Source organism: Arthrobacter sp. 05T444 (assembly GCF_056395905.1).
Map to the genome: position 1 here is coordinate 168,687 of NZ_JBFTKK010000002.1, position 115,343 is coordinate 284,029.

A 115,343-nucleotide genomic window follows, 5' to 3' on the forward strand; every position below is an offset into this window, starting at 1 on the left:
GTCACCCGTCCATTGTCTCAAAGGCGGGCAAATCGGGCACAAGTGCTATTCTCCGGCCCTCAGCTGCTGGGCTTCGCGGCGGCCGCGCCGTGTCTCCGCGAGGGGTGCGGCGCCGGAGGCAACCGCCGCCGGACGTTCGCTGCCGGCCACGGCTGCTGCGGCCGCGAGCGCGCCGGTGTCGTCGACGTCGTCGGGCGATATTGAGCCCTGGCCGCCGGTCCGGATGCCGGTGGCTTTGACCACGAGCACGGCGATCAGGGTGGTGACCGGAATCGCCAGGACGAGGCCGATCGATCCCACGAGCGTGCGGATGACTTCCTCGGACAGTTCGGCGCTGGTGAGCGCCTCCCCCAGCGGCCGGTCGTAGAGCATCACGATGATGAGCGTGGGCAGGGCTGCGCCGGCATAGGCGAAGGCAATCGTGTACACGGTGGAGGCGATGTGGTCCCGGCCGATCCGCATGGCTGAGGTGAACAGCTTGCGGGCGCTGGTGGCGGGGCGAGTTCGTACAGCTCCCAGACCGCGGATGACTGCGTGATGGTGACGTCGTTGAGGACGCCCAGCCCGGAAATGATGAGTCCACACAAGATGATGCCTGAAATGGAGATGTTGCCCGAGATGTTCGCCAGGGTGGCGGCGTCGTGGCTTCCCACGCCCGCGAGGTTCGCGGCGTCTGTTGCCCAGGCTGCCAGTAGTGCCGTGATGCCCAGGCCGAACATGGTGCCCAGCAGCGCGGTCGAGGTCCGCGCCGAGAAACCGTGCGCGAAGTACAGCACCCCGATCATGATCACCGTGGAGCCCACCACGGCCAGCAGCAGCGGCGGCTTTCCCTCCACAAGACCGGGAAGCATGAAGCTCACCAGCACAAAGTAGGCTCCGACGAGGCCAATCAGGGCACGCAACCCGCGCCAGCGTGCCACGGTCACGACCACCACGGCGTACAGAACGGCCAGCAGAATGATGGGCATGGTCCGGACGAAGTCCACGAAGATGTAGGCCGGGGACCCCTGGGCGGCCGGTGCGTCGCCGGCCGCGGCGCCCTGAGCGTTGCTGAGGTTCAGGTAGCGGATGTTGTCCCCCACGTCCACGCCGTGCGATTTGGCGACGTCCGGGTTGATCACCACTTTGACGGGGCTGCCGCCCTTGTCCGGCTCGGTGAAGGCGAAGGTGCACTGGGATCCGCCCCCGGCCTGGCCGCCCTGCTGCGGGTTTTGGCTTGTCCCGCCCGTGCAGTCTTCAATGACGACGCGCTGGATCCGGCCGGTATCAAAGGTGACGCCGGGTGCCGCCGTGTACGGGCTCGCCAGCGTCAGGCCTTCCTTGCTGCCGGACGGCCAGAGCGCCGCCATGGCCGCCAGTGTCAGCAGGGTCAGGGGAATCAGCACGGCGGCCAGAATCCGGTTTGCCTTCCTGCGGGCGGCAATCGCCTGGACCGTCGGCTCCGAATGACCCGTATGACCGTGGGAGTGACCGGAACCCATCAGCAGTTAGACCTCATGCTTGAACTCTACGGCGGTCGCCATAGGGTTGATAAATGGACGCCAGAAAGTCGGAGGATGCCGGAGTGAGCCACCGCAGCACTGCCAATCCCGAGGGGGCGCCGTCGCAAGACGCCACGCCACCGCAAACTGAGTCGCCGCAAGCTCAGCCGCCGGCTGACGCACGACGGGAGGCACCGCCGTCGGAAGCTGTGCTGACCGTCCTGAATCCGGCCGGCGTCACCCGCGGGGTGGCGCTGGTCCTCCACGGCGGCCGTTCGCATTCGTTCGAACCTGTCCAGGCCCGGCACCTGAGCCCCGCGAGGATGGTGCCGTTCGCGCGGCACCTGCACCGGGCGGGCAGCAAACATGGCCTTGCGGTGTGGATACTGCGGAACAGCGTGCGCGGCTGGAATGGCGAGGACATGTCGCCGTTGAAGGATGCCCGCTGGGCCATGGCCAAGATCCGCGACCAGCACCCGGGCGTGCCGGTCTACCTGCTGGGGCACTCCATGGGTGGCCTGACCGCCATTTGCGCGGCCGACGAGGAACAGGTGGATGCCGTGGTGGCACTCGCCCCCTGGCTCAACGACGCAACTCCTGCGACTCCGGTGGCCGGGCGGAAGGTGCTCATCGTCCACGGCGATCGGGACCGCTGGACGAGCCCGACGGCGTCCCTGCGGTTTGCGCGGCGGGCGGCACCGGACGCCGAGGTTCTCCGGTACGTCTCGCTCAGGCGCGCCGGGCACTTCATGTTCCGGCGCGTGCGCCTCTGGCACACCCTGGCCACCGGCTTCCTGATGACGGCCTTCATCGAGAAAACCGGCACCCACGCCGGCCGCCCGCCGGCCCCTGCAGCGGCGCTGGAGCGGCTGCTCCCGCCATCCGCCCAAGCTATTCCGGAAGTGCTGTGACCCCGTTCCCGCTTGACAGCTTCCTGGCCAGCCTGCCGTGGACTGCGCTCGCCGTCGTGCTGGTACTGGCCGTGACGTTCGCCGTGGCCACTGCCCAGCGCAGGCACTCCGTCATGGATGTGGCGTGGGGTCCGGGCTTCGTGGCCGTGGCGGCGGTCTCCTTCGTGCTGTCGGCCGGAGTGGGTGACAGCGGACGTCGCCTGCTGCTGCTCGCCCTGACCGCGGTCTGGGGGCTCCGGCTCGGCGTGCATATCGGCTTGCGGGCCCGCGGCGGTCATGAAGATCCCCGCTATGCTGCGATGCTCGACGACGCTGCAGGCTCCCGGAATGCCTATGCCCTCCGCCGCGTCTACCTCCCGCAGGGCCTGGTGATGTTCTTCGTCTCATTGACCGTCCAGGCGGGCATGTTCGCTGCCGGTGCCCTGGGGTGGCTGTCCCTGGCCGGCGCCCTGCTCTGGGTCACCGGGTTCGGCTTCGAGACCGTGGGCGACTGGCAGCTGGCGCAGTTCAAGAAGGATCCGTCCCGCAGGGGGACCGTCCTGGACACCGGGCTGTGGCGGTATACCAGGCATCCGAACTACTTCGGCGACGCCGCCGTCTGGGCGGGCCTCTTCCTGGTCGCCGCGGATTCCTGGCCCGGGGTCCTCACGGTCCTCTCCCCTGCGCTCATGATCTGGATGCTGGCCGGCAAGACCGGGAAGCCGCTCACGGAGAAATCCATGTCCGGGCGCCCCGGTTACCGCGAGTATGTGAAGTCGACAAGCGGCTTCATCCCGTGGCCCCCTCACCAGACGCGCAACAGGACACAGCCGTGACGTGGACACCCAAACCGAACGACCGCTTCTACCGGCTGTTCGTCCGCACGGGCCTCTTCCTGCGGTGGCTGTTCCGGGTCCGGGTCATGGTCACGGGCGGGGAGAACCTGCCCGCCCCTGATCCACGGAACGGGGCATCACGCCTGGTACAGCCCGGCCGCGGGGCAGTCATTGCCGTCACGCACTTTGGCTACGTGGACTTTGCCGCGGCCGAACTGGTGGTCTGGAAGCACGCCCGCGCTCAGCTCCGCTTCCTCATCCACCAGGGCGCGGCGGACCACTGGCTCGCCGGTCCGGCCATCATCGCCACCGGGCACGTGGTGGTGGGCCACGGATTCTCGGCACGACGAGCCTGGCGCGCACCGGTCCGTATCCACATTGGCCTGCCGGTGAACCTTGCGGCGGACATCGATGCCGAGGCCGAAACCGCGAAGCTCCGGGAAACGCTGCAGAACGGGATCGACACGTGCATCGACAGCTTCCCGGTCGTCCCGAGACCGGGCGACTGGTGGATGCCCGCCGACCTCGGCGGCGGCGCCCCCTCCGAGACTGAACGCCAAATGATGGACGCCCAGGACCTGGCCAGGGGCCGCCGCCGTGGTCCGGACTAGTCGGAGACGACGAACGTCTCGGAACCCTGGCGGCGGGCCCTGCCGGCTTCCATCAGGGGTTCGACGACGGCGCGGAGCGCTGTCATCGAATCGTCCAGTTCCATGAGGACCGGGTGCTGGTACGCAATGAGCGCCAGCAGGTCACGGACCGCGGCCTGCGCCTGATCTGCGTCCATCTCCGGTTCGTGGCCGAGGAACACGTCGGAGGGATGGTCCGACTCTCCCTGTTCGGGGCTGAGCTGGGCGTAACTGACGGCGAAGGCCTGCAACCTGCCTTTCTTCGACGGCGGCACACCCTGGCCGAAGGCGCTGGCCTTCGGTGCGCGCAGTACGATCGCCCCGTGGGCGCCGCTGAGCTCATCGAGGAACAGCCGCTGGACCGTGGGGATGCTCAGCTGGCCTGGGCTGTCCCAGTCATGGACGGACGTGTAGTACCGGCCCACAACGTCGGACAGTTCCACCGAGCCCGTAGCCAGGTCCTCCACCCGGTCCGCTGCGGCTTCCTCCGAGCCGTCCCCGAAGACCGGAAGCTTCAGGGCCGCCGGCTCCACCACCACGAGCTGCGAACGCTGGATCGGAGCGAGCCCCGCCGCCTCGGCGAACGCTGCACCGGGTGTCCCCGGCTCCACCTTGCACCGCAGCCGGGTAACCCCCGACGGCGATGCTTCGGTTTCGCGGCGCAGCATCATGAGCAGCGTGGAACCAATGCCGGAGCGGCGGTGGTCCCGGGCCACCTCAATGTACGCCCACAGGCGTTCCGGATGCAGTGTCGCCTCGTGGACCACCCCGGCCGCAACCGGGATGCCGACGCCGTCAACGACGTCCTCGGCCACGATGCAGCGCCGCCAGGGTGCGTTGCTCGACGGCGCCAGCGTCCCCCGGAACTGTCCGGCCTGGACAGTTTCCGGGTCGCCCCAGATTTGCAGGAGCACGAGGTCGTCGCCCTCGCGCCATTCGCGGTATTGGATTGCCACGGTTAAGCGCCGATCAGCCGTGCGGCCAGGTAGCCCTCCACCTTGTCCAGGGAGACGCGCTCCTGGCTCATGGTGTCGCGCTCACGGATGGTGACAGCCTGGTCATCCAGCGTGTCGAAGTCCACGGTGATGCAGAACGGGGTTCCGATCTCGTCCTGGCGGCGGTAGCGGCGGCCGATCGCACCGGCATCGTCGAAGTCGATGTTCCAGTTCTTGCGGAGCTGGGTACCGAGGTCCTTGGCTTTCGGGGACAGGTCCTCGTTGCGGCTCAGCGGAAGGACGGCGGCCTTGACCGGCGCCAGCCGCGGGTCAAGCTTCAGCACGGTGCGCACATCCACTCCGCCCTTGGCGTTGGGGGCCTCATCCTCCGTGTAGGCGTCCACCAGGAAGGCCATAAAGGAACGGGTCAGGCCGGCGGCCGGCTCGATGACGTACGGGGTGTAGCGCTCGTTCGTGGCCTGGTTGAAGTAGCTCAGGTCGGTGCCCGAGGCCTTGGCATGGGTGGACAGGTCGAAGTCCGTGCGGTTGGCGATGCCCTCGAGCTCGCCCCACTCGGAGCCCTGGAAGCCGAAGCGGTATTCGATGTCCGTGGTGCCCTTGGAGTAGTGGCTGAGCTTGTCCTGCGGGTGCACGAAGAAGCGGAGGTTCTCTTCACGGATGCCCAGGCCGGTGTACCAGGCCATGCGTTCCTTCATCCAGTACTCGTGCCATTCCTCGTCGGTGCCGGGCTCGACGAAGAATTCCATTTCCATCTGTTCGAACTCGCGGGTGCGGAAGATGAAGTTTCCTGGCGTGATCTCGTTGCGGAAGGACTTGCCGATCTGGCCGATGCCGAACGGCGGCTTCTTCCGGGACGTGGTGAGCACGTTGTTGAAGTTCACGAAGATGCCTTGGGCGGTCTCCGGGCGCAGGTAATGCAGGCCCTCCTCGCTGGCAACTGGGCCCAGGAAGGTCTTCAGGAGGCCGGAAAATTCCTGCGGTTCGGTCCATTCGCCGCGGGTGCCGCAGTTGGCACAGGCGATGTCCTTGAGGCCGTTTTCGGCTGGGCGGCCCTTCTTTTCCTCGTATTCTTCCTCGAGGTGGTCCGCGCGGTAGCGCTTGTGGCACGAAAGGCATTCCACCAGCGGGTCGGAAAAGACATCGACGTGGCCGGAAGCTTCCCATACCTGGCGGGGCAGGATCACCGAGGAGTCAAGGCCGACAACGTCTTCGCGGCCGCGTACCACGGACTGCCACCACTGGCGTTTGATGTTCTCCTTCAGCTCTGCACCGAGGGGGCCGTAGTCCCAGGCGGAACGGGAGCCTCCGTAGATCTCGCCGGCCTGGAAAACGAAGCCTCTCCGCTTGGAAAGGGAAATGACCTGGTCGAGGACGGATTTTGCTGCCATGGGAACTCCAATTTCTACAGGGCCGCTGGGTGCGGTCCGCGGTGTCTTGCCCCGGAACTCCGGCTGGTTGCCGGGCGGGGGTATGCGAAGGGGAAAACGGTGCAGGAAGCTGCGTGTCCTAGCCTACCGGGCGCTACCTCCGGAACGCTCCCCGCGGCCACGGAAGCGTGGCGACGACGATGGCTCCGAGGGTCAGCAGGGTGCCGAGCACCGTGGGAACCTCCACCACTGTGCCGGGCGACGGAACCAGGAGGTCTAGCCCCAACGAGCCCAGGAGTTGGCCCGCGATCATGCCGAGCCCGGTCACCAGCACACCGAGGCTGCGCACCAGCAGGGCTCCGATGCCGATGAACACGCAGCCCATCGGGCCGCCGAGGTAGTACCACCACTCGGCCGGCAGCGGGTTGCCAGCACCGGCGACGGCCACTTTGATCAGCCAGGCGACCCACAACACGGTGGTGCCGGCAACGAAATTCACCAGGGTGGCGGCGATCGGGGTGCCGTAGTGCATGGTGGCGGTGCCGTTCATCGCCTGTTGGAAGCTCATGAGGAACCCGGCCAGGACGGGAAGAATCACCGGCAGGATGAGCTGGGCGGGGTCTCCGCCGGAGGTTCCGCCGGAGGGGGCGCCTACCCCGAAGCGGGGCGACACTGCCCAGGCCACTGCAGCGATGGTGAGGATGCAGCCGATCACGCGGATGCCCGTCACCGCTTTCTTGCCGCCGGGACCAATTCCGAGCCTGTCCACGAGCAGCCCGCTGAGCGTCTGGCCCGTGACGGTGGACACGGTGAACAGGGCGACCCCGAGCAGCCCGATCGTGAAGGACTGGGCGAAGACGAAGAACGCGCCGATGCCGCCGGCAAGGACGTAGTAAGGCGGGAAGTGCCGCTCCCGCACGGCGGGCAGGATCCGGGCAAGGCCGGCCCGCCCCCGGGGCAGGACCAGCGAGACGAGGATCATCAGCACCAGTCCGGTGCTGAAACTGACCACGGCGGCGGCGATTCCGTCTCCGAGGCGGGCGCCGAGGGCACCGTTGATCCGCCCCTGGACGGGGATGGCGAGGCCGGCGGCCACGGCCATCAGAAGGCCTGCGGCAAGGGGCAGCCGCGGTGCGTGGGTCATTGGGTTCACCTTAGTTCGGGCATTATTGCTTGTATGAGCAACCAGGAAATCGAAGACATCCCCATCCGCGACGACATGATCCGCCTCGGTCAGCTCCTGAAACTCGCGAACCTCGTGGAGGACGGCGTCGAGGCCACTGAGCTGATCAAGAACGGCCTGGTCAAGGTCAACGGCGAAATCGACGACAGGCGCGGCCGGCAGCTCCATCACGGTGACACTGTCACGGTCAACAACCGCACCGTCCGGATCAGCGCGGCCGGCGCATAATCCCGGGGACGCCAGAACTTTAGCCGCCAACGGCTACTTGCTCAGGACCTCGTGCGTGAGGAACTCTGACACGTGGCCGATTTCCTGGGCGTTGATCCCGTGCCACATTCCGGTGTACAGGACCTTGGTCAGCTTCACATGGCTGCGGACCCAGCCCATCGTGTACTCGATCTTGTCCGGCGTGATGACGGGATCCTGCTGGTCCCGGCCCCAGAACAGGGGCACAGTGCCGTCCAGCTCGGCGTCCCGGAACTCTCCGTCGGCGCCCGCATCCACAACAAAACCTGAGAGCCCGACGACGGCGGCAAAGTCGGCGGGGCGCTGCCGAAGCAGGGTGGTGGCCATGGCCATGCCCATGGAGAACCCGAGGAGCGTGACGGACGGATGGTTGGCCTTGACGGCGTCGATCCAGTCAAGAATATAGCCGGAGGCAGCCTTGACCGCATCGACGGAGTATTCGATCGAGCCGGTCAAAGGGAACCAGGAAAAGCCGGGGCCCATGGCAATGGGGGCGCGGACGGACGCCACTGCGAAGTCGTCCGGGAGCATGTCCGCCAGGCTGAGGAGATCCTGTTCGTTTGCTCCGTAGCCGTGCAGCAGGACCAGCAGGGGCTTGCCGGCCCGGGCTTCCTCCGGCTTGGACCACAAAACGACGGGGGCAGGAAATGAGTCGGCTAAAGTCATGGGTCCATTCTTACAGTTACCCGTCGGTGGCTACCTACAGTGGCGTAGCTTGGCAGGGACGGTGCAGGATGTGAAGGTGAGCGGAACGGAATCGATGCAGAGTCCCCAAGGCCCGTCAGGCCGCCACCCATGGAGCCGTTACGTCGCAATGGGCGACTCGTTTACGGAGGGAATCGGCGACCCCGAACCGAGCAGCCCGGGCGGCTACCGCGGCTGGGCCGACCGCGTGGCAGAGGAACTGGGACGCGGCCATGACGACTTCGCCTACGCCAACCTGGCCGTGCGCGGCCGGCTGCTTCAGCAGATCATCGACCAGCAGCTTGCCCCGTGCGTGGCCCTGAAACCTGACCTCGTGACCCTTTCAGGAGGAGGAAACGATCTCATCCGCCCCGGCGGGGACCCTGACGCCCTGGCCGAAAAGCTCGACCCCGTGGTGCAGATCCTGGGGATGAGCGGTGCAACGGTGGTCCTGTTCAACGGCCCGGATACCGGGTCCTCGGTGCTGGGCCGGGTACGCAGCAAGGTGGCCATCTACAACGAGAATCTCCGGACCATCGCCGCCCGGCATGATGCCATCATCGCCGACATGTGGTCGCTCAGGCAGCTGAAGGATCCGCAGATGTGGAACGAGGACCGCCTGCACTTCTCCCCGCTGGGCCACCACACGATTGCTGCCATGGTGCTCGATGCGCTGAACGTACAGCACAGCCTGGAACCCCTGTCGCCCAAACCGCTGCCGCCGCGCAGCTGGCGCGAAGCCCGCACCGGCGACCTGGTCTGGGCGCGGGAGTACTTCGTGCCGTGGGTGGTCCGCCGGCTGCGCCACCGCTCCTCCGGTGATGGCATCACCCCCAAACGCCCGACGCCGGGACCCGTCTTCGGCCCGGGTGTCCCGCTGGGCTCCGGCGAAGGTCCGCTCGGGTCCGAAGATGCTGTGCGCCGGTAGCCGCCGCGACGCCGCGTACGGCCATGCGGCATGACGACGGGCACCGCAGGAAGCGACCCCGGACTTAGCCCGGACGACGTCGTCCGGATCAGGCTCGCAAGCCAGCAGCTCCGCGCCCCGTTGGCGGCCTCGCCTGAGGACGCCCTGAAAAACCTGCTGGCCGTTCAGGCGCAGGAGTTTTCGTATGCCCGCTGGTCGCTTGCCCAGCGGACGCCCGGCGCTACGGCGGACGACGTGGAGCGGGCCGTCGCTGACGGGCGGATCCTGCGGACGCATATCCTCCGGCCCACGTGGCATTTTGTGCACCGCGATGATCTGCCCTGGCTCCGGGCCCTGTCCGCACCGCGCCTGCACCAGGCCAACGGCGGCATGTACCGACGGACCGGGATTGATGCGGCCACGGCCGGAAGAAGCGGAGAAATACTTGCGGCGGCGGTCGCAGGCGCCCGGCACCGCACACGGGAGCAGCTGGCGGCGGAACTGCAGCGCGCGGGGTTCCCCGCGAAGGGACTCGTCCTGGCGTACCTCATCATGCACGCCGAGATCAGCGGCGTGCTCGTGAGCGGCACACCTGTGCGGGGTGCCGGCGGCGCGCTCCGGCAGACGTATGCGGCATTCGACGAACGTGTCACAGCGGCGGCGTCCAAACAGGCGACGGCGGCGCCAAGGGAACAGTCCCTCGCTGCCCTGGCAATGCGGTACTTCCGGAGCCGCGGACCCGCCACAGTCAAGGACTGCGCACACTGGTCCGGGCAGACGATGGCGGATGTATGGCAGGGGCTGTCGCTTGTCCTGGCGGACGATCCGGCGGCTTTGGAGACCGCGGTGATTGACGGCGTCGTATTTTATCGCGGCCCGGAAGATTTCCCCCGCGGCGATGCCGGCGCCGGTAACGGCGTTGTCAACCATTCCTCGCGCATCGACCTGGTCCAATGCTATGACGAATACATCATGGGGTACTCGGCCTCCCGTGGTTACCTCGGCGGAGTCGCCCCAGCCCTTCCGGTGGATGACACTCCCATGCATGTGGTTCTGCTGGACGGCGCGATGGCTGGCTCGTGGCGGCACACCTTTGTACGGCCCGCTTCGCCCGACCAGCGTTGCGAACTCGACGTCCGGATGGCCGTTTCCAGCGGCCCTTCGGCCGGAGGTGCATCGGAGGCGGCCACGCACGGCCAGGGAACAGCGGCGGCGGTGGCCCAGGCCGTGGAAAGGTATAGCGGGTTCCTCGGAATGCCGACGACCCGCATCTGAACGGACGGCACGGGGCTTGCACGGACAGCACTGCGTAGCGTCTCGTGACCCGGCGGCCTCCGCTCCTTGTCCGGCTCACTCCTTGATCCGGGGACTAAGCTGGATTGACACTCATGAGAGGCCCAGCACCGTGAACAACATGTTTTTCTGGATCATTGTTTTGTCGTTCCTCATCCCCATGGGAATGCGCATGTACCGGAGGTCCGTCCAGAGGCGGAACCAAGGCCAGAATTTCTCCGGACAGTATCCGGACCAGTTCCCGGGTTCCTACCAGGGCCGGCCGAACAACCAGCCGCGGGACGGCTACACCCAGCAGGACTACCTCAGCGGCGGCTTTGGCCTTCCCCCGGGCGGAGGCCAGCAGCAGCTTCCCCCGCTGGACCAGCCATACCCGGGGCAGCCGTACCCGAGCCCCCAGTACCCGAACTCCCAGTACCCCGGCGCTGGCCCGAGCCAGCCTGGATCCATGGGCCCGGGCTACCAGGGTCAGGGTTATCAGGGACAGGTCCCCTACGAGGACAGCCCGGAATTCAATGCCAGCCCTCCCCGGTCGCAACACCCGCAGCCACAGCACGGAGCTGCCCCCTCGATGCCCCCGCCGCCGTCGGCCCCGCAGGGCTTCCGCGCGCGCAAGCTGGCCGAACTCGACCAGCAGTACAGCAACGGAGAAATCTCCATGGAGGAGTACATGACCCGGCGCAACGACATCATGAACGGTTAGGCCCGGGCAACTGGCGCCCGGCTTCATCCGAACTTATCCGGCGACGCCACCGCCTTCGGCCATGAGGGTTGCCGACGAGTGATGAGGTAATTCGTGGACGCCCCCATGGTGGGGGCGTCTTTACGCCGCCAATGCGCCATTGCGACTGGCGCGTTTGAGCGTCTTGGCGCGCCGGAGGAGTTCGCGGCGTTGACGCCGGTTTGAGAACCCAGTGCCTGTCAACCTAATGCCCATCAACGTAGTACCTGTCAACGTAACGCCGGGTTGGCGCGTTCCGGGCGGTGGTGGTGCGGTCGAGTGATAAGTGTGGCCGGTCGGGGTCCGGATCTCGAGGGTGTGCCTAAGCCGGCCCGTGCCAACGGGCCCGGAGCGGGGCTTCGCTGTCCAGCCGGGGGTTTCTTTGGTGTGGTTGCAGGCCTCGCAGAGCCCTGCACCATTCCCGTGCGTGGTGGTGCCGCCGCGGTGCCAGGGGATGATGTGGTCGTGGCGGCGGATCGGGGCGTCGCAGTAGGGCGTGCGGCAGGTCTCATCCCGGGCCTGGAGGAAGCGCCGCAGCCCGGCGGGGAAGAGCCTGGCGCGGGAGTCCATCGCGACGAGCTCTCCGCTGCCCGGTGCGGTGTAGAGCCGGCGCAGCCAGACGTTAACGGCGGCATTCCCCGGGGCCGGCTCTGCGAAGGCGGCGCCGGCATCGCCGTTGCCGCTGACGCCTGCGCGTGCTGGCGTGACGGCACTCCTGGCCCAGCCTGCCGGGACCACACCGTAGCCGGGGAGGCGGGCCGGTTCGGAGTCGCCCTGGAAGAGGGTGCGGTCAGTCATGATGAGCTGGATCTCGATCCCGGTGATCCCGCCGGGGGTGCCGGTGATCCTTTCGACCAGGCCATCGGCCGTGATCTGTCCGCGGGAGCGGGGATCCCCGGCCGAGCGCAGGGAGTCCGCGTGCCGGGTCAGGGCGGCATGGACCGCGACCCCTGCGGTGACCGGGAGCAGGGCGGTCAGGAGCGCCATGGTGTCCGGGGCCGGGCGGAGGCTAACCTGCCGTTCCGCGGCGGCGTGGCCGGCCCGCTCCGTGACGGAACGCGGATCCCGCCGGTAGGCCACGGCACGCGCCGCGGCGATGATGGCCCGGTCACCGGCACCGCTCAGCGTCCCGGCGTCGGCCGCCAGTTCCTCGTCGACGGCGCAGCGATCCACGGCGGACAGGCACGCCGTTTCCTTCACCAGCAGCGTCGCGCGCCACTCGTTTAGCTGACCGGCCTCAAGGGCCGCGAGGGTGTGCGGCATTTCGGTGGCGAGGGCCTTCGCCAGGCCCAGGAGCCGCCCACCCCGGGCCGGGGACTCCCGCCGGGCCAGGGCGATCTGCGCGGCGACGCCCTTGCCCAGTTCCGCCGCCGGAACACCGGCCCGGGCCTGGGCGCGGCGCTGCTGCAGATCGAAGGCCACAGTCATGCGCGCCTGCAACGCGGCCGCGGCGGACTTCAGGTCCTCCAGTCCTCGCAGCTGGTCGATCAGCCCAGCGCTGTCGGCCCTCGGGCGGACAGCAGCGAGCAAGCCAGCCACCTCGGTGACCGTCACAGCACCCGCGGCCCTGGAAGCCATTTTAGGCACCCGATCCTCGACCGTAGAAAGACTCTGCATCCATGAACTGAGTCTTCCAGGCACCACCGACATTTAACGTCGCGTCTGCGCGTTGTGGCCCGGACATTGACCGGCGGCCGCAACCCAATCCACTGCGGGAGGCGGCCGCCCCCGGCACTCCTCCGCCGCCGTCGGCCTCGCAGCGGTTCCAAGCACCCAATCTGGCGGAACTGGATCAGTGGAGCAGCCTCGCAGGAACCTGAAACAGCCCGTGCCCCGCTGCTTTTGGCGGCGGGGCACGGGCTGTCTGCAGGCCAGAGGCTTGGACTGCCTGACGACCGGTTGTCCGTTTAGTCGACCTGCGGGAATCCGAGGTCGATGACGGACGTGGACGGGTCCGGCCACCGGGTGGTGACCACTTTGCCCCGCGTGTAGAAGCGGATGCTGTCCGGCCCGTACATGTGGGTGTCGCCGAACAGGGAGTTCTTCCAGCCGCCGAAGGAGAAGGTCCCCACGGGTACCGGGATCGGCACGTTGACGCCCACCATGCCGACTTCGACGTCGAACTCGAACTGCCGCGCGGCGCCCCCATCGCGGGTGAAGATGGCAACGCCGTTGCCGAACTCGTTCTCGTTGACCAGCCGGACGGCGTCGTTGTAGGTATCAACGCGCACAACCGACAGGACCGGGCCGAAGATTTCGTCGTCGTAGACCTTCATTCCGGGCTTCACGTGATCCACGAGGCTGACGCCGATAAAGAAGCCGTTCGAATCGAACTGCTGCGAGCGGCCGTCGACGACGACCGTGGCACCTTCGTTTTCGGCGCCGGCCACGTAGGAGGCGACCTTGTCACGGTGTTCCGCGGTGATCAGCGGCCCCATCTGCGATGACGGGTCGGTGCCGGGACCGATCTTCAGTGTGGCCATGCGGCTGGTGATTGCGGCCACGAGGTCATCGGCGATGTTCCCGACGGCCACCAGCACGCTGACCGCCATGCAGCGTTCACCGGCGGATCCGTAAGCCGCGGAGATCGCTGCGTCGGCCGCCATGTCGAGGTCGGCGTCGGGCAGGACCACCATGTGGTTCTTGGCTCCGCCGAGGGCCTGGACGCGCTTGCCGTGATCGGCCGCGCGCTTGTAGATGGACTGCGCGATAGGCGTGGATCCCACGAAGCTGACAGCCTTCACATCCGGGTGTTCAAGCAGGACGTCCACCGCTTCCTTGTCACCGTGGACCACGTTCAGCACGCCCGCCGGCAGCCCGGCCTCGGCGAAGACCTCAGCGATGAACACGGCCGAGGACGGGTCCTTCTCGCTGGGCTTCAGCAGCACGGTATTGCCGCAGGCCAGCGCGCTGCCGATCATCCACAGCGGCACCATCGCCGGAAAGTTGAAGGGAGTGATGCATGCCACTACGCCGACAGGCTGGCGGACGGAGTGAACGTCGACGCCGCTGGAGACTTGCTCTGAACGCTCGCCTTTGAGCATGTGGGACAGTCCGGTGGCGAACTCGATGTTCTCGAGGCCACGGGAGATCTCGCCTTCGGCATCGGAAAGCACCTTGCCGTGTTCGCTGGTGAGGATGGCCGCCAGTTCTGATTTTCGCTGCGTCAGGATTTCGCGGACCCGGAAGAAGATGTTCGTGCGCTTGGCCAGGCTGGTGGCCCGCCATCCGGGAAGGGCAGCCTTGGCGGCCGCGATGGCTTCCTCGACCCGGGAGGCGGAGGCGAGGGCAACCTCTTTCTCCTGCTCCCCCGTTGCCGGGTTGAAGACAGGGCCGAAGCGATCGGCATCGCCGACGCGGCTGCCGTTGATGAAATGCGGAATGGTTTCCATGGGTGTCTCTTTCTTAGTGCAAGGCGATCCGGGGCACGGCGAATGTACGTGCCGTTCCGGCGAAGGGGCCTGGTGGGATTTCCTGAACTCGGCTGCTACCGGGCGGACCCCAGCGAGCCGTCTACGAGCTTGATGATCATGGAGCAGTCCTTGCCCGACTCGCCGGCGTCGATGAGCTGCTGGAACAGCTGCTGGACGTGCTTGCCGATTTCGAGGGGCGTTCCGGTGTCCTCGGCGGCGCTGATGGCCAGGCCGATGTCCTTGTTGGCCAGCTCAGTCGTGAACGTGGGCGCAAAATCGTTGTTTGAAGCGGCGGTGGAGACCACGCCCGGAACGGGATACCAGGTGCGCAGGGCCCAGCTGTCCCCCGAGGAGACAGACGCTATGTCCCAGAACACCTGCTTGTCCAGGCCGAGCCGGTCTGCCAGCACGGCACCCTCGGCCGTGGACGCAAGGTTGATGAAGAGCATCAGGTTGTTGCAGATCTTGGCAGCCTGCCCCGTGGTGGCACCTCCGGTGGGGATGATGTTGGACGCCATGGGCTCGATGTACCCGGTGGCGTCAGCCACGGCGCCCGCTTCGCCGCCCACCATGAAGGTGAGGGTTCCCGCCTTGGCCCCGCTCATGCCGCCCGAGACGGGCGCGTCAACGAAGCGGAAGCCGGCGGCAGCAGCGGCGTCGTGCAGTTCCTGGGCGGAGGCGATGTCGATCGTCGAGGAGTCCACCAGCAGCGTCCGGGCGTCGGCGAGCGCCAGGACGCCCTCCTCGCCGAGGTAAACGGCCTTGGCGTGCTCGCCCTTGGGCAGCATGGTGAAAACGACGTCGGCGCCGTTCACGGCGTCCGCGATGCTCTTCACCGGCTTTACTCCGCCAGCTTCTGCGGCGGCGACGGCGGCGGGATTCAGGTCGAATCCCCGCACGTCGTGCCCTGCCTTTGCCAGGTTTGCTGACATGGAACCGCCCATGTTCCCCAGACCGATCCAACCGACTACTGCCATGGCATAAGCTCCTTTGCTTCGTGTCCGGCCTAGCCGGAAGTCCTGTGTCCACCATCACACCCTGTTACAGTGCAATCAAGGGGAAAAAGTACAGAGGGCATGTGCATTGATGCACATACGAGTGAAAGGCACACCACGTGAGGCGGCTTCCGAGTCCGGACGACCTGCTGATCCTGCTGACCGTGGCCCGCCTGGGCCGGTTCAACGCCGTAGCCGAGACGCTGGGCACCACGCACACCACGATTTCCCGCAGGATCCTGGCCCTCGACAAACAGCTGGGCGGGCGCACCCTGGAACGCAGCCCGCACGGCTGGGAACTCACGGAGCTTGGGGCGTCGGCGGTGGCCGCTGCCGAAGCCATTGAGGAGACGCTGGGATCGCTGTCCGGCCTCATCGGCCGCGACGAAAATGCCCTCTCCGGGCTGGTGCGGATCAGCACGTCGGACGGCTTCGGCGCCGAATTCGTCACGCCCGCCCTGGTCCGGCTCCAGCGCCGGCACCCGCTGCTGAATGTGGAGATGCTGAGCGCCACCCGTAAGGTCAGCCAGAACCGGTCCGGCGTGGACCTCGAAGTCGTGGTCGGCCGGACCGATGTCAGCAACGCTCAGACAATTTTCCTGACCAACTATTTCCTGCGGCTTTACGCCAGCCCTGCGTACGCCGCCGAGCACGGCCTGCCTGAAACGCTCGACGGCGTGGGGCAGCACGGCTTCGTGTCCTACGTTGAATCTGCGCTCCAGGTGGCAGAGCTGGGACACCGCTCCTCGCAGTTGCCGATGCCGAAGTCCAGCTTCCAGGCCACCAGCATCTTTGCCCAGGTGGAGGCGGTGCGCCTTGGTGCGGGAATCGGCCTGCTGCCGAATTTCATGGTGGCGGGCAAGCCGGACTTCGTGCCGGTGCTTCCCCACGACTTCCAGCGACAGCTCCCCATCTGGGCGGTGGCGCGCCCCGAATCGCTGCGGTCCGGCCGGGTGCAGGCCGTCATTGCGGCGATCCGGGAGGAAGTACAGGAACGCCAGGAGTTGCTGGCTCGCTGAATGGCGTCAGGCCTGGAACAGCCGCCGCACCACTTTTCCGGCGGCCAGGGCGTCGAGCCCCTCGTTGATCTCGGCCAGTGGCTTCGTATCCGTGTGCAGCAGCTCAACGGGCAGCCGGCCCTCGCGCCAGTAGCCCAGATAGAGGGGAATATCGCGCCTGGGCACGGCGTCACCCATGTAGGAGCCCAGCAGCCGCTTGCCTGCGCCCGCGAACTGAAGGGCCGGGACTGTCAGCTCCGCGGACGGATGCGGGAGGCCTACCGAGACCACGGCGCCGCCCCTCGTCACCTGCTCCAGGCAGGACGCAATCACCCGGGCCGAACCCACGGCTTCGATCGCAACGTCCACGCCGTCGCCGGTGGCCTCCGCGATCAGCCGCGGCGCATCATCCGGCGTGCCCACTGCCGTTGCGCCACACTCCAGTGCCAGCTGGTGTTTGCTCGTGTTAGGGTCAATGGCGATCACCCCCGAGGCGCCCGCGAGGGCCGCCGCCATGACGGCGGAGAGCCCCACGGCCCCCAGTCCGAAAACCGCAACCGACTGGCCGGCCTTGACGGCGGCAGTGTTGAGCACTGCCCCCATGCCGGTGAGTGCGGCGCAGCCGAACATGGCCGCCACCGTGTCCGGGACGTCGTCGTCAATGGCCACCACGGATTCCCTGGCCACCACTGCGTAGTCCGCAAAGGCAGAGACTCCGAGATGGTGGTTGATCCGCTCCCCCGACGGCGTCCGCAGCAGCGCTTCCCCGTGCAGGAGGTCGCCGGAACCGTTGGCTTCAGCGGCCCGGTGGCAGAGTGCGGGGCGCCCCGAGCGGCAGGCCCGGCAATCCCCGCAGCTCGGCACGAAGACCAGCACCACGTGGTCCCCCACGGAAATGTCCGTTACGCCTGCTCCCAGGGCCACGACGCGGCCCACGGCCTCATGCCCGAGCGCCATGGGAAGCGGCCTCACCCTGGAACCGTCCACCACCGACAGGTCTGAGTGGCAAAGGCTGGAGTAGGTGATGGCAACGCCGAGCTCTCCGGCGCGCGGTTCCGGTCGGTCCAGTTCCTGCACCACGAGCGGCTTCGCTTCTGCGTAGCTGGTTCCGGAAGAATCGGTGGGACTCGGAACGGTGGAATAAAGGACGGCTGCTCGCATGGTGATTCCTGTCTTCTGCATCGATGGCTGACACGCAGCTGCCCGGGCCTGCGTCAGTCGCGGGTCCGGGCAGCTGTTTCTGGCTATGGCCGCCCTTACTTCCTGGCAGCCGCCAGGAGGTCGGCGGTGCCGCGGGCGTCGGCGGCGTCGACGTCCCGGAGCGAGACGCCGCGGGTTTCCTTGAGGAAGAACACCGCGACGGCGGTCACCACACAGGCTGCCGCGAGGTAAAGGGCAACAGGGGTGGAGGACTTGAAACTGCCCAGCAGCGACGTGGCGATGATCGGCGCCAGTGAACCGGCGACGATCGACGTCACCTGGTAGCCGAGGGAGACGCCTGAGTAGCGCATCCGGGTTGGGAACATCTCGGCCATGATCGCCGGCTGCCCTGCGTACATCAGGGCGTGGAACAGCAGGCCGATCGTGATCGCCGCGAGGATGGTCATGTCATTGCCGGTGTCCATCATGGGGAAGGCGAAGAAGCCCCAGGTTCCGCCGAGAATCGCTCCGGCCATGTAAACCGGACGGCGACCGAACGAGTCGGAGAGCTTGCCCACGAGCGGCACGGCGCAGAAGTGGATGAAGTGGGCCACGAGCAGCAGGAGCAGGATCCGGGCAGTGTCGGTCTGGACCACGACCTTCAGGTACGTGATGGAGAACGTAACGACGAGGTAGTAGAGGATGTTCTCCGCGAACCGCAGTCCCATGGCAGTGAAGACGCCGCGCGGGTAGCGCTTAAACACTTCGGCTACGCCGTAGCCCTTCTTCTCGACCGTGACTTCCTTGCGGGCCTCCAGGAAGATGGGTGCGTCCTGGACCTTGGTGCGGATGTAGTAGCCGATGATGACGATCACCGCGGAGAGCCAGAACGCAACGCGCCAGCCCCAGCCGAGGAAGTCCCCGGACGACAGCGTGGAGGAAAGGGTGAAGAGGACGCCGGTGGCCAGCAGGTTGCCCATCGGCACGGCGGACTGCGGCCAGCTGGCCCAGAACCCGCGCGACTTGTTCGGGCTGTGCTCTGCCACGAGGAGCACTGCGCCGCCCCATTCGCCGCCGACGGCGAAGCCCTGGACGAAGCGCAGGAACACCAACAGGGCCGGTGCCCAGTAGCCGATCTGCGCAAAGCTGGGCAGGCAGCCCATCGCAAACGTGGAAATGCCCACGAGAATGATGCTCAGCTGGAGCAGCTGCTTCCGGCCGAACTTGTCCCCGAAGTGGCCGAAGACGATGCCGCCGATAGGCCGGGCAACGAAGCCGACCGCGTACGTGACGAATGCGGCGATGATCCCGTCCAGCTCCGTCCCCGAATTGGGGAAGAACATCTTGCCGAACACCAGGGTGGCTGCGGAGGCATAGAGGAAGAACTCATACCACTCGACTACTGTGCCGGCCATGGAGGCCGTAACGACTTTCTTTAGGCCTGATGCCTTGACATCGGGTTCCTCTACGCGCCTTGCGGCGGAGTTTTCCGTACTCATTGTGAACTCCTTCGGCGTCTCCCTCGACGCCACTGGGACCTGACTTTGGCGGACGTGTGTGATGTGCACCACGAATCACCGGTTCCAACGAGTATGGTCTGCCATTGCTGCAAGCTCAACGACAAAAAGTGCAGAACGCATCTGCATAAATGCACATTCGGGAGGTGCTGGCGCCAAGCTGTCCAGCTTGGGTGCAGCGTCCGCTCAGCGTCGGCTCAGGCGAAGATTCAGGCGAAAAAGCCTGCCCGGAGCTGCGCGTCCAGCTGCCCGATCTCGGTGAGGAAGCCATCATGGCCGATCGGCGCCTCGATCACATGGACGTCCACGTCACCCGGCAGTGCGTCTGCAAGCTCCCGGGACTGCGAGGGGAAGTAAAGCCGGTCTGTGTTTACGGCCGCAATAAAGAAGTCGGCGGTGGTCCGCGCCAGAGTCTCCTTCAGCGATCCGCGCCCGCGGCAGATGTCGTGGCTCATCAGCGCTTCGGTGATTGCAATGTAACTGTTGGCATCGAAGCGCCCCACGAGCTTGCTCCCCTGGTGGTCCAGGTAGCTTTCCACCTGGTACCGGCCGCGGGCAGCAAGGGCATCCGCCTGCAACGGCGCCTCGCTGGCCTGGGCGTTCCGGCCAAACCGGAAATCCAGCTCCTGCGCGGACCGGTAGGTGATGTGCGCAATCCGCCGTGCCAGCGCCAGTCCGGCCTCGGGCACCGGGCCGGCGTAGTAGTCGCCGCCGTTGAAGTGAGGATCCTGCCGAATCGCCAGCGTCTGTGCCTGCGCGAAGGCGATCTGTTCGGCCGTGCTGCTGGCGCCGATGGAAATAACGCCGCAGCGCCGCACCCGCTCCGGGTAGGTGACGGCCCACTCCAGCGCCCGGGCTCCGCCCATGGAGCCGCCAAGGACGGCGTACCAGCTGCTGATGCCCAGCTGGTCCGCAAGCCGCGCTTCGGCCGCGGTGGTGTCGCGGAGCGTGACCAGCGGGAAGCGTGAACCCCACGGCCTGCCGTCCGGAGCAGCCGACGACGGCCCCGTGGATCCGTAGCAGCCGCCGACGATGTTGATGGAGACGACGAAAAACCTGTCCGTATCCGCCGGGGCGCCGGGACCGGCCAGCTGCTCCCACCAGCCTTCTTCGTCGTCCGTGCCGCGGGTAACGTGCGTGCTGCCCGTCAGGGCGTGCTCCACGAGAATGGCGTTCGAGCAGTCCTCGTTGAGCGTCCCCCAGGTTTCATAGGCGAGGGTGACGTCGGGCAGGAATCCGCCGGCCTCGAGCTCAAGGTTGCCGATGTTGACGTACTGGACTGTCCCATCCTTAACTGCCGTGCCGTCCGTAACCGCAGTGCCACCGGGAACCGCAGCGCCATCCGTAACTTCGACATTCGGAACTTCTGTGCGGGTAACGGAAATCGTCATAGGTAAACCTCTTCTACGCGCTTGCCCGCCGCCAGCTGACCGGCGGGCCAGGTCTTCACCCGGGGCACCCCACCGCGGAAGGAGGGTTGCCGGCCAGCAAGCCGGGGCTGTTGCTGGCACTCATGACCTAGGGCAAGTTTACGAAAGAGGGCGCCGCCCACGCGAAGATTGTGACGGCTGTGTGACTCCCGGCAACACCATCGGGAGCCAGAGCCGTTCAAAGCTTGCGACGAAACTTCCGCAAACCCGGACGTCCCATGAGGGTTAGGCTTCCCTTAGCTGAGAGCCGCGTCACAAGATGCCAAGATGAGGGCATGCGCATGGATCACGTCTCTTACGCCTGTGAACACGATGGCCTGGCTGCCACCACCGAACGTATTTCGTCCGCCCTCGGCGTCGAAGCCGTGAAGGGTGGAGTGCACCCCCGTTTCGGAACCCGGAACATGATTATCCCGCTCGCCGGGCACAAGTACCTTGAGGTCGTGGAGGTCCTGGACCACCCGGCGTCGGATAAAGCTCCGTTCGGGCAGGCCGTGCGCGCACGGTCCGCTGCCGGTGGCGGCTGGATGGGATGGTGCGTCGAAGTGGACGACCTCGCCCCGTTTGAGGACCGTCTGGGACGTTCCGCCGTCAACGGCAACCGCAAGTTCCCGGACGGCCGTGAACTCGTGTGGAAGCAGATCGGAATCCTGGGCCTCATTGCAGACCCGCAGGTTCCGTACATGCTCAAGTGGGAAGGCGATCCGGGGCTTCACCCGTCCAACGCCTATGACAGCAACGTCAAGATGTCCAGTCTCACCATCGCAGGCTCCGCCGAGCGCGTTACCGAATGGCTCGGCGAACCCGTAGAGCGGCCCCTCGAGGACGTCGCCGTGAACTGGGTCGCTCCGCACGGAACCCCGGGCATCCTGTCCGTCACGTTTGAAACTGCAGCGGGCGCCGTCACAATCTGACGCAGCGCTGCCAACAAGCTTCGGCCGCCATCAGCGGGTGCCAACGACGTCACCCACCGATGGCGGCCGAATTACTTTAACGCCTAGTTACCCAATGCTTAGCCCAGCCCGACGGCCTTTCCGAACAGGCTGAAGCCGACGAACGCCACAATGTCCAGCAGTGCATGGGCTATGACCAGTGGCATCACCCGTCGGGTTTTGGTGTAGACCCAGGCGAACACCACGCCCATGATCGCGTTGCCAATGAAGGGCCCGAACCCTTGATACAGGTGGTAGCTGCCGCGGAGCATGGAACTGGCAAAGATTGACAGCGGCACGGACCAGCCGAACTTCCCGAACCGGTCCAGGAGGTAGCCCACCACGATGACTTCCTCGACGACCGCGTGCCGCACCGCGGAGAGAATCAGCACGGGAACCGTCCACCAGTACGCGTTCAGGGCACTGGGGATGATCGCCGTCGTGATGCCCAGCGCCCGCCCTGCCGCGTAGAGGCCCAGCGATGGTATGCCGATCAAAGCGGCCAGCCCGACGCCCTGCAGCAGGTCCCTTCCGGGGCGGGCGAAATTGAAACCCAGCTTCTGGAATGCAGAGCCACCCACATAGCCCGTTCCTGCCTTCGTCTGGCGGTGCTCCGTCAGGAAATAGATCACCAGCAAGACGGGCACCAGCGCGAAGATGATGTCCAGGAGTTGGTACGTCAGATCGAAATATTCCCGTGTACTTTGCGAGCGGTTCAGCGTGGACGTGCCCTGCGCCAGCGGCGCCCGGGTCATCTTGTCCAGGAGTTGCACCACGGAGTACACGGCGGACTGCCCCAACGACAGTCCCAGGACTATCCAGACTTCGATCCGCAGGCGACGGCGGGAAGGAACCAACATATTCCTATCTTGCCTGCAGTTGCTGGTACTTTCCTGTTTGGCTTCCGGACACTGTATTACTTCAGGAACCTGCCTCCTCCGCGGCGGCCCCTATGCTGGGGAAGTATGAGTGCGCCCGGGAAAATCATCATGATCCGGCACGGCCAGTCCGCCGCCAATGCCGACACCTCCATTTACAACAGGGTGCCCGACTACCGGATTCCGCTGACTCCCCTGGGTATTGAGCAGGCCAAGGCTGCCGGTGAGCGCATCCGGCGCGAGCTGGACGGCCAAGAGGTGTCCGTCTACGTCTCGCCCTACCTGCGCGCCTACCAGACACTCGAAGCGCTCAACCTTGGCTCCCTCACGGAACGGGTCGTCGAGGAGCCGCGGCTCCGTGAGCAGGACTGGGCGAATTTCCAAATAGCCGGCGAAATCGAGGACCAGAAAGAACTGCGCAACGCCTACGGGCATTTCTTCTACCGCTTCCGGGAGGGCGAGTCCGGGTCGGACGTCTACGACCGCATTTCGTCATTCATGGAGACTCTTTACCGCCACTGGGCCAAGCCGGACTACTCCGCCAATACCCTCCTTGTCACGCACGGCCTCACCATGCGCCTGTTCTGCATGCGCTGGTTCCACTGGTCCGTAGAATACTTCGAGTCGCTGAACAACCCGGACAACGCTGAGATCCGCATGCTGATGCGCACCGAGGACGGCAAGTACGAACTCGACCAGCCGTTCACGCAATGGGTGCAGCGCCGCGTGGACGAGACAGTGCTCGACGCACCTCCCGTGTTCTTCTAGGGCCTGTCGGTTGGGCCCTGATCGGTTCTCCCAGTGCCGGAGCGGCCTTAGGACTTGCGTGTGCGGGGCGTTTCCGGCGCCACAATGACGTCCGTGCCGATGGCTTCAAAGGCGGCTTTGTCCTGGGCCGAGATGCCCGAATCGGTAATCAGCCGCGTGAACGCGTACCCGTCCATAGTCGCGAAAGCCCGACGGCCCACCTTGGAAGAGTCCGCAAGGACATAGGAAATGCTGGCCCTGCTGGCGAGCAGCGCGTTGACGGAGGCTTCGCCTTCTCCGGTATTGGTGGGGCCCACTTCGGGATCAATGCCGTTGACGCCGATGAACGCGATATCCAGCACCACCTTCTGCATGATGATGTCCGTGTAGGGGCCCACAAGCTCATAGGACCGCGGGTTCAGGATGCCGCCGGTCACCATAACCTTGATGTTGGGCCGCACCGCCAGCTGCGCGGCGATGTTGATGGCGTTGGTAACCACCGTCAGCGTGGGCTGGTTGGACGGGGAATTGAGGTCCTCGCGGGTTGCCAGGATCTGCGCGAGGGCGGTACTGGTGGTGCCGCCGCAGAGGCCGATGACCATGCCGGGCGCGATAAGCGCGGAGGCGGCGAGGGCAATCTGCTGCTTGGCGGCCGCGTGGTCGTCCCGGTTGTACCGGCCGGGCAGGTCGTAGGCGAGGGCACCTGTTGTGGCTCCGCCCCGGGTCCGGGTCAGCAGACGCCGGTTGGCCAGGCTGTCCAGATCCCGCCGGGCCGTTGCCGGCGAAACGCCGAGCTGGGTGACGATTTCCTCCACCTCCACCTGCCCGGTTTCGGCAAGGAGATCAAGGATTGCCGTCAGTCGGTCGGTGCGGGTCATGCGTAGCTAGCCTCTCGGGGATCAAACCGTCACCAGAAAGTGACGTTTGTTGATTGTAACAGACCCTAAACGATCAGTTCCCGTCATTATCCCCAGGGATCAGGGTTACCTCTCGCGCACTCCGGCGCGCCAGACCGCGTGCGTCAGCGGCATGCCCGGCCGGTAGGCCAGGTGCGTGGCCGACGGTGCGTTGAGCAGGTGCAAGTCAGCCCGGTGCCCGACGGCGATCGAGCCCACCGCGCGTTCGCCGTCGATGTCGGTCCCGGACTCGCGCCCCAGCGCAAGGGCCCCGCCGTACGTCGCCGCGCGGACCGCTTCGTGGACGCTCAGCCGCATCTGCAGCACTGCAGTGGTGACACAGTATGCCATGGAGCTCGTGTACGACGTCCCGGGATTGCAGTTGGAGGCCAGGGCCACTGGCACGCCGGCATCCAGGAGCCGGCGGGCGGGCGCCAGGGGCTGCCGGGTGGAAAGGTCGCACGCCGGCAGGCAGGTGGCCACGGTGCCGCGATTATCCGAACCGGCACCTGCCCCCGCACTCCAGCCGGACCAGCTGGCGGCCAGCGCCTCCACATCCTCATCGGACAGATAGTTCACATGGTCCACGCTGGCCGCACCGAACTCCACTGCGAGCTGGACGCCCGCGCCCGGACCCAGCTGGTTGCCGTGGACGCGCAGCCCGAGTCCGGCGTCGCGGCAGGCCTGAAGCACACGGCGCGACTGCTCCTCGGTAAAGGCGCCCCGTTCGCAAAACACGTCGGCCCACGTCACGTACGGGCGGACCGCATCCAGCATCGGGCCGCACACGAGGTCGGTGTACTCGTCGGCGTCCATGTCCGCAGGCACCAGGTGCGCACCGAGGTACGTGACTTCATCGGCCACTGTCGACGCGATCCGTGCGCTGCGCGCCTCCTGCTCAACGTCCAGGCCGTACCCTGTCTTAGTCTCCACATACGTGGTGCCCTGCGACACCGCTTCCGCCACGCGGCCCATCGCGAGCCGGGTGAGGTCGTAGTCCCCGGTGCTGCGCGTTGCTCCGGTAGTGACGGCGATGCCGCCTGCGCTGTAGATCTCTCCGGCCATCCGGGCTTCGAACTCCGCCGTCCGGTCACCGGCGAAAATGAGGTGCGTGTGCGAGTCCACCCAGCCAGGCAGAAGGGCCCTGCCGCCGGCGTCCACCGACTCGTCCGCCGCCGGTGCGTCCGCCGCCGCCCCGAGCCAGGCGATCCGCTCCCCCTCGATCACCACGGCGGCATTCCGGAGGACGCGGTGGTCCTGGTCCTGGGTCATCAGCTCGCCGAGGTTGGTAATGAGGGTAGTCATGAACCCATTCTTCAGCGCCGGATGGACCAGCGCGTCGCGGCCAGCGCGTCCGCTGTCCGGGATTCCGGACTGGTGGCCTGTCCGGTGCCATTTTGGGGTCCGGTGAGGATTTGTGCCGCGGCGAGCTCGGCAATCGCAGACGAAGTCTGGAAGCCGTACCCGCCCTGGCCAGCCAGCCAATAGAATCCGGTGGCCTCGGCGTCGAAGCCCACGACGGGGACGCCATCGGCCGCTTCGGTGCGCAGGCCGGTCCATGCAGTGCGGACGGCGCTGATCCCCAGCGTGGTCAAGGTGTTGAGGCGGGCTATGAGCCGTTCGACATCGCCGGGGAACGGCCGGGCATCCTCCGGCCCGCTGGCGACGTGTTCCGACGGCGAGACAAGAACATCGTTGCCCTCCCGCCGAAAGTAGAAGGAGTCGTCCGCTGCCGCCACCATGGGGCTTCCAACAGGCAGGGAATGCTCGACGCCGACAATCGCCGCCGTGCGCCGGTACGGCTGGAGTCCGAGCTTTTCCACGCCGCTGACCACGGCCACTTCGTCCGCCCATGCCCCGGCCGCGTTGACCACGACGCCGGTCTGGAAGGCCTCCTGGCCAGCGCCGATCTCCCAGCCGCTGCCAAGCCGCTGCGCCGAATGCAGCCGCGCGCCGGTGATGATGTCCACGCCCGCACCTTCGGCCCGTGCCCGGTGGTCGTCAAGCAGGACCGGCGCGTTGCAGCCGAACGATCCCGTGTCCAGGCCTGCAGCGGAGAATGACCCTGGTTCCAGGACAGGACACAGCGCCAGCGCTTCCGCGTGGCTGACCATCCGCATGTGGCCGCTGGCTTCGGCCCTGACGGTTTCCTCGTTGCCGACCAGCATGAAGCTCCGCGGGGACAGCACAGGTTCGGGCAGCGAGGCATCCCTGGCCGCAATCAGCTCCAGGGTGCGGACCGTAAGCTCCTGGACCACGGGCGGGCCGTAGCTGGGGATGAGCTGCCGGGCCGAGCGGGAGGAGGTGTGGTACGCCAACTGCTGCTCGGCTTCGACCAGTGCCACGCTGCATTTTCCGGCCAGGGCGGATGCCAGGGACAGTCCCGCGATCCCGCCTCCAACGATCACCACGTCATAAGTTGCTGCCATGGCTACATCCTTGCAGATGTTAGGCACCCTTGCAGATGCTAGGCGGCGACGGCGTTCCGGCTCTTGACGAACGCCCGCACGCAGGTTTCGACGTCGTCGGCGCTGTGCGCCGCGGACAGCTGCACGCGGATGCGGGCCGCGCCGCGCGGCACCACGGGGAAGCTGAAGGCCGTAACGAAGACGCCGTTCTGCAGCATCTGGTCGGCCACTTTTGCTGCAACGACGGCGTCGCCGAACATCACCGGAACGATCGCGTGTTCGCCGTCGAGCAGGTCAAAACCCTCCTCCGTCATGCGGCGGCGGAACAGTTCCGCGTTCTCGAACAGCCGGGTCCGCAGCTCACCGGAGGTCTCTACAAGGTCCAGTGCCTTGATGGTGGCCGAAACGATGGCCGGGGCCAGGGAGTTGGAGAACAGGTACGGGCGGGCTTTCTGCCTGAGCATCGCCACCACTTCGCTGCGGCCGGAGACGTAGCCGCCCGAGGCGCCGCCGAGTGCCTTGCCGAACGTGCCGGTATAGATGTCCACCCGGTCAGACACGCCGGCGTGTTCCGGGGTTCCCGCTCCGGTGGCGCCCATGAAGCCCACGGCGTGGGAGTCATCCACCATCACCAGGGCATCGTGCTTTTCGGCGAGGTCGCAGATGGCCTCCAGCGGCGCAAGGTAGCCGTCCATGGAGAAGACGCCGTCCGTGACGATGATTTTCCGGCGGGCGTCCTTCGCCTCGATGAGTTTCGCCTCAAGGTCTGCCATGTCCTGGTTGGCGTAGCGGAAGCGCTGCGCCTTGCAGAGCCGGATGCCGTCGATGATCGAGGCGTGGTTCAGTGCGTCGGAGATGACGGCGTCTTCCGGGCCGAACAGCGATTCGAAAACGCCGCCGTTGGCGTCGAAGCAGCTGGAGAACAGGATGGTGTCCTCGGTGCCAAGGAACTTCGACACGCGGGCTTCAAGCTGCAGGTGGAGGTCCTGGGTGCCGCAGATGAACCGGACGCTCGCCATGCCGAACCCGCGCTCGTCCATGGCGGACTTGGCCGCGGCGATGATGTCCGGGTGGTCGGCCAGGCCCAGGTAGTTGTTGGCGCAGAAGTTCAGCACGGGTGACCCCGCTTGCCCGGTCTGGCCGGCCGTGATGTGGCTGGCCTGGGCGGAGTCGATGTGGCGCTCGGTCTTATAGAGGCCGGCCTCGCGGATCTCCTCCAGTTCGCTGCGCAGCTGGTCCTTGATTGCTGAATACATGGTGTGCTCCTCGGCTCGTTGAAAGTCTGGTGTCTTGATGCTGGGGGTGGGAGTGTCTGGGCTCAGGTCGTGGCTGGTGCTCAGCGCTGGTTACACTTCAGCGCTGGTTACACTTCAGCGCTGGTTACATTTCAGCGCTGGTCACATTTCAACCCAGTCGAGCACTACCTTGCCGCCGACTCCGGCGCGGGCAATTTCGAAGCCCTTCTCCCACTGCGCTGCCGGCAGTACGTCCGTGACCACGGCGGAGATGTTGGCGTGCAGCGTCGGGTTGGAGGACAGCATGGCGCTCATGGCGTACCAGGTCTCGAACATTTCGCGGCCGTAGATCCCTTTCAGGGTCAGCATGTGCGTGACCACCTTGCCCCAGTCGATGTCGATGGACTGGCTGGGGAGGCCCAGCATGGCGATGCGGCCGCCGTGGTTCATGTTGTCGATCATCTCCGGCAGGGCGGTGGGGTGACCGGACATTTCCAGCCCGATGTCGAAGCCTTCGCGCATGCCCAGTTCGCGCTGCGCCTCATGGACACGCGTCCTGGAGACGTCGATGGCCAGGTCAACGCCGAGCTGGCGGGCCAGTTCCAGCCGCGGCGCCGACACGTCGGTGATGGCGATCTTGCGTGCCCCGGCGTGGCGGGCCACGGCGATGGCCATGAGCCCGATGGGTCCGGCGCCGGTGATCAGCACGTCCTCGCCTACGAGCGGAAAGCTCAGTGCTGTGTGCACGGCGTTGCCGAAGGGGTCGAAGATGGCGCCGAGCTCCGGCGTCACGGAAGGATCCTGGTGGACCCAGACATTGGTTTCCGGGATCACGACGTATTCGGCGAACGCCCCGTCCCGCTGTACGCCCACGCTCACGGTGTGGATGCACATCTGCCGGCGGCCGGCGCGGCAGTTGCGGCAAATTCCGCAGACGATGTGGCCCTCGCCAGAAACCCGGTCGCCCACCTTGACGTCCCGGACGTCCTCTCCGGTCTCCACAACCTCGCCGTAGAACTCGTGCCCTGCGATGAGCGGTGCCTGGATGATGCCCTGGGCCCAGGCATCCCAGGACTGGATGTGCAGGTCAGTGCCGCAGATGCCCGTGGTGATGACGCGGATCTTGACATCGCCGGGGCCGGCTTCAGGCTCCGGGCGGTCGACGAGCTCGAATCCGGCGTGTGCGCCGGCCTTGAACAGAGCCTTCATTGGCTTCCTAACTTTTGGCATGCGCGGCAGCGGCATGCGGGCGGGGTCTCCCTTCATTAGAGCCACTCCAACGCATTAGCACAAGGGGATTTTTCTCAATCGACGATTTAGTAATTGCTAAGGCATAGGATGGGGTCCATGGAGATCCACCAGCTTGAGATGCTGCGCGAACTCGGGGCTCTGGGAAGCGTCAAGGCCGTGGCCGACACGCTGCTGGTCACGCCGTCGGCCGTCTCACAGCAGCTGGCACAGCTGCAAAAGAGCGTCGAGGTTCCCCTCACGCGCAAGGAGGGCCGGAACCTGGTCCTCACCGAGGCCGGCCAGGTGCTGGCGGACGCCGGGGCCGCCGTCGTCAGCGCCATGGCCGACGCCCGCATGGCGATCGGCGCCTACCACGGGTCCACGGTGGCGCCGGTGACGGTCAGCGGGTTCCACAGCGCCGGACAGGCGCTGTTCGCGCCGCTCGCGCGGCTCCTGGACGGGCCCGGCAAGCCGAAGGTGCAGCTGTTTGACGAGGACGTGGCGCAGCAGGACTTCCCCGCACTGACGGCGCGGTACGACCTGGTGCTGGCGCACCGCATGGACCACAGCCCGCGCTGGCCGGAGGAGCGGGTGGCGGTGATACCGCTGGCACACGAGCCTCTTGACGTGGCGCTCCCGGCCGGGCACCGGCTCGCTGCCCAGGTGTCGCTGGAAACGGACGACGTCGTCGGCGAACCCTGGGTGACCAGCCGCACGGGCTACTCCCCCGCGGATGTGCTGTCCGCCGTCGCCGCCGTTTCCAGCCGGGAGCTGAACATCGTCCACCGGATCAACGACTACTCCACCGTGGCGGCCCTGGTGGCAGCGGGCGGCGTGATCGGGCTGCTGCCCAGGCACACGGCGCGGCCCGTGCTGAGCCCCGACATCGTGCTGCGGCCGCTCAGGGGCATCAGCACCCGCCGCAGGATCGACATCCTTGCAAGGCCCGAGAACCTCAAGCGCGCTTCGGTCCGGCTGGTCTGCGAGGCGTTGGAGGACATCATGGCCAGCCTCGTCCACGACTGACGTCTGCTCACTTGCGCTTACCGTTGCCGCTGGCCTTTCCGTTGCCTTTACCTTGGCCGAGTCCCTTGGCAGCGGAGGGACCCGCAACCACCGTAATCGCGGTGAGGTCCTCACCATTCCTGATGCCCTTGATGAGCACTGCGTCCCCCGGCTTGAGATCCGAAACGGTGGCGCCGGAGGGCTTGATGAGCTTGCCGGCGCTATCTTTGGGGGCGGTGCCGTCCGCCGCCGCCTTGGGCAACCTGAAGGTCCTGGTGTCAGCGATGATGGCGTATCTCTGGCTGAAACCGTCCTCGCTCTTGACGGTGATGGACGAATCACCGGCCGAGTCAAGGGTGCCGAACTGCGTCACCCGCGACTCCAGGCTTCCGTCGCTTTTCCTGACCACACTTTCGCCGTGCAGCTCACGGGCACGGCCTTTTTCCTTCAGCGTGCCCGCATCCTTCGAGACTGATGCAGACGCCGCGGATGGCGAGGAGGCACCCGGCAATGCAGCTGCCTGCGCCCGGTTGGTTGCCTGGGCCTTTGCCGTTGCCGACGACGTCGGTTCCGAGGCCGTTGCCTGGGACGGTGCTGCCGGCACGCCCGCAGCCCACACGACGGCGGCGCCGGCCCCGCTCAGGGCAAGCACCACGGCGCCCGCCAGCAGGGCCCGGCGTACTTTGTTGGCCCGGCGTACTTCGTTGGTCTGTTGAACCGGCATGCGCTTCCTCCCGAGGGACCGGCAGGGCGCGGTGACGCCCTGAGCCTGAGCCCGCAGTTTATGGCCGCGACCCTATGGAGAACATGGACGCCACCGCCCCGTTAACCCCCAACTGGGTCGCAGTCGGTGTCGTTTTGACGGCTCAAATACGACGATAACTGCGACCCAGTTGGGTTAAAACGGGTGGCTTAGCCTTCGACGCCGAGCCTCTGCAGGATCAGCTCCTTGACGCGGCCGGCGTCGGCCTGGCCGCGGGTGGCCTTCATAACGCCGCCCACGATCGCGCCGATGGCCTGCAGCTTGCCGGCGCGGATCTTGTCCGCGACGTCGGGCTGCGCGGCAAGTGCCGCGTCGATGGCTTCCAGCAGGGGGCCGTCGTCGGAGACCACGGCCAGGCCGCGCTTCTCCACGATCTCCGCCGGGGTGCCTTCGCCGGCGAGGACGCCGTCGAGGACTTCGGCGGCCATCTTGTTGTTGATCTTGCCGGCTTCGACCATCTTGTTCAGTTCCACGATGGTTTCGGGCTTGACGCCCAGCTGGCCGGGGTCGACGTCCGCGTTCTTGGCGCGGCCGACGATCTCGCCCATCCACCACTTGCGGGCCACCGTGGCGGCGGCGCCGGCGGCGATGGTTTCCTCGATCTCGTCCATGACGCCGGCGTTGACCACGTCGCGGAATTCCAGGTCCGAGTAGCCCCAGTCGGCCTGCAGGCGTTTGCGGCGCTCGGCCGGCGGCTCGGGCAGCGTGGCGCGCAGCTCCTCCACCCATTCCCGCGAGGCAACCACAGGAACGAGGTCAGGCTCCGGGAAGTAGCGGTAGTCATCGGCGTCGGACTTGGCCCGGCCCGACGTCGTCGAGCGGGTGTCCTCGTGCCAGTGGCGGGTTTCCTGGATGACGGGCTCGCCGGAGTCCAGGACGGCTGCGTGCCGCTGGATCTCGTAGCGGACGGCATGTTCGACGGCGCGCAGCGAGTTCACGTTTTTGGTCTCGGAGCGGATGCCGAAGCGTTCGCGTCCGTGCGGGCGGAGCGAGACGTTGGCGTCGCAGCGGACGTTGCCGCGTTCCATCTTGGCGTCCGAGACGCCGAGGTTCTTGACGATCTCACGGACCGCGGCAACGTAGGCTTTGGCCAGTTCGGGGGCGCGGGACCCGGCGCCTTCAATCGGCTTGGTGACGATCTCCACGAGCGGTACACCCGCGCGGTTGTAGTCCACGAGGGAGTAGTCGGCGCCCTGGATGCGTCCCGCGGAACCGCCGAGGTGCGTCAGTTTGCCGGCGTCCTCTTCCATGTGCGCCCGTTCAATCTCGACACGGAAGACGGTGCCGTCGGAGAGCTCGACGTCCAGGTAGCCGTCGTAGGCGATGGGCTCGTCGTACTGGGACGTCTGGAAGTTCTTCGGAGTGTCCGGATAGAAGTAGTTCTTCCGGGCGAAGCGGCAGTTTTCGGCGATCTTGCAGTTCAGCGCGAGGCCGATCTTGATGGAAGACTCCACCGCCGTCCTGTTCAGCACCGGCAGGACGCCGGGCATGCCCAGGTCCACCTCGTTGACGTTGGTGTTGGGCTCGTCGCCGAAGACGTTCGGGGCGGAGGAGAACATCTTGGTCTTGGTGTTCAGTTCCACGTGGACCTCGAACCCCAGGACGGGATCGTACTTCTCCATGGCCTCTTCGAAGCTCAGGGTTGCGTCAGACATCAGTGTGAACCTCCGTGGCTCGGAACAGTCTCAGCGAGTGCGGGTGCCGGCAGCGAAGGAGCACGGTCCAGGAGAGGACCGCCCCACTTCTCTTCCAGCAGCGATTCCAGGACCGCACCCACGCGGTACAGGCGGGCGTCCTCGCGGGCTGGCGCCAGGAGCTGGATGCCCACGGGCAGCCCGTCCTCGTCCGCCAGGCCGCCGGGCAGCGACAGCCCCGGGACGCCGGCCATGTTGGCCGGGATGGTGGCGACGTCGTTGAGGTACATGGCCAGGGGGTCGTCCAGCTTCTCGCCCAGTTTGAACGCCGTGGTGGGGGCGGTCGGGGAAATCAGGACGTCGGCCTTGGTGAAGGCGGCGTCGAAGTCGCGCTGGATGAGCGTGCGGACCTTCTGCGCGGAGCCGTAGTAGGCGTCGTAGTAGCCGGCGCTCAAGGCGTAGGTGCCCAGGATGATGCGGCGCTTGACTTCATCGCCGAAGCCGGCGGCCCGGGTGGCGGCCATGACGCGCTCAATGGTCAGCGGCGGATCCTCGGGGAGGACGCGCAGCCCGTACCGGACGCCGTCGAACTTGGCCAGGTTGGAGGAAGCCTCGGACGGCATGATCAGGTAGTAGGCGCCGAGGGCGTACTTGAAGTTGGGGCAGGAGACCTCAACGATTTCCGCGCCGGCCTGCTTGAGCAGCTCGAGCGATTCATTGAAGCGGTTCTCGACGCCGGCCTGGTAGCCCTCGCCGTGGAGTTCCTTGATGATGCCGATCTTCATGCCGTCCACGTTGCCCAGCCGGGCCGCGGCAGCGAGGTCCGCAAGCGGGTCAGGCAGCGAGGTGGAGTCTTTCGGATCATGGCCGCCGATGACCTGGTGCAGCAGCGCCGAGTCCAGGACGGTGCGGGAGACGGGGCCGATCTGGTCCAGGGAGGACGCCATGGCGATGGCACCGTAGCGCGAGACGCCCCCGTAGGTGGGCTTCACGCCCACGGTTCCGGTGACCGCGCCGGGCTGGCGGATGGATCCGCCGGTGTCGGTGCCGAGGGCCAGCGGCGCCTCGAAGGCGGCGACGGCGGCTGCCGAACCTCCGCCGGAGCCGCCGGGGATGCGGTCCAGGTCCCACGGGTTGCGGGTGGGGCCGTACGCCGAGTGCTCCGTGGAGGAGCCCATGGCGAATTCGTCCAGGTTGGTCTTTCCCAGGATGGGCATCTTCGCGGCGCGCAGCTTCTGCACGACTGTGGCGTCGTAGGGGCTGTGCCAGCCTTCGAGGATCCTGGAGCCGGCTGTGGTGGGCTGGCCGACCGTGACGATGAGGTCCTTCACGGCGATGGGGACGCCGGCGAGTTCGTGCAGCTCCTCGGCGGCGGCACCGCCGGCGGCGCGGATGGCGTCCACCTCGGCGGCGACGGCGAGGGCCTCTTCCGCGTTGACGTGCAGGAACGCGTGGACGCCGCGGTCGCCGCCGTCGACGGCGGCGATGCGGTCAAGGTGGGCCTGCACCACTGCGACGGCGGTGACTTCGCGGGCGGCAAGCTTTGCGGCCAGCTGGGCGGCGGAGAGGCGGATCAGCTGGTTGCTGTTGGTTTCAGTCATGTTCTTTTATGCCTCATCCAGGATTGCCGGGACCTTGAAACGGTTCTCATCGGAATCCGGAGCGCCGGAGAGTGCCTGCTCGGCCGTGAACGTGTGCCCCACGACGTCTTCGCGGAACACGTTGGTCAGCGGAATCGGGTGCGAGGTGGCCGGAACGTCATCACCGGCGGCTTCACTTACGGACTTCACCGAATCTACGATGACGGCGAGTTCGCCGGCCATCCTGTCCAGCTCTTCAGCACTCATCTCAATGTGCGCGAGCCGCGCGAGGTGCGCGACGTCGTCACGGTTGATCGCAGCCATGGATCTCCCCTGCAAGTTCGGATTGTTTTCCGAACCAGTCTACGTGTCCGGGACGACGAACAACGCGGGGTCACTTACGGCCCATCGGGAGGTCCGGAATGGGCCGTAAGTGACCCCGCGTTGCTTGGTGCGGGTGTTTGGTTTGCTAGCCGACGCCGATGGCTCCGGTCAGCATCCCGACGCCGAGCATGACGAGCGAGATGACGGCGGTCCGCCACAGGACTTTCTTGTGGTGGTCGCCCAGGTCCACCTTGGCGAGCGAAACGAGCAGCAGGATGGCGGGAACGAGCGGGCTCTGCAGGTGGAACGGCTGGCCGGTGATGGAGGCCCGGGCCATTTCGGCGGCGCTGACGCCGTAGTGGGCGGCGGTCTCGCTCAGGACCGGAAGAACGCCGAAGTAGAAGGCGTCGTTGCTCATGAAGAACGTCATGGGGATGCTGAGGATGCCGGTGATGACTGCCATGAACGGGCCCATGTCGGAAGGGATGATGGCCACGAGCCAGGCTGACATGGCCTCTACCATGCCGGTGCCCTTGAGCACACCGGTCAGGACAGCCGCGGCCATGACCATGCTCACCACGGCGACGATGGAAGGTGCATGCGCCACGAGCTGGGCGCCCTGGTCCTTGACCTTGGGGAAGTTCACCAGCAGGGCGATGGCGGAGCCCACCATGAAGACGAACGGCAGCGGCACGAGGTCGGCCACGAGCATGACCATCACGGCGACAGTGAGGCCCAGGTTGAACCACTGCAGCTTGGGCCGGAGGGTCTTGCGGTTGGGGTCCAGTGCCGTGTCCGTGAGACCGGTGTCGCTGTCGGCGAGCGTCTCGGTGCGCTCCAGGACGGCCACGGAGGAGCCGCCGACGGCGGGGCCTCCCGTTGCGGGGACAGGGGCGGTTCCGGTGCCCTTGCGTCCGCGGCCGGTTCCCGAACCGCCGCCGGACGTTCCGCCGTCGAACGCGTCGGCGGTGTCCGGCACGGACCAGATTTCCGGCGCCGTGGCGCGGAGGCGGTTACGTTCCTGCAGGCCGAGCAGCCAGGAGAAGACGAGGACAACAACCAGGCCGGCGATCAGCGAGGGGATCATGGGAACGAAGACGTCGTTGACGTCGAGCTTGAGCGCGGTGGCGGCACGGGCGGTGGGGCCGCCCCACGGCAGGATGTTCATGGTGCCGTTAGCCAGGCCAGCCACGCAGGTGAGGACAACGGGGCTCAACTTCAGCCGGAGGTAGATGGGCAGCATGGCTGCAGTGGTGAGGATGAAGGTGGTGGAGCCGTCGCCGTCGAGGGAGACTGCGGCCGCGAGGATCGCGGTGCCGAGAACAACCTTGGCGGGATCATTGCCGAGCTTGCGCAGGATGAACCGTACCAGCGGATCGAACAGCCCGACGTCGATCATCAGGCCGAAGTAGATGATGGCGAACATGAGCAGGGCGGCGGTGGAGGCCATGGACTTCATTGAGTCCATGACCATGTCACCGATGCCGAGGCCTGCGCCTGCGAAAAGACCGAAAATGGTGGGGACAATGATCAACGCCAGCACTGGCGTCAACTTCTTCGTCATGATCAGCACCATGAATACCGCGATCATGGCGAATCCAAGTAATACCAGCACAGCCGGCTCCTTCTTGATGATTGGCACCACCTCGATGTGATGCGCACTACAGACGTTAGAGTGGCGCGGGTCACGGCAGTGCCTTTGGCTCAATTGATTGGCATACTGCTTATTGGGAGCATTTTGCGCATTTTGCTCACGGGCGTCCGAAGGCCTGCGCACAACCCCATCTGCCCGGCCCACGGGCCGGAAAAGACCGCCCGAAGGAGGAGCGCCATGGCCAGACCGTCCCGACGGCTGCCGCTCAGGTTCTCCACGCAGACGCTGCTGTTGCAGCTGGGCGTGGTGCTCCTGGTGGTGCTCCTCAGCGGCGCCGTCCATGCCTGGCTGACGTTCGAACGCCTGGGCCGCGAGGCGGAGAACCAGGCGCTCACGCTGGCCCGGACGGTGGCCTCGGATCCCTCGGTCCGCGCCGAGGTGCAGGCCATCAGCCGGCAGGCGGGCACTCCCCCGCGGGCCGAACTGCTTGCCGGTCCGCTGATGGCGACGGCCGAAGGGGCGCGCACCCGGACCGGCGCCCTGTTCGTGGTGATCACTGACGAAACCGGGATCCGGCTGGCCCATCCCGACGCCGAGCGGCTGGGCGAGCGGGTGAGTACTGATCCGTCGGAGGCGCTGGCCGGACGCGAGGGCACCACCCGCAACACCGGGACACTGGGACCCTCGGCGGGTGCCAAGGTGCCGGTTTTCGCGCCCGACCCGCCTGGCTCGCCTGGCTCCGAGGCCGGTTCCCCGGCCGGTTCCAGCGTCGCACCCCAAACCGTCGTCGGCGAGGTCAGCGTGGGCTATTCCACCGAGACCATCGGCCAGAGCCTTGCCCGGGACATCGTGCCCATCGCCGTCACGGCGGCCGGCGCCCTCTTGGCTGGAGTCCTGGCGTCATTCCTCCTCCGTCGCCGGCTGCAGCGGCTCACGCTTGGCCTGGAACCTGAGGAAATCAGCACCCTGGTGCACGACCAGGTGGCCGTGCTGGAGGGTGTGGACGAGGGCGTGGTGGGCGTTTCCGCCGAGGGCCGCATCAGCGTTTTCAATGCCGCGGCCCAGCGGCTCCTGGGCCAGCCCGACCTGACCGGAACGCTGTGGTCGGCAGCCCCGGTTCCGGCCCAGCTCAAGGCGCTCACAGAGGCCGATGCCCGGGAGGGCGAAGCCGTGGAGCTTCTGGCCGGCGGCCAGGTTTTGGTGGCGAGTGCCCGCAAGGCCCTGCACCGTCAGGAGGACCTTGGCTGGGTCGTCATGCTCCGTGACCGCACCGAGCTCCAGCAGCTGACGCGCCAGCTCGACGCCGTTGGCACCATGTCCACGGCACTCCGGGCGCAGCGGCACGAGTTTGCCAACCAGCTGCACACGATCGCCGGCTTCATCAGCATCGGCCAGCATCAGCAGGCGCGCGAGTATCTGGAGCGCCTCGCCGCCACCGGGCCGCTGAGATTCCCGGTGGAACAGGCCGAGCTGCTGCAGGACCCCTACCTTCAGGCATTTGTCGGCGCGAAGGGCGTGGAAGCGGACGAACGCGGCGTTGCGCTCCGGATCGGGCCGGAAACCCTGGTGCGCGGCCAGGTCACGGAGCCGCAGGATGTCACCACTGTCCTGGGCAACCTCATAGACAACGCGGTCAACGCGGCCGTGGCCGGCTCAGCCGGCGAGCGCTGGGTGGAGCTTGAGCTCCTGGACGAACCGTCGGACGACGGCGGGACGCTGCATATCGTCGTCGCCGATTCCGGCGACGGGCTGCAGGGCGACGCCGATCCGGAGTCGGTGTTCGCGGAAGGATTTACGACGGCGGCCGGCCCGGTACGCGCGGGCGGCGGCCATGGCCTGGGGCTGGCTTTGGCGCGCCAGCTGGCGCGGCGCCGCGGCGGCGACGTCAGGATGCTGGAGCCCGGGGCCGCCGGGGGGCCCGGCGCCGTGTTCATGGCGACGCTGCCGGGCACCACAACGGCGCAACGATTGAGTGACGAGCAAGGATAGGACGATGATGTCTGAGGATTTCAGGGTGCTGATCGTGGATGACGATTTCCATGTTGCCAAGCTCCATGCCGCCTACGTGGACTCAGTGGCGGGCTTCCTGGCGCTGCCGCCGGCGGGTTCGGCGTCGCTGGCCCTGCAGTCCATCCACAGCCTGCGTCCGGACCTGGTGCTGCTGGATGTGTACCTGCCGGACGCCTCCGGCCTGGACCTGCTGCACCAGCTGGACGTCGACACGATGATCCTGAGCGCGGCGTCCGATGCCGCCTCGCTGCGGACGGCATTCCGCCGCGGCGCCCTCGGGTACCTGCTGAAGCCCTTTACCGCAGAGTCCCTGTCGCAGCAGCTGAGGTCCTATGCCCGGTACCGGCGTATCCTTTCCCAGCCCGGGTCCTTGGATCAGGACACCGTGGAGCGGGCCAAGCGCGCTCTGATTGCGGGGGACGTCTCGCCGTCGGCCAGGCCGCGCTCCGCCACCGAAGCGGCGGTGCTGGAATCCCTGGTCCCGGGGGAACAGTATTCCGCGGCGGACGTGGCCGGGCGGGTGGGTGTTTCCCGGGCCACCGCCCAGCGGTACCTTTCGTCGCTGGCCGATGACGGCGCCGTCGAGATCCAGCTCCGCTACGGAACCACCGGCCGCCCGGAACACCGCTACGGCCTCCCGCCCCAATAATTCACCTCGCCCGGCCGACAGAGGTCTCTGCCGAGTGTCGTTGGTGGTGGCTAGTTAACGCTCTTCTGCGCGACGAGCTCGATCTCCACGAGCATCTTCGGGTCGAGGAACGGCAGGACGTGCACGAGGGACAGCGTGGGGCGGATGTCACCGAAGACCTCGCCGTGGGCCTTGCCAGCGTCTTCCCACTTGCTGATGTCCGTCAGGTACAGCTTGGACTGCACGACGTCGGCCAAGCCGAAGCCCGCGTCGGCCAGGACAGTCTCCAGCTTCTGGAGGATGTATCTGGTCTGCTCGTAGAAGTCGGTGCCGACGATGCCGTCCTCACCGGCGGCGGCGGTGGCGGAAATGTACAGCGTGTTATCCACCTGGACAGCGCGGGAGTAGCCGAGGGTCTGTTCCCAGACGGAACCGGTGCCGAAAGTCTTGCGCATGGTGCGCCTTTCACTGGGGCCGCCTGCCGGCCGGCGCATACGCAGCCGGTGAACGGGGCCGTGGAAATGAGTCGGCACCACTCTAGGGCGGCTAGACGTCCAGCCGGAAAACCAGCAGTTTTATGTCGGTGTCCGGCACGAACCAGTCCCGCTCGGGAACCCGCCGGAAACCGGTCTTCCGGTACAGGCCGTGGGCGCTCTCCCACGTCCCGCCGGTGGTCAGGGCCACGCCGCTGATGCCTTCCAACGACCTCGCGTGCTCGATGATCGCTCCCACGAGGGCCTGACCGGCGCCGCTGCGCTGCACCGCTGGGTCCACCACGAGCATACGGAATTCGAGTTCGTCGTCGAGGGCGATGTCCGCAAACGGCTCGCCCACAACGGCCAGCGTCACGGACCCCACAATCCGGCCATTCCGTTCGGCCACCCAGATGGTGGCCTGCTCCGCCCGCCTGGCCACGTCCTGGATCTGCTGCATGTAGGGGTGATCGGCACTGTCGAAATATCCCGCCGCCAGATAGGAATCGCGGGTGATCCGGGCTATCGCCTCGTAATCGGCGGGGACTGCTGGACGGATATTGATCTGCGGCTGCACCTGTCAATGCTAGTTCCAGCGGCCGGACGCGCCGCGCGAAACAGGCCTTTCCGTGACTGATCTATCACTTCGAGCAACTGGCGTCCGGCTCATCGTCTCAGAGCGGAAACTTGCCGGACATCTCCAGCGTTCCCGCGCACGTCCACGCTGCCAGCCGTTCGTCATCCGAGGGCCCGCCGTTCAGCGGGCTAGTCAGCCGGGGACGCCGCACCCAGCAGCCGGCTTCCTCGGCGATCAGGGCTCCGGCGGCAAAGTCGTGTTCGTTGAGGCCTCGCTCGCCGAAGGCATCGTGCGTGCCATCAGCCACAAGGCAAAGGTCCAGGGCGGCCGAACCGAGCCGCCTCACATCCGCGAACCCCTCCATGAACCCGCCCAGCGCCGCGGCCTGCTCCGCGCGGACAGCGGGATCGTAGCTGAATCCGGTGGCCAGGATCTGGCCCGCACGGCCGGACACTGGACCGGTGAGCTGGACGCGGTGGCCGCCCTGTTCGAGCCAGGCGCCGTGGCCCCTTGAGGCGTAGTACACGCGCCCCAGCGCCGGGGCGTTGACGACGCCGGCCAGCCAGACGCCGTCGGCATCGGCCACCGCCACGGAGGTGGCGTAGTAGACGATGTTGCGGATGAAGTTGGTGGTGCCGTCCAGTGGGTCAATGGACCAGCGGAGCCCGCTGGGATTCTCCGGGCGGGTGGTGCCGTGTTCCTCGCCGGTGATGGTGTCCTGCGGACGCGCCGCGCGGATGGCGCTGCGGACAGCGTTCTCGGCGGCCACATCAAACGCCGTGACCCAGTCCCCCGCCTCGCCCTTGTTGCTGACAGCGCCGTCCGCCAGGGAATCGCCGCCCCGGGTGGACAGGACGGCGGCGCCAGCGGCGGCCGCCGCCTGGGCCACGTCGAGCAGACCGTTCGGATCCAGGCTCATTCCGGGCCGTTTCCGTCATCGTCCGAGACCTCGGGAACGGCCTCCGCGTCGGCAGCCCCGGCTGCCGGACCGTTGGCCAGCAGCTCCCGGAAGCCGTCCTCGTCGAGGACCGGAACGCCCAGCTGTTCGGCCTTGTCCATTTTGGTGCCGGCGTTTTCTCCGGCAACGAGGTAGCTGGTGTTCTTCGAGACCGAACCGGCCGCCTTGCCGCCGCGGACCAGGATGGCTTCCTTGGCCTCGTCCCGGCTGAAGCCTTCCAGCGTTCCCGTCACCACGATCGTCAGCCCCTCAAGGGTGCGCGGCATGGATTCATCACGTTCATCTTCCATCCGCACCCCGGCAGCCGCCCAGCGGTCGATGATCTCCACGTGCCAGTCCTCGGCAAACCATTCCGTGAGCGCCGCAGCGATGGTGGGGCCCACCCCGTCCACGCCGGCGAGTTCGTCTTCCGAGGCCTGCCTGATGGCGTCCATGGTGCCGAAATGCGTGGCCAGCGCCCGGGACGCCCGCGGCCCCACATGCCGGATGGAGAGCGCCACCAGCACCCGCCACAGAGGCTGGGTCTTGGCCTTTTCGAGTTCCTTGAAGAGTTTGTCTGTGGTGGCCGTGGGCTTGGACGGCGTTTTCGCGGTGCCCTTGCTGTAGAAGTACGGGACGAGTTCGTACTCCCCCGTGCCCACGCCCTTGGACCGCTTCTCGCGCCGGATCTTCACCGGGGCGAGGGCCTCCGGCGTGAGATCGAACAGGGCAGCTTCGGTGGTGAGCGGAGGGACCTCCGGTTCCGTCGGCTGCGTCAGGGCGATGGCGGCCTCCCAGCCCAGGGCCTCGATGTCGAAGCCTCCGCGGCCGGCCAGGTGGAAGACCCGCTCGCGCAGCTGGGACGGGCAGGACCGTGCGTTGGGGCAGCGGATGTCGACGTCGCCCTCCTTTGCCGGAGCAAGAGGGGTGCCGCAGGAGGGGCACTCCATGGGCATGACGAAGTCACGCACCGGCGGATCCTGCTGGTCGCGCAGCGCCAGCACGGGACCCACGATCTCCGGAATCACGTCCCCGGCCTTGCGGAGGACCACGATGTCGCCGATCTTTACGCCTTTGGCCTTGACCACATCCTGGTTGTGGAGCGTGGCCATTTCCACGGTGGATCCTGCGACCTTCACCGGCACCATTACGCCGTACGGGGTGACACGCCCGGTGCGTCCGACGTTGACGGCGATGTCCAGCAGTTTGGTGTGCACTTCCTCGGGCGGGTACTTGTAGGCAACGGCCCAGCGCGGGACGCGGGTGGTGTAGCCGAGGGCGCGCTGGGTGGCGAAATCATCCACCTTCACCACGATGCCGTCGATCTCGTGCAGCAGGCTGTGCCGCTTGTCGCCGTACCTGGAGATGAATTTCAGCACGTCAGCCAGGCCGGCGAGCACTTCGAAGTAGGGACTGACGGGCAGTCCCCACTCCTCCAGCTGCCTGTAGGTTTCTGACTGGCTGGCGGCTGCGAGGCCTTCGCGGGCGCCGATACCGTGGACGAACATCTTCAGGGGCCGCTTGGCTGTCTCGGCGGGATCCTTCTGCCGGAGTGAGCCTGCAGCAGCGTTCCGCGGGTTGGCGAGCGGGGCCTTTCCCGCCTCGATCAGTGCCTCGTTGAACTCCGCAAACGCCTTGGACGGGATGAAAACTTCACCGCGCACTTCCATCTCGGCGGGAAAGCCGGAGCCACTGAGCTCCTGCGGAATTTCCTTGATGGTCAGCACATTGTGCGTGATGTCCTCGCCGGTGGTGCCGTCGCCGCGCGTGGCGGCCCGAATCAGCTTTCCGTCCCGGTACAGCAGATTGACCGCGAGGCCGTCAATTTTCAGCTCGGTCAGCCAGGAGGCCTGATGATTGCCGACCTTCGCGATCCCGGCCTCAGCCTTGGCGATCCACGCTTCGAGTTCCTCGAGGGAAAAGACGTCCTCGAGGCTGTACATCCGCTGCAGATGTTGGACGGCGGCAAAGGCCGCCGACACCTCCCCGCCCACTTCCTGGGTGGGTGAGTCGTTGGCCACCAGCTCCGGGTGGAGCGCCTCCAGCTCCTCAAGCCGCCGGAACAGGGTGTCGAACTCCGCGTCAGAGACGAGCGGCTCGTCCTCCTGGTAGTAGGCGAACCGGTACTTCCTGACGAGGTCCGCCAGATTCTCGTATTCGCCGCGGACCGACTCAGACGGAATCGCTTCCGGCTCGAGCTGGTCAGTTCCGGATGCTGCCATGTCTGCGGGACCTGATGCTGTGCTCACAGACCTATCTTGCCCTACACCCCGGACATTGTGCCGACGGTTCAGTGCTTACCGGTAACGGTCGCCGGAAGGTGCCTACCAGTGGGACGCGAGGCGGTTCCGGCTCCACAGTGCGAAGGCGAGTCCGCCAAGGCCAACAAGCAACACCCCTCCCATGAGCGCGAAGAGTCCGAACATCCCGGCTCCCGGCCCTTTTCCGTTCGCGCTGACGACGGCTTCGTGGCTCGCCTCGGCCTGGGTTTCGATCGGCCGGGTCCAGTTGGAATCCACGGGGGCGCCGGACGGCCCGGCACTCGTGGTGGGTCCGGCTGACGTGCGGCCCGCCGTGGCGGGCGCAACCGCAACGACCGGTTCCTCCGTCGTCGGCATGACGCCAGCGTCCGGTACAGATGCGGGCGGAACCGCAGTCCGCACCGCCGGGGCGGGGACCTTGGCCGGGGCCACCGGTGCTGCCGGCTGCGGCTTGGCCGGCGCCGGGGCCGGGGCCGGGGCCGGGGCTTTTCGCACCGGCGCGGGTGCCGGCTTGGGTGCGGGTGGCGCGGGCGCCGGAGCCGGAGCGGACGCGGTGGGGGCGGGTGCGGCGGTGGCCGGCGGAGGAGGAGCGGTGGTGGGAGCCGGTGAGCCGGACTCCGCGTGCACGGCCCCGGCAATTCCCACCGCCGCGGTCAGTGCCAGCACAGTGGCAGCGAGTCCGGGGACCAGCACGGTCCGCAGGCTATTGGGTGGGATCATGGGATTACCTTTGCAGCAGCGAGCAGGACTCTCCCGCACCGAGTTGTGTCCCGGGTATCTTCCTATAGGGTTCCGTGGATCGCCAAATTTCTTACTTCCGGTCTTCCGGCGGCAGCGCGATCTGAAGTTTGCGCACCTTGCCCCTGCCCACGATGTAGCCCCGGCCCGGAATGAAGTCGGAACCGACCCGTCCGAGCGGGGTGTTGAGCAGGCTGTCGCCGTCCATATCACCAGGGTTGATCAGCAGTCCCCGCCTCCCGGATTTGAACGGCTGGGCCAGGGACCATGCCGAGGACCAGGTGGAGGTCTCGGATTCGCCCACCACCCACTGGTCCGCCTTGACCGAGGACGTGACCAGCCGCTCAAGGCCGGATTCGGCAAGGGTGTCCGTGAATTCCGTGAGCCCCTCGATGAAGATGGCGAGCTTTCCCGGGTTGGCTGAGGAATGGTCCGTGAGCTCATCGACCGCCTCCTCCACGTCGTCCGCGCCGACGAGGGAGCGGCTCCAGACGGGCAGTGACGCGATCGCGGATCTCCGCGAGGCGATGTAGACCAGCTCGGTGTCCGGGTTCGAACGGCGCAGCGCGTAAGCCAGCGTCACCAGCGCCACGGTCCGCCCGGCACCCGGAGGGCCGGCCAGCAGCAGCGGACCCTTGGCCATCAGCGCGGCGGGCTGCAGCGTTTCGTCGTCGACGCCGATCACCGGCTGGTCAGTCTGTCCGGCCGGCAGGACATCCAGATCCACCTGCTCCGGCAGGCGTTCGATCCGCGGTGCCCTTTCGACGCCCTGGCGCAGCATGGCCTCACTCAGCTTGTGGACTTCGCGCGCCTGCAGCGCCAAGTTGGAGTTGCCGCCCAGGACAGCAAGCTGCACTTCGTGGCTTCCGAGGAGTCCGCGCCCTGGAGGTGACGCCTGGCCCAGGACGTCCTTGGGGACGTCCAGCGACATGTAGTCGTCCTCCGAGGACAGCCGCAGCACCAGCCGCCGCTGGATGGAGGCAAGCAACGACGGCGGGACGGAGTTGGGGCGGTCACCGGTAACGATGAGGTGGATGCCCAAGGGACGGCCGTCAGTGGCCAGCTGCAGGAAAATATCCCACAGCCCGGACAGCCGGGTGTATTCGTAGGCCTCGCGGAAAGCGGACATGCCGTCCACGAGGACGAAAATGCGTTTCTCGTCCGGCAGTCCGGCCAGCTTCCGGTATTCCACGATGGTGGACGCCCGGACTTCGGCAAAGCGGGAGGCCCGGTCCTCGGCAAGGTCGTGCAGCCAGCGCAGGAGCCGGCCCACGCGTTCGGCGTCGTCGCCGTCGATGATTTCGCCCACGTGCGGCAGCTCATCGAGCATCTTCAGTCCGGCGGAGCCGCTGTCAATGCCGTAGACCTGAACCGGGCCGCCGCGCGGAGTGACGGCTGCGGCAATGGCAATGCCCCGCAGCGCCGCCGACTTGCCGGAACCGCCCGTGCCGTAGATGGCCATGTTGCCGTCTTTGTCCGGTTCGTAGAAAACGGTGGGCTGGTCCTGGCGCGCAGGGTCGTCGGCAACTCCCAGCAGGAGCCGTTCGTCGGTGCGGGGGTTTGGCAGCAGGGAGAAATCGTAGGTCATGGCCAGTTCGTTCAGCCACGGCTTTCGGGGCGGCGCAATGGCCAGCATGTCGGCCGCCCGGATGACGTTGGCCGTCATCCGGGCGATGTCGTTGGGCCCGGCCGGCTCTTCCTTGGCCGCAGTTTCAGGCACGGGTGCGGCCCATGCGGGCCCGGAGCCGAAGGCCATTTCCACAATGTCGATCTGCGGACGCTGAGGCCGCTCGGTGGTCCAGCCGCCGGCATAGCCGGTCTGGAACCCCTGGATGCGGCCGGGGCCGGTTTTTACTGCGCCGCGCCCGGGAATGGACGGGTCGAAATACGCGGCGTCCGGGACGCCGAGAATGTCCGTGGCGTCGTCCTCATCGGCCATGCGCAGCGCCACCCGGAGGTTGGTATTGGCGCGCAGGCTCTCCTTGATGACGCCGGCGGGGCGCTGGGTGGCGAGGATCAGGTGCAGCCCGAGGGACCGGCCGCGGGCGGCGACGTCCACCACGCCGTCCACGAATTCCGGCACCTCGGTGGCGAGCGCCGCGAACTCGTCCACCACGATCACCAGGTAGGGCGGCGCTTCAGGATCGGCCTCGCGCTGCAGGGCCAGCAGGTCCTTGGCTTTCTTCCTGTTCAGCAGGCGTTCCCGGTAGTGAAGTTCGGCGCGGAGGGATGTCAGGGCGCGGCGCACCAGGTGCGGGGAAAGGTCCGTGACCAGGCCCACCGTATGCGGCAGGTGGAGGCAGTCCGCGAACGCGGCGCCGCCCTTGTAGTCCACGAAGAGGAAACTGACCCTGTCCGGGCTGTAGGCGGTGGCCATGCCCATCACCCAGGACTGCAGGAACTCCGACTTGCCGGCGCCGGTGGTGCCGCCCACCAGGGCGTGCGGCCCCTCATTCTTGAGGTCCAGGTAAAGCGGCTCGATGCCTTTGGAGCCCACCAGTGCACGCAGCGACCCGTTGTCCTTGCGGTTTGCGACGGCGATGGAGCGGACGGAGTTGTTCTCCTGCCACCGTTCGGCCACGACGTCCGGGTTGTCCAGGAAGTCCTTGCCGATCAGCGCCGCGTAAGACACTGCCCGCGGCAGGTTCGAGTCGTCCTCCAAGGGTTTTCCGGCGTCCACCACGGGCGAGAGCATGCGGGCCAGCTGGCCGGCGAGTTCGGCGTCGAGGCTCTCGCAGCTCACGGGATAGGTGTGGCGTCCCAACCTGACCTGTCCGGTGGTGGTGCCGTGTTCGCCGTCGACCTCCATGAAGTCGCGGCACGCGGCCGGAAGGGCCTCAACGCCGGTGGCCACCCACAGAACGTGCACACCGGCATCGGGCCCCCGTTCCACCAAACGGGTGAGCCGTCCGCGGTCCACTGGTGCGTCGTCTTCAATGATGACCAGGACCGATGGCAGCACAGGAGCCGGGACGTCCCCGTTTTCCTCGTGGGTGCCGGGCCGGTGGGCAGGACCGGTCGACTGGATGGCGGTTTCGCGTGATTCCACCAGGTCCTCGAGCCGCGCCAGCAGGCCTGCGCCGCTGGCAGAACCGGCCGCCAGGTGGTCACCAGGGAGCGGGCTGTGGCTCGAGCCGACATGCGGCAGCCACTGCAGCCAGTTCCAGCGTTCCCGGGAACGGGCGGAGGTGATGGCTGCCACCACGGCTTCGGCCGGCGAATGGAGGCCCACAAGCTGCAGAACCATTCCCCGGGCAACGTCATCCACCAGCCCGCGCGGCCCGGCCAGGCCGAACGACCCCGCGGAGCGCAGCTGGGAAAGGATGGGCACGCCCTCGATGTCCCGGAACTGGTCCAGGCAGTCCTGGATTTCACGCCGGTACTCCGCTTCCGTTTCCGAAGAGTTGGGCTCCTCAAACGGAACCCGTGACGGCGCCGTCCCGAGCCCGAACCGGAGGCCCAGGAAGCCGGGGTGCTCGGGCCGGTGAGTCCAAAGCAGGGGGCCGAGCTTGTAGATGGAGTCGACGGTGTCGCTGACGGACGGGGCCTCCTGCAGCCGCACGGCTCGTTCCACCTGCTGAAGCGCAACGATGTCCTGACGGAACGCCGCCATGGACTCCCGGTACTCCTTGAGCTGTTCCTTTCGTTCCCGCTTGGTCTGCAGTTTCTGGTCCACGTAGTGCCCCACTATGAACAACGGCATCATCAGCACGAACAGCATCGACAGCAGGCTCTGGGTCACAGCGAAAAGGACGGCCCCCATCATCAGCGGGGCGATCAGCATGATGTAGGGGAACGGGTGATGGTCCTGGCGTTTTGGTCCCGCGGGCGGCACGCGTTTGGACGGATTGAACCGGGGAACCACGCGCGGTGACCGGTTGAAATCAACGAGGGGCGACGTCGGTGCTGCCGCGCCGCTGCGTGCCAGCGGCACCACCGTGATCTCCGTGTCCCCCAACGTCACGGTGTCCGAGGAGCTGAGCGTGGCACGGGTGGCAGGCAGCCCACCCAGCAGGAGCCCGTTGGCGGAGTTCGTATCGACGATCTCGACGCTCTCCCCCACGGTGATGCGCGCGTGCCGCTTCGATGTCAGGGGGTCCGTGAGCCGGATGTCCGCGTCCCGGTCCCGGCCTATGTAACTGGTGCCGGACGGCAGCGAAAACTCGCGCCCGACGTCGGGCCCGGACAAAATACGGAGCGTCGCGGCGGCAGGGCCGCGGCCGGCAGCGGACCCGCCGGCCTCCGCGGTGCCGAACTGGTCGCTGACCTGGGTCAGGGAAACGACGGATCCGGGTCTCAGGCCGGACTCCAGCAGGATGTCGCCCCGGTTGAGGACGATTCCCCGCATTCCGCCGGCCACAAACGCCTCGTCAATCCTGAGTGAGAGGTTGGACGGGGCGGGTTCGCGCCGCCGACCCGGGTCCGCAGTCCAGAGTTCCGTGGCGATGTCGGCCACCGTGGCCAGTCCGTCCACCGTGACGGCGAGGTCTTTGGCGTTGGCGGGCTCGCGCCGGAGCGTCAGTCGGATTCTCATCCTTCGTCAATCCCCCTCATCTTGTCGAGCAGGTGCAGGTCGTCAGGAGTCACCAGGTGCGAGGTGACAGCATGCTCCACGAGCCGGGCGCGCCGGTTGGTGGCCAGTTTGCCGCCACCTCCCCTGAGCCCGGCCACGCCAACCCGGTCCAGCTTGTCGCACACGTTGTCCAGCTTCCGATTGAACCGGGTGATTGCCCAGCCGAGGTTCTTGGCGGCAGCCGCGGACGACGGTATGGCACTGAATCCGGTGCCTTCCCGGCGCAGCATGGGTTCGGCGAGCGCGACGATCAGCGCCTTTTGGGAGTCGGTGAAGACCACCGGGCCGATGGTGGTGTCGCCGGCGGTGTCCTCGCTTCGGGTTTCCTGCCGGAACGAGGGCGTCTTCAGGTGGACGGCGAATTCGTAGGTCGTGGGGCCCGCCGTGAAGATGATGTTGGTGTGGCTGAAGACCAATGGCAGGCGGGCGCCCGGGGAAAGCCAGGCCTGCATGCCGCCGGAGGCGTCGGCCACGGTGGCGGAGAGCATGCTGCCCACGTTGCTGAGCCACCAGATGCCGTCGTACCGGACGATCTGCAGGAAGTGCCGGTGCAGGTACGGGTTGTCATCCACTTCCAGATCACCTTCGCGGCCGATGCTGAAGACGTCGTCATCCGACGGCTCGTACCACTCGCCGCAGAAATCTACCGCCAGATCTCCCATTTTTCCGTGTCTCCTTGTTGGGCTGTTCATGCTCTGCTGAGCCATCATGCTGTCCGCGGCTGCGGGGCCTTTGGTGCCGGGCCTTCGGTGCGGGGCGTCAGGCGCACGCGATGGAATCCTCCCCTGCCGGCGACGCCGAGCCGTCGCTGCGCACGATGATCACCTGCACGCACGTGGCTTCATCGGGATTGGGGCTCACGTCCACGCGCGTCGCGGACGTTGACAGGTAGTTCCCGCCGCCCTTGACGGTCTTGATCCTCCACTTGTACGTGTCTCCCGGTTTCGGCTGCGGGTTGGTCCACGTGAACCGGACCTTGCCGGCAGCAGCGCTGCCCGCAAGCCTGGCGACGTCCGGCACGGACCCGTCGTCCAGGGCGTCCGCCGGCGGCTTGCTGGGCTGTTCGCTGGGCAGGACCTTGGGCTGCGGCGCAGCTGACGCCACCACGATCCCCACGATGATCGCGAGCACCAGGAGCGTCCCGCCGGAGATGGCCAGCGAGAGGTTCCGCTTGCCGTGATCCGGCGCGGGCTCTTCGCTTTTCGGCTCGCCCTCGCTCCCGGCCGGGTTGCTCCGGAGGACCGTGGCTTGGGCCCAGTCATCGCCGCCGGCGGTCTCTGTGGCTGGCACGGCTGGCACGGCCGGGCGAACTGGTGCGGCGGAGGGAGCTGGTGCGGCGGACGGAGCTGGTGCCGGTACTTCGCTTTTCAGGGGCCTGGTCCGGGCCGGGAAGGTGGGCGCGCTTCCTGTTTTCTCCGGGTCGACCGAGGCAACGTTGCGGACCCGGGTTTCCTCGACGCCGTCGTCGGGGTGGACGTCCTCCTGCTGCCGCTCCTCCAGGACCTCGAACGGGGTCACGGACAGGTTCAGCTCCGCCTGGATGCGCTGCATTGCCAGGGCAAAGGCGTGGGCGGACGAATAGCGGGAGGCCGGCGACTTTGCCATCGCCGTTGCCAGGGCGAGCTCCAGCGACTCGGGCACGTCGGCCCGGCCCAGCCCCGGGACGGGCATGCCGGTGATCCGCGAGATCAGCTCGCGCTGGGAGTTGTCCGCCCCGGGAAGGACGAACGGTGAGCGTCCCGCGAGCAGCGTGTACAGCGTGGCGCCCAGCGCCCACACGTCCACCATGACGCCGTCGACAGTTCCCTCCCGGAACTGTTCCGGAGGCGACCACGGAATGGACATACCGGCGTCTTCTTCCGCGTCGCTGCCCAGCGTTCCGGAGATGCCGAAGTCTGTCAGCGCCGGCCGGTTGTAGTCGGTGACCAGGATGTTGGCCGGTTTGATGTCACGGTGCGCGATGCCGGCCCGGTGTGCCGTTTCGACGGCGGACGCCACCTGGATGCCGATGGCCAGGACTTCGTCCACGCTGAAGCGCTGCCCGCGGTACCGGACGTCAAGGCTGGGCCGCGAGCAGTACTCCATGGCGAGGTAGGAATGCCCGTCGGCCGTAACCTCGGCCTCGAAAATGGTGACGATGAACGGGTGCGAGGATAGCTGCGCCATCAGGTTGGCCTCGGACTCGAACCTCCGCCGCGCATCCTCCGTTTTCAGCCCCGACAGGAGTACCTTCACCGCCACCTTGCGGCGCGGCCGGTCCTGCTCATACAGATAGACGTCCGAGAACCCGCCCGATCCGAGCAGGCTGACGTAAGTGAAACCGGGCAGGCGGGGCGGCGGGGCCGCGGGCCGCTTGGAACTCAAAGGATCTCCTCAAAACGCAACGAAACGTCGTCGCCAAGCTCGGCGATGTCGCCGTCGAGGACGATCGCCATTTCATTCTGGGCAAGGCGCCGCGGCGGCTGCCCTTCGCGGATCAGCACCGTGCCGTTGGTGGCTTTGAGGTCGCACAGCATCACGTGCCAGCCCTCAAGCCGCACCTCCACGTGGGACCGTGAAATGTCGCCGCCGGGGCTGGCCACCTGGATGAGCCGGGGCATGGAGCCGCCCTGAACCCGGGACACGGACGGCTGCCGCCCGATCACCAGCGATTCCTCCAGCTCGATCACCTCCCCCGTGGAAAGCCGCACGAGTCCCAGCCGCGGACGGGGCGTCTGGACAGCAACGTCAGGAAGCGGCGAGCCGCAGCTGGAGCACTGGGCGCTGGTGGGCGGGTTCGCGTGACCCGAGCCGCACACGCGCGCCAGGACCAGCGGGCCGTCCCCGGGCGTTGCGCCGGACGCGGCCGGAGCCTGCGCGCGAGCGGCCCTGAGTTCACTTTTGAGTACGGTCTGTCCGTCGTGGTCGCCCTCGGCGGAGTAGGGCGGTGCCGGCGCCCCGGCCGACGCTCCGGCCGTGGCTGGAAGAGGCTGGCTTTGCGCAGGCTGGCTTTGCGCAGGCTGTGACGTCTCCGCCGCGGTGGCGCGGTGAACCGGCATGGCGATGAACGACGGCGGCGCGGACGGACGCGGGGCACTCTCACCGCCGGTGACCCATGGCACGGAATCAATCAACCCTCCGGGCGCCGGCGGGCTCACCTCTGGCGCCGCTGGCGGACTCACCGCTGGCGGCGCTGGCCGGCTCTCGGCTGGTGCGGCCGGAACGTCCTCCTCATGCGCAAACCCGGCGCCAGGAACCTCAGTTTCCACGCTTGCAGCGACTGCCTGAGGCCCGCCGTCGTCGTCCTCCCCGGTGCGGACGGCCGCATCCTCGATGCTCCGCATCACGGTTTTTTCCCACAGATGGTCGTACGAACTCGTGGCTTCCGTGGCGGGCGACGGCGCCTCCGCCGGATTTCCGTCGTCTTCCAGCGGCGGGGCTTGCAGCGGCGGGTCGTCCAGCGGCGCGTCTTGCAGCCCTGTCTCTTCCAGCCCCACCATGGTTTCCGCCGAAGCTTCCGTCAGGGCCCCGGTCACGGCAGCGGTTCCGGTGCCAGCGACGTCCACGCGCAGGGCCTGGAGAAGGACCACGCCGTCGGCCACGGGCAACTCCAACGCACCGAACCCGCCGGACTGGGCCGCCTCGCCCGTTACCGAAAGGCTGAACCGCTCCGGGGAGTCCAGCCATCGCTCGGTCCAGGTGGTGACATTTCGGCCGTCCAGCTTCAGCGGTCCGGCCGGGAGGGTGACGCTGAGGTCGAGGTCGCCGCGGAGGAAGACCCGCAGTGATTCACGGAAGCCGATGATCCCAAACGGCGGGCAGCTGGACAGCGGAATGCCGAGCCCGCCCGTCACGGCGTGGAGCACCTCGTGCACTTCGGGCCCCTTCTGGAGCAGCTCCCATACAGTCCTGATGAGTGTCGGCGGGGATCCCGGGCCCAGGATGACCGCCGTACCGGAACGAACCAGCCCAAACCAGCCGCCCGGGACGTAGCTAGCTTCGGCCATGCGCATTTTCCTCAGTTCCGGCGGCTTCGGTGCTGTCGGCAGAGCCATCCCTTCCCCCAGGACGTGGCAGCGTGTCCTCATCTTCCGCCGCGGAGGCCGTCCTCGGCGCCGTGGTGGAGACGCCATCTTCATTGAGGACGTTCCGGGCATCGACCACTATCACCGTAACGTTGTCCCGGCCGCCGCTCCGCAGCGCGGCCTGGATCAGCAGGTCAACGGCCTCCTGCGGGTCTGCTGCCGAGCTAAGGACGCCGAGCATCTGGTCGTCCGAGAGCTCGCCGTTAAGCCCGTCCGAGCAGACCATGACACGGTCACCCTCCTCGATCGGAAGCAGCCAGTAGTCGGCTTCCGTGTCATCGCCCGTGCCCAGAGCCCGGGTCACGACGTGGCGGCGGGGGTGGACCGTGGCCTGCTCGGCGGTGATCTCCCCGCTGTCCACAAGCTCCTGGACCTCGGAGTGGTCCACGCTGACCTGGGTGAGCGTGCCCTGGCTCAGCCGGTAGGTCCTGGAGTCCCCGACATTCATGACCAGCCAGTAGGGTATGCCCATTTGTTCCACCACCACCACGCCGGTCAGCGTGGTGCCCGCCCGCGATCCGGTCGCAGTGCGGATGGAATCGTCCGCCATGGCAAGGTACTGCTGCACCACCGATGCCGTGGCTGTCCGCGCTCCTGTGGCCAGCTGGGGCATCTTTGCCAGGGCCCGCACGCACATGCCGCTCGCAACTTCACCTGCCTCATGGCCGCCCATTCCGTCTGCCACGGCGAATACGGGGTCGGAGGCAATGAACGAGTCCTCATTAAGCTCGCGGCGCAGGCCACGGTCCGTTCCATAGCCGTAGCTCAGGCTAAGGCCTGGCGTGCTTCCGGCCGGTTCGGTGCGGGCTGCCTGCTGTGAGTTCATGCTTGTCCTACGGTAAAGGTGCGGTCCCCGAAGTGAACGGTGGTTCCGGGGCTGACAAATGAGGGGACGCCCGGCTGCAAGGCCGTGCGGACGCCGTCCGGTGTGGTGACGGCGCTGCCGTTGGTGGAATTCCGGTCCGTTACCCAGACGCCCGCGCCATCGGTGAGCAGGTGCAGGTGGGTCTTCGAAATGGTCCGCCCGGGATCCGGCACGGCGAGCAGTTGCGCCTGTGACTCTCCGGAACCGGCAGCGGGATTGCGCCCGATCAGCGCGTTCCGCTCCAGCCGGAAGTCCCGGCCGTCGTCGAGCCGTATCCTGAGCACCGCAATGGGCGCATCCTGCCCGACACCGCGCAGCCGGGTGCGGTCGACGCCGTCGTCCGGATGGCTGACAGAGGGAACGGCGTCGTGCACATGGCCGCCGGTCCTGGTGGCCACAGCCACCGGCGACGCCACCTGCTGGACGGGAGGAAGGTCCAGCGGGGCGAAGCTATACGGTCCCTGGATGCCACCCGACGTTACGGGATTGCGTCCGGCGGTGACGTCAAAAACGAGGGTTTTCGCGGCACGGTCCTGCCAGCCCTGGAGCCCGCCGTTCCTGTCCCAGGAGCTGGACAGCACCACGAGGAAAGCCCACGCACACCCCAAAAGGGCAAGGGGAACCAGGATCCACAGGGCTGAGTCGAACCACTTGAAAATCACCACCACGGCGGCGGCGAGGACTGCCGGCAACACCCCGGCCCCGGTGACGGTCCCCCGGAGGAAGGCGGCGCCCGTGCCGGGTGCGTACCCGTCCCTGTCTGCACTGCGGATGCCCATGAGCTGGTTGCCAATGGTGTTGCCGGAACGGCCCTCGAAGCCGGCAAGGACGAACATGTAGATGAGGGTCAGGCCCACCGCGATGCTTCCCAGCAGGACCAGCGTTCCGGTGTCATAGATGATGAAGCCGCCGCTGCGCGAACTCGTGACACTGGCGAACCCGAGGGAGAAGAGGACCACCAGGACAACCGCGGGTGCCAGCCAGTCAAGCACCGCCGCGCCAAGGCGCTTGCCCGGCGCGGCCGGGACCAGCTCCAGTTTGGCTCCCATTTCCGTTCCTTCCCCCAGCCCTACCGGGATGCTACCGGGAAATTTCGCCGGGTGCGTCGCCGCCCCGCAGGCGGCGCAGTAGCTTGCGCCGGCACGGACCGGCTGCCCGCAGCGGCCGCAACGCTTCCGCTGCTCCGTCGAGCTGTTAGTCATGATCGGTCCCGGCATGGTCTGTTTGCTTCCCGGCGTCCCCGGCTGCCGTGCGCCGCACTGTGGCCGACGCCCACAGCCGCCGGACACTGAAGGCGCCCCTCGCATTGAAGGCGCCCCTGACATTGGTGGCGCGACGGCGGTTGAGAGCGCTCCGGGCGTCGCCCAGCAGCGATCTCGGCGAGAAGCGCGCCTGCTGGCGCCGCCAGAAGCCCACCGTTCCGGTCATTTCCTTGAGCGACCCGTCAACGATGGTCCAATACTCGCGGACATCTTCCTCGCTGGGTTGGCCGGCGCCGAAAATCGAAGCGTCCGCCCGGTGCGCAAGCAGTGTGGTGGTGGCACTCGTGCTCGGAAAGGTCTCGGCGACCATGGCTGCCGACTCACGCCGCGTCGCGCGGCTGTCCACGGCCGCGCCCATGTCGGTGGCCAGACTCAGCACCTCGTTCCAGCCGCCGCCCACGCGTTGGGCAGGGTGTCCGTCCGTGAATCGGGCCCTTCGCCGCCGCGACTTCAGCAGGGCGATGAGCACCAGCGGGATGGCAAGGATTCCGAGCGGAATCATGGCAATGCCGATGGCGCTGAGGATCGGTCCCCAAATGAGCCACGGGTTGTTCTTCTTTTCGTCGGCGTCCAGCGCGTCAGGTGAGGAGTCCGGTGGAAGATCGGCCGGTTCCTGCGGCGGGGGCGGTGGCTGCAGGACCTGAGGCTTGGGCTTTGACTTATTTTCGGGGTCCGGCGGGATGGGGATGTTGTCCTTGGGCGGCGTGGGGTCGAAGGTGACCCAGCCGACACGGTCGAAGGCCACCTCCACCCAGGCATGGACGTCCTTGCCCAGGATCTTGATTTCGCCGGCACCGTTTTCGGGGCTCTTCGGGTCCGGGTAAAAGCCCATGACCACGCGCGCGGGCATCCCCAGGTGGCGAAGCATGAGGGACATGGCCACGGCGTATTGTTCGTCGTCGCCGAGCATTTGCTTGGCAGTCAGCAGGTCGCGGATGCGGGCGGCGCTGTGTCCGGACACGCTCGGCAGCTGTCCGTCAGCGATGAGTCCGTTACTGAAGGCACCCGCCTTCTGGAAATGGGCTTCGATCTGCCGGACCCGGTCAATGGCCGTGGGGGCATCGGCCGAGAGATCGTTGGCCTGGGCACCAACCACTGGCGGGACCTCGGAGGCGTCCGGGAGCGTCACCTTGGCGAAGTCGTATTGGGTCAGCTGGCCGTGTTCGAGTTTTACCGGATCCGAGACCTGGACGGTGTAGGAATCACCCGTGGACAGGCCTTTCGTGGTCACTGCCGTGTCGGTTCCGGAATTGAAATACAGCCCTGACGCAGCGCTCGCGGAGCCCGGGGCGAAGCTGAGGCCGGTGGTCTTCCTGCCGCCGGGAACGAAGTAGCCCTGGTAGTCCGCCACCGTGATGTCCAGGGTGTACTCGTTCGTGGGGACAGTTCCCGTGGGATCCGCCAGTGTGTTGATCGACTTGGCGTCGCCCACCTTGCTGAAGTTGCCCGACCCGTTCGGGTCCATGGTGTAGTTGGTGCCGTTAAAGGCATCGAGCGCGCCCAGCCGGACCCGGGCATCCTTGGGGAGCCCCTTGACGACAAACAGTGCGTCGTCCTTCTTGTCCTTGACGAAGTTGCGGAAGCTCGCCAAAGGCGTGACGTAGTCCTTGGGATCAAACGGCGGCACAACAACGTTGCGCAAGACCCTGCGTTCGTCGCCTGCGGAGATCAGTGGCGATACAGCTGCCGTGACGCCCACCGTCGCCGCAATGACGGCGGCCCCCGCAGCGAGCCGCCGCGTCCGGACCCGTGCGGCGGTATCGGCGTCGTGCTGGGGACGGTTGACCGACACCTTGCGCGTGTCGGTGCTCCGCAGGCAGTCCCGGCGGAAGGACGCCCACGCAATGGCCACCACAGTCAGGGCAACGCCCCTTTCCACCGTCAGGGACCCCGCATTGGTGCTGAAGGCGATGCCGGTGACAAACAGGAGCAGCACGGGCAGCAGGGGCCAGTACGGGCTCGTGAGCCGCCAGGTCAGCACTCCTGCGGCAACCGCGGCGATGAGCGAGCTGAGGAAGGGGACGATCAGCACTCCCCCGGCCGTACCCACCGGAACCCCGACGGTGAGCATGTCCTTCCAGGCGAAAACGACTCCCAGAAGGAGCGTCCGAAGCGAGTCCGGGCTCGGGATGACTCCGGCGATGGCTGCGCCCGGCACGGCGAGGGCGGTGCCACAAACCAGATACGCGCCGAGTGCCAGGGCGGTGGTGATCAGAAGCCCCAGCCGGAAATGCGCGTTGCAGGCAGCAATGGCCAGGCCAAGAATGATGCCGCCGAATCCTGCCACGAGATAGTACGGGTCGCCGCCGAAGCTGAGGCTGAACCCGAGGACGCCAAGGCCCAGCAGGACGGTGAGCGCACCGGCGTCGAGCAGGAAATGCCACGGCGGCTGGCCGCCGGCGAAGGCGGACGACGGCGGCGAAGCCTGCCGCCGCCGTCGGAGTCCTGTTGCCTGGCTCATGCGGCTGCCTTTCGCAGGACGGCGGGAAGGTCTGACAGGTCGCCGAGGGTCAGCACCGTAAGGTCGGCGATATTCGCCCGCGCCGGTGCAGCATGCTCGTCCACCCGCACGGCAAGGCTGCGGACGCCCGGCGGCACCGAGGCGGCCGCAGAGCGGAGCTGGGTTGGCGTCACACGGCTGCCCACCACGAAGAACACGACGGACGCGTTGGGGACGGTGTCCGCCAGGGTCCGGGCGAGGTCGACGGCTGTCTTCCGCAGCGGGGTGCCCACGATCCGGGTCATGCCGTCGAGCATGGTGCGGCCCGTCTCGCAGCGGAGCGGCCCCGCCTGTGTCAGGACGTCCAGTTCGCGCTGTTCGCGGATGGCCTGCCGGCCGATCGAGGCTGCCGCGGAGATGGCCATTTCAAATTCGTGTTCGGAGGCGTACTCATCGGTGTTGATGGACAGTGAGACGGCCAGGTGGGCGCGGCGGGTTTCCTCGAACTGGCGCACCATGAGCTTGCCGGTCCGCGCGGTGGTCTTCCAGTGGATGTGGCGCCGGTCATCGCCCGGCACATAGTCGCGCAGCGCGTGGAACGATACGTCTGCGCTGGAAAGATCGGTGGTGGGCATGCCCTCAAGGTCGCGGATGAATCCGGCCGCGGAACCGGCCAGCGCCACCGTTTTCGGGTGGACGTAGAGGTCCTCGGGCTCCGTCCAGAGGACCTGGCGGCGCAGCAGGTGCAGCGGATCGGCCCGGACAGAACGCACGGGCCCCACCACGATGACCGAACGGCGTGCAGTGGGAATGGTGAACAGGTCCTCGTGCACCTGCTGCGGCTTCATGCGCGGCAGGTGGAAGACGGCCGTCGCCGAGCCAACCGGCAGTTCCAGATCTGCGGGCAGCAGAGGCCGCGCGGAGGTGTTGGACACCACAATGCTCCCCACTGCGCTGTCCCCCACCGCCACCCGGGTACGGGCCAGATCCAGCAGGACGCCGTACGAGGACCTGCCCAGGATAAAACCGACGGCGATGACGAACAGCACGAGCGCTGCGATGGCCGCGGCCTTGGCCTCCTGCCAGCCGTAAGCCTGTCCGGCAGTCCACAGGAGGACCGCTGCCCCGACAACAGACCAGCCGAGGACGCTCACGACCGCCAGCACGGGCTGGATACGGCGTGTCCACCACCGGCTGACCGCACGCCAGGCCGGAACCAGGGCCAGGCCGGCTATGCTGCCGGCCTCTGACCATACTGCCGACGGGTGAAGCCTGCCGGGCCCGCCTGCCTTCGTGACGGGCCGCCCTTCGCCGAAGGGGCGCCGTTCGCCGAACGGCCGGCGGATGCGGTCAGCAAGCCTGGTAAAGGGAGTGCCGGAGGACATGTGGAAACCTTTGTTAGCGATGCTTCGGTGGGTGTCGGTTCGGTAGCTGCCGTGCTTTAGGGGCCGCGTCCTAGACTGCCGCGCGCTGCTGCGGAGCGGCGACGTCGGCCAGTACCCGGGAGAGGACGGCCTCAGGGGTGGCCCCGGAGAACTCGGCCTCGGGGTCCATGACGAAGCGGTGGGTCCAGACCACCGCCGCGAGGTCCTTGATGTCGTCCGGCAGGACGAAATTGCGCCCCTGGCCCGCCGCCCAGACCTTGGCTGCCCGGACCATGGCCAGCGCGCCGCGGACGGAAACGCCGAGGCGGGTCTCCGGGGCATTGCGCGTCTCCTCGCAGAGCCGGGAGATGTACTCGAGCACCGCGGTGTCCACGTGGGTGGTTGCGGCGAGGTCGGCCATGTCCGCCACTGCCTGGGTGGTGATGACCGGCTGCAGGCCCTTGGAGCGGTCCCTGAGGTTGGTGCCGCCCAACAGCTGGACCGTGGAGGCGTGGTCCGGGTACCCGATGGAGGTCTTGATGAGGAAGCGGTCCAGCTGTGCCTCGGGCAGCCGGTAGGTGCCGGCCTGCTCGATCGGGTTCTGGGTGGCCATCACCATGAACGGGCGGCCGGCCTCGTAGGTGGTGCCGTCCACCGTAACGCGGGATTCCTCCATGACCTCAAGCAGCGCCGACTGGGTCTTGGGCGATGCGCGGTTGATCTCGTCGGCAAGGACGATGTTGCTGAAGACCGGGCCCTTGTGGAACTCGAACTTCTGCGTTTTCTGGTCGTAGATGGTCACGCCCGTCACGTCCGAGGGCAGCAGGTCCGGGGTGAACTGGATACGGTTGTTGGATCCCTTGACAGTCGCTGCCAGGGCGCGAGCCAGCGACGTCTTACCGGTCCCTGGGGCGTCCTCGAACAGGACATGCCCCTCGGCGAGCATGGCTGTGAAGGTCAGGCGGATGACGTGAGCCTTGCCCAGAACCGCCTGCCCCACGTTGGCCACGAGCTTCTCAAAGGTGGCTGCAAACCACTCGGCCTGCTCGGTTGTCATGGTCATGTGTCGGTCCTCTTCCATCCGGCCTGCACTTGCAAGCTAAATCCGTGATGCTTCATGTGTCCTGCGTGGCTCGAGGGATCAGCACTGGCCCACGCCGGGGCCTCTGACGTCCACCGTGATGCCTTTGACGTACCAGCCGGAGTGCGGGCCGCCGTTCATCTTGTACCACCGGCCGTTGTTGTTGTAGATGTCGGCCCAGCAGGGTGTGGCGATCCAGCCGTCCGAATAGGACACCCAGTTGGCGTCGCTCCCGCCGCAGCTGCGGGTTGCGGCGTTGTACCGGTCCGGGACGCCTGGCTTGCCGGGGCAGCTGTTGTTGTCGCTTCTCTTGACCCTGACCTCAGTCAGCGGAGGTGCGGGATCGGCCCCCGAAGTGGAGGCTGCGGTGTCGGCCGCGCCGCAGTCCTTGATCCCGTTGGTGCCGTTGCAGGCGCGGACCGCCAGTGTATGCCGCTGGCCCCAGCCGCCGCCGGAGTGGTTGTACTGCCGGGTCAGGCCGACGGACTTGAAGCCGGTGCCGTCATAGTTGACCTCATAGCGGTTGATGGGCCGCCCGTTGTTGTTGGGTGCGCTCCATGTCCAGTGCACCTGGGGGTCTCCCTTGGCAGACGTCTCGCCGGAAACCGCCGGCGTGGCGGGCGGGCCGTACGGCACTGCTGATCCAATCGCCTTGGCGTCCCCGGACACGTTGTTCTTAGTGGACGTGGCGATGATGTTGACTGTCACGTTCCTGCCGTTGGGCTGGTTCGTGATGGTTCCTCCGCCGGCGGCAATGGGCCCTGAGCCGTAGGCGGTGGACCAGCGGTAGCGGATTTCATCGGCTTGGGAGCCGTTGCGCTGGGCTTCGGTCAGCGGCGTGAACGTCACGTCCAGCTGTCCGCTGTTTCCCGGCGCGCGCACGCTGCCGCTGTTGGCCGTGCCCGGCTTTCCTGCAGCGCGTATGGCCGCCGACTGGGCGCTGGTCCCGGACGTTCCCGCTTTGTTGGTGGCCGACACAGTGAAGGTGTAGTCGGTTTCGGAGTTTGCCACCGAAACGTTCAGGGACGTTCCGGAAGCCACCTGCTGGCTCTTGACCGCGGTCCCTCCGCGCAGTGTTGTCAGCGTGTAGGCGGACACGGCGTCGCCGTTGTTGTTTGGCGCGGTCCAGTTCACCTGCAGCTGGCTCTGGTTGCCCACGGAGCCGGCGCCGGAAACTGTCGGCGCGGCCGGTGTCACGGGGACTCCGGCTGGGGTTTCCGCGGCGGAGTAGGGGCTCCATTCGGAAGGGTCCTTGGCGTCGTTCTTGGCCAGGACGCGCACTTTGTAGGCAACGCCGTTCTGGAGGCCCTTCCAGACGTAGGTCGCGGCCGTGAGGTTCTGGATCTGCGCATTCTGCCCGGCGGGCGCCGGCGAAATCTCGAGGTCGTAGGACTTGACCGGCGAGCCCTTGCTGGCCGGCGCCTTCCACGTGATGGTGAGCTGCTTGTCGCCAAACTTCATCGCGGGAGCAAGAGGGGTGTCGGGCTTGACGTCGGGGCGGACCTCAGCCGAGACCGGCGAACGATCGGAGTCGCCGAAGTCGTTCGTGGCCGTGACCTGGAAGTGGTATTTGGTGTTGTTCACCAGGTTGTTCAAAGTGCACGAGTTGGCCGGGCAATCCTGCCGGTAGCCGCCCTCGCCATAGACCGTGTACTTGGTGATGGGTGAACCGCGGTCCGCGGGTGCGGTCCAGTTCAGCAGGGCGGTCTGGTCACCGACACTTTGCGCCTGCGGCGTGGTGGGCGCAAGCGGCTTGTCCTTGACAGTCAGCCGGATCCGGGCCGTGGCGTAGCGGGAGGCTTCGTCGGTCTTATCCGCCACGGTGTAGGACACAATGAGCGTTCCGGAAAAACCGGCCGACGGCGTGACCGTCACCGAGTCCCCCGAGGTGGCCGCCGAGCCCTGGCCGGTTTCGGTCGCCACGCCAATGATCTTGAGGGGCACGTCCGGGAAGGGGTTGGAGTCGTTCGCCAGCACCTTCACAGTCACGGGCTTGCCGGCCGCCGCATCGGCCTCGATGTCGTCGTTGGCCACCGCCTTGGCGCGGTTGGAGGCAGTGACAGAGAGGCGGAACGTTGCGACGGCTTCGAGCCCGCGCGGGTCCTTCGCCTTGACCTGCACAGAGCCAGCCTCGCCCGGACGCACCCCGTCCCTCGCCGAGACCTTCAGGGATGCGCCGTCAATGTCCGCGCTGAAGCCCTGCGGCACCGCGCCGAGGACTTCGTACTTCATGTTCGGCACGTCGTCCCGGTCCGGGTCGGAGGTCAGCCCGGCCAGGTCTGTGCGCGCTGAGTCGCCCTGCGGGACGTCGACGGCTCCGCCCAGCAGGGCAGGCGGGTTGTTTCGGTTCGGATCAGGCAGGACCTTGGTCCGGATGCTCAGGGTGGACTTCAGGCCGGCAGGATCATCAGGGCCAGAGCCGTCCGTGACTTCAAAGCTGATGGACCCCGGGCCCACGTAATCCTTGCCTGCGGTGTACTTGACTGCGGTGCCGTTGCCTGCCACGGGGTCGCTGCCGTCCGCCCCGATGAGCTTGATCCGGTCGGTCTGGGTCAGGCGGGGTGAACGGCCTTCCCGGACTTTCACCCACTCCGCCAGGTTTGCCGTGACGGACTGGCCGGCAATGACCTCCAGGACGTCGTCCTTGGCGAGGGTCGGGACCTGCTGCCCGATGCCCGGCACCCAGATAATCGCGGTGGACTTCTTGCCGTCAACGTCCTCGACGCTGTACGGCACCAACTGCGGCTGCTCGGTCAGTTCGACGATCATGTTGCCGTCCTTGCCCGGGCGGGCGGTTTCGCTCCCGCTGGTGACCTTTAGGTTCTCACCGACGCCATCCGGGTCTTCGTCGTTTTTCAGCACAGGGACGTCGACGGCGGTTTTGCCCAGGGTCTGGGCAGACGTCACCCGGTCATCCCTGGCGATGGGCGCCTGGAGCGGGACCTTGCTGTCCACTTGCATGGTGATGGCCGCCTGCGCAGAGGCGCCGCGCTCGTCGGCGACGGTGTAGCGGACGTTGACGGTGCCCTCAGCTGCGGGTGCCTGCAGGAGAATGCGGCCGCTTTGCTTGCTGACTTCGGCCTTGAGTGCGGCGTCCGCCTCGATGCCGTCGCCCAGGATGCGGATCAGGTCGCCGTCGGGGTCGGTGTCGTTGCTGGCGGCGTCAACGGCGATCTGCCGGCCGGGGCGGACTTTGACCTCATCGTCCACGGGCGTGGGCTTCTGGTTGGTATCGCCCCGCGGCGCGATGCCCACGGTCACGGTGCCCGTGTTCACGGCCCCCTGCCGGTCCACCACCTTGTAGCGGAAGGAATCTGTCCCGCCGCCGTCTCCGGCTGCGACAAAGTCGATGAAGTTGCTTCCGGCCGTCGCGGTGCCCATGCCGGGCGTGCTGTCGATGCCGGTGAGCTGGACGGAGTCGCCGTCGGGGTCTATGCCGTCCAGCGGCACCGGGATGCGCACGGTGCCTGCGGCGACTACGCGGGCTGTCACGTTCCTGGGCTGCGGACGGGAGTTCTCGGCACCCTCCAGGGGCAGGATGTGGATGGTGACGGCTGCAGCGCTCTTCTGGCCCTGCGGGTCCACGGCGTTGTAGATGGCCCGCACGGTCTTGGGTTGGCTTCCGGCGATGAACCGGAGGGTATTTTCCGACACGAAGCTCTTGCCGTCCTCGGCGGCCACGGGCTGGGGCAGGAGCGGGTCCACGGTCAGTTTTTCGCCCTGCGGATGGGTGTCGTTGTCCAGCACGGGTATGGTGACCACGTCGTTGACGCGGACGTTGACTTCATCGGGTTTGGGCTGCGGCGCCTCCACCACCGCAGGAGCGGGAACCGGGACAACGGAGACGCTGCCTGTGGCGGACGTCCTGCCGTTTGACATGGTGTAGCGGAACAGGAACGGGTCCTTGGCGCCGGCGATGTCGGTGATCCGCAGGACGCTGTGATCGAGCACGCTGACCGACGCGGTGGTATTTTCCGGCAGTGAGACGGATTGCAGCACCAGGACGCCGCCGGACGGATCGGAATCGTTGGCGAGAGGGTCCAGGAGCACACTGCCGCCCACCGGCATGAGGGCGACGTCGTGCACTGCCACGGGCTTTCCCGTGTCCTTGCCTGATTCGACGTCCACCCGGATCAAGCCCTGGCTGCTCTGCGGACCGTTGCTGGCAATGTACGTCAGGTAGACGGGGCCGGGAGTCCGGCTGCGGAAGGTGAAGGTCCCGCCGTCCGTGACGGGGCCGAGTTCCGCGGGCCCGCTGGCCTCCACCTGAGCGAGGCGCAGGGCGCCGCCGTTGGGGTCGACGTCGTTCTTCAGGGGCGCGATGACAAGGTCCTGGCCGACGACGGCGGTCACATGGTCGGCGTTGACGACGGGCGCCAGGGCGCCAGGCGGCTGGACGTTCACCACCACTTTTCCGGTGGTGGTGGCCCGTCCGTCCCACACGGATACCGTGACGCTTTTCTTGCCGGCAGTTGCCCCGGAGTCCTGGAAGGTGAGCAGCCCGTCGCGACGGACCTTCACCTGGTCCTGCTCGTTATCGGCGGTCGCTGACATGAGGACGAGGTCGTCGCCGTCGGGATCCGCCCAGTCCGTGAGGATGTTCTGGCTCACGGTCTTGCCCTGCTCCACGAGCAGGGTGGTGGGATCGCCGCGCTTGAAGGCCGGCGGCCTGTTCTCGTCCGGGCCCACCACGTTCAGCGTGACCTTGCCGCCGGCAGACAGCCCGCGGCCGTCGGCCGCGCTGTAGTCGAAGGCCTCCGTCCCGGGTGCAGCGTCGGCGGGGACGGTGATCTGGAACGCTGATCCGCCGTAGATGCTTTCGAGGCTCCCCGATTTTGGGCTCTCGTTCCCCACGGAGGCGGTGAGGACGTCGCCGTCGGGGTCGGAGTCGTTGTCCAGCACGCTCAGGACGGTGGTGCGGCCGGGCCGTACGCCGACGGCGTCGGATTTGGTTACCGGGGGACGGTTCGGTTTGGTGCGGTCCGGCAGGATGTTGATGGTGTTGTTGTCCGCGGATTCCTCGTCCTGGTCATCGGATTGGTTCTTCGGCGGAACCACATCGTCCCAGTTGTTGACCAGCTGCATGTTCTGGTTGACCAGCCAGACGTTCCCGGAATTGACGTCGTTGAGCACCACGACGTCACGGTTGACGCGGAACACGTAGCTTGGCGACGCGCTGGCCTTGGGGACCGCCACGTTTTTGTCGTCCGAGTCGTTGGCGCAGTCGCGGACATACTTGTTTGCACCGGACCAGGCGGCGTGCACGCAGCCGCCAAGTTGCACGGGGGCAGCGGGAACGCCCTGCCCGCCAAAGGTGACGGTCTTCGCCGTCGAGCCGTCCAGCGGCTGCTTCAGCAGCGCCTTGGGAGTGGCCAAGGCCACGGACTCCGACGCCGGACCGGACTGCTGGAGCTTCGCGTCCCGCGCGTCCGGCAAAGCCACCTCGCGGCCGCCCGGAAGGAACAGCCGGCCGGCGGCGGCATCCAGGGCCACCGGCTGGTCCCCCACCACAGCAAGCTGGAGATCGCCCGCGCCCTTCAGTCCGTTCCACGTGCTGGACTGGGTATCGGTGGGTTGGCCGTTGGAGTTCACGGCGGTGACCGTCACCTGCCCGGTTTTGGGATCCGCGGAATAGACCCTGTCATCGGACCCGACGGCGGACACCAGCCCCTGCGAGCCCGCCACCGCCGGATCGCTGGACTCCTCATCGAAGGCATTGACGGTTGACGGCGACATCGCCCACATCTTGCCGGCGGCGGGGTCCGTGACGGAGATGACCTCTGTGCCGAAGCTGACCTGCGCAGAGCCCGGAAGCTTTTTGTCCCCGCCCAGCCGCATGTTGGCCGCAGAAACCTGGTTCAGGGTTGAGCCCGACGCGTCATCAACAAACACTTTGCCGGCGTTCTGCAGGACGTCGAACGTGGTGCTGGCCGGGGTCACGGCTCCGTCCAGGACGCGTGACGGGTAGTTCAGCCGGCCCACGGCGTTACGGGCCTTGCTGACCACCCATACGCCGCCGTCGTTCAGGTCCACCTCGGTGGTTTTGAAGCCAGGGTAGATGACGGCGCCGGCCACGAGGGCTGCTGCGGCCGCGGAAAAAACGGTACCGGTGATGAGCTTGTTGCGGCGGTTCCTGAGCCCCAGCCTGCCGAACAAAGTTGACACAGCGTTATTATTCCCCCGAAATCACAGCCGCCTGAGTGCAGCCTGCGGGCCCCTGGTGAACACCAGAGGCCGTGACATTCCGCCACTCCCCCATAGAGACGCCGGAACAATTCTGAGTTTCGACTATTACATGGGCGCTGGCGGCTTGTCCAAGGAAAGCCCGGTGCGGGGCTCTCCGTTACCCGGCAAGCCTACCCACGGGCGCTGCGATCCGCGATGGGGAGGGCTGCCCACTGGCCTCAGTCCAGGACCAGGCCCTTGCCCTGGCCCCGTGCCAGCATCACGGGCTGGATCTCGCCGAAGCCGCGGACGTTCTCCGCTTCCTTGGGGAGGAGGACAAAGCGCTCGTCCCGGTCGAGGGCGGCGGCGGTCATGGAGTCCACCAGCACAGTGCCCGGATCAGCCAGCGTCGTCAGGCGCGCGGCAAGGTTGACTGTGGGCCCGTAGATGTCGCCCAGACGGGACAGAATCCGTCCCCACACCATCGCAACCCGGGCCTCGGGAAGGATTTCGTCCCTGGTGAAGGCCTCAGCCAACGCCAGTGAGATCTCCGCGCCGGCCGCGGGGGTCTCGGCGATGTAGAGCACTTCGTCGCCCACGGTCTTCACAAGCCGGCCGCCGCCTACGGAGATGATCTCGGCGCATTTGTTTTCAAACCGCTGCACCAGCTTGGCCAGGGTTTTTTCGTTCATCCGGCGGGAAAGGCTTGTGTAGGACACCAGGTCGGCGAAGCCCACGGCCCGCGCCAGGGGCAGCGGAGCGTCGTCCTCGTCCCCTTCGCGGCCTTCCTCACTGGCTTGAAGCCCGGCCTCGGCCCGGACGGCCAGTCGCTGGACCGCCGCGTTAAGCTGGCGCCGCCACGAGTAGACGAGCATCTCCTCAAGCGGGTCCACAAGCGCGGGAAGCTCGTTCACGAGGCGCTTGCGGGCCATGGCGTCCGTGACGCCCTGCTCATGGACCATGTCCTCCACGAGTGCCTCGATCTGCCAGACCACCATCCGGTCGGTCATCTGGCCGATGGCGCGTGTGACGGAAATGGCTGCCTCTTCGGTGAGCTTGCCGGTGCGGACAAGGTCCACCACGGTATTCAGGGCGGCCTGGTCGCGTTCGGTGAAGGCAACGTCATCGTCACCGAGGTTGGGGAACCCGAGGGCGCGCCACAGCTTCCGCGCCGACAGCAGCGAGAGTCCGGCACCACCGGCCACTTCGCGGCGGCGCAGCTTGCGCTCACCGCCGAGCAGCCTGGTCTCCAGGGCCTTCATGGCTATCCGCTCGGCGGACATGGTTCCGGTGGGAGGAGACCCGACGGCGGCATCGGTCACCTCGCCGGCACCCTGTCCCTGGCTCATGCGCTGATCCTCATCGCTCATCTCTTCCACCTTCTCTCACATCCCGCGGAAACCCGGCGTCGGACTCGTCCGCCGCGTGACCCCATTCAAAAAACTCTTCGTTCGGAAGCTCGTCCAGCGCGTCCAGTACGAACCTGTGAAACGTGGCCACTTCCGGCACATCCCGGAGCACGGCGCTGAATTGGTGCCCGGCATCCAAGGATATAGTCCCCGAGCGCAACATCCGCTGGAGCACGGTCTGGGTGACCGTGACATTACGCACCGACGCCAGGAACACCTGCTGGTCGCGCCGGCGGAGCATGCCGTAGCGCGCCAGTATCCTCCGGTTCGTCAGGAAGTAGCGCGTGCCCTGCCACCGCAGCAGCCGCGGCAGGCAATAGCCGCACATGGCCCACAGCGCGGCGAGCACACATCCGGTCACCAGCCAGAAGGTCCAGTCGGCGGAAACCACCGGAAGCAAGCTCCGCAGCCCGCCCCGGATGATCCAGGCGCTGGCGAAGGCGGCGAGCGCCGGGACGAGAATGAACACCACCGCCGGCATGAACAGCATCCTGGGCTGCGGGCGGGTCACGACTATGACCTGCTCCCCCGGCAGAAGGTCTTTACGCATTGCCGCTTTCCGTGGACGCCCCCGGCGGGGACCAGGGACGCAGGTGGACCACGTCGCCGGCCGTCACCACATGCTCGTGGGCCGAGGCGTCCACCACCAGGAGGGAGCCGGAGTCGTCGAGCCGGGACGCATGCCCGGTGATTTCGTGGTCGCCGGGGAGGTGCGCGCGCACCTGCTGGCCCAGCGTCACCATGACGGCTTCAACCCGCTTGTGGAGTGAGGGACCGCCGGCGAGACCGGCTGTGGGGTCGCCGTCGGCGTTGCAGAAACTGCGGTAGAGCGTGCAGAAGCGGGACAGGTAGCTTTTCAGGAGTGCGGTGCGGTCCACTGTCCCGGCACGTTCAAGCTGAACCGAGGTGGCGGTGGGGACCGGCAGTTCCGGCTCGGTCAGGGTGACGTTCAGCCCGGTGCCCAGGATCACAGGGGGCACGGAGCCGTCCCCCATCGGACCGAGCTGGGCCAGGATGCCGGCGATCTTCTTGCCCCGGACCAGGACGTCGTTGGGCCATTTGAGTTCAGCCCGCAGCCCGGCAGTCTCCAGCAGTGCGTCCCGGAGCGCGAGGGCGGCCAGGAGCGAGAGCCAGGAGTAGGTCTGTGTGGGCAGCGGCCGGCCGTCCGCGTTGACGGGTCGAAGGACGATCGAGACCAGGACTGAGCTGCGCGCGGGCGCCTCCCAGATGCGGTCCAGCCTCCCGCGGGCGGCCGTCTGGTGCTCGGCGGTGAGGACGGCAAGGTCCTGCCACGCCTTGGGCTCGACGGTGACGGCGCGCAGGAGGTCGGCGTTGGTGGAGCCGGTGGTGTCCACCACCTGCAGCTGGGAGATGCCGTGTGCGGACAGGAATTCCACGCTGGACAGGGCATCCCGGTCCAGGGCCGGGCGCTCCGGCAGCCCCTTCGCTCCGGTCAGGTTTTCCTGCGCTTCAGGGCTTTCGTCAGGGCGTGCGGCATCCATAGTTGCATCCTATCGAGTTGCCGGGCCGGAGCGGCCGATCCGGGGCAGCGGCCAGGGAAATCAGAGGAAGATGTCAGGAACCAGCCGATCCTCGGCGGCGCCCAGGCTGTAGGGCCGGAAATCAGTCACGCCCGTGGCGGCAAGCACCTGTTCATCCGTGTAGAAGTTCCCCGTTGCCGCGGCGCCCTCCTTGACGTTGCTGCCGGTCAGCACGGCGTGGGCCGCGTCCGCCATGATTTGGGGGCCGCGGGCGGCTTGGACGATCGCCTCCCCTCCCGGCATGTTCCGGATGGCGGCGGTATCAATCAGGGTGCAGGGCCACAGTGAGTTGACGCGGACGCCGTCCGCTTTGAGCTCCTCCGCCAGGCCCAGGGTGGTCAGGCTCATGCCGTACTTGGCCATGGTGTAGGCGAGATGCATGCCTGCCCACTTGGGGTCAAGGTTCAGGGGCGGCGAGAGCGTGAGGATGTGGCCGCCGTCGGATTTTCGCAGCGCAGGCAGGGCCAGCTTGGACAGCAGGAAGGTGCCCCGGACGTTGATGTCCTGCATGAGGTCGTACCGCTTCATGTCCACTGCGTCCGTCTGGGACAGATCAATGGCTGACGCGTTGTTGATCACTATGTCGATCCCGCCAAAGTGTTCGACGGCGGCGGCGACTGCGCGCGCGACGTCGTCGTCATTGCGGACGTCCCCGACCAGGGGAAGAGCCTTTCCGCCGGCGGCTTCCACCTCCCCGGCGGCGCTGAAGACAGTGCCCTGGAGTTTCGCGTGGGGCTCGCCGGTCTTGGCCAGCAGCACCACGTTGGCACCGTCGCGCGCCGCGCGCAGCGCGATCGCCAGGCCTATGCCGCGGCTCCCGCCGGACATCAGAATGGTGCGGCCCTGAAGCGAACCGGCGGCTTGGTAGGGCGTTGCAGTGGGAGGAAAAGCATCATCGCTTGAAGTCATAGGGACACTCTAGCCGCATTATGTTACCGGCGAGTAACATGCATGTCCCCGCCGCCGCCACGGACGAAAATTGTAGGATCCCTACAGCGGCCTGCGCAATAAGCGTCACTAGACTAGCCATCAGGGCCTTTGATTTGTACGGAAGCTACTTAACGGAGTTTCTCACCATCGCAACAGGTGCCCGCGTTACGCTGCTACAGCACCGATCAGCTACAGAGCCGGAGACACTTCATGAGCCACGATCTGACCACGACGGCGGGAAAGATTGCCGATTTCCGCGACCGCCAGGCCAGCGCAGAGCAGCCCTCCGGCCCGGAAGCGATCGAGAAGCAGCATGCCCGCGGCAAGAACACCGCCCGCGAGCGCATCGACCTGCTCGTGGACGCCGGCTCCTTCGTCGAGTTCGATGCCCTGGCCGTGCACCGCTCCACAGCGTTCGGCATGGAAAAGAAGAAGCCGCTGGGCGACGGCGTCGTGTCCGGCTACGGCACCGTGGACGGACGCCTTGTGGCGCTCTACAGCCAGGACTTCAGCGTCTACGGCGGTTCGCTGAGCCAGGTTAACGGCGAAAAGATTGTCAAGGTCCAGGAGTTCGCGCTGCGCAACGGCTGCCCGGTGGTGGGCATCAACGACGGCGGCGGCGCCCGCATCCAGGAGGGTGTGGCCTCGCTGGCGATGTTCGCGGACATCTTCCGCAACAACGTGCACGCCTCCGGCGTCGTCCCGCAGATCTCCCTCATCATGGGCCCCTGCGCCGGCGGCGCCGCGTACTCCCCCGCCCTCACCGACTATGTGGTGATGGTGGACAAGACCTCCCACATGTTCATCACCGGCCCCGACGTCATCAAGACCGTCACCGGCGAGGATGTGGACATGGAGACGCTGGGCGGCGCCCGGCAGCACAATGCGACCACGGGCACCTCCACCTACCTGGCGTCGGATGAAGCCGATGCGATCGAGTTCGTCCGGGAACTGCTGGACTTCCTGCCCTCCAACAACCTTTCCGAGGCTCCCGTCCTGGAGCACCAGCAGGACCTGGAGCTCGACGACGACGACCTCGCCCTGGACACGCTGATCCCGGACTCGGCGAACCAGCCGTACGACATGCGCAAAGTCATCGAGCAGATCGTCGATGACGCCCACTTCCTGGAGATGCAGTCCCTGTACGCCCCGAACGTGATCATCGGCTACGGCCGGGTCGAAGGCCACACTGTCGGCATCGTGGCCAACCAGCCCATGCAGTTCGCAGGCACGTTGGACATCTCGGCCTCCGAGAAGGCAGCACGCTTTGTGCGGCACTGCGACGCCTTCAACATTCCCATCATCACCCTCGTGGACGTGCCGGGCTTCCTGCCGGGCAAGGACCAGGAGTTCCAGGGCATCATCCGCCGCGGCGCCAAACTCCTGTACGCCTACGCCGAGGCCACGGTGCCCAAGCTCACCGTGATCACGCGGAAGGCCTACGGCGGCGCCTACATCGTGATGGGCTCCAAGAAGCTCGGCGCCGACCTCAACCTCGCCTGGCCCACTGCCCAGATCGGCGTCATGGGCGCTCAGGGTGCCGTCAACATCCTCTACCGGCGCGAGCTCGCCGCCGTCGCCGAGGCGGGCGGGGACGTTGAGGCCAGGCGCGCCGACGTCATCCGGCAGTACGAGGAGGAGCTGCTCAACCCGTACCAAGCTGCGGAACTCGGTTATCTTGACGCGGTCATCGCCCCGTCGGACACCCGGCTGCAGATTATCAAGGGACTCCGGGCGCTCCGCGACAAGCGCGCCAGCCTCCCCACCAAGAAGCACGGAAACATCCCGCTGTGACCCCGGCAACCGATCCATCGGAAATTCCGGCCGCAAAGCGGTCGGTTGAGCCCGTCGAAACCGCGGCGCCCGAAACCCCGCTCTTCTCGGTCGTCAAGGGAGAACCGACGCCCGAGGAGCTGGCGGCGCTGACCGCCGTCGTCCTTTCCATCGGCTCAGCCGAGACGGCCGATTCCACGAAGCCAAGCGTTCGCCACTGGGTGCGCCGGGAGCAGCTGCGGCTGGCGCCGACACCCGGTCCGGGCGCCTGGAAGCGAAGCCGGGGCTAGCCCCCGCAAAGTTCAGTAAGTCTTTCATAACTGGGCTTCCGCGGTTAGTCTCTTGGGGTGACTAGTGAAACCTCAGCGCCCGTGCGCCCCAAAACCGCCATCGATGCCGTCGCAGACGCCTACACGGACACGCTCATCCGGCTCGATCCGAGCCTTGCCACCACCCTGGGCGTGCCTGGCCACGACACGGAGTTTCAGGACTTTTCGCCTGCCGGGATCGAAGAATTCGCTGCCGCAGCCCGCGAGACCCTCGATGCCCTCGCTGGGCTGGCTCCCGTGGACGACGTGGACGCCGTCACGCTGGATGCCCTGCGTGAACGCCTCGGGCTGCAGCTGGAGTTCCACGAATCGGGCTGGGATACCGCCGAACTGAACAACATTGAATCTCCGGCCCAGAACATCCGCTCCATCTTCGACCTCATGCCCACGGAGACTGAGGAGCACTGGGAACACATAGCCGGCAGGGCCGGCAACGTACCCGGCGCCATCCGCGGCTACATCGAGTCCCTCCGCTCAGCCAGGCAAGCCGGTCGGGTATCCGCTTCGCGCCAGGTGTCGATCGTCATCGAACAGGCCACCAAGTACGCAGCAGGGGACGGTTTTTTCGCGAAGCTCGCGGCCGGCGCCAAGACCGCCGACGGCCCCCTGCCGGCCGGGCTCCAGGAAAAACTCGACGCCGGCACTGCCGCCGCCCGCACCGCCTATGCCGGACTCGCAGCGTTCCTCAGGGATGAACTTCTGCCCGCCGCCCCCGAAAAGGACGCCGTCGGAAGGGAACGGTACGCCCTGGCCTCCCGCGGTTTCCTCGGGGCGGCGGTGGACCTGGAGGAAACGTATGCGTGGGGCATCGGGGAACTCGAGCGGATCATCGCCGCGCAGGAAGCCGTTGCCAGTGAGATCCGGCCCGGGGCTTCGATCGCGGAAGCCAAGGAAATCCTGAACGGCGATCCGTCCCGCCAGCTGAAGGGCACCGATGCCCTGAAGGCGTGGATGCAGGAGCTTTCGGACCGTGCCGTGGCCGACCTGGCCGACGTTCACTTTGAAATCCCGGATGTCATGAAGACTCTGGAGTGCCTCATCGCTCCGACAGACGAGGGCGGCATCTACTACACCGGCCCGTCGGACGACTTCAGCAGGCCGGGGCGCATGTGGTGGTCCGTGCCGGCCGGCGAGGACACGTTCACCACGTGGGCGGAAACCACCACCGTGTTCCACGAGGGCGTGCCCGGGCATCACCTCCAGATCGCCACTGCCGTCTACCGGCGCGAACTCCTGAACAGCTGGCGCCGCAACGTCTGCTGGACCTCCGGACACGGCGAAGGCTGGGCACTGTACGCGGAGAAGCTGATGGAGGAGCTTGGCTACCTCAAGGACCCCGGCGACCACATGGGCATGCTGGACATGCAGCGGATGCGGGCTGCCCGCGTGGTCTTCGACATCGGCGTCCACCTGGAGCTGGAGGTACCGGCGCGCTGGGGATCAGGTACGTGGACGCCGGAAAAGGGCTTCGACTTCCTCAAAGCCAACCTGGAGATCAGCGAGGGGCAGCTGCAGTTCGAATTCGCCCGCTACCTCGGCTGGCCGGGCCAGGCACCGTCCTACAAAGTGGGCCAACGGCTGTGGGAGCAGATCCGTTCGGAACTGGAATCCCGGCCCGGCTTTGATCTCAAGGCGTTCCACACCAAGGCACTGAACATCGGGTCCGTCGGGCTCGACACACTCAAGCGCGCGATGCTCGGGTAGGTCTCACGCTGATTGAGCCTGTCGAAATCTCGGGCCCAACCGCCCACCGCTGATTGAGCCTGTCGAAATCCCGGGCCCAACCGCCCACCGCTGATTGAGCCTGTCGAAATCCCGGGCCCAACCGCCCACCGCTGATTGAGCCTGTCGAAATCCCGGGCCCGGGGAGATGTCTGCCATATGCGCTGTGGGAACTGCTTCACAAAGCGTTGGATTGGTGCCGAATGTACGACGATCACAGCGTGACGGGCAGAGAGCACTTAGGCCTCTCGGTCACCTTCGCCATTGGAGCGAACGCTGGACTGTGCCTGATCACCGTCCTGCTCGTGGCACTGCTGCTGCGTAAACCGGCGAAGTCATGATCCTTGCCCCCTAGCGATTCGCTTCGAATGGCTAGGGGGCAAAATTGTCCTCGTAGGTTCCTCGAACCGAATAGCGGAGCCGATGATCAGCTGACCCAGCGGGCCGATGTCGGGGCAGTGAACGTCGCTATTTAATAATCCTCTGCGACCACTTGCTCGCTTGCTGCCACTCGGACGCACTCCAGCACGGGTGTCCGGAGTACGTCTCCGATGCACTCTGCAGATCCCCCTACGTACACGCTGCGCGCATAGATGTCATTGCCGACTGCCCAGGAACCGTCCTCGGGGATCCACCAGAGAGGCATATCCGCCTCTCTAGCCGCCGCAGATGGGCCCACATCTACAAGCGAACCGTGCAGCACATGCATCTGCCTGCCATAAGAGCCAAGGACAGTCTCCGAACCACGGTAGGCATCATTTAGGCCGGCGTAACCCGCCCACGCAAGAAAATAGACAGGGTCTGGAGTCTGGGTGTGTTCACCCAAAACGGACGCCAACGCAGCCGCTACCTCCATGTCGATGCCGCCCATTATCGGGTCCAAGCGGGGCAGTCCAGAGGCACCGGGCTGGATGGCGACATCCCGCCATTGCGTGCGACCGGTAATAGTGGCGGCCTTTCCAGCCACTTCTGTCCAGCTCCTGGAGACTCCGGTAGCGCGAGCAGGGTTGAAGACCCGGCAAAATGCTGGAAGGTCCATGGGAAAGAACTCAGACACAGTGAGTTCCGTTTTTGCATTTCCACCGCGCATTTCAGAAAGCCAGGAAGGGAGAGCTGATCGCGCCGGCGTCTTCATTCCGACATGGTAGTCCTACTGTCCTAAATCGAATCGCAGGAGTTGTGGTGGCATCCAGAACGCCAGGATCAGAAGCGCAGAGACAACCGGGGGCAATGGTCCGGAGAATATTTCCGACAACTTATCCCAGCCGGCAGCAACCAGATCGCCGCGGGTGACAATCCGAATGAAATGGCAAATACAAGAACGGTCAGTACCGCTTCTGCGAGTCGAATCGTGGCTGGTCTTGACCAGATTCGGCCCACTCGTGGGCGAATTGGGGGGCCGCGATTGAATTGAAGGCCGGATGGGCTTAGGAGGAAACCCTGTCGGCGACCCGCCGCCGGAGGCGGTCGGCGAGGATGCCATCCCGTGCTAGCATCGCCACAATCCACACGCGACCGCATGCAAGTCGCATTGACTCAGGAGGTTCGCGGTGCCAGACACCACCTGCCACATGTCAATCTCGCTGGACGGCTTCGTCGCCGGGCCGGACCAGAGCCGCGAGGACCCTCTGGGCAAGCGGGGGCTGGAGCTGCACGGCTGGCACATCGGCGACCCGCGAGCGAACCATGCCGACAAGGTCGCGAACGAGTGGCTCATGCGCCCGCGGGGCGCGTATGTAATGGGTCGGAACATGTTCGGCCCGATCCGCGGGGACTGGGATGAGGAATGGACCGGGTGGTGGGGAGCCGAACCGCCGTACCACGCGCCGGTGTTCGTGTTGACCCATCACGGCCATGACCCCATCCAGATGGACGGCGGGACGACCTTCCACTTCGTCACCGAGGGCTTCGACGCGGCCTACTCCGCAGCGTGCCAGGCCGCCGGGGACAACGGCGTGGACATCGCCGGTGGGGCCTCGACCGTCCGACAGGCACTCATCGCCGGCGTGATCGACGAGCTCACCCTCGACATCGCACCGGTCCTGCTCGGTTCGGGCGAGCGCATCTTCGACGGGGTTGAATCCTTCGGCTTCGAACCCGCCGAGGTGCTTCACTCACCGCTGACCACCCACATCCGCTATCGCCGGCGTCAGCTAACTCCGTAGGCGCTGCCGGCCTCCCGCACGGCTGTCAACGTGGCCGGGCAGGCCCTCGTACCCGCCCTTGTGGCCAAGCGCCGGGGCATCCTGGACGAGGCGCTCTGCACCGCACCCCCCGCTCCAGTGATCCCTTCTCGGATGACTCCCCCGCGGATGACCGGGCAGCCGCCGATGGTTCCGCCGCGGCTGCGCAGGGCCGGGAGCTGGCCGACCCCAGGCATAGCTTAAGCCGAATCGCCGCCGGGGCACCTGCCGTGCGCGGGCGTTGGGGTAGGGTACCGTCCATGGACGTCATCCTGGTTCCCGGATTCTGGCTGGACGCTTCTTCGTGGTCGGAGGTGACGCCCCCGCTCGTCGCGGCGGGGCACCGCGTCCACCCCATGACGCTGCCCGGCCTGGAGGCAGCAGACGCACCGCGTGCCGGCATAGGCTTGCGCGACCACATCGACGCCGTCGTGGCGGCGGTAGACGCGCTCGACGGCCCGGTGGTGCTGGTGGGCCACTCGGGCGGTGGCGCGATCATCCATGGCGCCATCGACAGGCGTCCGGACCGCGTGGTTCATGCCATCTACGTGGACAGCGGTCCGCTGGGAGAGGGCGGCGTCATCAACGACCAACTACCGGCCGAAGGGGACGACGTGCCGCTTCCGCCGTGGGACGGCTTCGACGACGAGGACCTCGTCGATCTGGACGACGGGCTGCGGACCATGTTCCGGGCACGCGCCATCCCGGAGCCCAAAGGCGTGGCTTATGACCGGCAGCATCTTCATGACGAGCGGCGTTACGAAGTCCCGGCCACCGTGATCGCCTGCGAGTTCCCGACGACCCTGCTCACCGAGTGGATGGACGCGGGCCACCCGTACGTGGAGGAATTGGCACGCATACGCGACGTCGAGCTGGTGGACCTGCCAACGGGGCACTGGCCGCAGTTCACCAAGCCGGCCGAACTGGGCGCGGCTATCCTGGCCGCGGTCAACCGCGCCTCATAGCCCGCGCCGGACAGGGCACGCAGCATTCGGAAGCGGCGCAGCATTCGGAAGGCTAGTGGCCGCCGCCGATCACGCCGTTTTCGACCGCCTTAGTCACCGCGTCCGCCTCAGCCTGCGTCAGCGTGCCGTCAGTAACCGCCTGGTCGAGGCGCGACTTCAAAGCTGCCGCCCGGCTCTTCTGCGCCTCAGTGCGCAGTTCTTCCAGTGCGGTCTTGACCTTGGCCTCGTCTATTCCGAGGGACTGTGCCAGCGATGCGGCCAATGCCGACTCCATCGCAGCCTGGTCCGGCTTTTGCCCGTCGGCGCGGGGCGCAGAAGGCCGGTTTGCATCACGGAATGTCCTTAGCGCGTCGGCGACCTTGGCCTGATCGACGCCCAGTTTGGACGCGAGCGCCGCGGCCCTATCGCCGTGTTCCCCGTGACCGTGTCCGTGCCCATGCCTGCCCCCGCCGTCGAACCGCTGCGCGTCGGGAGCATTGCCGGAAGGGCTACTGGAGCTGGGCGTTGGAGTCGGAGTGGCCGTCGAGGCGGCAGCCATTCCCGTCACACCAAACCCGGCACCAAGCGCCACGGCCGCCATGCCAAGGCTGAGTGCCATTTTCTTCGTACGCTTCATGATCTCTCTCCTGGATCTGCCTTACGGAGACGACGGCTCCATCCTCGCCGGCCGTACCGGCCATGAGACCAGCTTGCACCACCCACATAAGTGGCGGCTATGAAGGGCCTGTGAAGTACATATGAATCCCGTGCGGAACCTATGACGGCTGAGGCTGACGTTGAGGGCTTTTCTTGCGCAGAGTGCAAAGATGCACGTAGTGTAACTGCGTGTTCACTTCCATTTCTCCGCCGGCCGCCCAGCCGCCGGCATCACCTTCGCGGCGCGAACTCAACAAAGCCGCGACCCGCCAGGCCATCTCGGATTCAACCCTGGGGCTTCTGCGCAGCGCAGGCCCCGGCAATTTCACCGTGGAGGACATTGCCGAGTCGGCAGGCATCTCCCGCCGCACTTTCTTCAACTACTTCAGCAGCACCGAGGCGGCCATCGCTTCGGTGACGCACGGCTTCCTCGACACTGCGCTGGAGCAGTTCCGGCTCCGACCGGCGGACGAGCCCATCCTTGAGTCAGCCCGCGCAGCCCTCGTTGAGCTCGCCGACCCCATGACGGTCGCACCGATGGCCGAGCTCTTCAGCCTGACTCATGCCAGTCCCCTGCTGGCCCGGTCCGAGCTTGAGGCGTGGGACCACTGCACCGAGCAGATCATCGCTGCCGCCCGAGAGCGCGCCGCCCGGAACCCGGCCGTGGACATGGACGGGGACATGGACGAGCTCTACCTGCGGGCCCTCGCCGCTTCCGTCATCTCCTGCGGGAAGGCCGCGATGGAGGTGTGGTTCAGCCGCTGCGGAACAGACCTCTCGGCGGAATCACTGGCCATCCTCCGGCAACTGCTGATCGATTCGATGGCACTGCTGGGTTCCGGCTTCGCCGCCTCGGCTCCGCAGCACCCGGATTCTCCGGCATCCCAGCCCCTACAAAGCGACTCCCCTGCCCCGCACTCCTCAGAACGGTCCTGACATGGCACTTCTGCTTTACCGACTCGGCAAGTTTTCCTACGGGCACCGGTGGATCGTCATCTCGCTCTGGCTGGCGGTCCTCGTGGCTGTCGGCGGCTCAGCAGCCGCGTTCCACGGAACCATGTCCAACAATTTCCAGATCCCGGGTACTGAAACCCAGCGCATGCTGGACAAGCTGAAGCAGGATCTTCCCCAGTCTTCGGGAGGTTCCGCGGGAATTGTCTTCGAAGCCAATGACGCCCGGTTCAGCCAGGCCGGAAAGGACGCCGTCTCCGCCGCCCTCGCCAAGCTGGAGACTCTCCCCGATGTCCAGGGGACCGTGGATCCGTTCGCCACCCAGGCGCAGGTGGACAAGGCCGCCGAGGCCATCACCGCCGGTGAGCAGAAGGCGGCGGCGGGACAGACCGAGCTGGATAGGGCACGCGCTCAGCTCGTGGCGGGCAAGGCCCAGCTCGACGCCGCCGCGCAGCAAATGTCTGCCGCCGGGCTTCCGGCGGCAGAGGTTGAAGGGCAGCTGGCGCAGCAGAAAGCAGCCCTCGCTGCGGGTCGGGAAAAGCTCGACGCCGGCATCAAGGAACTGGAGACCGGCGCGGCAAATCTGGCACTCGCCAAGCGCCAGCTCGCCGCTTCCCAGGGGATGCGTTTTGTCTCCGCTGACGGCAAGGCCGCCATCGCCCAGGTCCAGTTCAAGACCTCGATCAATGCCCTGGCGCCCTCGGTCAGGGAGCAGGTCCAGGACATCGCCAGTGGGGTGGACTCCGCTGGGGTCACCGCCTTGGCCAGCAAGGAAATCACCGAGGATGTCTCGGAACTGTTCGGCATCTCCGAGATCGTAGGCATTGCCATCGCCGCCCTGGTCCTCATCGTCATGTTGGGCACTCTGATTGCGGCCGGGCTCCCGCTGCTCATGGCCCTCGTGGGCGTGGCGGCCGGGGTGGGCGGAACCTTTGCCCTGACGGGGGTAATTAGCATGAGCTCCATCTCGCCCATGCTCGCGCTGATGTTGGGCCTCGCTGTCGGCATCGATTACTCACTGTTCATAGTCAACCGCCACCGGAGCCAGCTGCTGGCCGGCATGGAGGGCGAAGAATCGGTTGCGCTGGCGACGGGCACCTCCGGCAACGCCGTACTTTTCGCCGGGCTGACCGTGATCATTGCCCTGGCCGCACTGGTGGTCCCCGGACTGCCGTTCCTCGCTGTCATGGGTGTGTCGGCCGCCGCGACCGTGGCCGTCGCCGTCGTCGTGGCCCTGACCCTGACTCCGGCAGTCCTCTCGCTAGTGGGCAGGAAGCTCATCTCCAAGAGGGCCTGGGCGAAAGCCGAGGCGCACAACGCCGCGCCCGGCCACGACGCAGAGGACCGGGCCAAGGAAGAGCACCGGAGCAGCCACGGCTGGGGTGGGCTGGTCACGCGGCACCCAGTTCTGGCGCTGCTCGCCGGCGTGGTCCTGCTCGGTCTGGTGGCGCTGCCGGCCAGCCAGCTCCGGCTGGCGCTCCCCGACGGCGGTTCCGAACCGGTGGATTCCCAGGCCTTCAAAGCCTATGACGTCACCGGCCGAAGCTTCGGCGAAGGCGTCACCGGCCCCATCGTGGTGGTGGGCGATTTCCCCGCCGGACTTAGCGAGTCCGAAGCGCAGACCAAGCAGTTCGACGTCGCCGACATCCTCCGAGGCGTGGACGGCGTCACCGCCGCGGTCCCCGTGGCGCTGAGCGAGGACCGCCGCACCGCGGTGTTCCAGGTGATCCCCAAAGAAGGCCCGGCAAGCGCCAGCACCGTCAGGGTGGTTTCCGAGCTCCGCGGCCGGAACGCGGAAATCAGGGACGCCACGGGAGTCAGTATCGGGCTCACCGGCCAGACCGCCGGCAACGTGGACGTCTCCACGAAGCTCGGTGACGCCCTGCCGCCCTATCTGGCCATCGTCGTCGGGCTTTCCCTGATCCTGCTGCTGCTGGCGTTCCGCTCCGTCGTGGTGCCGCTGCTCGCCACCGGCGGTTTTCTGCTCTCACTCGCCGCCGCGTTCGGCGCGGTGGTTGCCGTCTACCAGTGGGGCTGGCTGGGGACCGTGTTCGACGTCGCAAACCCGGGTGCGGTGCTGAGCTTCCTGCCCATCATCCTGATAGGCGTGCTGTTCGGGCTGGCCATGGACTACCAGGTGTTCATCACTTCCGGAATGCGCGAATCGTACACGCATGGGCAACCGGCCAGGCACGCCGTTCGCAGCGGGTTCAGCCACGCCGCAGCCGTGGTCACCGCCGCTGCGATCATCATGGTCAGCGTCTTTGCCGGCTTCATCTTCTCGCACCTGACCATGGTCCGGCCGCTTGGCTTCGCGATGGCCTTCGGCGTGCTGGTGGACGCGTTCGTGGTGCGCATGACGATCGTCCCGGCCGCAATGTACCTGCTCGGCGATAAGGCTTGGTGGCTGCCTCGCTGGCTGGACCGCATCCTGCCCGACGTGGATGTGGAAGGCGCGCGCCTCCGCAAACCAAGCACGACGGCGGCCGCTGCCTCTGTGCCCGAACCCGCCGAAGCTCCGGCCGGCTGATCTCGTCTGGCGCTGCTGGCAGCTTTCGCACCGCTCCTGCGACGTGGAGGTGCATTCTCATCCTGTCGCCCCACCTGATGTTCAAGCAGCTGATCGCAAGTGGGACGCCTACGCTGCCTCGCATCCCTAGGCCGTCGCCGCGTCGCCCGACTGCACGCTCGAACACTTCGGTGATGCGAAACGACTCGCCAACGAACTCCTCGGCGTTGTCCTGAGCGGAAGAAAACGCGCGACATCGGTCTGGCCACCCGAGCACGCGGACGGGCACGCGCCGCAACAGTGAAGGTGCACGGCTGCATGACACGGCGGACCACTCGCTGCCAGCTCAGGCCGCGCGAGGAGCTTCCGCCGCGAGCACACCCCTTGCCCGCCTACGAACCTTCGCGGAGCGCCGGAGTTCACGTCTGCGCCGGCAGGCTTCCGCGTTCGAAGCGTCAAGCTGAGTTCCGGGCAAAGGTGGCGCAGTGGAGCGGTAACTGTGGTCCGTCGGGGTCCGGATTTCGAGAGTGTGCCTGAACCGGCCGGCGTCGCGGGAACCAAGGGGCTTCACTGTCCAACCAGGCGCTTCTTTAGTGTGGTTGCAGGCTTCGCAGAGCCCGGCACCGTTTCCGTGGGTGGTGGGTCCGCCGCGATGCCACGGAACGATGTGGTCATAGTGGCGGACCGGAGCATCACAGTACGGGGCGCGGCAGGTGTGGTCGCGGGCCTCGATGAAGCGGCGCAGCCCGGCGGGGAACAGTCTGGCCCGGGAATCCATCGCAACCAGCTCTCCGGCACCCGGAGCCGCGTAGAGCCGTCGCAGCCATGCCTCAACGTCGTTGGAAGCGGAGAACACGCCTTCCATTGCAGCGGCTTCCTTGACGGCATCCCTTGCCCAGCCCGCCGGGACCACACCGTAACCGGGCAGCCGGGCCGGTTCGGAGTCGCCCTGGAACAGCGTGCGGTCGGTCATGATGAGCTGGATCTCGATCCCCGTGATCCCGCCTGGTGTAACCGTGATCCTTTCAACCAGGGCGTCGGCCATGATCTGCCCCCGGGAACGTTCATCCCCGCCGGAGCGGAGGGAGTCCGCGTGGCGGCTGAGCGCTGCGTGCACGGCCACACCGGCCGAGACGGGCAACAGGGCGGTCAAGTAGCACATGGTGTCCGGAGCGGGACGGAGGCTGACGTGCCGTTCGGTGGCGGCGTGGGCGGCGCGCTGCGTGACGGAGCGCGGGTCGCGGCGATAGGCGGCGGTACGGGCGGCGGCCACCAGTGCCCGGTCTCCTACACCGGCCAGCGTTCCTGCGTCGGGCGCGAGTTCCTCGTCGACGCCACAGCGGTCCGCGGAGGACAGACACGCCGTTTCGCGCACCAGCAACGTGGCCCGCCACTCGTTCAGCTGCCCCGCCTCCAAGGCAGCGAGCGTGTGCGGCATCTCAATCACCAAGGCCTTGGCCAGGCCCAACAACCGGTTTCCCTTGGCCGGGGATTCGCGACGCGCGAGGGCAATCTGTGCTCCAATGCCTGCCCCGAGCTGGTCAGCGGGGATCCCGACGTCAGACTTCTGCCGGCGCTGCAGCTGGTCGAAGGCGACGGACAGGCGGGCCTGACGGGCAGCCAAGGCAGACTTTCTGTCTTCCAGTGTCCGGATCTCATCAATCAGGCGGGCACCGTCCTGCTCGGCCATGCCTGCGCACAGGGCTAAGGCTGCATCGTCCGTTGCCGGCGCCTGACAGCAGCTGCAGGCGCAACCGTACCCCACTGCGGCCGGAACCGCGTCGGACCCCCAATTACCGTTCATAGCTCAAGTGTCGCTGTGGGCTCTGACAATAAGGGCCATCACGTTACTGAGGGCCCGCCGAAGCCGATCATCCGCTTCGGCGGCCATCGGGGAGGCCCCCATCCCGGACGTAGCTGCCGGCACACGGCTGAGGACGACCGCGACTTCAAGACGCGTCCTAACGGTCCTCAGTGCAGAGCTCAGCTCGTCCAGCCGCCGGTAGTGTTCGATCAGCCCGGCAGTATCCTCGGGCAAAGTCATTTCCCGAAGCATGCGGTTCCCCATGGTGATCAAGCCACGGCTGTCGTAATCATCGCGTCCGGCCATTGTTGAGGCCCCTTCCGATCCCTGATTCCGTCGATGATGCAAGTGTTCCTGTGGGCTGTGACATTTAAGGGTGGGCTGTTGCAGCGGATCCGAAACGGCTTCCGGGATTAGGCTGGAGCGGTGACCCGCCTCATTCTTGCCTCCCAGTCCCCCGCCCGCACCAAGTTGCTCAGCAACGCAGGCATCGCTCACAAGGTCCTCGTCTCCGATGTGGACGAGGACGCCGTTCAGGCCCGCTACGGCGTGACCGACCCGCACGATACCGCCCTGCTGCTGGCCCGGGCAAAGGCCGAGGCCGTAGCCTCGCTTCCGGAGGCCGAGGGCGCCCTGGTGATCGGCTGCGATTCGGTCTTCGAGTTCGACGGCGAGGCCCACGGCAAGCCCTACACCCCGGAGGTCGCCAAGGAGCGGATGCTCCGGATGAGCGGCAGCATGGGCGTGCTGCACACCGGACACTGGCTCGTGGACTGCCGGGACACCGATTCAAATGACGACGGCGGCCCCGGCTCCGGGGCGACGCTCGGTTCCGTCTGCTCCGCCGAGGTGCACTTCATGGACATGAGCGAGGCCGAGATCGACAGCTACATCGCCACCGGCGAGCCGCTCCAGTGCGCGGGCTCCTTCACGATCGACGGCTACGGCGGAGCCTTCATCCGCAAGGTCGACGGCGACCCGCACACCGTCGTCGGACTCTCCATCTCGACCCTGCGCGGGTTGCTGGGGCAGGCGGCGGTGGACGTCACCGACCTTTGGACCGGCGGGGCCGTTGATCCCGCGGAGGTCCGCGCAGAGTGAGTTGATTCGCAGCTCTTTGTAGCTTCCCTACAAAGGTTCGGGGCATTACGCGCGGAATCCGCAAGCAATATCGGCGGAACCCTCAAAATCGCGCTAGGCTCCCTGAAGGAAAGAAGGAGACGCCTTGTCAGCAAATTCGGAGCAGTCCGCAAGTCCAGAGCAATCCGCGGCGAGCGGCGGCCCTAACGCCAGCGCCATCGCAGGTGCCGGCACCACCGTCCCAAGCTCCGCAGGCGCCGCCCTGACGAGCTCCAAGCGACTGACCAAGGTTCTGATCGCGAACCGCGGTGAGATCGCAGTCCGCATCATCCGCGCAGCACGTGACGAAGGCATAGCCTCCGTTGCCGTCTATGCCGATCCCGACCGCGATGCCCTCCATGTCCGGCTGGCAGACGAGGCCTATGCACTGGGCGGCAATACCGCCGCAGAATCCTACCTGGTGATGGAAAAGCTGATCGAGGCAGCCCACCAGTCCGGCGCCGATGCCATCCACCCCGGTTACGGCTTCCTCGCTGAAAATGCGCAGTTCGCGGCCATGGTCATCGGGGCAGGCATCACCTGGATCGGACCGTCCCCGGGAGCCATTTCCGCCCTCGGCGACAAGGTCCAGGCCCGCCACATCGCCGAAAAGGTTGGCGCCCCGCAGGTTCCCGGCACCGCCGATCCCGTTGAATCCGCTGAGGAAATCCTCGAATTCGTGGACAAGTTCGGCCTGCCGGTCGCCATCAAGGCGGCCTTTGGCGGCGGCGGACGCGGCATCAAGGTAGCCCGCACCCGCGAGGAAATCCCCGAGCTCTTCGAATCCGCCGTGCGTGAGGCCACCGCGGCGTTCGGCCGGGGCGAGTGCTTCATCGAGCGCTTCCTGGACGCCCCCCGCCATGTTGAGACCCAGTGCCTCGCCGACGCGCACGGCAACGTCGTCGTCGTCTCCACCCGTGACTGCTCGCTGCAGCGCCGCAACCAGAAGCTCGTCGAGGAGGCGCCTGCCCCCTTCCTCACCGAAGAACAGAACCAGCGCCTCTACCAGTCCTCCAAGGCCATCCTGAAGGAAGCCGGGTACCTCGGCGCCGGCACCTGCGAATTCCTTGTGGGCCAGGACGGCACCATCTCCTTCCTTGAGGTCAATACCCGCCTCCAGGTGGAGCACTGCGTCTCCGAGGAAGTCACCGGGATCGATCTCGTCCGCGAACAGTTCCGCCTCGCCCGCGGCGAGGAACTGGGCTACGGTGATCCCGAGGTCCGCGGGCACTCCATCGAATTCCGCATCACCGGCGAGGACCCGGGCCGCAACTTCATGCCCGCCCCGGGCACGATCACCGCGCTGAAGAACCCCACCGGCCCGGGCATCCGCATCGACTCGGGCGTGGAGCAGGGCGACGTCATCAGCGGCAATTTCGACTCCATGCTGTCCAAGCTGATCGTCACCGGCAGTACCCGCGCCCAGGCCCTGCAGCGTTCCCGCCGGGCTCTGGAGGAGATGGTGGTGGAAGGCATCCCCACCGTCATCCCCTTCGACCTGGCCGTCGTCAGCAACCCGGACTTCGCTCCCGCCGAGGGCCCCTTCAAGGTCCACACCCGGTGGATTGAAACGGCGTTCGTCAACGACCTCCCCGCCTGGACGCCCGCTGGAGCCGTCTCCGAAGCGGAGGAAGCCGGCGAACGCCGGACCGTCGTGGTGGAGGTTGGCGGCAAGCGCCTTGAAGTGGCACTGCCCGCGTCACTCGGATTCGGCGGCGCGCCCACCGGCGGCGGAAAGCCGGCCAAGTCCAAGAAGCGGAGCCGCTCAGGCGGCGCCGCAGTGGCGGCCGGCGGCAATGCGCTGACCTCGCCCATGCAGGGAACTATCGTGAAGGTGGCCGTGTCCGACGGTGACGTCGTCGCCGAAGGGGATCTCGTCGTCGTGCTTGAAGCCATGAAAATGGAGCAACCGCTGACAGCCCACCGTTCCGGCACAATCACCGGACTGGCCGCAACAGCGGGTCTGACGGTGGCCGCGGGCGCCGTCATCACCACCATCGAGGACTGATCCGCTCTAAGGCCGCCCCACCCCGAGGTGACGCGAAACAGCACATGAAAATGCCCGGTGTGAATTTCACACCGGGCATTTTCATCTGCCGAACCAGTGGGCCGGCAGGAACCGAGGCGTCAGGCCACGTTGTTTTCGTAGTCCAGGTCCCGGGTTTCCTTGCTCAGGAAGAGTGCAATCAGCGTCAGCACTGCCATGACGCTTAGGTACACGCCCACCAGGACCGGGCTACCCTTCGCCGTTTCCCACAGCCACACGGCGATGAACGGCGCCACGGCCGCACCGAGGATGCTGGAGACGTTGTAGCTCACGGCCGATCCCGTGTATCGGACGTTGGTCGGGAACAGCTCTGGCAGCAGGGCGCCCATGGGTCCGAAGGTGAGGCCCATCAGGGTGAAGCCGAGGATCAGCACAGCCATGGTGCCCACGAAGCCGCCGCTGAACAGCGGGACGAACAGCAGGCCGAAGACAAAGATGCCCGAGGTGACGGCGATTAGCATCTTGCGGCGCCCGTACTTTTCGGCCAGCGGGCCTGAGACCAGCGTGAAGATTCCGAAGAACACCACGCCCGCGATCAGCATCCACAGGAAGTCGTTGCGCGTGTAGCCCAGGCCCGGGACAAAGGCAGCGGCTGCGGCCTCGGTCATCGGCTTGCCGGTCTTTTCCGCTGCCGCTTTGGCCGCTTCCAGAGTGGCCGGGCGGGTGCCGTAGGTCAGCGTGAAGGTGGTCATGAGGTAGAACAGCACATACGTTGCCAGCATGATGAACGTGCCCAGGATGAGCGGACGCCAGCTGGACTTGAAGACCCGGCCGATGGGGAGCTTGGCCACTTCGTTGGATTCGAGGACCTTTGTGAAGGCCGGCGTTTCGATGAGCTTGAGCCGCACGTAGAGGCCGATGATCACCATGACGGCGCTGAGCAGGAACGGCACCCGCCAGCCCCAGGCTTCGAAGGCGGCCGGGGTGAGGGTGTAGTTGGCCACCAGGAAGATCACGTTGGCGATGATGAAGCCGATGGGCGCGCCCAGCTGCGGGAACGTGCCGTAGATGGCGCGTTTGTTGGCCGGGGCGTTCTCGGTTGCAAGGAGGGCCGCTCCGCTCCATTCGCCGCCGAGGGCCAGGCCCTGTGCAAAGCGCATGATCACCAGCAGCGCCGGAGCCCAGAACTGCCAGCCCGGGACCGTGGCCGTTGGCAGGCAGCCGATCAGGAACGTTGCAATACCCATGGTCAGCAGGGACGCCACGAGGGTGCCCTTGCGGCCGAACTTGTCCCCGAAGTGGCCAAAGACCACGGATCCAAGCGGGCGGGCGATGAACGCGACGCCGAAGACTGCGAAGGAGCTCAACAGCTGGGTGGTTTCGTTCTGGCCCGGAAAGAACAGCTTCGGGAAGACGAGCACCGCGGCGGTGGCGTACACGTAAAAGTCGTAGAACTCGACGGTGGTGCCGATGAGGCTCGCGACGATCACGCGGCCGCGCGAGTTCACCTGCTTGGCGGAGCCGGGCTGCGAGGTGGCAGTGGATGACATGTAGTGGCGCTTTCACTAGGACTGGACGGACGATGCTTCCGACCGCCGTCCAACTACGGGATAAAACAGAGTTCAATATTAGTTCCCGCAGTCCATTCAATGGACAAATCGTCCACCATGCGGACAAATCGGGTTGTCTCAAAATGGCGTCGCCCAGTTAGCCTAACGCTGCAGGCAGAAGGCTGATAGGCAAATGTCACAGCACGTTAACAAACCGCGACCGTCCGCGAAACGCGGCTTCCCTACCTTGGAAGAACAACATTCCCCAAGGAGGTACACCGTGACTGCTGACCGCCCCGCAGATACCGGCACCGGCAATTCCCTCGATCTTGCCGCCGAGCCGTGGCTCGGAAGCGCCTCAGGTTCCGCCAACGCGCAGCCCGCTTCAGCCCCCACCACAGACGCCCCCGCCCTTGAGGTCCGCCCCGGCCGCTGGATCGCCAACTGGGATGCAGAGAACAAGCACCAGTGGGAAACCCAGGGCCGCGCCATTGCGCGCCGGAACCTCAACTGGTCCATCTTCGCCGAATTCCTCGGCTTCGTTGTCTGGCAGCTCTGGTCCATCGTTGTGGTCCAGCTTCCGGCCGCAGGCTTTACCTTCAGCACGTCGGAAATCTTCTGGCTCATCTCCATGCCGAGTCTCGTAGGCGCCACGCTCCGCATCCCCTACACCTTCATGGTCCCGCGCTTCGGCGGCCGGAACTGGACGATCGTTTCGGCGACACTCCTTCTGATTCCCTCGGTCGGCCTGGCGATGTGCGTCTCCAACCCGGACACACCGTTCGGCGTCATGCTGCTCGTGGCGGCCCTGGCCGGCTTCGGCGGCGGCAACTTCGCCAGCTCCATGGCGAACATCACCTTCTTCTACCCGGCGCGTGAAAAGGGCTGGGCCCTGGGACTGAACGCCGCGGGCGGAAACATGGGTGCCGCCGTCGCGCAGCTTGCCGTTCCGATCGCCATCACGCTCCTTGCCGCCGGCACTGTCAACCTTCCGGTCGCAGGCCTCATGTGGGTTCCGCTGATCCTGATCGCTGCCTTCGGCGCCTACAAGTACATGGACAACCTCACGAGTGCCAAGGGAGACGTGGCGGGGTCGCTGGCCGCCCTGAAGGAACCGCACCTGTGGATCATGGCCCTGCTGTACATCGGCACGTTCGGCTCCTTCATCGGTTTCGCCGGCGTGTTCCCGAAGCTCATCAAGGACTACTTCCCCGCCTTCTCCTCCATCGGAGTCGGCACCGTAGCCCTTTCGCTGGCCTTCCTCGGCCCGCTGGTCGGCTCCCTGGCCCGCCCCTACGGCGGACGCATGGCTGACCGCATGGGCGGCGCCCGCATGACCGTTGCAGCCTTCGCCTCCATGGCCGTCATCACGCTGACGATGATCTGGACGCTCCCCCTGAAGAACTTCTGGCTCTTCCTGGTCCTGTTCCTGATGCTCTTCACCGCCAGCGGCTTCGGAAACGGCGCCACTTACCGCATGATCCCGGTGATCTTCGCCATCTCCAGCCGGGCAGCCCGCTCCGGTGCCAGCACGGTCACCACTCAGCGTCTGGCTTCCTCGGCCCTCGGCCTGATCTCCGCAATCGGCGCCTACGGCGGGTTTGTTATCCCGCAGGTCCTGAACGCCTCCAACACGGCCAGCGGCTCCTACACCCCGGCGTTCTACGGCTTCGTCGGCGCCTATGTGCTGATGCTGGCGGTCTGCTGGTTCTGCTACATCCGCAACGCCAACCGAAACGCGATGGGACACGTCTAACATGACCAAAAGCGCCGACACGCACTGCCCTTACTGCGCCCTGCAGTGCGCCATGACGCTCAAGTCTCCAGCGGCTCTGACCCCGGCTGTCCAGCCGGGGTCAGAGCCCGTGCCGGCTGCGCCGGCCCTTGAAGTCAGCGGCCGCGAGTTCCCCACGAACCGCGGCGGCCTCTGCCGCAAGGGCTGGACCTCGGCATCCCTCCTGCACCACCCCGGGCGCGTCACCGAGCCTATGCTGAAGGGTCCCGACGGCGTCCACCGCCCCATCACCTGGGACGAGGCTCTGGCCCGCATCACCACCGCTGTCAAGGACACCCGCGCGAAGTACGGAGCCGACGCAGTCGGAGTCTTCGGCGGCGGCGGCCTCACGAACGAGAAGGCCTACCAGCTGGGCAAGTTCGCCCGCATCGCGCTGGGCACGTCCCGCATCGACTACAACGGCCGGTTCTGCATGTCCTCCGCGGCGGCGGCCGGCATGCGCAGCTTCGGCCTGGACCGCGGGCTGCCGTTTCCGCTGGAGGCACTGGACACCGCCAGCACCATCATGATGCTCGGCTCCAACGTCGCCGAGACCATGCCGCCCTTCGTCCAGCACCTGCAGGGCGTCCGCGACGCCAGCGGTCTGATCGTGGTGGACCCCCGCCGGTCCGCCACCGCGGCCTTCACAGCCGACGGCGGCGGCCTCCACCTCCAGCCCCTGCCGGGCACCGACCTCACCCTCCTGCTCGGCCTCGCCCACGTGGTCATCCACGAAGGACTCGTGGACACGGACTACGTCCAGGCCCGCACTAACGGTTACGACGCACTGGTCCGCAGCGTCAACGCGTTCTGGCCTGAGCGCGTCCAGTCCATCACCGGCGTTCCCGCCGATCTCATCCGCGAGACGGCACGCCGGCTTGCCGACGGCGCCCGCCGCGGCGGCAGCTACATCCTCACCGGCCGCGGCGTGGAACAGCACGTGGACGGCACCGACACCGCCACTGCGGCCATCAACCTCAGCCTCCTGCTCGGGCTGCCGGGCACCGCCCGCAGCGGCTACGGCACCCTCACCGGCCAGGGCAACGGCCAGGGCGGCCGCGAACACGGCCAGAAGGCCGACCAGCTGCCCGGCTACCGCAAGATCACCGATCCCGCGGCCAGGGCCCACATGGCCAAGGTATGGAATGTGCCGGAGGACCTCATCCCCGGTCCCGGACTGCCGGCCGTGCAGCTCCTGAAGTCCCTGGGACAGCCCGACGGCGTCCGCTGCCTCTTCGTGCATGCCTCCAACATCGCCGTCGCATCCCCGGACGCCAACTCGGTCATCGACGGACTCCGCAGCCTGGATTTCCTCATGGTCTGCGACTTCTTCATGTCCGAGACCGCCGCAGAGGCTGACCTCGTCCTGCCGGTGCTTCAATGGGCCGAGGAGGAAGGCACGCTGACCAACCTCGAAGGCCGCGTCCTCCGCCGCCGCCAGGCAATTCAACCGCCTGCCGGAGCCCGCAGCGAGCTCTGGATCATGTCGCAGCTGGCTGAGGCCCTGGACGCGCCGTCCACCTTCAGCGACGACCCGGAGACTGTTTTCGAAGAGCTCCGGCTGGCATCCGCCGGCGGCCTGGCCGACTACTCCGGCATCGACTACGCCATGCTGGACAAGGGCGAGGCCGCCTACTGGCCCTACCCCGCCGGAAGCACCGGCACGCCGCGGCTGTTCCTGGACGCCTTTGCGCACGCGGGCGGCAAAGCCGTCATGACCCCGGTGGCGCCCCGCCGCCGTCGGACTCCGGCAGCGAATACCGACCCGGCGGCCAAAACCATGACCCTCATTACCGGCCGCCTGCTGGAGCACTACCAGTCGGGAGCCCAGACGCGGCGTGTCTCCGAACTCCTTGCTTCCCAGCCCGAAGCCAGGATGCAGATCCACCCCGCGGCCGCAGCGTCAATGGGCATCACCGACGGTGCGCTGGTTTCGGTGGCAAACGAGCGCGGCGAGGTGGTCTGCCGGGCAGAGCTCAGCACGGCCATCCGCCCCGAGACCGTGTTCCTGCCGTTCCACTTCCCGGAGCTGGAGAGCGCGAACCGGCTGACGGAAGCCGCCACGGATCCCATCTCCGGGATGCCCGAATTCAAATTCAACAAGGTATGGGTCCGGCTGGCCGCGAACGTACTAAACACCAGTGTTCTTCAGACATCGGAGGCCTCATGAGCGAGCAGATTGTAATTGTCGGATTTGGTCCGGTGGCCGCACGGCTGGTCGACGAGCTCCTGCCCGGCGTGCGGGCCGGACAAGTCGGGGTGACGGTCATCGGCCAGGAGGCCGACGCCGCCTACAACCGCGTGCTGGTGGCCGACCTCGGCGTGGGCCGCACCACTCCGGAAGCGCTGGCACTGGCCGACGCCGCGGTCCTCGCCGCGGACGGCGTTGACGTCCGGCTGGGCGTCAAGGTCAAGCGCGTGGACCGGGCACGGCAGAACGTCATTCTCTCTGACGGGACCTCGGCCCACTACGACCGGCTGGTCTTCGCCACCGGTTCCCGGCCGGTCATCCCCAACCTCACCGGCATCAACCCCGACCCTGCGGCCCCGGTCCTGCCGGAAGGCGTCACGGCACTGCGTGACCTGCGCGACGCCGAGGTGCTCCGCAAGGCTGTTGCCGGGCGCAAGCGGGTGGTGGTGCTCGGCGGCGGTGTCCTGGGCCTCGAGACGGCCCTCGCCGCGGCCGAGGAAGGCGCCACGGTTACCGTGGTCCACAACGGTCCGCACCCGCTGGGCCGCAACATCGACCGCGGGGGCGGCGCGGTGCTAGCCGCCAGCCTCCGCAACTGCGGTGTCCGCGTTGCCGGCAACGCCCGTTCCACGGGCGTTGAGCACAACGCTCCCGACGGCGGGTTCTCGGCTCTGCTGCTCGACGACGGTTCGGCGATCGACGGCGACCTCCTGGTCCTGTCCTGCGGCGTCCGTCCGCGTACCGAGCTCGCGGAGGGCTGCGGGCTGTCAACGGGGACGGGAATCCTCGTGGACCACCGCCTCCGCGCCCACCACGAACCGCACATCTTCGCCATCGGCGACTGCGCCGAGGTCCGCTGCCCGGAGCCGGAATGCATCGAATGCCGCACCGCCCGGGGACCGTCCGGCCTGGTGGGACCGGGCTGGCGGCAGGCCGAATGGCTCGCCGAATACCTGCTGCTGCTTGCCGGGGGCCCCCAGGAGGACGCGGACTCGTTGCCCGCCCTCCCCCAAGAGAAGCCCGGCGTGATCGTGCTCAAGGCACGCGGCATGAACATGGCCGTGGCAGGGGACAACTCGGCCGAGCCGTGGGACGAGGAAGTCCTGACAGCGGGAGCGGTCAACGGCCGGCCGCGGCTCCAGATCGCCCAGTGGGCCGATCCCGAGCACGGACGCTACGTGAAAATGACCACCCGCGGCGGTGTACTCGAGGGCCTGGTCAGCGTGGGCATGCCCCGGACCGCCGGCGAGCTGGTGCAGCTCTTCGAACGTGGTGCTGAGCTGCCCGCCGACCGATCCCTGCTCCTGCGGCTTGACGGACCGGACCAGCTGGCCTCAGCCGGCGCTTCCAGTGACCCGGAAAGCACCGTGTGCCGGTGTGCGGGCGTCAGCGGAGGCAAGATCACGGAGGCGGTGACGGGGGGCTGCTCCACCGTGGCAGAGGTTTCCTCGGCCACGCGCGCCGGCACCGGCTGCGGCGGCTGCCACGAGGACATCAAGGGACTCATCGAAAAACACTTCCAAGCAGCAGCTGCGTAAGGGCCGGGTCCCCCGCTCGGCCGCGTCACAGTTCGCGGGCAATACCCGGATGACAGGTAGCATCGGTGCCATGAGTGCCGACGACGACGACGACATCACCAAAGAGCTTCTGGCTGACGCCGGGAAGCTCACCGGCCTGAGCCTTGAGCTCCTGGGCCTGGACCCGCACCCCGATGAGATGACCGCAGAGCAGCGGCTTCAATTTGATCCTGAGGACCTGGAAGAGATGGCGTCCGTCGCTCCGGACGAGCGGCAGATGTCCGTGCGGCAGACGTGCCTCTTGGCCGGCCTCCTGTGGAATTCATCCAGTGTCCTCATCGACCAGCTGTTTCGGGATCTGGGAACGCTGAACAAGCTGGACGCAGTCACGCCTGCCGACATCGCCGGGACCTCGGTTCTGTCCTCGCTGCCGCCGCAGTTCGCCGCAAAGTATGACGCGAAGTTCACGCAGAAGTTCATTGTGGTTGCGGCGGACGTCACCGCGTCCCTGGCGCGGGGATGGACCGCTCCCGGCTGCCTTGCGGGCGAGCTCGCAGTGCGTTGCCTGCTCGATCAGGCCGAGATCACCGAGGACATCTACGAACTCGATCTTCCCGATGAGTGGCGGGCGAACGTTGAGGAAGTCCTGCTCGAGGACGCCGAGTGTGAAGCACTGTACTCCGACGAAGAACTGCACCCCGATGAAGCACTGAACTCTGATGAATTGCTCCCTGATGAAGCAGGCGCCAACGGCGCGGGAAAGCCTGACGTCCGGGATTGGTTCAAGCCCTTTACGCGCGGCGACGCCGTTCCCCCGTACGCCTGGTCTTAATAGCGTCCCCGGCCGGCTTCCGTGGCGGTGATGTTGAAGGAGGCGTCCAGCTTCACGGTCGCCAGCGAGCCGTCGGCCTTCGTGATGTGTGCCTCGTAGACGGCTCCCTCAGCGTCGTTTTCAACACGGTGGACGGCCGCGCCGGGGTTGGCGGCGAGGACCGCGCTCCGCACCCTCGTGGCAGTACTCCCGGTCAGCAGCTTCTCCGTGATCCCGTTGGCCTGGTGGCTGCCCTTGGCGGAGTCCGTGCTGGACTGGCTGCCGGCGTTGGTGCTTGATGCAATGACGGGGTAGCCCATGGCGAGATACGCACCGCCACCCACGAGGCCCGCGACGAGGGCAGAGTTCATTGCGACTTTTCTGACCGTATTCATGACTAGCTCCTGGCTTCCGCGGTCCGAGCATCCGGAAACTCTCCGCTTCGCTGACCGCACGTGGGTCCGGCGTCGCGTCCCGGAGCCGCCAATCCCAGGATCGACAGTCCGGATTTTACGCGCGCGTCCGGGCGCTGGCTAGGAGCAAACTGCTACATGTGGACGTGCAGGCGCCTGGCTGCTTCGGAGATGGAACCGCTCAGTGACGGGTAGACCGCGAAGGTGCTGGCGACATCGTCCACGTGCAGTTTCTGCTTGACCGCGATGGAGATCGCGAAAATCAGTTCAGATGCGTTCGGCCCCACCACGACACCGCCGATCACGGTGCCCGAGCCCTTGCGGGCGAAGATCTTGACGAAGCCGTCCTTGGCGTTGCGCATCTTGGCGCGGGCATTGCTCTTCAGCGTGAGCTTGACGATGTCGCCCTGATACTTGCCGGACTCGATCTCGGCCTCGGAAACACCCACGGAGGCGATCTCCGGCGAGGTGAAGATGTTGGACGCCACCTGGTGCAGCTTGATGGGCGTCACGCTGTCGCCGAGGAAGTGCGCAATGGCGATTCGGCCCTGCATGGCTGCGACGGAGGCCAGCGCGAGAACGCCGGTGCAGTCGCCGGCGGCGTAGATGTTCGGCGCAGTGGTGCGGGAAACGCCGTCGACTTTGATGTGGCCGCTCTCGGTGAGCGCCACGCCAGCCTCTTCGAGACCGATTCCGGCAGTGTTGGGGATGGAGCCCACGCAGACCAGGCAATGGCTTCCGGTGACCTTGGAGCCGTCCCCGAGGGTGACCACCACGCCATCCTCGGTCCGCTCCACAGTTTCGGCCCGAGAGCGGGACAGGACGTGCACGCCGCGGCGCTCGAACACTTCCTCCAGCACCTCCGCGGCGTCAGTGTCTGAACCGGGCAGCACCCGGTCACGGCTGGAAATCAGGGTGACCTTCGAACCCAGGCCGTTGTACGCGGAAGCGAACTCGGCGCCGGTCACGCCCGACCCCACCACGATCAGTTCTTCGGGAAGCTCGTCCAGGTTGTAGATCTGGGCCCAGTTCAGGATGCGTTCACCGTCAGGCCGCGCAGTCGGCAGCTCGCGCGGGTGGGCCCCCACGGTCAGCAGGATGGCGTCGGCCTCGACAGTCTCGGTGCCGTCGGCGGTCAGGACTTCGATGGTACGGTTGTCCACCAGCTTGCCGGAACCGAGCAGGATGCGGACGTTCTGCTGCTCCAGGCCGGCCGTGATGTCCCGGGACTGCTGGCGGGCGAGGCCGAGCAGCCGGTCGTTGATGTGCTTGAGATCCGCACGCATCACGGGGACGAAGTCACCGCCGTCGACGTCGAACTTGACCCCCAGCTCCCCCGCCTCACCGACGCGGGTCATCAGGTCCGCCGTCGCAATCAGCGTCTTGGAAGGCACGACGTCGGTCAGCACGGCTGATCCGCCGAGGCCGGCACGCTCAATAATGGTGACCTTGGCCCCCAGCGAGGCGGCAACCATGGCGGCTTCGTAGCCACCCGGGCCTCCGCCGAGAATTGCGATTCGGGGTGCGCTGAAATCAGGGTGCATAGTCACAATCAACCATTCTCTCCCACATGGCGCCGCACCACCAACAACCAGGGCTGACCCCGCGGTCCCCGGGCGGCTGAGTTTGCGCTGTCCACCGCGGCGCCCGCACGATAGCTTGTACCAGTGAGTAATACAGAATTCCTGAACACTGACCCGTTCGAGGCGGCCCGCACGGCTGCCGACTACATCGCTGCAGAAACCGGCGTCGAGTCGCACGACATCGCGCTGGTCCTCGGCTCCGGCTGGGGTGAGGCAGCCGACCTGATCGGTGAGACCACGGCCACCCTGATGGCCTCCGAGGTGCCGGGCTTTTCCGCCCCTGCCGTGGAGGGCCACGTGGGCACCATCCGTTCGGTGCTGACCAGGGAAGGCAAGCGCGCACTGGTGATTGGGGCCCGCACCCACTATTACGAGGGCAAGGGCGTCCGTGCCGTTGTCCACGGAGTCCGCACCGCGGCCGCCGCCGGCTGCAAGGCCCTGGTGGTCACCAACGGCTGTGGCGGACTCAACGAAAACTGGGCACCCGGAACGCCTGTGCTGATCAAGGATCACATCAACCTCACCGCCACGTCACCGCTCGAAGGGGCCACCTTCGTTGACCTGACAGACCTCTACTCGTCCCGCATCCGCGGCCTGGCGCGTGAGGTAGATTCCTCGCTGGACGAGGGCGTGTACGCGCAGTTCACCGGGCCGCACTATGAAACGCCGGCCGAGGTCCAGTACGCCAAGCGGATCGGCGCCGACCTCGTGGGCATGTCCACCGCGCTGGAGGCCATCGCCGCACGGCACGCCGGCATGGAGGTGTTCGGCATCTCGCTCGTGACCAACCTCGCCGCCGGCATCAGCCCGGTTCCGCTCAGCCACGCGGAAGTGCTCGAAGCGGGCCATGCAGCCGGGCCGCGCATCTCCAAGCTCCTCGCCGAGATCATCGCCAGGCTGTGAGCCGTCAGCTTTCCGGCCGGTTGTCTGTTCCGAGGAGCTGCGCCAGGGTGTCAGGCCGCGCGTCCGGAAACCTGCGTTCGATGGACTGCGCAATACCTGCCACGTTCTGGCGGGCGAGCTCCGTGCGCCAGGCCAGCTCGGCATGGCGCATCGCCTGTGAGATGAGGCAGCTCCGCGTGTAGTCCTCTCCCATGTCGCCGCCCGGGCCGTTCTTGAGGATGCCGTCACAGCGGAAGGCCAGGTCCCTGCCCTCGATGGCCAGCACAACATCCAGCACGGTGATCTTGTCCGGCCGCCGCGATAGCTGAAAGCCTCCCTTCGGCCCCGAAACCGAGTCAAGGATTCCGGCACGCACCAGGGCCTGGAGCTGTTTGTTCAGGTACGCCGGGGGCAGCTTGTGGAGCTCGGCCAGCTTGGCGCTGCTGATGGCCTCTCCCGCAGGAGTCCATGCCATATTCACACAGCAGTGCAGGGCCCACTCCACGCCCTGGTTCATCTTCATTCCGAGACACTACGTGTCCAGAATTTCCGGTGTCAAGGGATGCCGAAGGCCCGGCATCCCGGCGGGAAGTGACCGGACGGATGGCTTGTCCGGCACCGCTCTGCACTGCTTTGACGATAGCTTGGTTCCTATGACCTCTTCCGCTGCCGATTCCCAGCTGTTCAGCGACGCCCGTGCATGGGCCGACCAGGACCCGGATCCCGCGACCTCCACGGCCTTGGCCGAGCTGCTGACACTCGCCGAAGCCGGCACACCGGCGGCCATTCAGCAGTTGCAGGACAGCTTCAGCGGAACCCTGCAGTTCGGCACAGCCGGCCTCCGGGCAGCGCTAGGCCCCGGGCCCAACCGGATGAACCGTGTGGTGGTCCGCCGCGCAGCGTCGGGTTTCGCGGGCTTCCTGGCCGCAGCGGTGGAAAACGCGTCGCCCGGAACCCGGCCGCGCGCCGTCGTCGGCTTTGATGCCCGCTACAACTCGGACATTTTTGCCGAAGAGACCGCCGCGATCTTCACAGCGGCAGGCATCGAAACCTTCCTCATGCCGGCCGCGCTGCCCACTCCGCTCCTGGCCTATGCCGTGCGCGCGCTCGACTGCGACGGCGGAGTGATGGTCACAGCCAGCCACAACCCGCCGCAGGACAACGGTTACAAGGTATACCTGGGCCGCCATGCCGTAGAGGAGAGCGGCCGCGGCGCGCAGATCGTTGCGCCGTACGATGCCCTGATCGCCGCGGAGATCGACATGGTGGGAGCGCTGGACACCATCCTGCTGGCCGAGGACGGCTGGACCGTGCTGGAGCCGGGCATCACCGCAGACTATGAGGCCGCCACGGCGGCGTTGGCAAACCGGGACCTCTTCCCCGCCCGCGACCTCAAGATCGTGCTCACGCCCATGCACGGAGTGGGCGGCGACACGGCCGTTGCCGTTCTCAAAGCCGCCGGCTTCGCCGACGTCTCGCTGGTCAGCGAGCAGGCCGAGCCCGACCCGGACTTTCCTACTGTCAGCTTCCCCAATCCGGAGGAACCCGGCGCCCTGGACCTTGCCCTCGCGGCCGCCGTGGAGGCTGATGCGGACATCGTCCTGGCCAATGACCCCGACGCCGACCGGGCTGCGGTGGCGGCCAAGGACCCGGACACGGGCGCATGGCGGATGCTGCGGGGCGATGAAGTGGGCGCGCTGCTGGGCGCGCACGTTGTGGAGCGGCTGGCGGCCTCCACAGAAGAAGCGCACGACGGCGTGTTCGCCAATTCGATCGTTTCCTCACGGCTGCTGCAGCGCATCGCCGCCGCGGCCGGCTACGCGCACGAGGAAACACTCACGGGATTCAAGTGGATTTCCCGCGTGCCTGGCCTGCTTTACGGCTACGAAGAAGCGCTGGGCTATTGCGTGGCCCCCGACCTCGTCCGGGACAAGGACGGCATTTCGGCGGCGGTCCTGATCGCCGAGCTCGCGGCGGCTGCCAAGGCGGGTGGCAAGACCATCTTCGACACGCTGGACGAGCTGTACCTGGTGCACGGTCTGCACGCGGGTGATCAGCTGAGCATCCGGGTAGCGGACCTCGGCCTGCTGGATGCCATGATGAACCGGCTCCGCGTGAGCCCGCCGGAATCGTTCGGCGGCTCCGCCGTGGAATCGTCGATCGACCTGGCCGAAGGCAGCGACGAACTGCCGCCGACGGACGGCCTCGTCTACCTGACCCGAGACCTCACGCGCGTGATCATCCGCCCCAGCGGCACCGAGCCGAAGCTCAAGTGCTACCTGGAAGTCATCCGGAGCGTGGGATCTGCCGCCGAACTGCCGGAGGCCCGGCTGGCCGCGCGGGCCGCCCTGGACCAGGTGCTGGGCGACGTCCGCGAGGCCTTGGGACTGTAGGAGCGTCGGGCTAGAGCTCGATTTCGATGTAGCTGTCTTCGACGCGGGTGTTGAACGTGGCCAGCTGCAGTCCGGCATCGCCGAAGCACTCGCCGGTCTCAAGGTCGTAAACCTCTTTGTGCAGCGGCGACGCGATGGTGGGGCGGGTGCCGCGCGACCCGAGGATGCCGCGTGCCATCACGAAGGCGCCGGTGGCCGGATCCTCCTGGGCGACGGCGAAAACCTCACCGGGTGCGGTGCGGAACAACGCCACCTGGCGGCCGGCAACAAGTGCCGCTTCGCCCCAGGCGAGCTCCAGTTCGTCCACGGCGCAGACCCGGTGCCAGCCAGTGGCGTATCCGGTTTCAAGATCCTCAAGTTCCAGTGTTGCCGTCATGTCGGCTCCTCTCCCTGTGCCTGCTTCCCGGCGGAAGGCCGGTTCCCGCGAGGCGTATTGCGGCCTGCTTCAGCCGCCAATGCGGCGGTATATTCAAGCTAGGCTGCCGGTGTTTCAGAGGCGTGCAGTCAATGTGTCCGGAACGTAAAAGACACCTCACCTGTCCCGAAACCTGTTCGTGATGCAGAAGTTAAGTTCACGAAACATAAGGGAAACTGAAGCGAAATTCCCTTTGCCTAGTCTGGATGGACAAGCTGCAGAGCACCGTCTGCGGCCCAGCGAAAGGCCCACAGTGACCGAACAGACTTCAAGCACAGAGACACCACGCCGCATCGTGGTCGCCGGCGGCGGCCCCGCAGCCCACCGTTTTGCGGATGCTATGCATGCGCGTGGCCTCGAAGGCTGGCAGGTAACTGTTCTCACGGAGGAAGCGCACCTGCCCTATGACCGCGTTGCCCTGAGCAAGGCCCTCACGGACAGCACCGTTGACCTCACGCTTGGCGCCGCATCCATGTGGGACCACGACGTACTCAATCTGAAGACCGGCGAGCGCGTAGTTAAGATCGACACCACGGGCAAGACCGTAGAAACCGCCGCCGGCAGCACGTACGAATACGACGAACTCGTGGTTGCCACCGGTTCTGATGCGGCCAGGCTCCCGATCCCCGGCGCCGAGCACGTGCACGTTTACCGCACGCTCGAAGACGTCTGGGCGATCAACAAGTCCATCGCCGAGCTCACCGAGAAGTTTGGCCGCAAGATCAATGCCGTCACCATCGGCGGCGGGCTGCTGGGTCTGGAATCCGCAGCCGGCACCGAGCAGCTCGGTGCAACCCCGGTCGTCATCAACGGCGCCCCCTGGCTGATGAACACCCAGCTCGATGAAGGCGCCGGCCAGGCGCTGGGCCGCCTGATCGAATCCAAGGGCTTCGAGGTCCACGGTGGCGTGTTCCCCACCGAAATTCTTGCCGACGACGACGGGCAGGTCACCGGCGTGCTGATGGCCGACGGCCGCACCATCCCCGCTGATCTGGTGATCGTGGCCATCGGCGTCAGGCCCCGCGATGAACTCTTCCGCGCCGCCGAGGGTGAGGAGTCCTTGTTTGATCTTGGCCCCCGCGGCGGCGTGGTTATCAACGATGACTGCTCCACCCAGGTCCCCGGTGTCTGGGCCATCGGTGAAGTGGCGAACTTCGGCGGCATGTGCCTCGGCCTCGTTGCTCCGGCCAACACCATGGCCGAAATCGTGGCAGACCGCCTGCACGGCGGCGAGGCGACCTTCCCTGGCTTTGACACCGCCACGAAGCTGAAGCTGTCAGGTGTTGACGTTGCAAGCTTCGGTGATGCCTTTGCCAAGACCGAGCACGCCCTCGAAATCGTTTACGCGGACCCTGCCCGCGGTGTTTACCAGAAGATCGTCACCACGGATGACGCCAAGACCCTGCTCGGCGGCATCTTCGTGGGCGACGCCACTCCGTACACCAGCCTGCGCCCGCTCCTGGGCCGTGAGCTTCCCGCTGAACCGGGTGCCTACCTGACGGCGGCCGGCGGCGGCGACGCCCCCGAGACCGAGCTGCCGGACGACGCCATTCTGTGTTCCTGCAACAACGTGTCTGCGGGGACCATCCGGGACACGGTCAACGGCTGCGGGGCCTGCGACGGCAACGCTCCCGTTCAGGAACTCGGCGAGCTCAAGGGCTGCACCCGCGCAGGAACCAGCTGTGGTTCGTGTGTGCCGATGCTCAAGAAGCTGCTCGAAACCGAGCTGACCAAGTCCGGCGTCGAAGTCTCGAAGGCACTCTGCGAGCACATCGAGCTGTCCCGCCAGGAACTCTTCGATGCCATCCGCGTCCTCGAACTGACCTCCTTCGAAGAGATCATGGCCAAGTACGGCACCGGCGCCGGCTGCGACATCTGCAAGCCGACCATCGCCAACATCCTGGCCAGCCAGAACAGCGCCTACGTGCTCGACGCCGGCCGCGGCACACTGCAGGACACCAACGACCGCGCCCTGGCCAACATGCAGAAGGACGGCACCTACTCGGTGGTCCCCCGCATCGCCGGCGGCGAGATCACCCCGAAGAAGCTCGGCGTTATTGCCGCCGTGGCCGAGAAGTACAACCTGTACACCAAGATCACCGGCGGCCAGCGGATCGACATGTTCGGTGCGCGGCTGGAAGAGCTCCCGGAAATCTGGAAGGAACTCGTGGATGCCGGCTTCGAGTCCGGCCAGGCCTACGGCAAGAGCCTGCGCACGGTGAAGTCCTGCGTCGGTTCCACCTGGTGCCGCTTCGGCGTCCAGGACTCGGTGGCCATGGCCATCCAGCTGGAACTGCGCTACCGCGGCCTCCGCAGCCCGCACAAGCTCAAGATGGGAGTCTCCGGCTGTGCCCGCGAATGCGCCGAGGCCCGCGGCAAGGACGTCGGCGTGATCGCCACCGCCGACGGCTGGAACCTGTACGTCGGCGGCAACGGCGGTGCCACCCCGGCCCACGCCCAGCTGCTGGCCAAGGACCTCGACGACGAGACACTGATCAAGTACATCGACCGCTACTTCATGTACTACATCCGCACCGCGGACCGGCTGCAGCGCACCGCCCGCTGGCAGGAGGAGCTCGACGGCGGCATCAAGCACGTCGAGGACGTGGTGGTGCATGACACCCTGGGCATCGCCGAGGAACTCGAGGCGGCCATGGCCAAGCATGTTGACACCTACGAGGACGAATGGGCTGACACCCTGAAGGATCCGGAGCGCCTGCGCCGGTTCCGCTCCTTCGTCAACGCCCCCGACCAGAAGGACGACTCCATTTCCTTCGTCCCCGACGAGCGCGGCCAGATGCGCCCGGCCACGGCAGAGGAAAAAGGGAAGGTCCTGATCGGGGCTTCCATCCCCATGAGGCCCAGCGATGAGAACGAGGTATAGGCATGCAGCTCAGCATTGATCTCACCGGCCGCGAAGTCCTGGTCACCGGCTCCGACCACGCAGCCCGCCAGGCCGTGCGCCGCTACGAGGCCGCCGGCGCTGTCGTCTACCGCCTCAGCACCCCGCAGGGTGCCGGGCATGACGGCCCGCTGCCTGAACGCCCGTTCCTCGTGGCAGCGATCGACGACGGCCAGCCCGGCTGGGAGGCCCTGCTGGACAGGTGCCGCGCAACCGGCATCCCGGTGGCTGCCGAACCGGCAGCCGGCCCGGTCGGCCACGTGACTCTCGTGGGCGGCGGCCCCGGCACCACCGAACTGCTGACCGTGGCGGCCATCAAGGCGCTGCGCGATGCCGACGTCGTGTTCTACGACCGGCTGGCCCCCTACCAGGAGCTCCCGTCCCTTACCTCGGCCGAACTCGTGGACGTCGGCAAGAAGCCCGGGCACCACAAAGTCAGCCAGGGCGACATCGAGAAGCTCATGGTGGAAAGCGCCCTGGCGGGCAACAACGTGGTCCGCCTCAAGGGCGGGGACCCCTACGTCTTCGGCCGCGGCGGCGAGGAAGTTGCTTCCTGCGTCGCCGCCGGCGTTCCCGTCCGCGTGATTTCCGGCGTCACCAGCGCCATCTCGGTACCGGCTGCAGCCGGCATCCCCGTGACGCACCGCGAAGTCAGCCACATGTTCACCGTCGTGTCCGGCCACGCGCCGCTGACCGACAAGGAGCTCACCCACCTGGCTGGCCTGGGCGGCACGATTGTGGTCCTGATGGGCATCGGCACGCTGCACCACCTGGCCGCGGGACTGCGCCGGGCCGGCATGCGTGCCGACATGCCGATGGCCGTGGTCGAGCGCGGCTACCGGCCCGGACAGCGGACCACGATCGCCGAACTAGGGACGATCGCCTCCGCCGCCGCCGGCTGCAGCAACCCCGCCGTCCTGGTCATCGGCGAGGTGGTGCGCGTGGCTGAGGCCAACCGCGGGCATGCCGAGGCCGCCGCCGATCTTGACCGCCTGGCGGCCTCGCTGCTGGGTTCGTGAACGACATGAGCGCATTGAATGCCATTGCCCCCGCCGCAACAGGCCAGGCAGGATCAAAGCTGCAGGAATCGGCTGCGCCTGAGGCTGCCGAATCTCCGCTGGAAGGATTCCGGATCGGCGTCACCTCACACCGCCGCTCCCGCGACCTGATCGAGGCACTGGAGCGCCGCGGCGCCGAAGTGCTGCACGCCCCCGCCCTCAAGATCGCCCCGGTGAACGAGGACATCAGCCTCATCGAGGACACGAAGGCGATCATTGCCGCGAAGCCCGACCTCTGCATCGCCACGACCGCCTACGGCATGCGCCGCTGGTGCGAAGCGGCGGATGCCTCCGGGATCGGGGAGGAACTGCTCGAAACCCTGGCTGCCTGCCGGATGTTCGTCAGGGGGCCCAAAGCGCGCGGCGCTGTCCGCGCGGCCGGCCTTGCCGACGTCGGCATCAGCAGCGACGAAACCACCGCCACTCTGGTGGACATGCTGCTGGCCGAGGGTGTGCGCGGCAAGACCGTGGCGGTGCAGCTGCACGGCTACACGGACGTGCGCCAGCTCGAGCGGCTCCGGATGTCCGGCGCGACAGTCCTCACCGTCACCCCGTACCGCTGGGTTAAGCCCGACGGCGCCGATCGCCTACCGCGCCTGATCGAGGCCGCCTGCAGCGGCAACCTGGACGTCCTGACCTTCACGAGCGCCCCGGCAGTGGACGCAATGTGGAGCACAGCGCACGAAATGGGACTGTACAAGCAGCTCGTGGAATGCCTGAAGACCACCGTCACCACCGCCGTCGTAGGTCCCGTGACCGCCCAGCCGCTGCTGGACGCCGGAATCACCCCGCTGGTTCCGGAACGGTTCCGGATGGGCGCCCTGATCCGGCTGGTGTGCGAGCACCTGGCCCTGAACCACGTCCGCCGGCTGGACACCCGCTCGGGCCTCGTGGAACTGCGCGGACGCTCGCTGCGCATCGACGGCGAGCCGGTGGAGGTTGCCCCGGCGCCCCTGCTGCTCCTGCGGGCACTCCTCGGCGCGGGAGGTGCGGTCCTCTCCCGGGAGTCGCTCTCCGAACTCCTGGAACTGCGCGGCTCGGTGCACGCGCTCGACATGACCGTGAGCCGGCTGCGGTCGTCCCTGCCGGACGGCAGCCTGGTGGAAACCGTGGTCAAGCGGGGCTACCGGATCCGCGTCTAGCGCACGGACAGCCTCAGCAACGCGGGGTCACTCCGCGCCCATCCCAGCGTGTGGAATGGGCGCGGAGTGACCCCGCGTTGGTTGTATTACCGGCGGGTAAACACTGGCGAACAGGCAGGGATATTTCCGCAACAGCCGGGAAACCTGCGCGAAAAGCCGGCCGCCTACGCTGGGTCCCATCAGCACAACAGGGCCCGAGATCCGGCCCGCCTGGTGCAGCATCTGAAAGGGCCCCCACATGTCCGCTCCGGCACAGTTTCCGCCATTTGCCACCGCACCCGCCTCCGAATCCGCATCCGCATCTCCCGTAGGTTCGCCTGCTTCGGCGCCAAAGATTGTCATCGCCGGCGCAGGCCCCGCCGCCCAGGCGCTGGTCCGCCAGCTCGCCACGGCCAGGTTCCGGGGAACTGTCACCGTGCTGAGCAGCCGTGACGACGCGCCCGATGAGCTGCTGGAACTCGCGGCCCTGCCGTTTGTCTCCGTGCGTTTCGGCCAGCCTGCAAGCCACATCGACGCCGCAGCCCGTGTGGTCACCACAGCCGACGGTATGGACTTTGGCTATGACCAGCTGGTGATCGCCACCGGCTCGACGCCCGCCCACTCGCTGGTTGAGGGCTCCAGCCGGTGCCTCAGCTACTCCACCATCGATGACGCCGCGAAGATCGGCGACGCCGTCAAGGTGGTCACGAGGGTCCTTGGCCGGCGGCCGCTCGGAATCCTCGTCGGCACCGGCGCTGCCGCAGGGCAGGCCGAGGCCGTGCTCCGCGCCAGGGGTGTCCGACCCGTCCGGACGACCGCCCGGCCAGCCGCCGTCGTCCCCTCCCCGGCCGGCTCCGTACTGCCGGCCGCCGGCATTGTTTTCGATGACGGCAGCCGCATGAACGGCGACCTCGTGGTGCTCGCCGAAGACCGGATCGCCCGGGACCGTCTCGCAGCCAGCGCAGGGGTCCAGACTGCCGCGTCCGGCGGCGTCGCCGTCGGCAGGGACTTCCGCTCGTCAGTGCCCGGCATCTGGGCAATCGGTGACGCGGCGTCGTTCGACGGCGTCAGGCTGGGCCTGCTTGTGGCCTCAGATTCCGCCGCGGGCGTCTGCGCGGCAGAGCTGATGACAGCAGTCCCGGACGTCCGGCTGGCTGCTGCCGCATAGCCTCCGGCAGAGGCGGCCGGCTATGGCAAGATGGTCACTCAAGGAACCGCGACAACCGCGGAGACTGCGGCCCACGAGGCCCATGGAAAGGACCAGCATGAGCAACGAAGCCAGCCCGGGAGCGGGCACTGCAACAAGCCCCGCAGGAACCCCTGTCGTCGGTGCTGAACCGTCCAACATCGCCTCCTATATCGACCACACGCTGCTCAAGCCGGAAGCCAGTGAGGCGGAGATCCTCAAGGTATGTGCCGAGGCTGCCGAGTACCGGTTCAAGTCGGTCTGCGTCAACCCCGTCTGGGTCAAGACCGTGAAAACCGCCCTCAAGGGCTCCGGCGTGCTGACCTGCTCGGTGATCGGATTCCCGCTCGGAGCGACCCCCAGCGACGTCAAGGCCTTCGAGGCGCGGGGCGCCGTGCTGGACGGTGCCGACGAGATCGACATGGTCATCAACATCGCCGACGCCCGCGCCGCAGACAAGGGCGCGCTCGTGGACGACATCAAGGCGGTGGCCGAGGCCGTCCACGCCGGCGAGGCAATCCTGAAGGTCATCATCGAGACCGCCCTGCTCAGCGACGACCAGAAGATCCTGGCCTGCGAGGCAGCCGTCGAGGCCGGAGCCGACTTCGTCAAGACATCCACAGGCTTCAACGGCGGCGGCGCCACCGTGGAAGATGTCGCCCTGATGCGCCGGACGGTCGGTCCCGGCCTCGGCGTCAAGGCCTCCGGCGGGGTGCGTTCCCTGGCGGACGCTCAGGCTATGATTGCTGCAGGTGCAACACGTATTGGTGCCAGCTCCGGAATTGCGATCGTCAAGGGCGAACAGGGTTCGTCCGCTTACTGATCCGCCGGCGGCCGCCACAGTTTGAGCCCCACGGGGCCGAGGAGGAACGAATGTCCAGCAAGATCGACACGCAGACACCCCAGAACGAGAACAGCCTGGTCACCAGCGTTGTCCTCTTCGCAGTGATGATGGCCCTTTTCCTGGGAGCCATCTACTCGCTGTCCTTCCTGTCGCTGGAGAACCCCTGGCCGATGGCCGTATGCCTGGGCCTGTTCGCCCTCGCCTTCTGGATCCCGCAGACCATCCTCGGCCGCTCGGACTCCGCCGGCGAGCACTGACCCGCCCGGCCGCAGCCTAAATACCCGAAGCTCCGGAACTTTCCGGAGCTTCGGGTATTTAACGCGGCTTCAACTGTCAGGGCAGGCCCGGCAGGCTGTCGGCGAGTCTGCCGGCGAGGGCCAGGGCGGCGGGAAAGTGGGTGCCCGCCAGGGTCAACGCTGCGAGGCACATGCCCACCATGGCGTAGGCGCTGACCGGAATGAGCACGAGCCATTCCCGCCGGGATCCAGCCCGTCCCAAGAGAGGGATGGACAGCGCCCCGTTCGGCCGCCAGAAGCTCTTCAGCACGGACAGGCGGCGCAAGAACTTCGGTGGCCTGATCACGAGCGGCCAGAGGAGCGGCACTCCCCCGGTAGTCACGAGGTCCCCGACGATGTGGACCACGACGCCGGTCAGCATGGACACCGGCAGCCAGGTCCACTGGTCCGGCGCGAACCAGGTCACCAGCCCTGCCATGGTGAGGGCGAAGACCCAGTTGGTGATCCAGCCGGACTTCGGAAAAAGCTTCAGGGCCTTGGCCGCGATGTTGATCATGAACATGCACAGCACGCCGGCGCCCACCGAGAGTACCCCAGAGCCCGTCTGCAGCTGGATCTGGCCGGCCATGGCTGCAAGAAGCACGAAGAAGGCTGCCCCCAGCACCGAATGCGTGCCCTGCCTGTGCCCGCCGCTGGCGTTCTCGATGCCCACCGCAATTGCATTGGACAGCGGCGGCAGGGAGTGCGCGATGGTGCTGGAGCGGTGGTCCCAGTCGCACACCAGGGCGGTCCCCGCGGTCGCCATGCCGCCGATCAGTACGCCGGTGGCATCCAGGGGGTACCAGCCCAGGGCGTACGGTCCCGTCGAGGCAACAGCTATCCACGCCGCGGCTCCTGACGCGGCGTGGTGTCCTCCCATCACGCCTAGCCCACTGTCAGCGGGGCGTCGGAGAAGATATTGCGGATCACGCCGTTCGCCCATTCCAGGATCTCGGCGTCCTGCAGGTCCCGGCCTCCGATTTTTGCCGTCTTCGGCTTCGGAATGAGCACGGCGTCGAGAGCCGGCTTGGTCTGCGCGCCCGGATACATGCGGTTGAGCCGCATGGTCTTCGATTCGGGAAGCTGCGCGGGAGAGAACTTGATGAAGTTCCCCTGCAGGGCGACGTCGGAGAGGCCGGCTTCGCGGGCACCGACCCGGAAGCGGGCCACGGCGATCAGGTTCTGCGCGGGAAGTGGCGGCTCGCCGTAGCGGTCCACGAGTTCGGCAAGGACCTCGTCTATTGCCTCGTTCGTGAGCGCGCCGGCCAGTTTCCGGTAGGCCTCGAGGCGGAGGCGTTCCCCGGGCACGTAGTCGTGCGGCAGGTGGGCGTTGACCGGCAGCTCGATCTTCATTTCGGCGGCCTTTTCCTCGGCTTCGCCGCGATAATCCGCCACGGCTTCACCCACCAGCCGGATGTACAGGTCGAAGCCGACACCCTGGATGTGGCCAGACTGTTCCCCGCCCAGCAGGTTGCCCGCGCCGCGGATTTCGAGGTCCTTCATGGCCAGCTGCATGCCGGCGCCGAGCTCGTTGTGCGTCGCCACCGCCTTCAGCCGCTCCAGCGCCACCTCGCCCAGCGGCTTCTCAGAGGGGTACAGGAAGTAGGCGTAGGCCCGTTCACGGCCGCGCCCGACGCGACCGCGCAGCTGGTGGAGCTGGGACAGCCCGTACTTGTCCGCGCCGTCCACGATCAGCGTGTTCGCGTTGGAGATGTCCAGGCCAGTCTCAATGATGGTGGTGCACACCAGGACGTCGAAGCGTTTCTCCCAGAAGTCCACGATGATCTGTTCCAGGCGGCTTTCGGACATCTGCCCATGGGCCACTTCAACCCTGGCTTCGGGCACGAGCTCGCGGATCTTGGCGGCCGTCCGTTCTATGGTGGAAACCCGGTTGTGCACGAAGAACACCTGGCCCTCGCGCATGAGCTCGCGCCGGACCGCGGCCGAGGTCTGCTTGTCCGTGTACGGCCCCACGTAAGTGAGCACCGGGTGCCGTTCCTCCGGGGGCGTGGCCAGGGTGGACGTCTCGCGGATGCCCGTCAGGGACATCTCGAGGGTGCGGGGAATCGGCGTGGCGCTCATGGCGAGCACGTCCACGTTGGTGCGCATTTTCTTCAGCGCCTCCTTGTGTTCAACACCGAAGCGCTGCTCTTCGTCCACGATCACCAGGCCCAGGTCCTTGAAGGCGAAGTCCTTGGAGAGCAGCCGGTGCGTGCCGATCACCACGTCCACGGTCCCGTTCTTCACGCCCTCGGCGGTCTCCTTGGCTTCCTTGGCGGCTTGGAAGCGGGACAGCGGCTTCACCTTCAGCGGGAAGCCGGAGAACCGCTCAGTGAACGTCTCGTAGTGCTGCTGCGCGAGCAGGGTGGTGGGCACCAGCACGGCCACCTGCTTGCCGTCCTGCACGGCCTTGAAGGCGGCACGGACGGCGATTTCGGTCTTGCCGTAGCCCACGTCGCCGGACACCAGCCGGTCCATGGGGATCTCACGCTCCATGTCAGCCTTGACCTCGTTGATGGTGGTCAGCTGGTCCGGCGTCTCCACATACGGGAAGGCTTCCTCGAGCTCGCGCTGCCAGGGGGTGTCCGGGCCAAACGCATGCCCGCGGGAGGCCATGCGCGCCGAGTACAGCCGGATGAGCTCGCCTGCGATCTCCTTGACGGCCTTGCGCGCCTTGGACTTGGTGCTGGCCCAGTCGGAGCCGCCCATCTTGCTCAGCACGGGGGTGTCACCGCCCACGTAGCGCGTCACCTGGTCCAGCTGGTCGGTGGGGACGAAGAGCCTGTCCCCCGGAGCCCCGCGCTTGGACGGCGCATACTCCAGAACCAGATACTCGCGGACGCCGTCTCCGCCGCCGGCGACTTTGCGCTGGATGAGTTCCACGAACCTGCCGATGCCGTGCTGTTCGTGCACCACGTGGTCGCCAGCCAGCAGCTGCAGCGGGTCCACGGCATTTCGCCGTTTGGACGGCATGCGTCGCATGTCCTTCGTGGACCCGGCCGACGTGCGTCCCAGCAGGTCCGCTTCCGTGAGCAGGCCGAGTTTCAGCCCGTCCAGGACAAATCCGCGTCCGACGGCGGCGGTGGTCACCTCGATGATTCCCGCCTGGGGTTCGCGGTCCAGGGAGTCCACCCGCGCGCACGGGATGTCGGCGTCGTGGAACAGCTCGGCGAGCCGCTGCGCCGGCCCGGGCCCTTCCGTGGCCACCACGATGCGCCACTGGTTCCGCACGTGGGAACCGATGAAGTCCATCATTTCGGCTACGTCGCCCTGGTACCCCCGCGGTTCACGGGCATGGAGGTTGAGCACGTTGATGTCGGGGGTGAGTTCCTCATCGGTGGCCAGCGAGGTGATGGACCACCAGGACACGTCATGGCCCAAGGCTGCGGAACGGGTATCGGTCAGCGAGCGGAAGCTTGCGGAGTGCAGGGCCGCTGACGCCTGGGAGCTGAGGTCCAGCGGCGCGGTTCCGCCGTCGGACGCGGTGGACCACGCTGCCTCCAGGAATTCCTCATTCGTGGCGGCGAGGTCGTGGGCCCGGGTGCGGACCTTCTCCGGCTCGATCACCACGGAGATGGAACCTGCCGGCAGCTGCTCCATGAGCGGAACCATGGCGTCCACCAGTACGGGGGCCAGCGATTCCATGCCTTCCACGGCGATGCCGCCGGCGATCTTCTCCAGCATGTCTGCTGCGGCGGGGAGCTGTGATTTCAGCGTGGCCGCCCGGGACATCACCGACGGTGTGATCAGGATTTCGCGGCACGGCGGGGCATGGAGTTCGGTGGGGTGGTGCAGGCCCGGAGAGGACAGCGAGCGCTGGTCGGCGACGGCGAACCAGCGCATCTGGTCCACCTCGTCGCCAAAGAACTCGACCCGGATGGGGTGGTCCTCGGTGGGCGGGAAGACGTCGAGCATGCCGCCGCGGACGGCGAACTCGCCACGGCGTGTCACCATGTCCACGCGGGCGTAGGCGGCGTCGGCGAGGTTCTTTACGACGCTGCTGAAGGGGACCTCCTGGCCCACCTTCAGCGTGACCGGAACCAGTTCGCCCAGGCCGGCCACAAGCGGCTGGACCACGGCGCGGACCGGAGCCACCACCACACGCAGGGGTCCCGCCGTCGAGGTCTCCGGGTGCGCCAGCCGGCGCAGTACGGAGAGCCGCCGTCCAACGGTGTCCGAACGCGGCGACAGGCGCTCGTGAGGGAGCGTTTCCCAGCTGGGAAACTCCGCCACGGAATCGGCTGGCAGGTACGCGCGCAGGGCGGCGGTCAGATCCTCCGCCTCGCGTCCCGTCGCGGTGACGGCCAGGACCATCCCCGGCCGGCCGCCGTCGGCTTTCGCGAGCCCGTCCGCCATCTCCGCGAGCAGCACAGGGCGCAGGCCCGCCGGGGCACTGATCTGGTAGTCCTCACCACGGACGCTGAAGGTCCTGGACGCCTCAGCCTGCACACGGGCGAACGTCTTGTCTGCGGCTAGGACGCGTCGCAGGCCGCTGAGGGGCAGGCCTTTGATTGGCTGGCCGGTGGGGCTCATGGCAGGATCTCCTGGGGTATTCACTTCGAACGCAGGCAACACGAAAACCCGAAATTCGCGAGAATGCCGGGTCATCCCAGCCTACCCCTGCCAGTGACCGGGCGGCATCCGGCGGAGACGCGGCACGCGATCGGCGACAACGCGGCACGCGCTTGGAGCGGCGTCGGGGCACGCGTCCGGAGGGGAGGCCGGGCCCGTTGCTAAGCTTGCTTGGCAGGTGATGTTGGGCCCAGAAATGCCGCCATCCTAAGGAGACTCCCGTGAGCGACCAGACCGGAAATGACAGCAGCGCATTCACCAGCGGGCGGACGGTGCTGGTCACCGGAGCCACTGGCTACATCGGCGGCAGGCTGGTCCCCCGGCTGCTCGACGCGGGGCACCGCGTCAAAGTACTGGTCCGCTCCCCCGAAAAGATCGCCGGGGTGCCGTGGTTCGACCAAGTCGAGGTGGTGCGCAGCAGCCTCGATGATTCCGCTGCTGTGGAAAAAGCACTGAAGGGCGTGAACGTCCTGTACTACCTGGTTCACTCCATGGCTGCCGGGTCCGGTTTCGAAGCCAAGGAAAAGTCCATGGCGGAGCTCGTGGCCGCCGCTGCCGCGGCTGCTGAGGTGCAGCGGATCGTCTACCTGGGCGGCCTGCACCCCCGCAACACCGAATTGTCCACCCACATGCGCTCACGCGAAGCGGTGGGTGAAGTCTTCCTGTCCGGGCCCGTGGACGCCATCGTCTTCCAGGCCGGAGTGGTGATCGGCTCAGGCTCGGCGTCCTTCGAAATGATCCGGCACCTTTCCGAAACCCTGCCTGTCATGCCGGCGCCCAGCTGGGTGCGGAACCGGATCGAGGCCATCGCCGTCAGGGACGTGCTGCACTACCTGGTGGGCGCAGCCTCACTGAAGGAGCGACTCAACCGGACGTTCGACATCGGGTCCCGGGACGTCCTGAGCTACGCCGGCATGATGAAGGAATATGCAGCCGAAGCCGGGCTGCCGCTGCGCCTGGTCCTGGCGCTTCCCGTACCGGCGCCCAGGCTTGCCGGGCTGTGGGTGGCGCTCGTGACCCCCATCCCGCTGTCCATGTCCGTGCCGCTGGTCCAGTCGCTGCAGCACGACGCCGTCTCCGCCGAACACGACATCGACAACTACATCAACCAGCCCGACGGCGGCCTCACCGGCTACCGCAAGGCAGTGGCCCTGGCGCTTGGCAAGGAACGCGACGGGCAAGTGGAAACCACCTGGGCCAACGCCGGGGCGGACGCCGATCCGCTGCCCAGCGACCCGCAGTGGGCCGGGCACAAGGTCTATGTGGACGAGCGAACCTTCCACAGCGATGTGGAGCCCTCGCACGTCTGGACCATCATCGAGGGCATCGGCGGCCGCAACGGCTGGTATTCCCTGCCGCTGGCGTGGAGCGTCCGCGGCTGGCTGGACAAGCTCTCCGGCGGAGCCGGCCTGCTCAGGGGCCGCCGGCATCCCCACAATCTCGTCGCCGGCGAGGTAGTGGACTGGTGGCGGGTGGAACGGATCGAGCGGGGCAAACTGCTCCGCCTGCGTGCGGAAATGCGCGCACCGGGACGCGCCTGGCTTGAGCTTTGCGTGGAGCCGGACGGAGCCGGCAGCCGGTACCGGCAGCGGGCCATCTTCTTCCCCAAAGGGCTCAGCGGCAGGCTCTACTGGCTGGCCGTGCTCCCATTCCACAGCCTGATCTTTCCCGCCATGTCCCGCAACATCACAGCGGCGGCCCGGAAGATCGCCAGTGCGGAAGAGTCCGTGCCCACCCCGTAGGATGTGGGGAGCAAAAAGCGTTCTGACCCCGCAACAATGTTTTGACCCTGCAACAATGGAGGATCCATGGCACTGAGTGCTTCCACTACCCTTCCCCACGCCGTCGACAGCATCACAGCAGTCTTCACGAACGAGGAATTCCAGCGCCACACGAGCGAATATGTGGGCGGCAGCCTCGAGTCCTTCACTGTCGACGGCGACGTTGCAGGGGCCTTCAGCACCACCTCCGTGCGCACCCTGCCCACCACCCGCCTGCCGGAAATCGCGCGCAAGTTCGTGGGCGACACCCTCAAAGTGACCCAGGTGGAGAACTGGGACGCTCCCTCTGCGGACGGCTCCCGCCAGAGCACCATCTCGCTCAAGATCGCCGGCGCACCCATCGATGTCACGGCCGTTCAGCGGCTCGTCGCAGACGGCGGCAGCACGCGGGTTGAACTAGAAGGCAACGTCACCTCGTCCGTGCCTTTCCTGGGCGGCAAGATCGCCGAAGCAGCCGAGCCGATGGTCGGCAAGGCCCTGAACATCCAGTCCCAGCAGGCGCAGGCCTGGCTCGAAAGCCACTAGGCGATGGAAGTTCCCGCCGTCCTGGCGTGGGTCCTGGTCCTTTCGGGTTTCTGGTCGCTCGTGGTGTGGCCGCAGTTCCTGCGCCGGGTGATGAAAGACCCGCGGGCGCGGGACGCCGGCGGCAAGGCCACCAAGTTCCTCACCGTCCATGTGGTCCTCGTGGCAGTATCCATGGTGTTGGGCGCCGCCACGGCCGGCATCGGGATCGCCGGGCTTCTGGGCTGAACGTTTCCCGGTTGAGCATTTTCCGGGCTGAGCGTCCAGAGTGAGCATTTTCCGGGTGAGGCCGCCGTCCTCGGCTAAGCTGGGACCAGCTGTATTTAGGGTGCGCCGGGAAGTCTGGTCGGCAACATGTTTGCCGACCCCAAGCCAGGAGCCGAGATGCCCAGCCGACCCCCTGCCCGCTCCCGCAAGTCCGCAGTCTTCAGCCGTTCCACGTACCCGGAGTACCTGCGGATTTCCGCCATCCTCCGGCTCGAAACCGTCGGCGGGGCCCTCCTGCTCATTGCGACAGCGGCGGCGCTGATCTGGGCGAACTCCCCCGCTGCGGGCACCTACTTCGGCCTGCGGGACCTGGAAGTGGGTTTTGAGCCTTGGCATCTGCGGCTGAGCGTGGGCCATTGGGCGTCGGACGGCCTGCTTGCGGTCTTCTTCTTCATTGCCGGACTCGAGCTGAAGCGGGAGTTTGTTTCCGGGGAACTCCGGAGGCCGGCCAAGGCGGTTGTCCCGGTGACCGCGGCCGTGGGCGGGGTGGTCCTGCCGGCCCTCATTTACGCGTCCATTAACTGGGGCCAGGGCGCCGAGGCACTGCGGGGGTGGGCGATCCCCACCGCCACGGACATCGCCTTCGCCCTAGCCGTGCTGGCCGTCATCAACACGCATCTCCCGGCCGCGCTCCGGACGTTCCTGCTGACCCTGGCCGTGGTGGATGACCTGATCGCCATCGGCATCATCGCCTTCTTTTACTCGGCCGGCCTGCAGCCCGTCCTGCTGTTGGCGGCCTTGGTCCCGCTGGCGCTCTTTGCCGTGCTCGCCCAGAAGCACATCGGCCGCTGGTACCTCCTGGTGCCGCTGGCGGCAGCGACCTGGGCGCTGGTCCACGCCTCGGGCGTCCACGCCACGGTAGCGGGCGTCCTGCTCGGATTCACGGTTCCCGTGCTCGCGTCCCGGCAGGAGGCCGAACGTGCCATGGAAAGGGACACGGCAGACAAGGCCACGGCGAACCGGGCCCTGGCAGAAAGGGGCATGGAGGAAAAGGGCATGGCAGAACGCATCGAGCATCGGCTGCGGCCGCTCTCTGCGGGATTCGCCGTCCCGGTCTTTGCGTTCTTCTCCGCTGGTGTGGCCATCGGCGGAGGCGCTGGGCTGGCATCCGCCCTGGCCGACCCCGTGGCCGTGGGAATCGTGGCCGCGCTGGTTGCGGGCAAGGCCCTCGGCGTTTTCGGGGCCACCTACCTGATCACCAAAACCACGCGGGCAACGCTTGACGCCGGGCTGAAGTGGATCGACATCGCCGGACTGTCCATCCTCGCCGGAGTCGGATTCACCGTTTCGCTGCTGATCGCCGAGTTGAGTTTCGGGGCGGGATCGGCCCACGACGATCACGCAAAGGTTGCCATCCTGGCCGGTTCCGTGACCGCTGCGGCGATTGCCGCCGTCGTGCTTAAGGCACGAAACCGCCACTACCGCCGCGTGGAGGCGGAGGAAAAGCGGGACGACGACGGCGACGGCGTCCCTGACGTGTTCGAGCCCGCCGCGGAGAGGGACGGGTAGGCCGCGGTCCGGTGGCTTAGGCCGCCTGGTTGAGCGCGTCCTCCGCGGCAACCCAGGAGATCATGGCGCACTTTACCCGCGCTGCATAGCGGGCCACCCCTTCAAACGCGGCGGCATCGCCAAGCACCTCGGGGTCCGCGTGGACCTTTCCGCGCGAGCGGAGAACCTCCCGGAAGTTACCGATCACCGAGCGCAGCTCGTCCACAGACATGCCTTCCGCCATCTCGCTCAATACGGAAGCGGAGGCCATGGAGATGGAACAGCCTGCACCGTCCCAGGACAGCTGCGCAACGGTGCCGTGGTCCACGGCGACACGCAGGGTGACTTCATCACCGCAGACAGGATTCAGCTGGTGTGACTGCCCGGTGGACGCGCCCTCGGGTGCTGCCGTTTCTGACAGACCGCTCCCGTGCCGGGCCTTGGAATGGTCCAGGATGATCTGCTGGTAAAGCTGGTCGAGGCTCATGCTGCGGTACCTGTCTTCATGGATCCCGGCACTAGGCGCGGAAGTAGGCGCGGACCCCGGACACTGCGTCCAGGAATTCGTCGACGTCGTCGGTGGTGTTGTA

91 protein-coding genes, 1 pseudogene and 1 riboswitch (2 of these 93 cut by a window edge) are annotated in these 115,343 nt (G+C 66.9%); of the genes and pseudogenes, 38 read left to right on the plus strand and 54 right to left on the minus strand.

Annotated elements, in window-relative coordinates; translation table 11 throughout:
• Positions 1-5 carry the start of a tRNA dihydrouridine synthase DusB gene (gene dusB, locus AC1DD3_RS03020; protein ID WP_230119011.1) on the minus strand. The gene continues 1,177 nt to the left of window position 1, outside the view, so the window shows 5 of its 1,182 coding nt (coding positions 1-5); it begins with the start codon at positions 3-5; the stop codon falls past the left edge of the window.
• A 40-nt stretch (positions 6-45) separates the two neighbouring features.
• Positions 46-1,481, minus strand: a pseudogene (locus AC1DD3_RS03025) (YibE/F family protein).
• Positions 1,482-1,534: 53 nt separating this feature from the next.
• On the opposite strand from AC1DD3_RS03025, the gene AC1DD3_RS03030 reads away from it, so the two are divergent.
• Genes AC1DD3_RS03030 through AC1DD3_RS03040 form a run of 3 tightly spaced genes read left to right on the plus strand, consistent with a single transcriptional unit; the run spans position 1,535 to position 3,818 of the window.
• On the plus strand, positions 1,535-2,392 hold the full coding sequence (locus tag AC1DD3_RS03030; protein ID WP_476880904.1) for an alpha/beta hydrolase: 858 nt from the start codon (positions 1,535-1,537) through the stop codon (positions 2,390-2,392).
• Entirely contained in the window at positions 2,389-3,207 is an 819-nt protein-coding gene (locus tag AC1DD3_RS03035) for a DUF1295 domain-containing protein (RefSeq protein ID WP_476880905.1), read from the plus strand. The genes AC1DD3_RS03030 and AC1DD3_RS03035 overlap by 4 nt, the downstream gene beginning before the upstream one ends.
• Complete coding sequence (locus AC1DD3_RS03040; protein ID WP_476880906.1) at positions 3,204-3,818, plus strand: 1-acyl-sn-glycerol-3-phosphate acyltransferase; 615 nt, start codon at positions 3,204-3,206, stop codon at positions 3,816-3,818. The genes AC1DD3_RS03035 and AC1DD3_RS03040 overlap by 4 nt, the downstream gene beginning before the upstream one ends.
• On the opposite strand, the gene AC1DD3_RS03045 is transcribed toward AC1DD3_RS03040, so the two are convergent.
• The 3 genes from AC1DD3_RS03045 to AC1DD3_RS03055 all read right to left on the minus strand — a co-directional run bounded on the left by AC1DD3_RS03045 (position 3,815) and on the right by AC1DD3_RS03055 (position 7,303).
• Positions 3,815-4,792, minus strand: coding sequence for a GNAT family N-acetyltransferase (locus tag AC1DD3_RS03045; protein WP_230119007.1), 978 nt, complete (start codon positions 4,790-4,792; stop codon positions 3,815-3,817). The two genes, AC1DD3_RS03040 and AC1DD3_RS03045, sit on opposite strands and share 4 nt — an antisense overlap.
• Before the next feature lie 2 nt (positions 4,793-4,794).
• The gene (locus AC1DD3_RS03050) at positions 4,795-6,180 is read right to left on the minus strand and encodes a glycine--tRNA ligase (protein WP_230119006.1); all 1,386 of its coding nucleotides are present in this window, start codon (positions 6,178-6,180) and stop codon (positions 4,795-4,797) included.
• Between the two features lie 133 nt (positions 6,181-6,313).
• Positions 6,314-7,303 (minus strand): DMT family transporter, encoded by a 990-nt coding sequence (locus AC1DD3_RS03055; protein ID WP_476880907.1) that lies wholly within the window; start codon positions 7,301-7,303, stop codon positions 6,314-6,316.
• 33 nt (positions 7,304-7,336) lie between these two features.
• Here AC1DD3_RS03055 and AC1DD3_RS03060 point away from each other — a divergent pair, with 33 nt between their 5' ends.
• Positions 7,337-7,570 carry an RNA-binding S4 domain-containing protein gene (locus tag AC1DD3_RS03060; protein ID WP_230119004.1) on the plus strand — a complete coding sequence of 78 codons (234 nt, stop codon included), beginning with the start codon at positions 7,337-7,339 and terminating at the stop codon, positions 7,568-7,570.
• 33 nt (positions 7,571-7,603) lie between these two features.
• On the opposite strand, the gene AC1DD3_RS03065 is transcribed toward AC1DD3_RS03060, so the two are convergent.
• On the minus strand, positions 7,604-8,254 hold the full coding sequence (locus tag AC1DD3_RS03065; protein ID WP_230119003.1) for an alpha/beta hydrolase: 651 nt from the start codon (positions 8,252-8,254) through the stop codon (positions 7,604-7,606).
• 94 nt (positions 8,255-8,348) lie between these two features.
• On the opposite strand from AC1DD3_RS03065, the gene AC1DD3_RS03070 reads away from it, so the two are divergent.
• From AC1DD3_RS03070 to AC1DD3_RS03080, 3 genes are all read left to right on the plus strand, one after another.
• Positions 8,349-9,200 (plus strand): SGNH/GDSL hydrolase family protein, encoded by an 852-nt coding sequence (locus tag AC1DD3_RS03070; protein ID WP_230119044.1) that lies wholly within the window; start codon positions 8,349-8,351, stop codon positions 9,198-9,200.
• 30 nt (positions 9,201-9,230) lie between these two features.
• Positions 9,231-10,454 carry a winged helix DNA-binding domain-containing protein gene (locus AC1DD3_RS03075; RefSeq protein WP_476880908.1) on the plus strand — a complete coding sequence of 408 codons (1,224 nt, stop codon included), beginning with the start codon at positions 9,231-9,233 and terminating at the stop codon, positions 10,452-10,454.
• A gap of 139 nt (positions 10,455-10,593) precedes the next feature.
• Positions 10,594-11,175 carry an SHOCT domain-containing protein gene (locus AC1DD3_RS03080; RefSeq protein WP_354962150.1) on the plus strand — a complete coding sequence of 194 codons (582 nt, stop codon included), beginning with the start codon at positions 10,594-10,596 and terminating at the stop codon, positions 11,173-11,175.
• 120 nt (positions 11,176-11,295) lie between these two features.
• Here AC1DD3_RS03080 and AC1DD3_RS03085 read toward each other — a convergent pair whose 3' ends face one another.
• The 3 genes from AC1DD3_RS03085 to mmsB all read right to left on the minus strand — a co-directional run bounded on the left by AC1DD3_RS03085 (position 11,296) and on the right by mmsB (position 15,583).
• Positions 11,296-12,771, minus strand: a complete 1,476-nt coding sequence (locus tag AC1DD3_RS03085; RefSeq protein ID WP_476880909.1) for an HNH endonuclease — start codon at positions 12,769-12,771, stop codon at positions 11,296-11,298.
• 329 nt (positions 12,772-13,100) lie between these two features.
• On the minus strand, positions 13,101-14,585 hold the full coding sequence (locus tag AC1DD3_RS03090) for a CoA-acylating methylmalonate-semialdehyde dehydrogenase (protein ID WP_230118999.1): 1,485 nt from the start codon (positions 14,583-14,585) through the stop codon (positions 13,101-13,103).
• Positions 14,586-14,680: 95 nt separating this feature from the next.
• Complete coding sequence (gene mmsB, locus AC1DD3_RS03095) at positions 14,681-15,583, minus strand: 3-hydroxyisobutyrate dehydrogenase (protein WP_230118998.1); 903 nt, start codon at positions 15,581-15,583, stop codon at positions 14,681-14,683.
• 137 nt (positions 15,584-15,720) lie between these two features.
• Here mmsB and AC1DD3_RS03100 point away from each other — a divergent pair, with 137 nt between their 5' ends.
• A complete protein-coding gene (locus AC1DD3_RS03100) occupies positions 15,721-16,620 on the plus strand; it encodes a LysR family transcriptional regulator (RefSeq protein WP_230118997.1) in 900 nt (299 codons plus the stop codon).
• Between the two features lie 6 nt (positions 16,621-16,626).
• Here the strand turns inward: AC1DD3_RS03100 and AC1DD3_RS03105 are convergent, their stop codons facing one another.
• The 3 genes from AC1DD3_RS03105 to metX form a co-directional block, all read right to left on the minus strand.
• Positions 16,627-17,760, minus strand: coding sequence for a zinc-dependent alcohol dehydrogenase family protein (locus AC1DD3_RS03105; protein ID WP_230118996.1), 1,134 nt, complete (start codon positions 17,758-17,760; stop codon positions 16,627-16,629).
• Positions 17,761-17,855: 95 nt separating this feature from the next.
• The gene (locus AC1DD3_RS03110; RefSeq protein ID WP_230118995.1) at positions 17,856-19,238 is read right to left on the minus strand and encodes an MFS transporter; all 1,383 of its coding nucleotides are present in this window, start codon (positions 19,236-19,238) and stop codon (positions 17,856-17,858) included.
• Positions 19,239-19,465: 227 nt separating this feature from the next.
• Positions 19,466-20,647 carry a homoserine O-acetyltransferase MetX gene (metX, locus tag AC1DD3_RS03115; protein WP_476880910.1) on the minus strand — a complete coding sequence of 394 codons (1,182 nt, stop codon included), beginning with the start codon at positions 20,645-20,647 and terminating at the stop codon, positions 19,466-19,468.
• A gap of 12 nt (positions 20,648-20,659) precedes the next feature.
• Positions 20,660-20,775, minus strand: a riboswitch (SAM riboswitch).
• A 186-nt stretch (positions 20,776-20,961) separates the two neighbouring features.
• Between metX and AC1DD3_RS03120 the strand changes: the two genes are divergently transcribed.
• A complete protein-coding gene (locus AC1DD3_RS03120) occupies positions 20,962-21,600 on the plus strand; it encodes a VOC family protein (protein ID WP_230118993.1) in 639 nt (212 codons plus the stop codon).
• Positions 21,601-21,698: 98 nt separating this feature from the next.
• On the opposite strand, the gene AC1DD3_RS03125 is transcribed toward AC1DD3_RS03120, so the two are convergent.
• Entirely contained in the window at positions 21,699-22,478 is a 780-nt protein-coding gene (locus tag AC1DD3_RS03125) for a CPBP family intramembrane glutamic endopeptidase (RefSeq protein ID WP_230118992.1), read from the minus strand.
• A 105-nt stretch (positions 22,479-22,583) separates the two neighbouring features.
• Here AC1DD3_RS03125 and AC1DD3_RS03130 point away from each other — a divergent pair, with 105 nt between their 5' ends.
• Complete coding sequence (locus AC1DD3_RS03130; RefSeq protein WP_230118991.1) at positions 22,584-23,264, plus strand: histidine phosphatase family protein; 681 nt, start codon at positions 22,584-22,586, stop codon at positions 23,262-23,264.
• Between the two features lie 47 nt (positions 23,265-23,311).
• Here AC1DD3_RS03130 and AC1DD3_RS03135 read toward each other — a convergent pair whose 3' ends face one another.
• The 5 genes from AC1DD3_RS03135 to tdh form a co-directional block, all read right to left on the minus strand.
• On the minus strand, positions 23,312-24,121 hold the full coding sequence (locus tag AC1DD3_RS03135) for a DeoR/GlpR family DNA-binding transcription regulator (RefSeq protein ID WP_230118990.1): 810 nt from the start codon (positions 24,119-24,121) through the stop codon (positions 23,312-23,314).
• 105 nt (positions 24,122-24,226) lie between these two features.
• On the minus strand, positions 24,227-25,444 hold the full coding sequence (hutI, locus tag AC1DD3_RS03140; protein WP_476880911.1) for an imidazolonepropionase: 1,218 nt from the start codon (positions 25,442-25,444) through the stop codon (positions 24,227-24,229).
• 11 nt (positions 25,445-25,455) lie between these two features.
• Positions 25,456-26,568, minus strand: coding sequence for an NAD(P)/FAD-dependent oxidoreductase (locus AC1DD3_RS03145; protein ID WP_230118988.1), 1,113 nt, complete (start codon positions 26,566-26,568; stop codon positions 25,456-25,458).
• Between the two features lie 38 nt (positions 26,569-26,606).
• Positions 26,607-27,803 carry a glycine C-acetyltransferase gene (locus tag AC1DD3_RS03150; RefSeq protein WP_476880912.1) on the minus strand — a complete coding sequence of 399 codons (1,197 nt, stop codon included), beginning with the start codon at positions 27,801-27,803 and terminating at the stop codon, positions 26,607-26,609.
• A gap of 141 nt (positions 27,804-27,944) precedes the next feature.
• On the minus strand, positions 27,945-28,991 hold the full coding sequence (gene tdh, locus AC1DD3_RS03155) for an L-threonine 3-dehydrogenase (RefSeq protein WP_230118986.1): 1,047 nt from the start codon (positions 28,989-28,991) through the stop codon (positions 27,945-27,947).
• A 138-nt stretch (positions 28,992-29,129) separates the two neighbouring features.
• Between tdh and AC1DD3_RS03160 the strand changes: the two genes are divergently transcribed.
• Positions 29,130-30,038 carry a LysR family transcriptional regulator gene (locus tag AC1DD3_RS03160; RefSeq protein ID WP_230118985.1) on the plus strand — a complete coding sequence of 303 codons (909 nt, stop codon included), beginning with the start codon at positions 29,130-29,132 and terminating at the stop codon, positions 30,036-30,038.
• 7 nt (positions 30,039-30,045) lie between these two features.
• Here the strand turns inward: AC1DD3_RS03160 and AC1DD3_RS03165 are convergent, their stop codons facing one another.
• The 5 genes from AC1DD3_RS03165 to AC1DD3_RS03185 all read right to left on the minus strand — a co-directional run bounded on the left by AC1DD3_RS03165 (position 30,046) and on the right by AC1DD3_RS03185 (position 36,254).
• Positions 30,046-30,741: a hypothetical protein gene (locus AC1DD3_RS03165; protein WP_476880913.1), complete on the minus strand. Its 696-nt coding sequence runs from the start codon at positions 30,739-30,741 to the stop codon at positions 30,046-30,048.
• 188 nt (positions 30,742-30,929) lie between these two features.
• A complete protein-coding gene (gatB, locus tag AC1DD3_RS03170; protein WP_476880914.1) occupies positions 30,930-32,435 on the minus strand; it encodes an Asp-tRNA(Asn)/Glu-tRNA(Gln) amidotransferase subunit GatB in 1,506 nt (501 codons plus the stop codon).
• Positions 32,435-34,015, minus strand: a complete 1,581-nt coding sequence (gene gatA / locus AC1DD3_RS03175; RefSeq protein ID WP_230118983.1) for an Asp-tRNA(Asn)/Glu-tRNA(Gln) amidotransferase subunit GatA — start codon at positions 34,013-34,015, stop codon at positions 32,435-32,437. The genes gatB and gatA overlap by 1 nt, the downstream gene beginning before the upstream one ends.
• 6 nt (positions 34,016-34,021) lie before the next feature.
• A complete protein-coding gene (gatC, locus tag AC1DD3_RS03180) occupies positions 34,022-34,318 on the minus strand; it encodes an Asp-tRNA(Asn)/Glu-tRNA(Gln) amidotransferase subunit GatC (RefSeq protein ID WP_141940678.1) in 297 nt (98 codons plus the stop codon).
• 145 nt (positions 34,319-34,463) lie between these two features.
• Positions 34,464-36,254, minus strand: coding sequence for a CitMHS family transporter (locus AC1DD3_RS03185; RefSeq protein ID WP_476880915.1), 1,791 nt, complete (start codon positions 36,252-36,254; stop codon positions 34,464-34,466).
• Between AC1DD3_RS03185 and AC1DD3_RS03190 the strand changes: the two genes are divergently transcribed.
• Both AC1DD3_RS03190 and AC1DD3_RS03195 read left to right on the plus strand, forming a co-directional pair.
• Positions 36,150-37,901 carry a sensor histidine kinase gene (locus AC1DD3_RS03190; protein WP_476880916.1) on the plus strand — a complete coding sequence of 584 codons (1,752 nt, stop codon included), beginning with the start codon at positions 36,150-36,152 and terminating at the stop codon, positions 37,899-37,901. The two genes, AC1DD3_RS03185 and AC1DD3_RS03190, sit on opposite strands and share 105 nt — an antisense overlap.
• Before the next feature lie 7 nt (positions 37,902-37,908).
• The gene (locus AC1DD3_RS03195; protein ID WP_230119042.1) at positions 37,909-38,571 is read left to right on the plus strand and encodes a response regulator; all 663 of its coding nucleotides are present in this window, start codon (positions 37,909-37,911) and stop codon (positions 38,569-38,571) included.
• Between the two features lie 50 nt (positions 38,572-38,621).
• Here the strand turns inward: AC1DD3_RS03195 and AC1DD3_RS03200 are convergent, their stop codons facing one another.
• From AC1DD3_RS03200 to AC1DD3_RS03290, 19 genes are all read right to left on the minus strand, one after another.
• The gene (locus tag AC1DD3_RS03200) at positions 38,622-39,005 is read right to left on the minus strand and encodes a RidA family protein (RefSeq protein WP_230118980.1); all 384 of its coding nucleotides are present in this window, start codon (positions 39,003-39,005) and stop codon (positions 38,622-38,624) included.
• 91 nt (positions 39,006-39,096) lie between these two features.
• Positions 39,097-39,600, minus strand: coding sequence for a GNAT family N-acetyltransferase (locus AC1DD3_RS03205; protein WP_230118979.1), 504 nt, complete (start codon positions 39,598-39,600; stop codon positions 39,097-39,099).
• Positions 39,601-39,697: 97 nt separating this feature from the next.
• Complete coding sequence (locus tag AC1DD3_RS03210; RefSeq protein WP_230118978.1) at positions 39,698-40,519, minus strand: inositol monophosphatase family protein; 822 nt, start codon at positions 40,517-40,519, stop codon at positions 39,698-39,700.
• Positions 40,516-42,759 (minus strand): NAD-dependent DNA ligase LigA, encoded by a 2,244-nt coding sequence (ligA, locus tag AC1DD3_RS03215; RefSeq protein WP_476880994.1) that lies wholly within the window; start codon positions 42,757-42,759, stop codon positions 40,516-40,518. Before ligA ends, AC1DD3_RS03210 begins: the two co-directional genes overlap by 4 nt.
• A 102-nt stretch (positions 42,760-42,861) precedes the next feature.
• Positions 42,862-43,518, minus strand: coding sequence for a hypothetical protein (locus tag AC1DD3_RS03220; protein ID WP_476880917.1), 657 nt, complete (start codon positions 43,516-43,518; stop codon positions 42,862-42,864).
• Between the two features lie 91 nt (positions 43,519-43,609).
• Complete coding sequence (locus tag AC1DD3_RS03225) at positions 43,610-48,070, minus strand: FtsK/SpoIIIE domain-containing protein (RefSeq protein ID WP_476880918.1); 4,461 nt, start codon at positions 48,068-48,070, stop codon at positions 43,610-43,612.
• The gene (locus AC1DD3_RS03230; RefSeq protein WP_230119901.1) at positions 48,067-48,771 is read right to left on the minus strand and encodes an FHA domain-containing protein; all 705 of its coding nucleotides are present in this window, start codon (positions 48,769-48,771) and stop codon (positions 48,067-48,069) included. Before AC1DD3_RS03230 ends, AC1DD3_RS03225 begins: the two co-directional genes overlap by 4 nt.
• A 97-nt stretch (positions 48,772-48,868) precedes the next feature.
• A complete protein-coding gene (locus tag AC1DD3_RS03235; protein WP_476880919.1) occupies positions 48,869-50,473 on the minus strand; it encodes a serine/threonine-protein kinase in 1,605 nt (534 codons plus the stop codon).
• Positions 50,470-52,095, minus strand: coding sequence for an FHA domain-containing protein (locus AC1DD3_RS03240; protein WP_476880920.1), 1,626 nt, complete (start codon positions 52,093-52,095; stop codon positions 50,470-50,472). Before AC1DD3_RS03240 ends, AC1DD3_RS03235 begins: the two co-directional genes overlap by 4 nt.
• Positions 52,082-52,999: a PP2C family protein-serine/threonine phosphatase gene (locus AC1DD3_RS03245; RefSeq protein WP_230119904.1), complete on the minus strand. Its 918-nt coding sequence runs from the start codon at positions 52,997-52,999 to the stop codon at positions 52,082-52,084. The genes AC1DD3_RS03240 and AC1DD3_RS03245 overlap by 14 nt, the downstream gene beginning before the upstream one ends.
• Positions 52,996-54,087 carry an RDD family protein gene (locus AC1DD3_RS03250; RefSeq protein WP_476880921.1) on the minus strand — a complete coding sequence of 364 codons (1,092 nt, stop codon included), beginning with the start codon at positions 54,085-54,087 and terminating at the stop codon, positions 52,996-52,998. The genes AC1DD3_RS03245 and AC1DD3_RS03250 overlap by 4 nt, the downstream gene beginning before the upstream one ends.
• A gap of 145 nt (positions 54,088-54,232) precedes the next feature.
• Positions 54,233-56,761 carry a transglutaminase-like domain-containing protein gene (locus AC1DD3_RS03255; protein WP_476880922.1) on the minus strand — a complete coding sequence of 843 codons (2,529 nt, stop codon included), beginning with the start codon at positions 56,759-56,761 and terminating at the stop codon, positions 54,233-54,235.
• Complete coding sequence (locus tag AC1DD3_RS03260; RefSeq protein WP_476880923.1) at positions 56,758-58,125, minus strand: DUF58 domain-containing protein; 1,368 nt, start codon at positions 58,123-58,125, stop codon at positions 56,758-56,760. The genes AC1DD3_RS03255 and AC1DD3_RS03260 overlap by 4 nt, the downstream gene beginning before the upstream one ends.
• A gap of 70 nt (positions 58,126-58,195) precedes the next feature.
• Positions 58,196-59,167, minus strand: coding sequence for an AAA family ATPase (locus AC1DD3_RS03265; RefSeq protein ID WP_476880924.1), 972 nt, complete (start codon positions 59,165-59,167; stop codon positions 58,196-58,198).
• Between the two features lie 78 nt (positions 59,168-59,245).
• Entirely contained in the window at positions 59,246-65,350 is a 6,105-nt protein-coding gene (locus AC1DD3_RS03270; RefSeq protein WP_476880925.1) for an Ig-like domain-containing protein, read from the minus strand.
• 239 nt (positions 65,351-65,589) lie between these two features.
• Positions 65,590-66,699 carry an adenylate/guanylate cyclase domain-containing protein gene (locus tag AC1DD3_RS03275; RefSeq protein WP_230119924.1) on the minus strand — a complete coding sequence of 370 codons (1,110 nt, stop codon included), beginning with the start codon at positions 66,697-66,699 and terminating at the stop codon, positions 65,590-65,592.
• Positions 66,700-66,709: 10 nt separating this feature from the next.
• A complete protein-coding gene (locus AC1DD3_RS03280) occupies positions 66,710-67,309 on the minus strand; it encodes a PH domain-containing protein (RefSeq protein WP_476880926.1) in 600 nt (199 codons plus the stop codon).
• Positions 67,302-68,261: a biotin--[acetyl-CoA-carboxylase] ligase gene (locus tag AC1DD3_RS03285; RefSeq protein WP_230119911.1), complete on the minus strand. Its 960-nt coding sequence runs from the start codon at positions 68,259-68,261 to the stop codon at positions 67,302-67,304. The genes AC1DD3_RS03280 and AC1DD3_RS03285 overlap by 8 nt, the downstream gene beginning before the upstream one ends.
• A 60-nt stretch (positions 68,262-68,321) precedes the next feature.
• Positions 68,322-69,209, minus strand: a complete 888-nt coding sequence (locus tag AC1DD3_RS03290; protein WP_476880927.1) for an SDR family oxidoreductase — start codon at positions 69,207-69,209, stop codon at positions 68,322-68,324.
• Between the two features lie 231 nt (positions 69,210-69,440).
• Here AC1DD3_RS03290 and AC1DD3_RS03295 point away from each other — a divergent pair, with 231 nt between their 5' ends.
• The 5 genes from AC1DD3_RS03295 to AC1DD3_RS03315 all read left to right on the plus strand — a co-directional run bounded on the left by AC1DD3_RS03295 (position 69,441) and on the right by AC1DD3_RS03315 (position 76,202).
• Complete coding sequence (locus AC1DD3_RS03295) at positions 69,441-71,024, plus strand: acyl-CoA carboxylase subunit beta (protein WP_476874937.1); 1,584 nt, start codon at positions 69,441-69,443, stop codon at positions 71,022-71,024.
• Between the two features lie 23 nt (positions 71,025-71,047).
• Positions 71,048-71,293: an acyl-CoA carboxylase subunit epsilon gene (locus tag AC1DD3_RS03300; protein ID WP_476880995.1), complete on the plus strand. Its 246-nt coding sequence runs from the start codon at positions 71,048-71,050 to the stop codon at positions 71,291-71,293.
• A gap of 57 nt (positions 71,294-71,350) precedes the next feature.
• Positions 71,351-73,036 carry a DUF885 domain-containing protein gene (locus tag AC1DD3_RS03305; protein ID WP_476880928.1) on the plus strand — a complete coding sequence of 562 codons (1,686 nt, stop codon included), beginning with the start codon at positions 71,351-71,353 and terminating at the stop codon, positions 73,034-73,036.
• 1,568 nt (positions 73,037-74,604) lie between these two features.
• Complete coding sequence (locus tag AC1DD3_RS03310) at positions 74,605-75,219, plus strand: dihydrofolate reductase family protein (protein WP_230119916.1); 615 nt, start codon at positions 74,605-74,607, stop codon at positions 75,217-75,219.
• Positions 75,220-75,497: 278 nt separating this feature from the next.
• Positions 75,498-76,202 (plus strand): alpha/beta fold hydrolase, encoded by a 705-nt coding sequence (locus AC1DD3_RS03315; RefSeq protein WP_230119926.1) that lies wholly within the window; start codon positions 75,498-75,500, stop codon positions 76,200-76,202.
• Positions 76,203-76,254: 52 nt separating this feature from the next.
• Here the strand turns inward: AC1DD3_RS03315 and AC1DD3_RS03320 are convergent, their stop codons facing one another.
• Positions 76,255-76,818: a hypothetical protein gene (locus tag AC1DD3_RS03320; RefSeq protein WP_476880929.1), complete on the minus strand. Its 564-nt coding sequence runs from the start codon at positions 76,816-76,818 to the stop codon at positions 76,255-76,257.
• Between the two features lie 209 nt (positions 76,819-77,027).
• On the opposite strand from AC1DD3_RS03320, the gene AC1DD3_RS03325 reads away from it, so the two are divergent.
• Positions 77,028-77,774, plus strand: coding sequence for a TetR/AcrR family transcriptional regulator (locus tag AC1DD3_RS03325; RefSeq protein WP_476880930.1), 747 nt, complete (start codon positions 77,028-77,030; stop codon positions 77,772-77,774).
• A 1-nt stretch (position 77,775) separates the two neighbouring features.
• A complete protein-coding gene (locus AC1DD3_RS03330) occupies positions 77,776-80,319 on the plus strand; it encodes an MMPL family transporter (protein ID WP_476880931.1) in 2,544 nt (847 codons plus the stop codon).
• Positions 80,320-80,644: 325 nt separating this feature from the next.
• Here the strand turns inward: AC1DD3_RS03330 and AC1DD3_RS03335 are convergent, their stop codons facing one another.
• Together AC1DD3_RS03335 and AC1DD3_RS03340 are read right to left on the minus strand one after the other, a co-directional pair.
• Positions 80,645-81,988 carry an HNH endonuclease gene (locus AC1DD3_RS03335; protein ID WP_476880932.1) on the minus strand — a complete coding sequence of 448 codons (1,344 nt, stop codon included), beginning with the start codon at positions 81,986-81,988 and terminating at the stop codon, positions 80,645-80,647.
• Positions 81,989-82,105: 117 nt separating this feature from the next.
• Positions 82,106-82,342: a hypothetical protein gene (locus AC1DD3_RS03340; protein WP_230119921.1), complete on the minus strand. Its 237-nt coding sequence runs from the start codon at positions 82,340-82,342 to the stop codon at positions 82,106-82,108.
• Between the two features lie 186 nt (positions 82,343-82,528).
• On the opposite strand from AC1DD3_RS03340, the gene AC1DD3_RS03345 reads away from it, so the two are divergent.
• Together AC1DD3_RS03345 and AC1DD3_RS03350 are read left to right on the plus strand one after the other, a co-directional pair.
• A complete protein-coding gene (locus AC1DD3_RS03345; RefSeq protein ID WP_230119922.1) occupies positions 82,529-83,203 on the plus strand; it encodes a Maf family protein in 675 nt (224 codons plus the stop codon).
• Between the two features lie 241 nt (positions 83,204-83,444).
• A complete protein-coding gene (locus tag AC1DD3_RS03350; RefSeq protein WP_230119927.1) occupies positions 83,445-85,229 on the plus strand; it encodes an acetyl/propionyl/methylcrotonyl-CoA carboxylase subunit alpha in 1,785 nt (594 codons plus the stop codon).
• A 119-nt stretch (positions 85,230-85,348) separates the two neighbouring features.
• Here AC1DD3_RS03350 and AC1DD3_RS03355 read toward each other — a convergent pair whose 3' ends face one another.
• Positions 85,349-86,758, minus strand: a complete 1,410-nt coding sequence (locus AC1DD3_RS03355) for an MFS transporter (RefSeq protein ID WP_230119923.1) — start codon at positions 86,756-86,758, stop codon at positions 85,349-85,351.
• A 280-nt stretch (positions 86,759-87,038) separates the two neighbouring features.
• Here AC1DD3_RS03355 and AC1DD3_RS03360 point away from each other — a divergent pair, with 280 nt between their 5' ends.
• The 4 genes from AC1DD3_RS03360 (at position 87,039) to AC1DD3_RS03375 (ending at position 93,072) form a co-directional block, all read left to right on the plus strand.
• A complete protein-coding gene (locus AC1DD3_RS03360) occupies positions 87,039-88,514 on the plus strand; it encodes an MFS transporter (RefSeq protein ID WP_476880933.1) in 1,476 nt (491 codons plus the stop codon).
• Position 88,515: 1 nt separating this feature from the next.
• Positions 88,516-90,702, plus strand: a complete 2,187-nt coding sequence (locus AC1DD3_RS03365; RefSeq protein ID WP_476880934.1) for a molybdopterin oxidoreductase family protein — start codon at positions 88,516-88,518, stop codon at positions 90,700-90,702.
• Positions 90,699-92,261, plus strand: coding sequence for an FAD-dependent oxidoreductase (locus tag AC1DD3_RS03370; protein ID WP_476880935.1), 1,563 nt, complete (start codon positions 90,699-90,701; stop codon positions 92,259-92,261). The genes AC1DD3_RS03365 and AC1DD3_RS03370 overlap by 4 nt, the downstream gene beginning before the upstream one ends.
• A gap of 70 nt (positions 92,262-92,331) precedes the next feature.
• The gene (locus AC1DD3_RS03375; RefSeq protein ID WP_476880936.1) at positions 92,332-93,072 is read left to right on the plus strand and encodes a hypothetical protein; all 741 of its coding nucleotides are present in this window, start codon (positions 92,332-92,334) and stop codon (positions 93,070-93,072) included.
• Here AC1DD3_RS03375 and AC1DD3_RS03380 read toward each other — a convergent pair.
• Together AC1DD3_RS03380 and AC1DD3_RS03385 are read right to left on the minus strand one after the other, a co-directional pair.
• A complete protein-coding gene (locus tag AC1DD3_RS03380; protein WP_476880937.1) occupies positions 93,069-93,446 on the minus strand; it encodes a PepSY domain-containing protein in 378 nt (125 codons plus the stop codon). The two genes, AC1DD3_RS03375 and AC1DD3_RS03380, sit on opposite strands and share 4 nt — an antisense overlap.
• A gap of 152 nt (positions 93,447-93,598) precedes the next feature.
• The gene (locus AC1DD3_RS03385; protein WP_230121266.1) at positions 93,599-95,014 is read right to left on the minus strand and encodes an NAD(P)H-quinone dehydrogenase; all 1,416 of its coding nucleotides are present in this window, start codon (positions 95,012-95,014) and stop codon (positions 93,599-93,601) included.
• A 117-nt stretch (positions 95,015-95,131) separates the two neighbouring features.
• Here AC1DD3_RS03385 and AC1DD3_RS03390 point away from each other — a divergent pair, with 117 nt between their 5' ends.
• A complete protein-coding gene (locus AC1DD3_RS03390; protein ID WP_476880938.1) occupies positions 95,132-95,950 on the plus strand; it encodes a purine-nucleoside phosphorylase in 819 nt (272 codons plus the stop codon).
• Between the two features lie 4 nt (positions 95,951-95,954).
• Here AC1DD3_RS03390 and AC1DD3_RS03395 read toward each other — a convergent pair whose 3' ends face one another.
• The gene (locus tag AC1DD3_RS03395; protein ID WP_230121264.1) at positions 95,955-96,452 is read right to left on the minus strand and encodes an RrF2 family transcriptional regulator; all 498 of its coding nucleotides are present in this window, start codon (positions 96,450-96,452) and stop codon (positions 95,955-95,957) included.
• Positions 96,453-96,582: 130 nt separating this feature from the next.
• On the opposite strand from AC1DD3_RS03395, the gene AC1DD3_RS03400 reads away from it, so the two are divergent.
• Positions 96,583-98,322 (plus strand): phospho-sugar mutase, encoded by a 1,740-nt coding sequence (locus AC1DD3_RS03400; protein WP_230121263.1) that lies wholly within the window; start codon positions 96,583-96,585, stop codon positions 98,320-98,322.
• A 10-nt stretch (positions 98,323-98,332) separates the two neighbouring features.
• On the opposite strand, the gene nirD is transcribed toward AC1DD3_RS03400, so the two are convergent.
• Positions 98,333-98,698, minus strand: coding sequence for a nitrite reductase small subunit NirD (nirD, locus tag AC1DD3_RS03405; protein WP_476880939.1), 366 nt, complete (start codon positions 98,696-98,698; stop codon positions 98,333-98,335).
• 292 nt (positions 98,699-98,990) lie between these two features.
• Between nirD and nirB the strand changes: the two genes are divergently transcribed.
• The 6 genes from nirB (at position 98,991) to AC1DD3_RS03435 (ending at position 106,105) form a co-directional block, all read left to right on the plus strand.
• On the plus strand, positions 98,991-101,621 hold the full coding sequence (gene nirB, locus AC1DD3_RS03410; RefSeq protein WP_230121261.1) for a nitrite reductase large subunit NirB: 2,631 nt from the start codon (positions 98,991-98,993) through the stop codon (positions 101,619-101,621).
• Positions 101,622-101,623: 2 nt separating this feature from the next.
• Positions 101,624-102,658: a uroporphyrinogen-III C-methyltransferase gene (gene cobA, locus AC1DD3_RS03415; protein ID WP_230121260.1), complete on the plus strand. Its 1,035-nt coding sequence runs from the start codon at positions 101,624-101,626 to the stop codon at positions 102,656-102,658.
• Between the two features lie 14 nt (positions 102,659-102,672).
• Positions 102,673-103,839, plus strand: coding sequence for a uroporphyrinogen-III synthase (locus tag AC1DD3_RS03420; protein WP_476880996.1), 1,167 nt, complete (start codon positions 102,673-102,675; stop codon positions 103,837-103,839).
• Positions 103,840-104,077: 238 nt separating this feature from the next.
• The gene (locus tag AC1DD3_RS03425; protein WP_230119828.1) at positions 104,078-104,986 is read left to right on the plus strand and encodes an FAD-dependent oxidoreductase; all 909 of its coding nucleotides are present in this window, start codon (positions 104,078-104,080) and stop codon (positions 104,984-104,986) included.
• A 97-nt stretch (positions 104,987-105,083) separates the two neighbouring features.
• Positions 105,084-105,827 (plus strand): deoxyribose-phosphate aldolase, encoded by a 744-nt coding sequence (deoC, locus tag AC1DD3_RS03430; RefSeq protein WP_230119829.1) that lies wholly within the window; start codon positions 105,084-105,086, stop codon positions 105,825-105,827.
• 50 nt (positions 105,828-105,877) lie between these two features.
• Positions 105,878-106,105: a hypothetical protein gene (locus AC1DD3_RS03435; protein ID WP_230119830.1), complete on the plus strand. Its 228-nt coding sequence runs from the start codon at positions 105,878-105,880 to the stop codon at positions 106,103-106,105.
• Positions 106,106-106,181: 76 nt separating this feature from the next.
• Here the strand turns inward: AC1DD3_RS03435 and AC1DD3_RS03440 are convergent, their stop codons facing one another.
• Both AC1DD3_RS03440 and mfd read right to left on the minus strand, forming a co-directional pair.
• Positions 106,182-107,003, minus strand: coding sequence for a metal-dependent hydrolase (locus AC1DD3_RS03440; protein ID WP_476880940.1), 822 nt, complete (start codon positions 107,001-107,003; stop codon positions 106,182-106,184).
• Positions 107,004-107,008: 5 nt separating this feature from the next.
• Positions 107,009-110,656, minus strand: coding sequence for a transcription-repair coupling factor (gene mfd / locus AC1DD3_RS03445; RefSeq protein ID WP_230119832.1), 3,648 nt, complete (start codon positions 110,654-110,656; stop codon positions 107,009-107,011).
• Between the two features lie 260 nt (positions 110,657-110,916).
• On the opposite strand from mfd, the gene AC1DD3_RS03450 reads away from it, so the two are divergent.
• The 4 genes from AC1DD3_RS03450 to nhaA all read left to right on the plus strand — a co-directional run bounded on the left by AC1DD3_RS03450 (position 110,917) and on the right by nhaA (position 114,774).
• Positions 110,917-112,437 (plus strand): SDR family oxidoreductase, encoded by a 1,521-nt coding sequence (locus AC1DD3_RS03450; protein WP_230119833.1) that lies wholly within the window; start codon positions 110,917-110,919, stop codon positions 112,435-112,437.
• A gap of 66 nt (positions 112,438-112,503) precedes the next feature.
• Entirely contained in the window at positions 112,504-113,001 is a 498-nt protein-coding gene (locus AC1DD3_RS03455) for a DUF2505 domain-containing protein (RefSeq protein ID WP_230119834.1), read from the plus strand.
• 3 nt (positions 113,002-113,004) lie between these two features.
• A complete protein-coding gene (locus AC1DD3_RS03460) occupies positions 113,005-113,226 on the plus strand; it encodes an SCO4848 family membrane protein (RefSeq protein ID WP_230119835.1) in 222 nt (73 codons plus the stop codon).
• Positions 113,227-113,382: 156 nt separating this feature from the next.
• Positions 113,383-114,774, plus strand: coding sequence for a Na+/H+ antiporter NhaA (nhaA, locus tag AC1DD3_RS03465; RefSeq protein ID WP_476880941.1), 1,392 nt, complete (start codon positions 113,383-113,385; stop codon positions 114,772-114,774).
• Positions 114,775-114,790: 16 nt separating this feature from the next.
• Here the strand turns inward: nhaA and sufU are convergent, their stop codons facing one another.
• Together sufU and AC1DD3_RS03475 are read right to left on the minus strand one after the other, a co-directional pair.
• Positions 114,791-115,240 carry a Fe-S cluster assembly sulfur transfer protein SufU gene (gene sufU, locus AC1DD3_RS03470; protein ID WP_230119837.1) on the minus strand — a complete coding sequence of 150 codons (450 nt, stop codon included), beginning with the start codon at positions 115,238-115,240 and terminating at the stop codon, positions 114,791-114,793.
• Positions 115,241-115,271: 31 nt separating this feature from the next.
• Positions 115,272-115,343 carry the final stretch of a SufS family cysteine desulfurase gene (locus tag AC1DD3_RS03475; RefSeq protein WP_230119838.1) on the minus strand. Its footprint extends 1,254 nt past the window's final position, so 72 of the gene's 1,326 nt are visible here — the last part of the coding sequence; its start codon lies beyond the right edge, outside the window; the stop codon is at positions 115,272-115,274.

Excerpts from the sequence above, each read along its gene's own strand:
- AC1DD3_RS03030 (WP_476880904.1), top strand. The coding sequence starts at position 1,535 with ATGGACGCCAGAAAGTCGGAGGATGCCGGAGTGAGCCACCGCAGCACT.
- AC1DD3_RS03050 (WP_230119006.1), bottom strand. The coding sequence starts at position 6,180 with ATGGCAGCAAAATCCGTCCTCGACCAGGTCATTTCCCTTTCCAAGCGG.
- AC1DD3_RS03055 (WP_476880907.1), bottom strand. The coding sequence starts at position 7,303 with ATGACCCACGCACCGCGGCTGCCCCTTGCCGCAGGCCTTCTGATGGCC.
- AC1DD3_RS03060 (WP_230119004.1), top strand. The coding sequence starts at position 7,337 with ATGAGCAACCAGGAAATCGAAGACATCCCCATCCGCGACGACATGATC.
- AC1DD3_RS03065 (WP_230119003.1), bottom strand. The coding sequence starts at position 8,254 with ATGACTTTAGCCGACTCATTTCCTGCCCCCGTCGTTTTGTGGTCCAAG.
- AC1DD3_RS03070 (WP_230119044.1), top strand. The coding sequence starts at position 8,349 with ATGCAGAGTCCCCAAGGCCCGTCAGGCCGCCACCCATGGAGCCGTTAC.
- AC1DD3_RS03075 (WP_476880908.1), top strand. The coding sequence starts at position 9,231 with ATGACGACGGGCACCGCAGGAAGCGACCCCGGACTTAGCCCGGACGAC.
- AC1DD3_RS03080 (WP_354962150.1), top strand. The coding sequence starts at position 10,594 with ATGTTTTTCTGGATCATTGTTTTGTCGTTCCTCATCCCCATGGGAATG.
- AC1DD3_RS03085 (WP_476880909.1), bottom strand. The coding sequence starts at position 12,771 with ATGGCTTCCAGGGCCGCGGGTGCTGTGACGGTCACCGAGGTGGCTGGC.
- AC1DD3_RS03090 (WP_230118999.1), bottom strand. The coding sequence starts at position 14,585 with ATGGAAACCATTCCGCATTTCATCAACGGCAGCCGCGTCGGCGATGCC.
- mmsB (WP_230118998.1), bottom strand. The coding sequence starts at position 15,583 with ATGGCAGTAGTCGGTTGGATCGGTCTGGGGAACATGGGCGGTTCCATG.
- AC1DD3_RS03105 (WP_230118996.1), bottom strand. The coding sequence starts at position 17,760 with ATGCGAGCAGCCGTCCTTTATTCCACCGTTCCGAGTCCCACCGATTCT.
- AC1DD3_RS03110 (WP_230118995.1), bottom strand. The coding sequence starts at position 19,238 with ATGAGTACGGAAAACTCCGCCGCAAGGCGCGTAGAGGAACCCGATGTC.
- metX (WP_476880910.1), bottom strand. The coding sequence starts at position 20,647 with ATGACGATTTCCGTTACCCGCACAGAAGTTCCGAATGTCGAAGTTACG.
- AC1DD3_RS03120 (WP_230118993.1), top strand. The coding sequence starts at position 20,962 with ATGCGCATGGATCACGTCTCTTACGCCTGTGAACACGATGGCCTGGCT.
- AC1DD3_RS03125 (WP_230118992.1), bottom strand. The coding sequence starts at position 22,478 with ATGTTGGTTCCTTCCCGCCGTCGCCTGCGGATCGAAGTCTGGATAGTC.
- AC1DD3_RS03130 (WP_230118991.1), top strand. The coding sequence starts at position 22,584 with ATGAGTGCGCCCGGGAAAATCATCATGATCCGGCACGGCCAGTCCGCC.
- AC1DD3_RS03135 (WP_230118990.1), bottom strand. The coding sequence starts at position 24,121 with ATGACCCGCACCGACCGACTGACGGCAATCCTTGATCTCCTTGCCGAA.
- hutI (WP_476880911.1), bottom strand. The coding sequence starts at position 25,444 with ATGACTACCCTCATTACCAACCTCGGCGAGCTGATGACCCAGGACCAG.
- AC1DD3_RS03145 (WP_230118988.1), bottom strand. The coding sequence starts at position 26,568 with ATGGCAGCAACTTATGACGTGGTGATCGTTGGAGGCGGGATCGCGGGA.
- AC1DD3_RS03150 (WP_476880912.1), bottom strand. The coding sequence starts at position 27,803 with ATGTATTCAGCAATCAAGGACCAGCTGCGCAGCGAACTGGAGGAGATC.
- tdh (WP_230118986.1), bottom strand. The coding sequence starts at position 28,991 with ATGAAGGCTCTGTTCAAGGCCGGCGCACACGCCGGATTCGAGCTCGTC.
- AC1DD3_RS03160 (WP_230118985.1), top strand. The coding sequence starts at position 29,130 with ATGGAGATCCACCAGCTTGAGATGCTGCGCGAACTCGGGGCTCTGGGA.
- AC1DD3_RS03165 (WP_476880913.1), bottom strand. The coding sequence starts at position 30,741 with ATGCCGGTTCAACAGACCAACGAAGTACGCCGGGCCAACAAAGTACGC.
- gatB (WP_476880914.1), bottom strand. The coding sequence starts at position 32,435 with ATGTCTGACGCAACCCTGAGCTTCGAAGAGGCCATGGAGAAGTACGAT.
- gatA (WP_230118983.1), bottom strand. The coding sequence starts at position 34,015 with ATGACTGAAACCAACAGCAACCAGCTGATCCGCCTCTCCGCCGCCCAG.
- gatC (WP_141940678.1), bottom strand. The coding sequence starts at position 34,318 with ATGGCTGCGATCAACCGTGACGACGTCGCGCACCTCGCGCGGCTCGCG.
- AC1DD3_RS03190 (WP_476880916.1), top strand. The coding sequence starts at position 36,150 with ATGGCCAGACCGTCCCGACGGCTGCCGCTCAGGTTCTCCACGCAGACG.
- AC1DD3_RS03185 (WP_476880915.1), bottom strand. The coding sequence starts at position 36,254 with ATGGACGGCGCCGCTGAGGAGCACCACCAGGAGCACCACGCCCAGCTG.
- AC1DD3_RS03195 (WP_230119042.1), top strand. The coding sequence starts at position 37,909 with ATGTCTGAGGATTTCAGGGTGCTGATCGTGGATGACGATTTCCATGTT.
- AC1DD3_RS03200 (WP_230118980.1), bottom strand. The coding sequence starts at position 39,005 with ATGCGCAAGACTTTCGGCACCGGTTCCGTCTGGGAACAGACCCTCGGC.
- AC1DD3_RS03210 (WP_230118978.1), bottom strand. The coding sequence starts at position 40,519 with ATGAGCCTGGATCCGAACGGTCTGCTCGACGTGGCCCAGGCGGCGGCC.
- ligA (WP_476880994.1), bottom strand. The coding sequence starts at position 42,759 with ATGGCAGCATCCGGAACTGACCAGCTCGAGCCGGAAGCGATTCCGTCT.
- AC1DD3_RS03220 (WP_476880917.1), bottom strand. The coding sequence starts at position 43,518 with ATGATCCCACCCAATAGCCTGCGGACCGTGCTGGTCCCCGGACTCGCT.
- AC1DD3_RS03225 (WP_476880918.1), bottom strand. The coding sequence starts at position 48,070 with ATGAGAATCCGACTGACGCTCCGGCGCGAGCCCGCCAACGCCAAAGAC.
- AC1DD3_RS03230 (WP_230119901.1), bottom strand. The coding sequence starts at position 48,771 with ATGGGAGATCTGGCGGTAGATTTCTGCGGCGAGTGGTACGAGCCGTCG.
- AC1DD3_RS03240 (WP_476880920.1), bottom strand. The coding sequence starts at position 52,095 with ATGGCCGAAGCTAGCTACGTCCCGGGCGGCTGGTTTGGGCTGGTTCGT.
- AC1DD3_RS03245 (WP_230119904.1), bottom strand. The coding sequence starts at position 52,999 with ATGAACTCACAGCAGGCAGCCCGCACCGAACCGGCCGGAAGCACGCCA.
- AC1DD3_RS03250 (WP_476880921.1), bottom strand. The coding sequence starts at position 54,087 with ATGGGAGCCAAACTGGAGCTGGTCCCGGCCGCGCCGGGCAAGCGCCTT.
- AC1DD3_RS03255 (WP_476880922.1), bottom strand. The coding sequence starts at position 56,761 with ATGAGCCAGGCAACAGGACTCCGACGGCGGCGGCAGGCTTCGCCGCCG.
- AC1DD3_RS03260 (WP_476880923.1), bottom strand. The coding sequence starts at position 58,125 with ATGTCCTCCGGCACTCCCTTTACCAGGCTTGCTGACCGCATCCGCCGG.
- AC1DD3_RS03265 (WP_476880924.1), bottom strand. The coding sequence starts at position 59,167 with ATGACCATGACAACCGAGCAGGCCGAGTGGTTTGCAGCCACCTTTGAG.
- AC1DD3_RS03275 (WP_230119924.1), bottom strand. The coding sequence starts at position 66,699 with ATGAGCCAGGGACAGGGTGCCGGCGAGGTGACCGATGCCGCCGTCGGG.
- AC1DD3_RS03280 (WP_476880926.1), bottom strand. The coding sequence starts at position 67,309 with ATGCGTAAAGACCTTCTGCCGGGGGAGCAGGTCATAGTCGTGACCCGC.
- AC1DD3_RS03285 (WP_230119911.1), bottom strand. The coding sequence starts at position 68,261 with ATGGATGCCGCACGCCCTGACGAAAGCCCTGAAGCGCAGGAAAACCTG.
- AC1DD3_RS03290 (WP_476880927.1), bottom strand. The coding sequence starts at position 69,209 with ATGACTTCAAGCGATGATGCTTTTCCTCCCACTGCAACGCCCTACCAA.
- AC1DD3_RS03295 (WP_476874937.1), top strand. The coding sequence starts at position 69,441 with ATGAGCCACGATCTGACCACGACGGCGGGAAAGATTGCCGATTTCCGC.
- AC1DD3_RS03315 (WP_230119926.1), top strand. The coding sequence starts at position 75,498 with ATGGACGTCATCCTGGTTCCCGGATTCTGGCTGGACGCTTCTTCGTGG.
- AC1DD3_RS03320 (WP_476880929.1), bottom strand. The coding sequence starts at position 76,818 with ATGAAGCGTACGAAGAAAATGGCACTCAGCCTTGGCATGGCGGCCGTG.
- AC1DD3_RS03330 (WP_476880931.1), top strand. The coding sequence starts at position 77,776 with ATGGCACTTCTGCTTTACCGACTCGGCAAGTTTTCCTACGGGCACCGG.
- AC1DD3_RS03335 (WP_476880932.1), bottom strand. The coding sequence starts at position 81,988 with ATGGCCGAGCAGGACGGTGCCCGCCTGATTGATGAGATCCGGACACTG.
- AC1DD3_RS03340 (WP_230119921.1), bottom strand. The coding sequence starts at position 82,342 with ATGACTTTGCCCGAGGATACTGCCGGGCTGATCGAACACTACCGGCGG.
- AC1DD3_RS03355 (WP_230119923.1), bottom strand. The coding sequence starts at position 86,758 with ATGTCATCCACTGCCACCTCGCAGCCCGGCTCCGCCAAGCAGGTGAAC.
- AC1DD3_RS03365 (WP_476880934.1), top strand. The coding sequence starts at position 88,516 with ATGACCAAAAGCGCCGACACGCACTGCCCTTACTGCGCCCTGCAGTGC.
- AC1DD3_RS03370 (WP_476880935.1), top strand. The coding sequence starts at position 90,699 with ATGAGCGAGCAGATTGTAATTGTCGGATTTGGTCCGGTGGCCGCACGG.
- AC1DD3_RS03375 (WP_476880936.1), top strand. The coding sequence starts at position 92,332 with ATGAGTGCCGACGACGACGACGACATCACCAAAGAGCTTCTGGCTGAC.
- AC1DD3_RS03380 (WP_476880937.1), bottom strand. The coding sequence starts at position 93,446 with ATGAATACGGTCAGAAAAGTCGCAATGAACTCTGCCCTCGTCGCGGGC.
- AC1DD3_RS03395 (WP_230121264.1), bottom strand. The coding sequence starts at position 96,452 with ATGAAGATGAACCAGGGCGTGGAGTGGGCCCTGCACTGCTGTGTGAAT.
- AC1DD3_RS03400 (WP_230121263.1), top strand. The coding sequence starts at position 96,583 with ATGACCTCTTCCGCTGCCGATTCCCAGCTGTTCAGCGACGCCCGTGCA.
- nirD (WP_476880939.1), bottom strand. The coding sequence starts at position 98,698 with ATGACGGCAACACTGGAACTTGAGGATCTTGAAACCGGATACGCCACT.
- cobA (WP_230121260.1), top strand. The coding sequence starts at position 101,624 with ATGCAGCTCAGCATTGATCTCACCGGCCGCGAAGTCCTGGTCACCGGC.
- AC1DD3_RS03425 (WP_230119828.1), top strand. The coding sequence starts at position 104,078 with ATGTCCGCTCCGGCACAGTTTCCGCCATTTGCCACCGCACCCGCCTCC.
- deoC (WP_230119829.1), top strand. The coding sequence starts at position 105,084 with ATGAGCAACGAAGCCAGCCCGGGAGCGGGCACTGCAACAAGCCCCGCA.
- AC1DD3_RS03435 (WP_230119830.1), top strand. The coding sequence starts at position 105,878 with ATGTCCAGCAAGATCGACACGCAGACACCCCAGAACGAGAACAGCCTG.
- AC1DD3_RS03440 (WP_476880940.1), bottom strand. The coding sequence starts at position 107,003 with ATGGGAGGACACCACGCCGCGTCAGGAGCCGCGGCGTGGATAGCTGTT.
- mfd (WP_230119832.1), bottom strand. The coding sequence starts at position 110,656 with ATGAGCCCCACCGGCCAGCCAATCAAAGGCCTGCCCCTCAGCGGCCTG.
- AC1DD3_RS03455 (WP_230119834.1), top strand. The coding sequence starts at position 112,504 with ATGGCACTGAGTGCTTCCACTACCCTTCCCCACGCCGTCGACAGCATC.
- AC1DD3_RS03460 (WP_230119835.1), top strand. The coding sequence starts at position 113,005 with ATGGAAGTTCCCGCCGTCCTGGCGTGGGTCCTGGTCCTTTCGGGTTTC.
- nhaA (WP_476880941.1), top strand. The coding sequence starts at position 113,383 with ATGCCCAGCCGACCCCCTGCCCGCTCCCGCAAGTCCGCAGTCTTCAGC.
- sufU (WP_230119837.1), bottom strand. The coding sequence starts at position 115,240 with ATGAGCCTCGACCAGCTTTACCAGCAGATCATCCTGGACCATTCCAAG.